The sequence below is a fragment of the Hymenobacter psoromatis genome (genome assembly GCA_001596155.1).
In the GTDB taxonomy this organism is placed as follows: Bacteria; Bacteroidota; Bacteroidia; order Cytophagales; family Hymenobacteraceae; genus Hymenobacter.
Genome location: CP014771.1, coordinates 230,686 through 346,028 on the forward strand (window position 1 = coordinate 230,686; position 115,343 = coordinate 346,028).

General features: G+C 61.2%; 106 protein-coding genes, 1 other RNA gene and 3 pseudogenes (2 of these 110 only partly in view). 47 read left to right on the top strand and 63 right to left on the bottom strand.

Annotated features, from left to right (window positions below; genetic code table 11):
• Positions 1–92: the final stretch of a gliding motility protein GldC gene (locus tag A0257_01050; protein AMR25815.1), read on the top strand. It extends 244 nt beyond the left edge of the window; only the last 92 of its 336 coding nucleotides appear in the window; the start codon falls outside the window, past its left edge; it ends in the stop codon at positions 90–92.
• Between the two features lie 82 nt (positions 93–174).
• Here A0257_01050 and A0257_01055 read toward each other — a convergent pair whose 3' ends face one another.
• The 5 genes from A0257_01055 to A0257_01075 form a co-directional block, all read right to left on the bottom strand.
• A complete protein-coding gene (locus A0257_01055) occupies positions 175–726 on the bottom strand; it encodes a hypothetical protein (protein AMR25816.1) in 552 nt (183 codons plus the stop codon).
• Between the two features lie 148 nt (positions 727–874).
• A complete protein-coding gene (locus A0257_01060; protein AMR25817.1) occupies positions 875–1,414 on the bottom strand; it encodes a dCTP deaminase in 540 nt (179 codons plus the stop codon).
• Between the two features lie 80 nt (positions 1,415–1,494).
• The gene (locus A0257_01065) at positions 1,495–2,409 is read right to left on the bottom strand and encodes a hypothetical protein (protein AMR25818.1); all 915 of its coding nucleotides are present in this window, start codon (positions 2,407–2,409) and stop codon (positions 1,495–1,497) included.
• Positions 2,410–2,515: 106 nt separating this feature from the next.
• The gene (locus A0257_01070) at positions 2,516–3,802 is read right to left on the bottom strand and encodes a glutamate-1-semialdehyde aminotransferase (protein ID AMR25819.1); all 1,287 of its coding nucleotides are present in this window, start codon (positions 3,800–3,802) and stop codon (positions 2,516–2,518) included.
• A gap of 221 nt (positions 3,803–4,023) precedes the next feature.
• A complete protein-coding gene (locus A0257_01075; GenBank protein ID AMR25820.1) occupies positions 4,024–5,751 on the bottom strand; it encodes a hypothetical protein in 1,728 nt (575 codons plus the stop codon).
• A gap of 347 nt (positions 5,752–6,098) precedes the next feature.
• On the opposite strand from A0257_01075, the gene A0257_01080 reads away from it, so the two are divergent.
• On the top strand, positions 6,099–6,797 hold the full coding sequence (locus tag A0257_01080; GenBank protein ID AMR25821.1) for a hypothetical protein: 699 nt from the start codon (positions 6,099–6,101) through the stop codon (positions 6,795–6,797).
• Positions 6,798–6,833: 36 nt separating this feature from the next.
• On the opposite strand, the gene A0257_01085 is transcribed toward A0257_01080, so the two are convergent.
• Positions 6,834–8,372, bottom strand: a complete 1,539-nt coding sequence (locus tag A0257_01085) for a hypothetical protein (GenBank protein ID AMR25822.1) — start codon at positions 8,370–8,372, stop codon at positions 6,834–6,836.
• A 152-nt stretch (positions 8,373–8,524) separates the two neighbouring features.
• Here A0257_01085 and A0257_01090 point away from each other — a divergent pair, with 152 nt between their 5' ends.
• Entirely contained in the window at positions 8,525–9,904 is a 1,380-nt protein-coding gene (locus A0257_01090) for a deoxyguanosinetriphosphate triphosphohydrolase (protein ID AMR25823.1), read from the top strand.
• A gap of 152 nt (positions 9,905–10,056) precedes the next feature.
• Here A0257_01090 and A0257_01095 read toward each other — a convergent pair whose 3' ends face one another.
• A complete protein-coding gene (locus A0257_01095) occupies positions 10,057–10,740 on the bottom strand; it encodes a hypothetical protein (GenBank protein AMR25824.1) in 684 nt (227 codons plus the stop codon).
• Between the two features lie 155 nt (positions 10,741–10,895).
• A complete protein-coding gene (guaA, locus tag A0257_01100; protein AMR25825.1) occupies positions 10,896–12,443 on the bottom strand; it encodes a GMP synthetase in 1,548 nt (515 codons plus the stop codon).
• Positions 12,444–12,711: 268 nt separating this feature from the next.
• On the opposite strand from guaA, the gene ffs reads away from it, so the two are divergent.
• The 11 genes from ffs to A0257_01155 all read left to right on the top strand — a co-directional run bounded on the left by ffs (position 12,712) and on the right by A0257_01155 (position 21,728).
• An RNA gene (gene ffs / locus A0257_01105) (signal recognition particle sRNA small type) lies at positions 12,712–12,808 on the top strand.
• Positions 12,809–12,938: 130 nt separating this feature from the next.
• Positions 12,939–13,595 (top strand): fructose-6-phosphate aldolase, encoded by a 657-nt coding sequence (locus tag A0257_01110; GenBank protein AMR25826.1) that lies wholly within the window; start codon positions 12,939–12,941, stop codon positions 13,593–13,595.
• A gap of 76 nt (positions 13,596–13,671) precedes the next feature.
• Positions 13,672–13,875 (top strand): fructose-6-phosphate aldolase, encoded by a 204-nt coding sequence (locus A0257_01115; protein AMR25827.1) that lies wholly within the window; start codon positions 13,672–13,674, stop codon positions 13,873–13,875.
• A gap of 8 nt (positions 13,876–13,883) precedes the next feature.
• Complete coding sequence (locus tag A0257_01120) at positions 13,884–14,561, top strand: phosphonate ABC transporter ATP-binding protein (protein ID AMR25828.1); 678 nt, start codon at positions 13,884–13,886, stop codon at positions 14,559–14,561.
• Between the two features lie 38 nt (positions 14,562–14,599).
• On the top strand, positions 14,600–15,469 hold the full coding sequence (locus tag A0257_01125; GenBank protein ID AMR25829.1) for a hypothetical protein: 870 nt from the start codon (positions 14,600–14,602) through the stop codon (positions 15,467–15,469).
• Positions 15,470–15,523: 54 nt separating this feature from the next.
• Positions 15,524–16,651: a transcriptional regulator gene (locus A0257_01130; GenBank protein AMR25830.1), complete on the top strand. Its 1,128-nt coding sequence runs from the start codon at positions 15,524–15,526 to the stop codon at positions 16,649–16,651.
• 992 nt (positions 16,652–17,643) lie between these two features.
• On the top strand, positions 17,644–17,994 hold the full coding sequence (locus A0257_01135; protein ID AMR29573.1) for an addiction module toxin RelE: 351 nt from the start codon (positions 17,644–17,646) through the stop codon (positions 17,992–17,994).
• Entirely contained in the window at positions 17,991–18,347 is a 357-nt protein-coding gene (locus tag A0257_01140) for a transcriptional regulator (GenBank protein AMR25831.1), read from the top strand. Before A0257_01135 ends, A0257_01140 begins: the two co-directional genes overlap by 4 nt.
• The gene (locus A0257_01145) at positions 18,348–19,370 is read left to right on the top strand and encodes an oxidoreductase (protein AMR25832.1); all 1,023 of its coding nucleotides are present in this window, start codon (positions 18,348–18,350) and stop codon (positions 19,368–19,370) included.
• A 154-nt stretch (positions 19,371–19,524) separates the two neighbouring features.
• Positions 19,525–20,127 carry a restriction endonuclease gene (locus A0257_01150; GenBank protein AMR25833.1) on the top strand — a complete coding sequence of 201 codons (603 nt, stop codon included), beginning with the start codon at positions 19,525–19,527 and terminating at the stop codon, positions 20,125–20,127.
• A gap of 92 nt (positions 20,128–20,219) precedes the next feature.
• Complete coding sequence (locus tag A0257_01155; GenBank protein ID AMR25834.1) at positions 20,220–21,728, top strand: nitrate reductase; 1,509 nt, start codon at positions 20,220–20,222, stop codon at positions 21,726–21,728.
• A 153-nt stretch (positions 21,729–21,881) separates the two neighbouring features.
• Here A0257_01155 and A0257_01160 read toward each other — a convergent pair whose 3' ends face one another.
• From A0257_01160 to A0257_01190, 7 genes are all read right to left on the bottom strand, one after another.
• Complete coding sequence (locus tag A0257_01160; protein AMR25835.1) at positions 21,882–22,106, bottom strand: hypothetical protein; 225 nt, start codon at positions 22,104–22,106, stop codon at positions 21,882–21,884.
• A gap of 124 nt (positions 22,107–22,230) precedes the next feature.
• Positions 22,231–22,851 (bottom strand): hypothetical protein, encoded by a 621-nt coding sequence (locus tag A0257_01165; protein AMR25836.1) that lies wholly within the window; start codon positions 22,849–22,851, stop codon positions 22,231–22,233.
• Between the two features lie 52 nt (positions 22,852–22,903).
• On the bottom strand, positions 22,904–26,323 hold the full coding sequence (locus A0257_01170) for a methylmalonyl-CoA mutase (protein AMR25837.1): 3,420 nt from the start codon (positions 26,321–26,323) through the stop codon (positions 22,904–22,906).
• 114 nt (positions 26,324–26,437) lie between these two features.
• The gene (locus A0257_01175; GenBank protein ID AMR25838.1) at positions 26,438–26,767 is read right to left on the bottom strand and encodes a hypothetical protein; all 330 of its coding nucleotides are present in this window, start codon (positions 26,765–26,767) and stop codon (positions 26,438–26,440) included.
• 99 nt (positions 26,768–26,866) lie between these two features.
• Positions 26,867–27,469 (bottom strand): hypothetical protein, encoded by a 603-nt coding sequence (locus tag A0257_01180; protein AMR25839.1) that lies wholly within the window; start codon positions 27,467–27,469, stop codon positions 26,867–26,869.
• A gap of 89 nt (positions 27,470–27,558) precedes the next feature.
• Positions 27,559–27,966, bottom strand: coding sequence for a glycolate utilization protein (locus A0257_01185; GenBank protein ID AMR25840.1), 408 nt, complete (start codon positions 27,964–27,966; stop codon positions 27,559–27,561).
• An 82-nt stretch (positions 27,967–28,048) separates the two neighbouring features.
• Positions 28,049–28,906: a hypothetical protein gene (locus A0257_01190; protein ID AMR25841.1), complete on the bottom strand. Its 858-nt coding sequence runs from the start codon at positions 28,904–28,906 to the stop codon at positions 28,049–28,051.
• Between the two features lie 89 nt (positions 28,907–28,995).
• On the opposite strand from A0257_01190, the gene A0257_01195 reads away from it, so the two are divergent.
• Complete coding sequence (locus A0257_01195; protein ID AMR25842.1) at positions 28,996–30,783, top strand: elongation factor 4; 1,788 nt, start codon at positions 28,996–28,998, stop codon at positions 30,781–30,783.
• A 59-nt stretch (positions 30,784–30,842) separates the two neighbouring features.
• Here the strand turns inward: A0257_01195 and A0257_01200 are convergent, their stop codons facing one another.
• Positions 30,843–31,214: a hypothetical protein gene (locus A0257_01200; GenBank protein AMR25843.1), complete on the bottom strand. Its 372-nt coding sequence runs from the start codon at positions 31,212–31,214 to the stop codon at positions 30,843–30,845.
• 321 nt (positions 31,215–31,535) lie between these two features.
• Between A0257_01200 and A0257_01205 the strand changes: the two genes are divergently transcribed.
• The 6 genes from A0257_01205 to A0257_01230 all read left to right on the top strand — a co-directional run bounded on the left by A0257_01205 (position 31,536) and on the right by A0257_01230 (position 39,125).
• A complete protein-coding gene (locus A0257_01205; GenBank protein AMR25844.1) occupies positions 31,536–33,884 on the top strand; it encodes a hypothetical protein in 2,349 nt (782 codons plus the stop codon).
• Positions 33,885–34,032: 148 nt separating this feature from the next.
• Positions 34,033–34,932 (top strand): bifunctional 5,10-methylene-tetrahydrofolate dehydrogenase/5,10-methylene-tetrahydrofolate cyclohydrolase, encoded by a 900-nt coding sequence (locus A0257_01210; GenBank protein ID AMR25845.1) that lies wholly within the window; start codon positions 34,033–34,035, stop codon positions 34,930–34,932.
• Between the two features lie 253 nt (positions 34,933–35,185).
• A complete protein-coding gene (locus A0257_01215; protein AMR25846.1) occupies positions 35,186–35,779 on the top strand; it encodes a 7-carboxy-7-deazaguanine synthase in 594 nt (197 codons plus the stop codon).
• 196 nt (positions 35,780–35,975) lie between these two features.
• The gene (locus A0257_01220) at positions 35,976–37,934 is read left to right on the top strand and encodes a hypothetical protein (protein AMR25847.1); all 1,959 of its coding nucleotides are present in this window, start codon (positions 35,976–35,978) and stop codon (positions 37,932–37,934) included.
• Positions 37,935–38,459: 525 nt separating this feature from the next.
• Positions 38,460–38,840, top strand: coding sequence for a hypothetical protein (locus A0257_01225; GenBank protein ID AMR25848.1), 381 nt, complete (start codon positions 38,460–38,462; stop codon positions 38,838–38,840).
• An 84-nt stretch (positions 38,841–38,924) separates the two neighbouring features.
• Entirely contained in the window at positions 38,925–39,125 is a 201-nt protein-coding gene (locus tag A0257_01230; GenBank protein ID AMR25849.1) for a hypothetical protein, read from the top strand.
• A 74-nt stretch (positions 39,126–39,199) separates the two neighbouring features.
• Here A0257_01230 and gltA read toward each other — a convergent pair whose 3' ends face one another.
• The 5 genes from gltA to A0257_01255 form a co-directional block, all read right to left on the bottom strand.
• Positions 39,200–40,495: a citrate (Si)-synthase gene (gene gltA, locus A0257_01235; GenBank protein AMR25850.1), complete on the bottom strand. Its 1,296-nt coding sequence runs from the start codon at positions 40,493–40,495 to the stop codon at positions 39,200–39,202.
• Positions 40,496–40,691: 196 nt separating this feature from the next.
• Entirely contained in the window at positions 40,692–42,173 is a 1,482-nt protein-coding gene (locus tag A0257_01240) for a tRNA modification GTPase (GenBank protein AMR29574.1), read from the bottom strand.
• Between the two features lie 170 nt (positions 42,174–42,343).
• On the bottom strand, positions 42,344–43,006 hold the full coding sequence (locus A0257_01245; protein ID AMR25851.1) for an iron-dependent repressor: 663 nt from the start codon (positions 43,004–43,006) through the stop codon (positions 42,344–42,346).
• A 137-nt stretch (positions 43,007–43,143) separates the two neighbouring features.
• Positions 43,144–44,163, bottom strand: a complete 1,020-nt coding sequence (locus A0257_01250; protein AMR25852.1) for a 3-oxoacyl-ACP synthase — start codon at positions 44,161–44,163, stop codon at positions 43,144–43,146.
• 112 nt (positions 44,164–44,275) lie between these two features.
• Positions 44,276–45,430, bottom strand: coding sequence for a hypothetical protein (locus A0257_01255; protein ID AMR25853.1), 1,155 nt, complete (start codon positions 45,428–45,430; stop codon positions 44,276–44,278).
• 201 nt (positions 45,431–45,631) lie between these two features.
• Between A0257_01255 and A0257_01260 the strand changes: the two genes are divergently transcribed.
• On the top strand, positions 45,632–46,492 hold the full coding sequence (locus A0257_01260; protein AMR25854.1) for a 2,3,4,5-tetrahydropyridine-2,6-dicarboxylate N-succinyltransferase: 861 nt from the start codon (positions 45,632–45,634) through the stop codon (positions 46,490–46,492).
• A gap of 180 nt (positions 46,493–46,672) precedes the next feature.
• Here the strand turns inward: A0257_01260 and A0257_01265 are convergent, their stop codons facing one another.
• The 4 genes from A0257_01265 to A0257_01280 form a co-directional block, all read right to left on the bottom strand.
• Entirely contained in the window at positions 46,673–47,209 is a 537-nt protein-coding gene (locus A0257_01265; GenBank protein AMR25855.1) for a peptide-methionine (S)-S-oxide reductase, read from the bottom strand.
• A 115-nt stretch (positions 47,210–47,324) separates the two neighbouring features.
• Positions 47,325–48,212, bottom strand: a complete 888-nt coding sequence (locus tag A0257_01270; GenBank protein ID AMR25856.1) for a 3-hydroxybutyryl-CoA dehydrogenase — start codon at positions 48,210–48,212, stop codon at positions 47,325–47,327.
• A 454-nt stretch (positions 48,213–48,666) separates the two neighbouring features.
• Positions 48,667–49,212, bottom strand: coding sequence for a hypothetical protein (locus tag A0257_01275; protein AMR25857.1), 546 nt, complete (start codon positions 49,210–49,212; stop codon positions 48,667–48,669).
• A gap of 381 nt (positions 49,213–49,593) precedes the next feature.
• On the bottom strand, positions 49,594–51,216 hold the full coding sequence (locus tag A0257_01280) for an ABC-F family ATPase (GenBank protein ID AMR25858.1): 1,623 nt from the start codon (positions 51,214–51,216) through the stop codon (positions 49,594–49,596).
• A gap of 277 nt (positions 51,217–51,493) precedes the next feature.
• Between A0257_01280 and A0257_01285 the strand changes: the two genes are divergently transcribed.
• Positions 51,494–51,913: a hypothetical protein gene (locus tag A0257_01285; protein ID AMR25859.1), complete on the top strand. Its 420-nt coding sequence runs from the start codon at positions 51,494–51,496 to the stop codon at positions 51,911–51,913.
• A 75-nt stretch (positions 51,914–51,988) separates the two neighbouring features.
• Here the strand turns inward: A0257_01285 and A0257_01290 are convergent, their stop codons facing one another.
• The 4 genes and pseudogenes from A0257_01290 to A0257_01305 form a co-directional block, all read right to left on the bottom strand.
• The gene (locus A0257_01290) at positions 51,989–52,459 is read right to left on the bottom strand and encodes a pantetheine-phosphate adenylyltransferase (GenBank protein ID AMR25860.1); all 471 of its coding nucleotides are present in this window, start codon (positions 52,457–52,459) and stop codon (positions 51,989–51,991) included.
• Between the two features lie 34 nt (positions 52,460–52,493).
• Positions 52,494–53,411, bottom strand: coding sequence for a hypothetical protein (locus tag A0257_01295; GenBank protein ID AMR25861.1), 918 nt, complete (start codon positions 53,409–53,411; stop codon positions 52,494–52,496).
• A gap of 131 nt (positions 53,412–53,542) precedes the next feature.
• The gene (locus A0257_01300; GenBank protein ID AMR25862.1) at positions 53,543–53,995 is read right to left on the bottom strand and encodes a hypothetical protein; all 453 of its coding nucleotides are present in this window, start codon (positions 53,993–53,995) and stop codon (positions 53,543–53,545) included.
• Positions 53,996–54,172: 177 nt separating this feature from the next.
• Positions 54,173–54,724: pseudogene (locus tag A0257_01305) on the bottom strand (hypothetical protein).
• A gap of 67 nt (positions 54,725–54,791) precedes the next feature.
• On the opposite strand from A0257_01305, the gene A0257_01310 reads away from it, so the two are divergent.
• The 4 genes from A0257_01310 (at position 54,792) to A0257_01325 (ending at position 57,910) form a co-directional block, all read left to right on the top strand.
• Positions 54,792–55,223 carry a thioesterase gene (locus A0257_01310; protein AMR25863.1) on the top strand — a complete coding sequence of 144 codons (432 nt, stop codon included), beginning with the start codon at positions 54,792–54,794 and terminating at the stop codon, positions 55,221–55,223.
• Between the two features lie 71 nt (positions 55,224–55,294).
• The gene (locus A0257_01315) at positions 55,295–55,702 is read left to right on the top strand and encodes a hypothetical protein (protein ID AMR25864.1); all 408 of its coding nucleotides are present in this window, start codon (positions 55,295–55,297) and stop codon (positions 55,700–55,702) included.
• Positions 55,703–55,874: 172 nt separating this feature from the next.
• A complete protein-coding gene (locus tag A0257_01320; GenBank protein ID AMR25865.1) occupies positions 55,875–57,311 on the top strand; it encodes an ATP-dependent endonuclease in 1,437 nt (478 codons plus the stop codon).
• A 170-nt stretch (positions 57,312–57,481) separates the two neighbouring features.
• Positions 57,482–57,910 (top strand): hypothetical protein, encoded by a 429-nt coding sequence (locus tag A0257_01325; protein ID AMR25866.1) that lies wholly within the window; start codon positions 57,482–57,484, stop codon positions 57,908–57,910.
• Between the two features lie 76 nt (positions 57,911–57,986).
• Here the strand turns inward: A0257_01325 and A0257_01330 are convergent, their stop codons facing one another.
• A complete protein-coding gene (locus A0257_01330) occupies positions 57,987–58,364 on the bottom strand; it encodes a hypothetical protein (protein AMR25867.1) in 378 nt (125 codons plus the stop codon).
• Positions 58,365–58,544: 180 nt separating this feature from the next.
• Positions 58,545–59,066: a cytidine deaminase gene (locus A0257_01335; GenBank protein AMR25868.1), complete on the bottom strand. Its 522-nt coding sequence runs from the start codon at positions 59,064–59,066 to the stop codon at positions 58,545–58,547.
• 154 nt (positions 59,067–59,220) lie between these two features.
• On the opposite strand from A0257_01335, the gene A0257_01340 reads away from it, so the two are divergent.
• From A0257_01340 to A0257_01350, 3 genes are read left to right on the top strand one after another with little or no spacing between them, the layout of a single operon-like run.
• Positions 59,221–60,594 (top strand): saccharopine dehydrogenase, encoded by a 1,374-nt coding sequence (locus A0257_01340; GenBank protein ID AMR25869.1) that lies wholly within the window; start codon positions 59,221–59,223, stop codon positions 60,592–60,594.
• Positions 60,594–61,580 carry a hypothetical protein gene (locus A0257_01345; protein ID AMR25870.1) on the top strand — a complete coding sequence of 329 codons (987 nt, stop codon included), beginning with the start codon at positions 60,594–60,596 and terminating at the stop codon, positions 61,578–61,580. The genes A0257_01340 and A0257_01345 overlap by 1 nt, the downstream gene beginning before the upstream one ends.
• Before the next feature lie 3 nt (positions 61,581–61,583).
• The gene (locus tag A0257_01350; protein AMR25871.1) at positions 61,584–62,270 is read left to right on the top strand and encodes a hypothetical protein; all 687 of its coding nucleotides are present in this window, start codon (positions 61,584–61,586) and stop codon (positions 62,268–62,270) included.
• A gap of 205 nt (positions 62,271–62,475) precedes the next feature.
• Here A0257_01350 and A0257_01355 read toward each other — a convergent pair whose 3' ends face one another.
• From A0257_01355 to A0257_01380, 6 genes are all read right to left on the bottom strand, one after another.
• Entirely contained in the window at positions 62,476–63,063 is a 588-nt protein-coding gene (locus A0257_01355; GenBank protein ID AMR25872.1) for a hypothetical protein, read from the bottom strand.
• Positions 63,064–63,076: 13 nt separating this feature from the next.
• Positions 63,077–63,994, bottom strand: coding sequence for an ABC transporter substrate-binding protein (locus A0257_01360; GenBank protein AMR25873.1), 918 nt, complete (start codon positions 63,992–63,994; stop codon positions 63,077–63,079).
• Between the two features lie 535 nt (positions 63,995–64,529).
• The gene (locus A0257_01365) at positions 64,530–64,985 is read right to left on the bottom strand and encodes a ribonuclease HI (GenBank protein AMR25874.1); all 456 of its coding nucleotides are present in this window, start codon (positions 64,983–64,985) and stop codon (positions 64,530–64,532) included.
• Positions 64,986–65,025: 40 nt separating this feature from the next.
• On the bottom strand, positions 65,026–66,123 hold the full coding sequence (locus A0257_01370; protein AMR25875.1) for a phosphoserine aminotransferase: 1,098 nt from the start codon (positions 66,121–66,123) through the stop codon (positions 65,026–65,028).
• Between the two features lie 196 nt (positions 66,124–66,319).
• Entirely contained in the window at positions 66,320–68,422 is a 2,103-nt protein-coding gene (locus tag A0257_01375) for a hypothetical protein (GenBank protein ID AMR25876.1), read from the bottom strand.
• A gap of 150 nt (positions 68,423–68,572) precedes the next feature.
• Positions 68,573–69,052, bottom strand: coding sequence for a 3-dehydroquinate dehydratase (locus A0257_01380; GenBank protein AMR25877.1), 480 nt, complete (start codon positions 69,050–69,052; stop codon positions 68,573–68,575).
• Between the two features lie 111 nt (positions 69,053–69,163).
• Between A0257_01380 and A0257_01385 the strand changes: the two genes are divergently transcribed.
• From A0257_01385 to A0257_01395, 3 genes are all read left to right on the top strand, one after another.
• Positions 69,164–70,066 (top strand): tyrosine recombinase XerD, encoded by a 903-nt coding sequence (locus A0257_01385; GenBank protein ID AMR25878.1) that lies wholly within the window; start codon positions 69,164–69,166, stop codon positions 70,064–70,066.
• Between the two features lie 67 nt (positions 70,067–70,133).
• On the top strand, positions 70,134–71,396 hold the full coding sequence (locus A0257_01390) for a tol-pal system protein YbgF (protein ID AMR25879.1): 1,263 nt from the start codon (positions 70,134–70,136) through the stop codon (positions 71,394–71,396).
• 132 nt (positions 71,397–71,528) lie between these two features.
• Positions 71,529–73,256 carry a hypothetical protein gene (locus A0257_01395; protein AMR25880.1) on the top strand — a complete coding sequence of 576 codons (1,728 nt, stop codon included), beginning with the start codon at positions 71,529–71,531 and terminating at the stop codon, positions 73,254–73,256.
• A gap of 168 nt (positions 73,257–73,424) precedes the next feature.
• Here the strand turns inward: A0257_01395 and A0257_01400 are convergent, their stop codons facing one another.
• Entirely contained in the window at positions 73,425–73,880 is a 456-nt protein-coding gene (locus A0257_01400; GenBank protein AMR25881.1) for a hypothetical protein, read from the bottom strand.
• Between the two features lie 275 nt (positions 73,881–74,155).
• Here A0257_01400 and A0257_01405 point away from each other — a divergent pair.
• From A0257_01405 to A0257_01420, 4 genes and pseudogenes are all read left to right on the top strand, one after another.
• Positions 74,156–76,966 (top strand): annotated as a pseudogene (locus A0257_01405) (hypothetical protein).
• A 191-nt stretch (positions 76,967–77,157) separates the two neighbouring features.
• Positions 77,158–77,802 carry a cell envelope biogenesis protein LolA gene (locus A0257_01410; GenBank protein AMR25882.1) on the top strand — a complete coding sequence of 215 codons (645 nt, stop codon included), beginning with the start codon at positions 77,158–77,160 and terminating at the stop codon, positions 77,800–77,802.
• A gap of 131 nt (positions 77,803–77,933) precedes the next feature.
• A complete protein-coding gene (locus A0257_01415; GenBank protein AMR25883.1) occupies positions 77,934–79,238 on the top strand; it encodes a hypothetical protein in 1,305 nt (434 codons plus the stop codon).
• A 17-nt stretch (positions 79,239–79,255) separates the two neighbouring features.
• Positions 79,256–80,536 carry a hypothetical protein gene (locus A0257_01420; GenBank protein AMR25884.1) on the top strand — a complete coding sequence of 427 codons (1,281 nt, stop codon included), beginning with the start codon at positions 79,256–79,258 and terminating at the stop codon, positions 80,534–80,536.
• A gap of 75 nt (positions 80,537–80,611) precedes the next feature.
• On the opposite strand, the gene A0257_01425 is transcribed toward A0257_01420, so the two are convergent.
• Positions 80,612–81,463: a hypothetical protein gene (locus A0257_01425; GenBank protein ID AMR25885.1), complete on the bottom strand. Its 852-nt coding sequence runs from the start codon at positions 81,461–81,463 to the stop codon at positions 80,612–80,614.
• A 159-nt stretch (positions 81,464–81,622) separates the two neighbouring features.
• Positions 81,623–82,531, bottom strand: a complete 909-nt coding sequence (locus A0257_01430) for a hypothetical protein (GenBank protein AMR25886.1) — start codon at positions 82,529–82,531, stop codon at positions 81,623–81,625.
• 132 nt (positions 82,532–82,663) lie between these two features.
• On the opposite strand from A0257_01430, the gene A0257_01435 reads away from it, so the two are divergent.
• The 3 genes from A0257_01435 to A0257_01445 all read left to right on the top strand — a co-directional run bounded on the left by A0257_01435 (position 82,664) and on the right by A0257_01445 (position 85,382).
• Positions 82,664–83,296: an acetyltransferase gene (locus tag A0257_01435; protein ID AMR25887.1), complete on the top strand. Its 633-nt coding sequence runs from the start codon at positions 82,664–82,666 to the stop codon at positions 83,294–83,296.
• A gap of 128 nt (positions 83,297–83,424) precedes the next feature.
• Entirely contained in the window at positions 83,425–84,372 is a 948-nt protein-coding gene (locus A0257_01440; protein ID AMR25888.1) for a hypothetical protein, read from the top strand.
• 140 nt (positions 84,373–84,512) lie between these two features.
• Positions 84,513–85,382, top strand: coding sequence for a phosphorylase (locus A0257_01445; protein ID AMR25889.1), 870 nt, complete (start codon positions 84,513–84,515; stop codon positions 85,380–85,382).
• A 173-nt stretch (positions 85,383–85,555) separates the two neighbouring features.
• Here A0257_01445 and A0257_01450 read toward each other — a convergent pair whose 3' ends face one another.
• On the bottom strand, positions 85,556–85,858 hold the full coding sequence (locus A0257_01450) for a hypothetical protein (GenBank protein ID AMR25890.1): 303 nt from the start codon (positions 85,856–85,858) through the stop codon (positions 85,556–85,558).
• A gap of 76 nt (positions 85,859–85,934) precedes the next feature.
• Positions 85,935–86,951, bottom strand: coding sequence for an acyl-CoA reductase (locus A0257_01455; protein ID AMR25891.1), 1,017 nt, complete (start codon positions 86,949–86,951; stop codon positions 85,935–85,937).
• A gap of 129 nt (positions 86,952–87,080) precedes the next feature.
• On the opposite strand from A0257_01455, the gene A0257_01460 reads away from it, so the two are divergent.
• Positions 87,081–87,431, top strand: coding sequence for a ferredoxin (locus tag A0257_01460; protein ID AMR25892.1), 351 nt, complete (start codon positions 87,081–87,083; stop codon positions 87,429–87,431).
• A gap of 69 nt (positions 87,432–87,500) precedes the next feature.
• Here the strand turns inward: A0257_01460 and A0257_01465 are convergent, their stop codons facing one another.
• Positions 87,501–88,160, bottom strand: a complete 660-nt coding sequence (locus A0257_01465; GenBank protein AMR25893.1) for a hypothetical protein — start codon at positions 88,158–88,160, stop codon at positions 87,501–87,503.
• Between the two features lie 726 nt (positions 88,161–88,886).
• On the bottom strand, positions 88,887–90,182 hold the full coding sequence (locus A0257_01470; GenBank protein AMR25894.1) for a hypothetical protein: 1,296 nt from the start codon (positions 90,180–90,182) through the stop codon (positions 88,887–88,889).
• A gap of 506 nt (positions 90,183–90,688) precedes the next feature.
• Between A0257_01470 and A0257_01475 the strand changes: the two genes are divergently transcribed.
• Positions 90,689–91,456 (top strand): hypothetical protein, encoded by a 768-nt coding sequence (locus tag A0257_01475; GenBank protein ID AMR25895.1) that lies wholly within the window; start codon positions 90,689–90,691, stop codon positions 91,454–91,456.
• 60 nt (positions 91,457–91,516) lie between these two features.
• Here A0257_01475 and A0257_01480 read toward each other — a convergent pair whose 3' ends face one another.
• From A0257_01480 to A0257_01495, 4 genes are all read right to left on the bottom strand, one after another.
• Positions 91,517–91,699 carry a hypothetical protein gene (locus A0257_01480; protein ID AMR25896.1) on the bottom strand — a complete coding sequence of 61 codons (183 nt, stop codon included), beginning with the start codon at positions 91,697–91,699 and terminating at the stop codon, positions 91,517–91,519.
• 123 nt (positions 91,700–91,822) lie between these two features.
• On the bottom strand, positions 91,823–92,512 hold the full coding sequence (locus A0257_01485; GenBank protein AMR25897.1) for a hypothetical protein: 690 nt from the start codon (positions 92,510–92,512) through the stop codon (positions 91,823–91,825).
• Between the two features lie 335 nt (positions 92,513–92,847).
• On the bottom strand, positions 92,848–93,117 hold the full coding sequence (locus A0257_01490; GenBank protein ID AMR25898.1) for a hypothetical protein: 270 nt from the start codon (positions 93,115–93,117) through the stop codon (positions 92,848–92,850).
• A 60-nt stretch (positions 93,118–93,177) separates the two neighbouring features.
• Positions 93,178–93,405 (bottom strand): hypothetical protein, encoded by a 228-nt coding sequence (locus A0257_01495; protein AMR25899.1) that lies wholly within the window; start codon positions 93,403–93,405, stop codon positions 93,178–93,180.
• Between the two features lie 111 nt (positions 93,406–93,516).
• Between A0257_01495 and A0257_01500 the strand changes: the two are divergent.
• Positions 93,517–96,149, top strand: a pseudogene (locus tag A0257_01500) (valine--tRNA ligase).
• 246 nt (positions 96,150–96,395) lie between these two features.
• Here the strand turns inward: A0257_01500 and A0257_01505 are convergent.
• Positions 96,396–96,809: a hypothetical protein gene (locus A0257_01505; protein AMR25900.1), complete on the bottom strand. Its 414-nt coding sequence runs from the start codon at positions 96,807–96,809 to the stop codon at positions 96,396–96,398.
• Between the two features lie 270 nt (positions 96,810–97,079).
• Here A0257_01505 and A0257_01510 point away from each other — a divergent pair, with 270 nt between their 5' ends.
• Positions 97,080–99,209, top strand: coding sequence for a protease 2 (locus A0257_01510; GenBank protein ID AMR25901.1), 2,130 nt, complete (start codon positions 97,080–97,082; stop codon positions 99,207–99,209).
• A gap of 87 nt (positions 99,210–99,296) precedes the next feature.
• Here the strand turns inward: A0257_01510 and A0257_01515 are convergent, their stop codons facing one another.
• Positions 99,297–99,512 (bottom strand): hypothetical protein, encoded by a 216-nt coding sequence (locus A0257_01515; protein ID AMR25902.1) that lies wholly within the window; start codon positions 99,510–99,512, stop codon positions 99,297–99,299.
• A 151-nt stretch (positions 99,513–99,663) separates the two neighbouring features.
• Positions 99,664–101,199 carry a 2-oxoglutarate dehydrogenase gene (locus A0257_01520; protein ID AMR25903.1) on the bottom strand — a complete coding sequence of 512 codons (1,536 nt, stop codon included), beginning with the start codon at positions 101,197–101,199 and terminating at the stop codon, positions 99,664–99,666.
• A gap of 292 nt (positions 101,200–101,491) precedes the next feature.
• Between A0257_01520 and A0257_01525 the strand changes: the two genes are divergently transcribed.
• Both A0257_01525 and A0257_01530 read left to right on the top strand, forming a co-directional pair.
• Positions 101,492–101,806, top strand: a complete 315-nt coding sequence (locus A0257_01525; protein ID AMR25904.1) for a hypothetical protein — start codon at positions 101,492–101,494, stop codon at positions 101,804–101,806.
• Positions 101,807–101,913: 107 nt separating this feature from the next.
• Positions 101,914–102,366 carry a hypothetical protein gene (locus A0257_01530; protein ID AMR25905.1) on the top strand — a complete coding sequence of 151 codons (453 nt, stop codon included), beginning with the start codon at positions 101,914–101,916 and terminating at the stop codon, positions 102,364–102,366.
• A gap of 178 nt (positions 102,367–102,544) precedes the next feature.
• Here the strand turns inward: A0257_01530 and A0257_01535 are convergent, their stop codons facing one another.
• Positions 102,545–102,841: a hypothetical protein gene (locus A0257_01535; protein ID AMR25906.1), complete on the bottom strand. Its 297-nt coding sequence runs from the start codon at positions 102,839–102,841 to the stop codon at positions 102,545–102,547.
• A 423-nt stretch (positions 102,842–103,264) separates the two neighbouring features.
• Here A0257_01535 and A0257_01540 point away from each other — a divergent pair, with 423 nt between their 5' ends.
• Positions 103,265–105,076 (top strand): ABC transporter, encoded by a 1,812-nt coding sequence (locus A0257_01540; GenBank protein ID AMR25907.1) that lies wholly within the window; start codon positions 103,265–103,267, stop codon positions 105,074–105,076.
• A gap of 98 nt (positions 105,077–105,174) precedes the next feature.
• Here A0257_01540 and A0257_01545 read toward each other — a convergent pair whose 3' ends face one another.
• The 11 genes from A0257_01545 to paaA all read right to left on the bottom strand — a co-directional run.
• A complete protein-coding gene (locus A0257_01545; GenBank protein ID AMR25908.1) occupies positions 105,175–105,768 on the bottom strand; it encodes a hypothetical protein in 594 nt (197 codons plus the stop codon).
• Between the two features lie 96 nt (positions 105,769–105,864).
• Positions 105,865–106,620, bottom strand: coding sequence for an enoyl-CoA hydratase (locus A0257_01550; protein AMR25909.1), 756 nt, complete (start codon positions 106,618–106,620; stop codon positions 105,865–105,867).
• Positions 106,621–106,713: 93 nt separating this feature from the next.
• Positions 106,714–108,777 carry an enoyl-CoA hydratase gene (locus tag A0257_01555; GenBank protein ID AMR25910.1) on the bottom strand — a complete coding sequence of 688 codons (2,064 nt, stop codon included), beginning with the start codon at positions 108,775–108,777 and terminating at the stop codon, positions 106,714–106,716.
• A gap of 195 nt (positions 108,778–108,972) precedes the next feature.
• Entirely contained in the window at positions 108,973–110,181 is a 1,209-nt protein-coding gene (locus A0257_01560; protein ID AMR25911.1) for a beta-ketoadipyl CoA thiolase, read from the bottom strand.
• Between the two features lie 129 nt (positions 110,182–110,310).
• Entirely contained in the window at positions 110,311–110,751 is a 441-nt protein-coding gene (locus A0257_01565) for a thioesterase (GenBank protein ID AMR25912.1), read from the bottom strand.
• Positions 110,748–111,908 carry a 3-hydroxybutyryl-CoA dehydrogenase gene (locus A0257_01570; protein ID AMR29575.1) on the bottom strand — a complete coding sequence of 387 codons (1,161 nt, stop codon included), beginning with the start codon at positions 111,906–111,908 and terminating at the stop codon, positions 110,748–110,750. The genes A0257_01565 and A0257_01570 overlap by 4 nt, the downstream gene beginning before the upstream one ends.
• A gap of 134 nt (positions 111,909–112,042) precedes the next feature.
• Positions 112,043–112,825 (bottom strand): enoyl-CoA hydratase, encoded by a 783-nt coding sequence (locus A0257_01575; protein ID AMR29576.1) that lies wholly within the window; start codon positions 112,823–112,825, stop codon positions 112,043–112,045.
• A 135-nt stretch (positions 112,826–112,960) separates the two neighbouring features.
• Positions 112,961–113,476, bottom strand: coding sequence for a phenylacetate-CoA oxygenase subunit PaaJ (locus tag A0257_01580; GenBank protein AMR25913.1), 516 nt, complete (start codon positions 113,474–113,476; stop codon positions 112,961–112,963).
• Positions 113,470–114,270, bottom strand: a complete 801-nt coding sequence (locus A0257_01585) for a phenylacetic acid degradation protein (GenBank protein AMR29577.1) — start codon at positions 114,268–114,270, stop codon at positions 113,470–113,472. Before A0257_01585 ends, A0257_01580 begins: the two co-directional genes overlap by 7 nt.
• Before the next feature lie 11 nt (positions 114,271–114,281).
• On the bottom strand, positions 114,282–114,569 hold the full coding sequence (gene paaB / locus A0257_01590) for a phenylacetate-CoA oxygenase subunit PaaB (GenBank protein ID AMR25914.1): 288 nt from the start codon (positions 114,567–114,569) through the stop codon (positions 114,282–114,284).
• A gap of 124 nt (positions 114,570–114,693) precedes the next feature.
• On the bottom strand, positions 114,694–115,343 hold the 3' portion of the coding sequence (gene paaA / locus A0257_01595) for a phenylacetate-CoA oxygenase subunit PaaA (GenBank protein ID AMR25915.1). 304 nt of this gene lie beyond the right edge of the window; the window shows 650 of its 954 coding nt (coding positions 305–954); its start codon lies off the right edge, out of view; the stop codon is at positions 114,694–114,696.

The window sequence follows — 115,343 nt, forward strand, 5'->3', positions numbered from 1 at the left end:
CGGCCACCGGTGACAAGAAAATGGCTGAAATGATGCGCCAGCTCTGCAAAGAGCTGAGCGACTATATTGAGGAGCAAGGCCCTGCCAATTAGTAGGAAGCTAAAAGCCAGGTAAATAAAAGAGGCCTTCCCAGTGCTGGGAAGGCCTCTTTTTGGTTTGCGTAAAAGCTGTTGCTTAGCGCAGCGTGCGGCCGAAGGACTCACTGGAGCGCTTGGCATCCTTGGCTTTGGTGGGGCTCATCACCGCATCGTTGGCGCGGGAGGGGGTAGGGTTTTGCACCGAATTCACCAGATTGGAAGCCGAGGCGTTTTGGGCGTAGTTGCGGTCGGCCTGGGCGTAGCGCTTGCGGGCATCGAAGTAGGTAGTGTACTGGTCGGTGGTGAGCACCGCTTGCAGCTCCTGGTCGCGCTCGTGGCCAATGGCCTTCGACTGTTTTGCGAGCTGTTCGGGACTGGTAGCATACTGGCGCTCAGCGATTTCCAGCTTGGCAATCTTATCGGTATTGATGGCGCGCAGGCGGGTAGCCTGATAGCCGTTCAGACGCAGGTCGCGCGTCATTTGGTCGCTCAGGTGCTCGGCGCGGTCGCTCACGGCGGGGTTGAGGCGCGGGCTGGACTGGGTTTTGTCCTGCGGCATGGGCGAGGACGGGGCGGGCACGGGCGCTATTTGCTGCGCGTGCGCCGCGAAAGTGGCGGCGAGCAGAACAAGGGCAAAAGCAGATTTCATGGGCAGATAGGGCAGGGGTAGGAACGAGAAAAGCCAACTATCGCGCCAGGGACCCAGGGGCGCGGGGCTGCTCGTTCTAACGCAGAAGGCGGCGGGTGGGTTAAGAAATTGTGCCTTCCGCGCGCTGCTTAACGCCCTGCCTCATCGCTTAAAACTGATTTTTCCACATCATGCTTTCCACCGGCCGGTCGCTGCGCTCGTTGTATTTGGCCGATTGCTTGCGGTTGTAAAACGTCTGCACATCGCCCTGAATACCAAAGTAGATGAGTTGACCAATGGGCATTCCCGGATACACCCGCACGGGCATCGACACGCTGATTTCCAGCGTCCAATGGTTGCAAAAACCCACGTCGCCTTTGCCGGCGGTGGCGTGAATATCGATGCCCAGCCGGCCGACGCTGCTCTTGCCTTCGAGGAAGGGCACGTGGGCGTGGGTTTCGGTGTATTCGTCGGTCACGCCCAAGTACAGGATGCCGGGCTGGAGCACGAAGCCTTCCTCAGCGGACATCTCAAACGTCGTGATTTTGTTGTGGCGGCGGGCGTCGAGCACCGCGTCGTCGTAGGTAGCTAGGAAGCGTCCCAGGTGCACGTCGTAGGAGTTGGTACCGAGGCAGCCGGGGTCAAAGGGCTGCACCACGATGGTACCGCGCTCCATTTCGGCGCGGATTTGCTGGTCGGTCAGAATCACGGATTTAGCGGATTTAAGCGAATTTCACGGATTTTGTGGACGATTTCGTCCGCGTAATCAGCGTGCAATCGGAAGGGTAATTAAGTACGCTCGTCGTCGTCGTATTCGTCGGCGGGCAGCTCATCGGTCGATTGGGGGCGAAATTGGCTGAAGAAGCCGGGGCCGCGCTCGACGGGGGGGGTAGGGGCGTCGGGTGCGGACAGACCTTCATCGTTGGCGGGGGGGTAGTAAGCCTGCTCCGCTTCGAGGTCGCGCACGCGGCGGCGCAGGCGGCGCTGCTCAGGCAGCAGGCTAGCCACTGTGAAGAGCAGCAGGCCAAACGAGCCCAGGCTCAGCAGCAGCGTGAAGTAGCCAACCCAGCCGGGGCCGCCGGAGGGGGTAGGGGCCTCCTCGGCGAGCGCGCCGCTGGCGGGGCGTTCGGGCTCGGCGCTGGAGTGGGGGGGTAGAGCGTCGTCGCCGGGGGCGGGGCCGTTGGTGGTGAGGGGCGCGGCCGGGGCCAACGGCTCTTCGGGCTCGGCGGTGGCAGGCTTGGCGGTAGCGGGGTTAGCGCTGGCGTTGAAGCGGGCGACGGCCTGCTTGATGGCGCGCTGCTCGTTGCGAATGAGGGCCGACTTTTCATCGCGCGGCAGGCCGCGGATAAAGAACTCGAAGTTGCGGTCGCGCACCACGCCGCTGAGCTGCTTCTCAAACTCGGCCAGCGTGAGCGGGCCGTTGCCAAAGCGCGTCTTGTAGCGCTCGGCCACACCGTTGTAGTTCTGAAACAGCTTTTGCAGCTCGGCGTTGTTCTCGAAGCTAGTAAACTGCTGGCGAGCGGCGGCGGTGCGCAGGTTTTCGGGGTATTTCTGGCGGGTGAAGTGCTTGTCGTACACCGTCTCGAAGGTGCGAAAATTCAGCTCATCAATGGTGCGGTCAAACAGCTGTTTGTTGGCCGCAGCAGGCGTCTGGGCCTGGGCCAGCAGCGGAAGAAAGAACAGTAAGCTGAGCAGAAGACGCATGGCGTGAAATAGCGCGGAGTTTAGCAAAGGTGGCGAATTTCGCAGAATTTTAGGGCGTTAGCCTCTGCGAAGCTCTGCCAACTCTGCAAAGCTCCGCGCTAAAAAACTACTGGTGCGCCTCAACCAGCGACTCGCGGCAGGCGGTGAGGTATTTATCCACCAGCTCGTCGGTGATGGCCGTGGAAATGAACAGCGCCTCAAACTGCGAGGGTGCCAGGTAGATGCCGCGCCGCAACATGCCGTGGAAGTAGCGTCCAAACGCCGGCAGGTCCGACTTCTTGGCATCCTCCAGGTTGTTGACGGGCTCCGCGGTGAAGAACAGGCTGAACATTGAGCCCACCTGGTTCACGGTGTAGTTCAGGCCTAATTCCTTGGCAATCTGGCGGGTGCCGTCGGCCAGGCGGGTGCTGGTGGCTTCGAGCTGCTGATACACTTCGGGGTGCTCGTGCAGGTAGCGCAGCTGGGCCAGGCCGGCGGCGGTGGCCAGCGGGTTGCCCGAGAGCGTGCCGGCCTGGTACACTTTGCCGGCCGGTGCCACTTGATTCATAATGTCAGCCCTACCCCCATAAGCCCCCACGGGCAGGCCGCCGCCGATGATTTTGCCCAGCGTCGTCAGGTCGGGCACCACGCCAAAGCGCTCCTGCGCGCCGCCCGCCGCGAGGCGGAAGCCCGTCATCACCTCATCAAAAATGAGCACGATGCCGTGCTGGGTGCAGAGCCCGCGCAGCCCGGCCAGGAAGCCAGGAGCCGGTTCCACGAGGCCCATGTTGCCCACCACCGGCTCCACAATAATGGCGGCCAGTTGGCCGGGATTGGCGGCGATGGCGGCCTCCACGGCGGCCAGGTCGTTGTAGGGCACCGTGAGCGTATCCTGGGCCACGCCCAGCGTCACGCCCAGCGAGTCGGGCGCGCCGAGCGTGAGCGCGCCCGAGCCGGCGGCAATCAGAAACGAGTCGCCGTGCCCGTGGTAGCAGCCCTCAAACTTGAGGATTTTGGCGCGGCCCGTGTAGCCGCGCGCCACCCGAATGGCCGACATGGTGGCCTCGGTGCCGGAGTTCACCAGCCGCACTTTCTCCACGCTGGGTACCATCTCGATGAGCAGCTCGGCCAGCTCGACCTCGCGCCGGGTAGGCGCTCCGAACGAAAACGAGTCGGGCAGCGCCTGGGCGAGCGCCTCCTGCACCGGCGCAAAAGCGTGGCCAAGTATCATCGGTCCCCACGAATTAATGAAATCAACGTATTGATTGCCATCCACATCCGTGAGCCATGCCCCCTGGGCCGACTGCATGAACACGGGCGCGCCGCCCACCGAGCGAAAGGCCCGCACCGGCGAGTTAACCCCGCCCGGAATCAGCTCCTGAGCGCGGGCAAATAAAGTTTCGGAAGTAGTCATGCAATTCAGAGTGCTATTTTCTATTCTAAAATTCAGTTGTCATTGCGAGCATGTTGCGCATCAAGCAAGGGCGAAGTGGAGCGCGGCAATTTTTCCTACTCATTGAACAGTAATCTTGTTGAACAGTAATCTTGGCGTGAAGGAAGGATTGCCGCGCTCCACTTCGCCCTTGCTTGATGCGCAACATGCTCGCAATGACAATTAGTTAACTAATACACTTACTACCGCAGCAGCTGCGGCTCCAGGTTGCTGAGCTTTAGGAGGGGCACGGTTTGGTTGTCGTGAGCGCCGTTGGGGTAGGTGTGGCCTTCAAAAATGGCCCCCGACGGCGGCGGCTCCGTAGCCAGCGCGGCCTGAAAGGCGGGGCCATATGCTTGCAGCGCATTGGCAAAGAATAACAGCAGCTCGAAGCCCTGGTCGGCAAACACGGAGGGCGGCACTTTTTGCTGGGTCAGGTAGAGCTGGCGAAAGCGCCGGTAGCCCAGCCCCTGCCGGTCGAAGTAGCGCGGCTGATAGTAATAGACGCCCGCGCTGCCCAGCTGCCCCACGCCGAGGCCGGGGTTGTCGAGCCAGGTGCCGGGCACCAGCAGCGCCGGCCGGCTAGCGGCCGGCACCTGGCCCAGCGCGGTGAAGGCGGCCGGCCCCACTTTGCGGTTGTCGGAAGCCACCACGACGTGGCTGGCCCCCACTAGCTCAGCCGGCACGAGGGCGGCAGTCAGACTGGCAGGGTCATCGGGCCGGAAGCTGTGAGTAGCCGGAATATGGCCGCCCGCCGCCTCGTAGGCCGCCTGGTAGGCAGCGGCAAAGTCGTTTTCGTCCTTGCTGTCTTCGTGCAGCAGCACAGCCGGCCGGCCGGTGCCAAACGAAACGGCCGCAAACTGCGCCGCCACCCGCCCCTGAGTGGCCGCGCTCGGCGCGTAGAGGTAGTGGTAGGGGTTGTCCTGCACCAGGCTGCCATCCTGCGAGAGCGGGTTGATGCAGATAATCTGGTGGTCGCGGGCGTAGCGGGCCAGCAGCTTAGCTCCCGACTTATACACCGGCCCGATGAGCATGTCCAGGCCCGCCAGCTCGGGCAGGGCCAGCACGCTCTTGAGTGTCAGCGTGTCAGCGCCCGTGTCGTAGGCGAAAAGCTGCACCGGGTGGCCGGCGCGCTGCAGCGAGTCCTGGGCCAGGCGCAGGCCGGCGTAGAGGTCGGTCACGAACTGGTTTTTCCGCTGCGTCTGCCAGCTGTTGTCTTGCAGCTCGAAGGGCAGCAGCACGCCAATGCTATACGTGCCTTTGCGGGGCAGCGCCTTGGGCACGGCCGGAGCCGCAAAGGCCGCCGCATACCGATTGCGGTCGAGCTTAAACTGCGCCACGAGCGCATCGAGCTGCTGGCGGTCGGCCTCGCTGAGGGGGGTAGCAGTCAGCAGATAATCAGCATATAATCGGCCGATAAGCTTGCTCTGCGGATAGCGTTTCAGCAAGCGCTGCCAGGTGGCGCGGTCTTTCAGCTTGGCTAAGTAGTTGGTTTGCATGGCCTCGCGCGGGGCGGCATACGGCTCGGCGGGCAGCTGGCCCAGGGTGCGCAGGGCGGTGTCGTAGTCGCCCTGCTCAAACGAAACCTGACCCTGCAAATACAGCGCTTCGGGTAGGCCGGGGTAGGCCGGGTACTGGTTGCGCAGCAGGTTGAGCATTTGCTCGGCCTCGACCCACTGGCCCAGGCGGCCCGCTGCCACGGCGTAGAGGTAGGCCGCGTCGGGAGCCTGGGCAAAATGGTTGACGGGCTGCGCCAGGGGCTCCAGCTCCCGCATGGCCGCGGCGTAGTGGCCCTGGTCGAGCTGCGCTTTGCCGGCGCGGTAGCGCGTAAGCTGGCCCTGGGCGGCCGCACCCAGGGCCAGTAAAAGGAGGGGTAGCAACAACAGCCGCCGCCACATCAGCGGGACAACGGCACGGTACAGACAGGTCATGGGGGGTAGGGCGGGCCAGCATTGGCCACCGCAAAGGTACGCCCGGCCGGGGAGGGCCCGAAAGCAACCCGCGCGGCCCCGCTTCCTACCTTAGCGTTCCCACCCGCGCGCAACTTCCCGCTTAAGTAGTCAGTCAAAAGTAGCTGAGTAAAAAGAACGTCCTTCCGAGCTTGCCGAGGAATCTCGCGGGCGTCGTTGAACAAAGCCCGAACGGCCCGGGCGAGATTCCTCGGCAAGCTCGGAAGGACGTTCTTTTTATACCCGTTTACTTCTGCACGAGTGCTCAACGAAACTCCCAATCGCGTGCTACCCCCCTGCCATAGCGCGCCTTGTAGCCTTTCACGCCGATGTACCTATCCATGCCTTTGTCGTTGCCCGCCCTGCGCCGCCGCCTGCCGCTGCTATTAATACTGGGGTTGTCGCTGGCCCTGAGCTTCGCGCTCATCGCCGTGCGCGTGTTCATTACCGGGCAGCTGCTATTTATATTTCTGCTCTGGAATTTGTTTCTGGCCGCCATTCCGTTTGCGCTGAGCGCGGCGCTGCACCTGGCGGCCCGGCCGCCCCAGGCGCGGCTGCTGCTGCCCATCGGGGCGGTGTGGCTGCTGTTTTTTCCCAACGCGCCCTACCTCGTCACCGACCTTTTTCACCTCGTGCCCCACTCCGGCGTGCCCTACTGGTACGACCTGGCGCTCATCATGTCCTGCGCCTGGAACGGGCTGATGCTGGCCTTCGCCTCGCTGCTCGATATGCACGCGCTGGTGCGCCAGCGCCTGGGCTTCTGGGCCGGCTGGGGCTTCGTAACGGTGGCGCTGGGCCTCAGCGCCTTCGGCGTGTACCTGGGCCGCTACCTGCGCTACAATTCCTGGGATATTCTCAGCAACCCGTTTACCCTGGTTTATGACATCGTGCAGCGCTTCCTGCACCCCTTCCACAACTGGCAAACCTGGGGTGTAACGGTCGTGTTCTGGTCCTTTCTGCTCATTGCCTACGCCACCGTGCGCCTGCTGGGGCAGGGTAGGGAATTGGGTTCACGGGAAGAGGAATAAGGAATTTTTCCGATTGGAATACTCCTCCTATCTTCTCTACTTCACGCCACCTTCCCAGGCGGCCAGCGCCGCCTTATGCTCGGCGGCGGCGCGGGCCAGCAGGGCGGGGGTAGGGCCCGTGCCCAGGTAAATGGTCGTGCCGCGCTCGCGGGCGTATGGGTTCGTGATTTCCCCTACTTTTTTAAGGGATTGAAAGTACGGCACCAGCTCGGCCGGGTGGCCTTCGCCCACTAGCAGCACGTTCCGATAGGGCCGCGCCGGCCACTGCGGAAACCAGTATAAGTAGCTGCCGTTGAAGCTGGTGGCGGCGGGCATGGGCCGGTCGCGGTTGTAGTAGTTGATGGCACCGGCCTCGCCGTAATTATCACACTTGATGAGCGTGCTGACCCGCGTCGAGTCGGGTAATGCCTGATAGGCCAGCCAGGTTTTATCGGCCAGCTCCTGCCAGCCCAGCATATCGGCAAAATCCTGGGGTAGGGGGTGCGCCTCGCCATCTTCCCAGCGGTTGAGGCCCAGCTTTTGGTGAATGGGCCGCTGGCTAAGACGCGCCATCGCGGCCGGTGCCAGCACCGGGAAAATATCGCGCACGATGAGCACCCACAGCAGCACCGGCAGCCCCAACAGCGCCACGCGCAGGCCCGGCCGGTGCGCCAGCCGCGCCTGCCACCACACTGCGCCCACCGCAAACAGCGCCGGGTAGTAACCCAGGCCGTAGTAGCTTTTGCCGTGTAACAGGGTCAGAATCAGCAGCCCTGCCACGTACACCAGTCCCGCCACGCGGGCGGCGGGCGCGGGCCGCCCGCGCAGGGCAGCCCACAGCCCCGGCACCCATATTAGCAGCGCCGCGAAGCACAGCAGCAGCTGCTCTTTCCAAAATCCAGCCGCCGTTACGTGCACTAGTTGCTCGTCGTGCAGCAAGGCCATGTGGTGCCGAAAGGGTAGGCCATGCGCCAGCTGCCAGCCCAGCGTGGGCGCGGCCACCAGCAAGGCCAGGCCCGCCGCCAGCCAAATGGGCCGCCGCCCCAGCGTGCGCGGCGCCGCAACCAGCAGCGCGGCCAGCACAGCTGCCCCAAAAAAGAACGTCGTGTACTTGTTCAGCACGCCCAGGCCCAGCACCAGGCCCAGCCAATAGAGGTGGCGCGGCCGGCCATCGGGCTGCATATAGCGCACCAGCAGGTAAGTGCCCAGCGTGAAGCTGAACACTTCGAACGCATTGGGCTGAAACAGCAGGTTGAGCCGCCCGTAGGCCGTGGTGAGGTAGCACACGCCGGCCAGCGCCTGCGCCCACGGCCCGCCGCCCAGCCGCCGCGCCAGCCGCACCACCACGTAAATAGTGCCGCTACCCCAGAGCAGCGGCCAGAATTTCACCCAGAAAAAACCGCCGCCCACCGCCAGCGTCAGCCAGCTTTGCAGCGCCGTGAGGGGCGGCACTTCGATGTAGCCCCAGGCCAGGTGGTGGCCGTAGTCGAGGTATAGATATTCGTCGCGGTGCAGCTCGTAGGTACCGTAGCCCGCCAGCAGCAAGCTCGATACGAACTTAAGCAAGGCAAAAAGCAGGGGTAGGCGGTGTTTCATACTGCTGGGCAGAAGGGAATAGACGCTTGTCATTGCGAGCTTGCGAAGCAATCGCACTCGAACGAGTGGTGCGCATGTCGTTCAGGTGCGATTGCCTCGCAAGCTCGCAATGACAAGCGGGTTTTTTGCTTACTCCTTACCGATACTTATACATGTCCTGGTCCCGCCTGCTCTCCACCCGCCGCTACCCCGACCGCCCCGCCGAGGTGCCTACCCCCGGCCGCTCGCCCTACCTCGCTGATTATGACCGGGTAGTGTTCTCGTCGGCCTTCCGGCGCTTGCAGCGCAAAACCCAGGTGATGCCGCTGCCCGAAACCGACTTCGTGCACACCCGCCTCACGCACTCGCTCGAAACTGCCTGCGTGGGCCGCTCGCTGGGCCGTCTCTCGGCCCGCCGCGTGCTCGAAAACGACCCCGATATTGCCCGCGAGCTGCCCGATTTTGCCCAAGACTGCGGCGACATCGTGGCTGCCGCCTGCCTGGCCCACGATATCGGCAATCCGCCCTTCGGCCACTCGGGCGAGGATGCCATCTCAGCCTATTTCGCCAGCCCCGCTGCCGAGCGGTTTATCAGCGAGCTGACTCCTGAAGAGTTGGCTGATTTACAGCATTTTGAGGGCAACGCCGCCGGCTTTCGCATTCTCACCCACACCTACCCGGCGCTCAGTAGCGGCTCGGGCGGCTTGGGGCTCACCCACGCTACGCTCGGCGCCTTTACCAAGTACCCGCGCCCGTCGCTCATCGACGCCAGCAAGAAGCAAAACGGGGCCAGCGAGAAGAAATACGGTCATTTTCAGGCCGAAAACTCCCGCTTCCGGCTCGTGGCCGAAGAGCTGGGCCTGCGACCCAAAGATGCCCCGGCCGGCTTCTACCACCGCCACCCGCTAGCCTTTCTGGTGGAGGCCGCCGACGATATCTGCTACCGCATCATCGACTTCGAAGATGGCCTCAAGCTCGGCCTCATCGACCACGAGCGCGGCCTGGCGCTGCTGCGCCAGCTGCGCGCCGCCGCCCCCAACGCCCGCCCCAAAAGTAGCGGCGGCAGTAGCCTGGAGTGGCGCGACTGGCAGGAGGAGCTGGGCTACCTGCGCGCCACGCTCATCGGCCAGCTCGTGGACGAAACCGCCACCCGCTTTGCCCAGCACGCGCCCGCCATCGTGGCTGGCACCTACGATGCCTCGCTGGTGAAGGAGCTGAGCGGCTACGAGTTTCTGCAAGAAATTCAGCAACTGAGCGTGGATAAGCTCTACCGCTCGCGCCCGGTGCTCGAAATCGAAGCCGCTGGCTTCGAAGTGCTCGGCGGCTTGCTCGACGTTTTTTTGGGAGCCATTTTCGACTCGAAAAATAACCACCGCTCCAAAAAACTGCTCGATTTACTACCCCCTCAGTTCCGCGCCATCGGCCCGCAAGCCGGCGCGTCGGCGTATGAGCAAATTCTATTGCTCACCGACTACGTGGCCGGCATGACCGACCAGCACGCGCTGAGCTTATATAAGACAATTAAAGGAATTGAATTGCCGAAGGGCTACTAAATCACGGATTACGCGGATTTTAGACGGATTTCACGGATTTTGTGGACGATTATCTGTTCAAGCCAGTTCACAATTAATGCCTAATTCAACGTTGAAAAAACAATCGTCCACAAAATCCGTGAAATCCGTCTAAAATCCGCGTAATCCGTGATTTAGCTTTCATGCAGCGCCACCATGTTTCCTAGCAGCGCCTCCAGCAGCAGCCGCCCCTTCCAAACCAATTTTAGCTTGCCCCGAATCTGCGCCGCAGTCTGTACAAATTCTTCTTCTCCAGCCGTTTCGTGGCCTTCGAAAGCCATGAGCTTTTCTACCATTCCCTCCGTCATTTCGGGGTGAAACTGGAGGCCGATAATGCCGTCGCCCCACACGAAGCCCTGCGCCGCGCAGCCCGCCGACATGCCCACCCGCACCGCGCCCGGCGGCACCGTGAAGGTATCGACGTGCCAGTGCAGCACCGTGGCTTTGTCGGGCCAGCCGCGCAGCAGCGGGTGCGCCAAAGCTTTAGCCGCGAAGCGCACCGTCCAGAAGCCGATTTCGGGTGCGGGATTCCGGCGCACCTCGCCGCCCAGCGCCTGCGCCACCAGCTGCGCGCCCAGACAAATGGCCAGCGTGAGCTTGCCCGCCCGCAACACCTCGCGCAAAAAGGCCTTTTCCGCCACCAGCCAGGGAAATTCGGCCTCGTCATATACGCTCATCGCCCCGCCCAGAACCAGCAGGCCATCAAACTCACGTAGCGCCGGAAAGGTGGGGTAGGGCTCAAAAAGCCGCGTAACCGTGAGCGTGTGGCCGTGCGCCGCCAGCCACCCGGCCGCGTGGCCAGGGCCTTCGTCAGGCAAATGTTGCAAACAATACCAAATCACGGATTACGCGGATTTTAACGGATTTCACGGATTTTGTGGACGGTTATCCCCCGCGTTATTTTAGCTAAAACACGTTCCGCAGCACGAAAACAATCGTCCACAAAATCCGTGAAATCCGTGTAATCCGTGATTTATTCCCATTCAATTGTGGCGGGTGGCTTTGAAGAGATATCGTATACCACGCGGTTGATGCCGCGTACCTGGTTGATAATCTTATTACTAACCTCTGCCAGGAAATCGTAGGGCAGGTGCGCCCAGTCGGCGGTCATGCCGTCCACGCTGGTCACGGCGCGCAGGGCCACTACGCGCTCGTAGGTGCGCTCATCACCCATCACGCCCACGCTCTGCACGGGCAGCAGCATCACGCCGGCCTGCCACACTTTGTCGTAGAGGTTGTGCTCCTTGAGAAGACTAATGAACACGCCATCAGCGCGTTGGAGCAGGTCCACTTTTTCGGGCGTGATGTCGCCCAGGATGCGGATGCCCAGGCCGGGGCCGGGGAAGGGGTGGCGGTTCAAAATCTCGCCGGGCAGGCCCAGCGCCGCGCCCACTTCGCGCACCTCATCCTTGAAAAGCATGCGCAGCGGCTCCACTATTTTGAGGTTCATCTTTTCGGGCAGGCCGCCCACGTTGTGGTGGCTCTTGATGGTCACGGCCGGCCCGCCGTGCACCGAAACCGACTCAATAACATCGGGGTAAATGGTGCCCTGGGCCAGCCAGCGCGCGCCGTCCACCTTCTGCGCCTCGCGGTCAAACACCTCGATGAAGGTGCGGCCGATAGCCTTGCGCTTGGCTTCGGGGTCGCTTAGTCCTGCCAGCGCGGCGTAAAACTCGGGGGCGGCCCGCACGCCGGTCACGTTCAGGCCCAGGCCCTCGTAGGCCTTCAGCACCGAGGCAAACTCATCCTGCCGCAGCAGGCCATTATCGACAAAAATGCCGTGCAGGCGCGGGCCGATGGCGCGGTGCAGCAGCAGCGCCGCCACCGACGAATCTACCCCCCCCGACAGGCCCAGAATCACTTGGTCGTCGGGGCCGATGGTCGTTTGCAGCGCCTCCACCATCGAGTCCACAAAGTGTCCAGGCGTCCAGCTCTGGCTACAGCCGCAGATGCTCACCACGAAGTTTTCGAGCAGCTGCTTACCCTCGGTGGAGTGCGTCACCTCGGGGTGAAACTGGATGCCGTAGGTGTCCTGGCCCGGCAGCTGGTAGGCGGCCACCGCCACCTCGGGCGTGCCGGCTATTACCTTGTAGGAGGGGGGTAGGGACTTGATAGTGTCGCCGTGCGACATCCACACCTGCGTATTGAGGTGCAGCCCGCGCAGCAATGGCGAGGCCTCGTCGAGGCTCGTGAGCCGCGCCCGGCCGTATTCGCGAATGGTGGCCGGCAGCACCTCGCCGCCGCCCTGCTGGGCCAGCAGCTGCGCGCCGTAGCAAATGCCCAGCACCGGCACTTTACCCAAAATGCCGCTCAAATCGGGGCTGGGCGAGTCGGCATCGCGCACCGAGCAGGGCGAGCCCGACAGAATAACGCCCCGCAGGTCGCCGGCGCTGATGCGCTCGGCCAGCTGGGGGGCGTGGGTGTAGGGGTGGATTTCGCAGAAAACGTGCAGCTCACGAATGCGCCGGGCAATGAGCTGCGTGTACTGCGAACCGAAGTCCAGAATGAGAATTTGCTCCATAAATCACGGATTACGCGGATTTTAGCGGATTTCACGGATTTCACAGGCGGCGCTACTGGCCGGCCGTCTGGCCGCTATGCCCGCTGGCGCGTGGGTGCCTGAGGGGTGAAGGATTGGCGCTGTAAAAGTACTTCCGCTAGCCCGTCCCGACAGAAGCCGGTAAGTGTTTCGCGCTGATAATCTGCTACTAAATTTTCCAGACGGCGCGAATCACCTACAAAATCCGTGAAATCCGCTAAAATCCGCGTAATCCGTGATTATCTTTGTACCGGCGAGTCAGAACGACCAGCTCCTACTGAACTCCCCCAGGGCCGGAAGGCAGCAAGGGTAGGTGGTTGAGCGGTGCGATTTTGGCTCGCTTTTTTTTGTCTTTTCCAGCCGGCCCCGAGCCGCGCTTTTCTGCCCAGGTTTAGGCAGGTAGCGCGTAGCTTTGAGCCGGCTTTCTTTTTGGGCTTGCCGCACTGACAACCGATTATAGTAGCTAACCGCTTACAAATGAAGTTCTTCATCGACACGGCCAACCTGGCCGAAATTCAGGAAGCCGTGGACCTCGGCGTGCTGGACGGCGTGACTACCAACCCCTCGCTAATGGCCAAAGAAGGCATCCGGGGCACCGATGCCGTAATGGCACACTACCGCGCCATCTGTGACATCGTGGACGGCGACGTGTCGGCCGAAGTCATCGCCACCGACTTCGAGGGCATCATCCGCGAGGGCGAGGCCCTGGCCGACCTGCACCCCAACATCGTGGTGAAAGTGCCCATGATTAAGGAAGGCGTTAAAGCCATCAAGTATTTCAGCGACAAGGGCATCCGCACCAACTGCACGCTCATTTTCTCGGCCGGGCAGGCCCTGCTGGCCGCCAAGGCCGGCGCCACCTACGTGTCGCCCTTCGTGGGCCGCCTCGATGATATCGGGGCCGATGGCCTGGGTCTGATTGCCCAAATTATCGAAATTTTTGCCAAATATGGCTACGCCACGGAAGTACTGGCCGCCAGCGTGCGCCACGTGCCGCACCTCATTCAGTGCGCCGAGCTGGGCGCCGACGTGGTCACCTGCCCGCTCAACGTCATCACCGGCCTGCTCAATCACCCGCTGACGGACAAAGGCCTGGCAACCTTCCTGGCCGACCATAAAAAAGTGAATGCATAACCGTGTAGGGTAAGCTTTAGCTTGCCGTTCTAAAGCAAAATACTTCCTTGGCAAGCTAAAGCTCACCCTACCTTCCGTGTACATCATTAAAGTAAAAGGCAAGGCCAAAATCCCGGATTATATCCAGCTGCGCGACGAGAATTTCGTGCTGATTGCCTATTTCCGCGCCGACCGCCCACTCAAAGACCTGCACCGTTACGGCCTGGAAGGTCAGGAAGTACCGCTGGCGGCCGTTATCGCGGAATTGGAATTTGGCAAGCTGCGCAAGCTAAAACTCTGACCTGAACCATGACCGAGCCAGTAGTTGAGTTGCACGGCGTTACCATCACCCAGGAAGAGCGGGCGGTGCTGGAGCACGTGTCTTTTGGGCTGGAAAAGAGCGAGTTTGTGTACTTGGTGGGCCGCACCGGGTCCGGCAAGTCGTCGCTGCTCAAAACCCTGTACGCCGACCTGCCGCTGCTGGTGGGCGCGGGCACCGTGGCGGGCTTCGACCTGGAGCACCTACCCCCCGGCAAGGTGCCGTACCTGCGCCGCCGGCTGGGCATTGTGTTCCAGGATTTTCAGCTGCTGAGCGACCGCACGGTGGGCGAAAACCTGCTTTTCGTGCTCAATGCCACTGGCTGGCGCGGCAAGGCCCGCAAGCAGCAGCGCGTGCAGGAGGTGCTGATGCAAGTGGGCCTGAGTGGGGTAGGGGGCCGCATGCCGCACCGCCTCTCGGGTGGCGAGCAGCAGCGCGTAGTGATAGCGCGCGCCCTGCTCAACGAGCCCACCCTGCTGCTCGCCGACGAGCCCACCGGCAACCTCGACCCCGAAGTGGCCGACGGCATCATGACCCTGTTCGCGGAAATAAACCACGCGGGCACGGCTATTCTCATGGCGACGCACAATTTTCAGCTCCTCGAAAAATACCCGCACCGCGTATTGACGTGTAAGGACGGGGCGCTGCTGGACTCGGGGCCGCGCTAGCCCTGCCGCCTCTGCCCATGCCCGTCGGTTTGTCCATTTTGATTCCTGTTTTCAACCGCGACGTAACCGTGCTGGTCGGCAGCTTGCTGCACCAGGTCAGCGACTGGCCCGGAGGGGTAGAAATCAGACTATTGGATGATAAATCGGATGAGGAATATCGGGTAAAAAACCGACCGCTGGGTGCCCTGGCGGGCGTGTGGTACGAGGAGCTACCGGCCAACGTGGGGCGGGCGGCCATTCGCAACCGGCTGGCGGCCAGCGCTAATCACGAGTGGCTGCTGCTGCTGGATAACACCAGCCAGCTGCCTGATAAGGAGTTTGTAGCGCGCTACCACGCGGCGCTGGGCCAGGCCCCCGTGCTGGCCGGCGGCGTGTGCTATGCCGCGCAGCCTCCCGCCGACCCCGCACTCCGTCTGCGCTGGCTGTATGGCTGGCAGCGCGAAGCCCGGCCGCTGGCGCAGCGCCAGGCTGCGCCCTACGACCAGCTGCTAGTAAATAATTTATTGATAAGCAAGGCGTTGCTTCAGCGCTTTCCGCTCGACGAAAGCCTGTGCGGCTACGGCCACGAAGACACCAAGCTGGGCTGGCAGCTGGCCGGCGCGGGCGTGCCCGTGCGCCACCTGGCCAACCCTGTGCTGCACGCGGGCTTGGAAACGGCGGCCGCCTTTTTGCAAAAGTCGGAGCAGGCGGTGCGTAATCTCGCCTACCTGTTGCACCAAAGCGGGTTGGGCGCCGATAGCCGGCTGGTGCAGACTGCCCGACGCCTGCGCCGCCTCTGGCTGGGGGCGGGTGCGCGCGCCGCGCTCGCGCTTTGCGCGCCGCTGCTTCGGCGCAACCTGCTGAGTACCAATCCATCGCTCCGGGCGCTGGATGCCCTAAAGCTGTTCTGGCTGCTGCGGGAAGAATAGCCCCGCCGACCGGCCAGTATCTTTGGTTTCTGCCTTTATTTCAGCTGCTTTCCCTTGTTGCCGCCCATTCATTTGCTTGACCTTGCCGCCGAGCACGCTGCCTACCAAGCCGAGTTGGATGCGGTCTGGCACGAAACCGTGCAGCAGGCAGCGTTTATTCAGGGGCCGGCCGTGGGCGAGTTTGCCGCCGAGCTGGGCGCGCACCTGGGCGGTGCGCACGTGGTGCCCTGCGCCAACGGCACCGACGCCCTCACTCTGGCGCTCCTGAGCCTGGCCCTACCCCCCGGCACCGAGGTCATCGTGCCCGCCTTCACCTACGTAGCCACGCTGGAAGCCGCCGCGTTGCTGGGCCTGAAACCAGTTTTGGCAGACGTGCTACCCGATACCTTCAACGTGGACCCGGCGGCGGTGCGGGCGGCGCTCACGCCGCGCACCGCCGCCGTAGTGGCGGTGCATTTATTTGGGCAATGCGCTGATTTAGAAGAGTTAACGAATATCTGCCAGGCGGCCGGCGTGGCGCTTATCGAGGATAATGCTCAGGCGCTGGGCGCTACGTTCACCTTTGCTAGCGGCCGCACAGCTTACGCGGGTACGGTGGGCGAGGTGGGTACTACCTCCTTCTTCCCCAGCAAAAACCTGGGCTGCCTCGGCGACGGCGGCGCGCTCTTCACCCGCGACGCCGCCCGCGCCAGCCTGCTAAAACAGCTAGCTAACCACGGCCAAAGCCAGAAATATTACCACCAGCGCATCGGCCTCAACTCACGCCTCGACACCCTGCAAGCCGCCCTGCTGCGGGTGAAGCTGCGCCACTTGCCCACCGCGCAAGCCGCCCGCCAGGCCATAGCCGCCCGCTACGACGCGGCGCTGGGCGGCTCACCGGGCCTGCAAATTCCGGCCCGCGACCCGCGCAGCAGCCACGTTTTTCACCAGTACACCATCACGGTGCAAGGCGGGGGTAGGCGCGACGCGTTGCAGGCACATTTGAAAGCGCACGGGATTCCGAGCGCTATTTATTACCCCCTGCCGGTGCACGCGCAGCCGGCGTATGGGTATCTGGGCTACCAGGTGGGCGATTTTCCGGTGGCCGAGCGGCTGTGTGGGCAGGTGCTGTCGCTGCCCATGCAGCCGGGGCTGACGGGGGAGCAGGTGGAATTCGTGGCAGCAATAATTAAAACGTTTTAATCCGGCACGTATATTTGTTCACTGTGAGTGAACTTTAGCCTCGTTTCTATGTTTAATAGACTTGTTGTGATTTGAAAGTCAAGGACATAGATAAAAATTCCACAACCCTGCACAAACTCCTAACACGTTGTCGTAGCGTTTCCAATCGTGCATTCGTAGACGGTCACTCAAAATCCGATAACGTTTCCAGCCACCGATAGCATGTTCCACTATAATACGTTTACTCGCCTGTTCTTTATTTAGGGCTCGCTGCTCCAGGGTCAATTCTTTTCCCTTAGGTTTTTTAATTGGTAGAAAATAGGTAGGACACTTATAATCCTTACCAAACCCCAGAAATCCTAAATCCAGGCGAACAGTAAATTTTCTAAACCACTGTTTATCAACAGGAAAGAGTTGTTTAAGTAACCCATAATCATGCTGTTTTCCCGGTTGAAAATGACTTAAAAATCCAATCCACCTAGTGGTAGTAGCAATGACTATTTCTTTTAAGGTATTCGCTTTTTTTTACCACTATACGAGTCTTTCTGAGTAGTATAATCTTGCGGTCGTTGTATCCGTTGTTCCGTTCCGTCTAGTAACAACGTTTCGTGCTGGCTAAAATAAGCTTCAAATTCGTCTACGCTAGCAAACGCTCGTTTAGGCAAATGACCAGACAGTGTTAAAGCTTCTTGAAGCACCATAATTCCTCGGTCTTGATAACGTTTAGCATTCGCGGTATCCATCCCACTTACAAAACCAAGTAAATCGTAAGTTAAACTGGCTTTAAAGCTAAATAGGGTAAATAGCAGCAGTTCTTCTTCCGTTTTAATAATGGACTCATGAATGGCAAAAGCATCACGGTCAGCTATTTGTAAATCAAATAAGCGCGAATAAGCTTGCTTAAAATGAGTCAGTAATTTTTCAAATCGAGCTTGTGTCAAGCCAGTTGCTGCTCGCCATTTACGTTCGGTAGTAAGGGTCGAAGTGGAAAGTTGCATAACCTAAGCGGAAATATATTTCTCACAAATTTACGTCACCTTGTACCTCGCAACAAGTCTAATATAGTTGCTCGCAGGACGCTGCTGATATACTGCAAGTTGTATCCGGCAGCGGCAGTGGCGTTGCAACAATGGTATGCCGAGTTAATAAATGAAGAGTTTACAACATTCAATCAGTTAAAAGCCGCGTATGCATCCGCTAGCTTGGTAGGAGATGACCGGTTGGTATTCAACATTATGGGTAATAAATATCGCTTGGTAGTGCGGATAGTATTTGATTATAAAGTCATTCAGATTAAATGGTTTGGGACCCATGCCGAGTACGACCAGATAGACGTAGCGACCATTCAATTCAAAAACTCATGACCCTCCGCCCCCTTAAAACCGAGCAGCAATACGACGAATTGCTACAGTGGCTAGACGAGCAGTTCGACCAGCAGGTTCTGCCCGACTCACCAGCCGGCGAGCAGGTGCAGGTAGCGCTGTTGCTGGTGAAAGCCTATGAAGATGAGCACCATCCGGTGCCATCGCCCGACCCCATCGCCGCTATTCAGCTGAAAATGGCCGAGCAGGGGTTGAAGGCCAAAGACCTGGTAGGGCAGATTGGCAGCAAAAGCTACGTGTCGGCCATCCTGAACCGCCGCAAGCCGTTGACCCTGGCTATGGCGCGCTTTTTTCACCAAAAGCTGCACATTCCGGCGAGTGTGTTTTTGGCGTAGGTGGCGCATCCTGCTCCCGTTCGCTTCGCCATTTGCGGCCTCGGCCACATTGGCCGACGCCACGCGGCGCTGGTGGCGCGCCACGATGGGGCGCAATTGGTAGCCCTCATTGACGTGCGCGCGGAGCTGCGCCCCGGCCTCGCGGCCGAGTTTCCCGGCGTGTCGTTTTTCCTTTCACTCGAAGAATACCTGCAAAGTGGCCCCGCCACCGACGTGCTCACCGTGGCCACGCCCAACGGCCTGCACGCACCGCAGGCAGTGGCGGGCCTGCGTGCCAGCCTGCACGTGGTGGTCGAAAAACCCATTGCGCTGCGCAAAATCGACGCCGAATTAATCGTGCACACGGCCCTGCAAACCGGCCGGCTGGTCTTTGGCGTAATGCAGAACCGCTACTCGCCGCCCGCCGCCTGGCTCAAGCAGGTGCACGATGAGGGCCGGCTGGGCGAGGTGTTTCTGGTGCAGCTCAACTGCTTCTGGAACCGCGATGCGCGCTACTACCAGTCTGGCGGCTGGAAGGGCACGCAAGCGCTGGATGGCGGCACGCTTTTTACGCAGTTCAGCCACTTCGTGGATTTGCTGTATTGGGTATTTGGCGACATTACCAATATCGCGGCGCGCTTTCGGGACTTCACCCACGAAGGCATTACGGAGTTTGAGGACAGCGGCCTGGTCACCTTCGACCTGGTGCGGGGGGGTAGCGGCACGCTCAGCTACAGCACCGCCGTGTGGGACCGCAACCTCGAAAGCTCCCTGACGGTGGTGGCCGCCCGCGGCTCACTCAAAATCGGCGGCCAGTACCTCGATAAAGTAGAGTACTGCCACCTGCAAGACTACTCCCTACCTCCCCTGCCGCCCACCAACCCCGCCAACGACTATGGCCCCTACCAGGGCTCGGCCGCCAACCACGTGCAGGTGATTGACAACGTGGTAGATACGCTGCGAAAGCGCAGCTTCGCCACCACCAACGCGCTCGAAGGCCTGAAAGTGGTGGAGATAATTGAGCGCATTTATGCCTTGAAATAGCTGGCCCTACTGCTACATAACCTGATTAATCCTGCTGCTACCGCTAGGCCCGGCTGGCCGCCAAACAGAAGTTTTGCCTCGGCTGCGTCGCCAAAAGCTAGGGTAGTGCGCCCCCATACAGTCGCTTCCGAGAAATCAGCGTATATTTCAACTTATGGCTTCTATCAATGACATCTCGCAACTCGACTTCGGGCAAACCTATTCTTATGCTGACTATTTAAGCTGGCGTTTTAAGGAATATGTAGAGCTGATAAAAGGCCGGGTGCTGCGCAAAATGTCAGCGCCGACTTCGGAGCACCAGCAGATTGCCACCAGTTTAACGGGAGTTCTATGGAGTCATTTGCGCCGTAGCTCTTGCCAGGTATATGCCGCGCCCTTCGACGTGCGCCTGCTGCGCAGCACCGGCAACGGCGACGCGCAGATAAAAACCGTGGTGCAGCCCGACCTCAGCGTTATTTGCGACCTGAGCAAAATTGACAAGCGCGGCTGCCTGGGCGCGCCCGACTGGATTATTGAAATCGTGTCGCCCAACTCGCTCGTGCTCGATACGCGCACCAAATTTGACCTCTACGCCGAAAACGGCGTGCGCGAGTACTGGATTGTCTTTCCCGGCGAGCAGGCCATTACGGCGTACGCCCTCACGGCCGAGGGGCTCTACGAGCCCACCGGCACCTACGCCGAGCCGGGGCCGATGCCGTCCAGCGTGCTGCCCGAGCTGGCCATTGAGTGGGCTGATATTTTTGAGGAAGCGAAGTAGGGGGCGATTGGTAGGGTTGGGGCGGCTACCCGATTTCGCGTAGCTTGCGGATTCGGCGCGGCCTAACTTTTTTCCGGCGACCGGCTTAGCTTATGGAAACCCCGTACCCGACCCTGGCCGAAACCTCGCCTACCCCCCTCGTGGTGCCCAACGCCAGCCTCACCAGCGAGGACTTGGCCCCGACCAGCGCCGCCGCCCGCACCTGGGGCACCTGGAACTACGCCGCGCTCTGGATTAGCATGAGCCTGTGCATCCCCACGTACATGCTGGCCAGCTCGCTCATTCAGGGCGGCATGAACTGGTGGCAGGCGTTGCTCACCATCTTTCTGGGTAATGCCATCGTGCTCATTCCCATGCTGTTGAATGGCCGGGCGGGCACGCGCTACGGCATTCCATTTCCGGTGTTTGCGCGGGCCAGCTTTGGCGTGCTGGGGGCCAATGTGCCGGCGATGCTGCGGGCCATTATCGCCTGCGGCTGGTTTGGCATCCAGACCTGGATTGGCGGCTACGCCTGCTACCAGGCGGCCGTGCGCTGGTGGCCGGCGCTGGGTGCCCTACCCCCCGTTTTTCCGGCGAGCTGGGGCCTGGCCACGGGGCCGGCCATCACGTTCTTTCTGTTCTGGCTCTTGAACATGTACGTGGTGTATCTGGGAGTTAATAGCATTCGCAAGCTGCTCGTATTCAAGGCGTTCTTTCTGCCGGCGGCGGCGCTGGCGCTGCTGCTGTGGGCCATCTCGGCCGGTCACGGGCTGGGGCCAATTCTGGCGCAGCCCTCCCACTTTACCACGCCCGGCGGGTTCTGGAAATTCTTCTTTCCCTCGCTCACGGGCATGGTGGGTTTCTGGGCCACGCTCTCGCTTAATATCCCCGATTTTACGCGCTACGCTACCAGCCAGCGGGCGCAGCAGGTGGGCCAGGCGCTGGGCCTACCCCTGCCCATGACGCTGTTTTCGTTTGTAGGCGTGGCCGTTACCTCGGCCACGCTCATTATCTACGGCACCAGCATCTGGGACCCGGTGGTGCTGGCCGGCCGCTTCGAAGGCCGCTGGCTCGTGACCGGGGCCATGCTGGCCGTGGCGCTCTCCACGTTGGCCACCAACATCGCGGCCAATATCGTGAGCCCCGCCAATGACTTTGCCAACCTCGCGCCGCAGCGCATCAGCTTCCGGGCGGGCGGGTATCTGACGGGGGTAGTGGGCCTGCTCATCTTCCCCTGGAAGCTCATCGCCGACCCCAGCGGCTTCATCTTCACCTGGCTCGTGGGCTACTCGGCGCTGCTCGGCCCCATCGGCGGCATCCTCCTCACCGACTACTACCTGCTGCGCCACCAGGAGCTGAATTTGAGCGACTTATATCAGCACCAGGGCCGTTACACTTACCGGCGCGGCTTCAACCCGGTGGCCATTATCGCGCTGGTTTTAGGAATAGTACCCTGCGTGCCGGGCTTCCTGGTCGCCGTCAATGTACTCGATAAAGCCAGCGTGTGGCCCTGGCTGCTGGAGGTATATAACTACGCTTGGTTCGTAGGCTTTTTCGTAGCGAGCGCGGGGTATTGGGGGCTAATGCGCGGCCGGTTATATAGCGCACAAGTACCAGGTTAAGTACCCGTTGGCAAATACTTTATGTTAAATCAGACGGTCATGCTGAGCTTGCCGAAGCATCTCTACTGCGTAACTAACTCTAAACGTTGAGATTACTCTCGTGGTAGAGATGCTTCGGCAAGCTCAGCATGACGTTCTTTTATAGCAAACTAATTAGCAACGGGTACTTACCCGCTCAAAGAAAGCGGGATTAAACTGACTCATCAAATCGCGGACCTTAGGCGGCGCGTTCAATAATTCAAGGTCAAGTAAATCCGACACCACGAAAATGAATTCGCCACGCTGACACTGCTGGAAAAACAGCTGTGTCACCTCGCTAAATTCCTCATCGAAATAGCCGCCTACTACCGATGTGTCAATATAAATTCTAGGCCTCATTGTGTCAGGTCAATCCGTTGAAATCTGTTAAATCTGCGACCCTACATATTGCGCCAGTACTGCCCGCCGACCTCAAACAGCGCGTTCGTAATCTGCCCCAGCGAGCAGTATTTCACGGTTTCCATCAGCTCGGCGAAGCTGCCAACTGTTTGCGCGATAGGTCAAGAATTGTCTGTAATACGCCAAGCAACGAGTCTAATTCATTAATTAGGTAACGTTTTTTGTCCAGTACTATCTCATCGTACTCGTACTTGAGAAAGCGCCATTCGATACCGGTAGTGGCGCAACCGAAAAGAGTTGTAGGCGAATTGCCTTCCAGTTCGTTCAACTTGCGAGCACCAATCAATTGCGCTGAACACTGGATAGTGCCTAATTCCAGGTCTTGCTTTTTTGCCTCGGCAATGCAGAAAATCGGGGCAGTAATAAAATCCTGAATGTGACTGAAGGAGCAGATAAAATTGCACTCGCCGCGTAGGCCGTGGGCAGGGTCAATGTCGAGACTCATGCCCGAATAGATAGAAAAAGACTGGTCGTTGCGCTCACATAGTTCCAGCAACACCGGCGTAACCAAACGCTCTGAACGCGACTTTTCGCTGTTAAAGCCTACCTGCTGCCCAATTCTAAGCGACTGCTGCAACCACTGACTTGGCTCAACAGGCGTTAAGCCAGGGAAAAGTTCTTCCGCTCGAAAATGAATATCAAATTGCTGTCGCAAATCGAAAATGGAAAAATCGCTGTAAGCCATAATGCCGTTGAATAATGCCTTTTTAATCTGTCAAATTCGTTTGAAATGGCGGCTACATATTGCGCCGGTACTGCCCGCCGACCTCAAACAGCGCGTTCGTAATCTGCCCCAGCGAGCAGAATTTCACGGTTTCCATCAGCTCGTCAAACAGGTTGCCGTTGGCCACGGCGATTTGCTGGAGCTGCTTGAGGCGCGCTGGCGTTTCGGCGGCGTTGCGCTGGTGCAGCAGGGTAAGCATGTCGATTTGGTACTGCTTTTCCTCCTCCGTGGCGCGGATGACTTCGGCCGGCACCACCGTGGGCGAGCCCGTGGACGAGAGGAAGGTGTTCACACCGATAATTGGGTACTCGCCGGTGTGCTTTAGCATCTCGTAGTGCATGCTTTCCTCCTGGATTTTGCCGCGCTGGTACATGGTTTCCATCGCGCCGAGCACGCCGCCGCGCTCCGTGATGCGGTCAAATTCGAGCAATACTGCCTCTTCCACCAACTCGGTCAGCTCCTCGATGATGAAGGAGCCTTGCAGTGGGTTTTCGTTTTTGGCCAGGCCCAGCTCGCGGTTGATGATGAGCTGAATGGCCATTGCGCGCCTTACGCTCTCCTCAGTGGGGGTAGTGATGGCCTCATCGTAGGCGTTGGTGTGCAAGGAGTTACAGTTGTCGTAAATGGCATATAGCGCCTGCAACGTGGTGCGGATGTCGTTGAAGTCGATTTCCTGGGCGTGCAGGCTGCGGCCCGAGGTCTGGATGTGGTACTTCAGCATCTGGCTGCGGGCGTCGGCGCCGTACTTCAGCTTCATGGCCTTGGCCCAGATGCGGCGCGCTACCCGCCCAATCACGGCGTACTCGGGGTCGATGCCGTTGGAGAAGAAGAAGCTCAGGTTGGGCGCAAAGTCGTTGACGCTCATGCCGCGGCTCACGTAGTATTCCACAAACGTGAAGCCGTTGCTGAGCGTCAGGGCCAGCTGGGTAATCGGGTTGGCCCCCGCTTCGGCAATGTGGTAGCCGGAGATGCTGACGGAATAAAAGTTACGCACCTTCTCCGTGATGAAAAACTGCTGCACGTCGCCCATCAGGCGCAGGGCAAACTCGGTGCTGAAAATGCAGGTATTCTGGGCCTGGTCTTCCTTGAGAATGTCGGCCTGCACGGTGCCGCGCACCTGCGTCAGGGTCTTGGCCTTGATGGTGGCATACACGTCGGGGGGTAGGACCTGGTCGCCGGTCACGCCGAGCAGGCGCAGGCCCAGGCCATCGTTGCCGGCCGGCAATTCGCCCTGGTAGCGGGGGCGGGGCTGGCCCAGCGCCGCGTAGATGCCGTCGATTTTGGCCTCCACTTCCTCGGTCAGGCCGTTTTCGTCAATGTATTTCTCACAGTTCTGGTCGATGGCCGCGTTCATGAAAAACGCCGCCAGCGTGGCCGCCGGGCCATTTATTGTCATGCTGACGGAGGTAGTCGGGGCGCTCAAATCGAAGCCCGAATACAATTTCTTGGCATCATCGAGGCAGGCGATGCTCACGCCCGCGTTGCCGATTTTGCCGTAGATGTCGGGTCGGTGGTCGGGGTCCTCGCCGTAGAGCGTCACCGAGTCGAAGGCCGTGCTCAAGCGCTTGGCCGGCAGGCCCAGGCTCACGTAGTGAAAGCGGCGGTTGGTGCGCTCCGGGCCGCCTTCGCCGGCAAACATGCGGGTCGGGTCTTCGCCCTCGCGCTTGAACGGGAACACGCCCGCCGTGTAGGGAAATTCGCCGGGGAAATTCTCCTGCATCGCCCAGCGCAGGCGGTCGCCCCAGCCAGTGTAGCGCGGCACCGATACTTTTGGTATCATATTGCCCGACAGCGACTTGGTGTGCGTCTTCACCCGAATTTCCTTGCCCCGCACCGAATACACGTACTCGGGGTTGCGGTAGTTTTGCAGGGTATTTTCCCAGTTTTCCAGAATGGCCTGGCTGTCGGCATCGAGCCGGCGCAACTGGGTTTGCTTGTTCCTGGTGAATTCCTCCACCGTGCTGTCGTCGGCTTTTTTCTCGGCGCGGTAGTGCTCTTCGAGCTTGGCAAACGCGCCGGCCACCTCGGCAATGTGGGCCTGCTCGCGCACGCGCTGGTCGTAGGCGCGGTTGGTTTCGGCAATTTCGGAGAGGTAGCGCGTGCGGTTCGGCGGGATGATGTAAATCTTCTCCGAGTCCGACGTGCTGGTTTCCAGGTGCGAGTTGAACGTGGCGCCGGTCTTGGTTTCCAGCATCTGGAGCACCGCCCGGTATAGCCGGTTCATGCCGGGGTCGTTGAACTGCGAGGCAATGGTGCCAAACACCGGCATCGCGTCCGTGGGCGTGTCCCAAAGGCCGTGGTTGCGCTGGTACTGCTTGCGCACGTCGCGCAGCGCATCGAGCGCCCCGCGCTTGTCGAATTTGTTGAGGGCAATGACATCGGCAAAATCGAGCATGTCGATTTTCTCCAGCTGCGTGGCCGCGCCGTACTCGGGCGTCATCACGTAGAGGCTGGCGTCGGAGTGCTCGATAATCTCGGTATCCGATTGGCCGATACCGCTGGTTTCCAGAATGATAAGGTCGTAATTAGCGGCCTTCACTACGTCCACCGCATCTTGCACGTAGCGGCTCAGGGCCAGGTTGCTCTGGCGCGTGGCCAGGCTGCGCATGTACACCCGCGGCGAGTTGATGGCGTTCATCCGAATGCGGTCGCCGAGCAGCGCGCCGCCCGTTTTGCGCTTGCTGGGGTCCACGGAAATGATGGCGATGGTCTTGTCCGGAAAGTCCATCAGAAAGCGCCGTACCAGCTCATCCACGAGGCTGGATTTGCCCGCGCCGCCCGTGCCAGTAATGCCTAGGATGGGTGCTTGATGCTTGGTGCTTAATGCTTGGTTTTGGTCGTTTTCGCCGAGCTGAAATTCGGAAATCAAGTCGCCTTTCACGCGCTCAAACTCCTCCGGGAAATTTTCGGCGGCCGAAATCAGGCGGCCGATGCTGCGGGCGTCTTTCTCCTTCACGTGGCCGGCCTCACCGTTGAGGTTTTGGCCAGTGGGGAAGTCGCTCTGTTCCAGCAAGTTGTTAATCATGCCTTGCAGGCCCATCGCGCGGCCATCGTCGGGCGAGTAGATGCGCGTGATGCCGTAGGCCATCAGCTCCGCGATTTCGGAGGGTAGGATAACCCCGCCGCCGCCGCCGAAGAGCTTGATGTGGCCCGCGCCACGCTCCTTCAGCAAATCGTGCATGTACTTGAAGTACTCATTGTGCCCGCCCTGGTAGCTGGTAATGGCAATGGCCTGCGCGTCTTCCTGAATGGCGCAGTCCACGATTTCCTGCACCGAGCGGTTGTGGCCGAGGTGAATCACCTCCGCGCCGCTGCTCTGAATAATGCGGCGCATGATATTAATGGCCGCGTCGTGGCCGTCAAACAGCGCGGCGGCCGTGACGATACGCACGTGGTTCTTAGGCTTGTAGGGGGCAACTGGGGCGGGATGCATAGGAGGGGGGGTAGGGCGAAGTTTAGGTGCGCGGTGCGTCGTTTTTAGAAACCAGCAGCAGCTTTTTTAGTGCGGTAAAGGTACGAAAAAGCCCCGGCGAGGTCGGCCGGGGCGTTACTGGTTTGATAAACGTGCATTAAGCATTTGAAGCAGCAAACCGAGTTTTTTCCTGACTGGTTGTGGAATATAGTTAGGTGACCTTATTAAGCTCTTGACAAAAATGTAGTCACTAGCGGGAATATTCAGCCTGCCTGCCGTCTGCTCAAGAAGTTGATAATATGGCTCGTTAATTTCTACTTCAAATTCAAATAGTTGCACGACAATAATATCAAAGCCCAGCTGATACTCATCATAATCTGCCATTCCTTGGGCATTTTGAATATCTCGTTGGGGCAGACTTAAATCAGCAGCCCCGGCCACTACTGCTTGGAACAATTGCTTCATATTAGGCGCTAGCCTTTCTTTTGAAATCCAATTGCTAAAGTCTATAAACAGTCCGGTTATGAAGCTAATGCTTAATCAATAAAAAGATTGAGGATAATGCTACCGCAGCTTCCGTAAATCCAGCCGAAACCCCACCAATACGCCTTCACCCGAAAGCTCGCGCTCGAACCCCTGCACCGTTTCATAGCCACCTTGCCCGGCGCGGAAGATATAGGCCGTCTCATCGTCGCAGGAAAGCAGCCAACCCAGCGCGGTGCCGTTCTGGCGGTATTCCTCCATTTTCTCCAGCAGCACTCTTATGGAGTCGGTTTTCGAGCGCAGCTCTACTACGAATGGCGGGCAGACGTGCGCAAATTTCTCCTGTTGCTCCGGGCTCAGCGCATCCCACTGCGCGGCCGGGACCCATGAAGCATCAGGTGCGCGCACGGCCCCGTTGGGCAGCGTGAAACCGGCGTTGGAATCAAAGATTTCCCCGGCTTCGGGGTGCTTATCCCACCACATTCCGAGTTGCGTAATCAGCCGGGCATTGCGCTTGCCGGTGAGCGAGAAAGTAGGGGCCATAATCAGAATTTCCTGTTGGGCGTTGCGCTCGATGCGCCATTTGCGGTGCTGCTGGCAGAAGTCGAAAAACTCGGCTTCGCTCATCCGGCTTATGTAGGGGTCGTCCAGAACCAAGGGTTCATCAGCAAAGAGCGCGTTCATGGCGAGGGGAGGGGGTAGGGTAGCAAGATACGAAAAACGTCCCGGCGGGGCGGCCGGGACGTTTTTCTGAAATGAAGGCAGCTGCCAGACTATTTGCCCGCCACCGCCTGCTGGCCCGCCTCGGCCACGGCGTGGTCGTCTTCCACGGTGCTGCCCGACACGCCAATGGCGCCGATAACCTTACCGCTGCCATCTTTGATGGGCAGGCCGCCGGGGAAGGAGATGAGGCCGCCGTTGGAGTGCTCGATGCCGAAAAGCGGGCCGCCGGGCTGCGACAGGCCCCCGATGGCCCCGGTGGGCATATCGAAGAAGCGGGCGGTTTTGGCTTTTTTCATGGCGATGTCGAGCGAGCCGAGCCAGGCATCGTCCATGCGGGCGAAGGCCGTGAGGTTGGCCCCGGCATCGACGATGGCAATGTTCATTTTGACGCCCATAGTCTGGGCTTTTTGCTGCGCGGCCTGCACGGCGGCCTGGGCTTGCTGGAGGGTAATACCCATAGAGATGAGAGGTGGTGAGGGGGGTAGGAAAAAATGATTCTCGTGACTAAACACCGCCGCCACGCATTAGTTAACCTGCCGCCTACCGAAATGCCACCGGCGTGCCCAGCGCCAGGCGCCAGGCCAGCAGCCCCAACAGCGCCAGGCCCACCAGGCCCCAGGCCACGTGGGTGGGGTAGGGCAGGGCCTCGTTCTCGTTGAAAAACTCCTGCCGGCAGCCCACGGCCAGCGGCACGAGCAGCAGCATCATGGTGACGTAGTGAAGTGCCTCGTTCACGCTCAGGTGCGGCAGCTTGCTGAGCGCCAGCAGCAGCGAGCCCACCAGCCACGGCCCCGCGATGGTGTACACGACTAGCTGCGGCCGCCGCTCAAACTGCAAAATGGTGTGCGAATCCTGGGCTAGTAAAAACGGCACGGCCGCCAAAAAGCCTAACGCCACTTGCCCCAGACCAAAGAGCAGGCCCAGGACCACGCTGGGCCAGGTGCCGCCCGTGCCCAGCAGCCAGTTGGGCACATACCACGAGCTGGATTGCGTCACGGTATCGGCCAGCAGGCCGCCCAGCACGTGGTTGGTGGCATGAAACGCCAGCCACAGCAGCAACAGTTTCAGCAGGCCGGGGCGCGGGCGCTCATAGAGCCAGAACCAGCCGAACGCCCCTACTCCCAGCGCCAGCACCAACGCCGGCCCCAGGCCATACACGGCCAGCACGGTATCGCGCCGCCAGCCGCTGTCGCCCAGGTTGAAGCGCACGCCGCCCAGGTCCCAGCTACCCGGCACGAAGGCTCGCCGCGCCAGTACCACCTGCGCCGCCTGGCTGATAAAATTGACGAGCAGCCACGCCAGCAGATAGCAGGCAGTGGCATTGAGAAAGAGCTGGGCAAACTTGCCCCGTGCGCTCGGGCTGCTGGCGGGTGGGGTGGCGGAAGGAGCAGGCGGCATGATAGGAAAAGGCAGGGGTAGGGCGCACCCCAAACATACGCCCCGCCGCAAAAGGGCCGTATCTTCGCGGTGCTAAAAACCGCCCTCCGTTGAAGAATATTCGTAATTTTTGCATCATTGCCCACATCGACCACGGCAAAAGCACCCTGGCCGACCGGCTCCTCGAATTCACGAGCACCGTGGCCAAGCGCGATATGCAGGCCCAGTTGCTCGACAATATGGACCTGGAGCGCGAGCGGGGCATCACCATCAAGAGCCACGCCATTCAGATGCAGTTTCCCTACCAAGGGGAAACCTACACGCTGAACCTGATTGACACGCCCGGCCACGTCGATTTCAGCTACGAAGTAAGCCGCAGCATTGCCGCCTGCGAGGGCGCGCTGCTCATTGTGGATGCTTCGCAAGGCATTGAGGCCCAAACTATTTCCAATCTGTATCTCGCCATTGGGGCCGACCTGGAAATTATTCCGGTGCTCAATAAAATCGACCTGCCCCACGCCATGCCGGAGGAAGTGACCGACGAGATTGTGGACCTGATTGGCTGCAAGCCAGAGGACATTATCCACGCCTCGGGCAAGGCCGGCATCGGCATTGAGGCTATTCTGAACGCCATTTGCGACCGCATTCCCGCGCCGGTGGGCGACCCGGAGGCCCCGCTGCAAGCGCTGATTTTTGACTCGGTTTTCAATTCCTACCGGGGCATTGAAGTCCTGTTTCGCATCAAAAACGGCACCATGCGCAAGGGTGACAAGGTGAAGTTTATGGCGACGGGTAAGGAATATGGGGCTGACGAAATTGGCATCCTGGGCCTCAACCAGGAGCCGCGCCAGGTGATGAGCGCCGGCAACGTGGGCTACCTCATCTCGGGCATCAAGGAAGCGCGCGAGGTGAAGGTGGGCGACACCATCACGCACGTGCACAACCCCACGGCCGAAGCCATCAAGGGCTTTGCCGACGTGAAGCCGATGGTATTTGCCGGCATCTACCCGGTCGATACCACCGAGTATGAGGAGCTGCGCAGCAGCATGGAAAAGCTCCAGCTCAACGACGCCTCGCTGGTGTGGGAGCCCGAAACGTCGGTGGCGCTGGGCTTCGGCTTCCGCTGCGGCTTTTTGGGCATGCTGCACATGGAAATCGTGCAGGAGCGCCTGGAGCGCGAGTTCAACATGACGGTGATTACTACGGTGCCGAGCGTGCAGTTTCACGCCACCGGCACCAAGGACCAGCTGCTGACCATCAACGCGCCGAGCGAAATGCCGGAGCCGAACCTGATTAAGCACATCGAGGAGCCCTACATCAAAGCCCAGATTATCACCGCCTCCGAGTATGTGGGGCCGATTATCACGCTCTGCATGGAGAAGCGCGGCATTATCAAAGGCCAGAGCTACCTGACCTCCGAGCGGGTGGAGATGAGCTTCGAGCTGCCGCTGTCCGAAATCGTGTTCGACTTCTTCGATAAGCTCAAGACCATCAGCCGCGGCTACGCTTCGCTTGATTATGAGCTGATTGGCTTCCGCGAGTCGGATATGGTGAAGCTCGACGTGATGCTGAACGGCGAGAAGGTGGATGCCCTTTCGGCCATCGTGCACCGCTCGAAAAGCTACGAGTGGGGCCGCCGCCTCTGCGAGAAATTGCGCGAGCTCCTACCCCGCCAGATGTTCGACATCGCCATTCAGGCCAGCATCGGCCAGAAAATCATCGCCCGCGAAACCATCAAGGCGCTGCGCAAGAACGTGATTGCCAAATGCTACGGTGGCGACATCAGCCGCAAGCGCAAGCTGCTCGAAAAGCAGAAGGAAGGCAAAAAACGGATGCGCACCGTGGGCTCGGTGGAGATTCCGCAGGAAGCGTTTCTGGCGGTGCTTAAAATTGACTGATAGCAAAACGGCCGGCTTCCGCAAGGAAGCCGGCCGTTTTTAATGATGTTAAAAAACAACTAGTAGGTAGCGGGCGGACTGCCAAGCGTATCTATAGCCGGAGCAGTCGCATTCTTCGGGTCGGGACCATATTGGTTGGGTCCGTGAGTACCCTCGACAAATAATAGGATGGTACTATAAACAGGAATTAGACAATACCACCAATCTTTGTCAGCGTCGTGCATCCGACGAACAGTTACCGCAATATATGGTACTAGAAACGCCAGGAAGTAAATAGCACCGATGAACGGGAAATGGATGAGTTGGCCGATAAAGCCAAACACGAATGCGCCAATAATATAAAAGAGAACGAACTGCCAGTACTCAGCTCGCCGGGCCCGGCCACTGAACTGCGCGTATTTATTTTTCAACGCATTGAGAAAGTAGTTCATGCTGTCATTCAGGGGGTTTTAGTGAAAAGAACGCGGGAAAGTTACGGGGTTATCACGAAAGTTGTTTCTTAAATGGTTGGGTTTAAAAAAAAACGTGCTAACTAAATTTAATTCGGATATTAAAGAAAATAACTGAGGGTTAGCAATGATTTTAGCCTGTGTAGCTAGTGCATTGGTTCTTTACCAGCTGGCTTCAACTGCTCTGAAACCGCATAATATCCGCCTAAGCCCCCAAATTAGCTGCTGTCTATCCCCAGGCTGGCGCTCGAATTGCGCCCTTATTGCATCATGCCCTTGTCCGTTAGTATTCCTATTCGCCAGTTGCTCATTTGGGTGTTGTTTGCCTGCCTGGTAATAGCGCAGACCACGACGGTGGTGGCCGCGCCGCGGCCGCCCCAAAAGGCGGTGGCTGCGCCCCTGCTGCCCGACTCGCTGGCCCGGCGCATCGAGAAAGCTTACTTCACGCTGAGCCGCATCAACGGGGCGGTCCGCCGCAGCGCTGACACCCAGGACCTGAGCGACGACCTGCCCCAGGTGGAGGAAAACCTCGAAACCATCCGCGAGAACCTGGCCGAATACGCCGACGTGGTGGACGTGAAGCAGCTCCAGATGTACCGCGTGCTGCTAGCCGATATGCAGGAGCAGCTGGGCGCGTGGCGCACGGCCCTGGCCGCCGGCAGCCAGCAGCTGAGCGTCACTCAGGCCCGGCTCGATACGCTGGCCACCCAGCTGCCGCTCACCGCCGCCCTACCCCCCGCCACCACGGCCATCGGGCGGGCGCTGGCGAGCCTGCGCACCAAGCAGGAGCGCGCCACGCAGCTGCTAGCCCGCCGCCGCCACACCGTGACGGGCCTGCAAACGCGGGTGTCGGAGGCCTATATCCAGGGCCTGGAGCTGCAGGACGCGCTGCGGGAGCAGATGGGCCGCTTCAGCCGCGCCAACCGGCAGGCCGAGCTGCCGCCGCTGTGGCAGCCCAGCCGCATTGTGGCCGATGAGCAGGCGAGCGCCCTGGCGCGGCAGTCGTATGCCGCCCAGCGCTCGCTGGTAGGCTATTATTTTCGGGAGCACTGGGATTATTGGGTCTGGATGGTGGTGCTGTTCGGCGGGTTTTTCGGCTGGGTGTTTCGCAACTTCCGGGCGCTGCGGCGGGCTGCTGCTGAGGGGGTAGGGACGGCCGCCGTTGCGCCCGTGCCGCTGGTGCTGCCCGAGCGCCGCCTGCACTACCTGCGGCCGGTGCCGGTGGCGGCGGCGCTGCTGGTGGTGTTCAGCCTGGCCCCGTTTTTCGACTTGCAGCCGCCCGCCGCCTACACCGATTTGCTGCAGTTGCTGCTGCTCGTCACGCTCACGGTGCTGGGCTGGCGCAGCTGGCCGCGGCCGCTGTTCTGGTATTGGGTAGCCATCGTGGGGGCATTTTTCGTGCTCAATTTCACCTATGCGCAGCAAGCGCCGGGGCTGGGTGCGCGCTGGGCCATGCTGCTGCTCAACGCGGGCGCGGTGGCGCTGGGCTGGCGCTTCTGGCGCTATTTGCGGGCGCACCGCGTGCTGGCGGGCTTCGTGAAGCCCGTGGCGCTGCTCTTCGTGGGGCTGAACGCGCTGGCCCTGCTGGCCGATGCCTACGGCCGCGTGAGCCTGGCCAAGATGTTTACCACCACGGCCATTTTTGGCCTCACGCAGGTGGTGGCGCTGTCGGCCTTCGTGCGCATCGTCACGGAGGCATTTTACCTGCAAGTGCAGCGCAGCCGCACGGCCGACGGCCAGAGCGGCCGCCTGGTCTTTGGCAAAATCGAGAGTGGCCTGCGCAAGGGCCTCACGGTGGTAGTGGGCGTGCTCTGGCTGATGCTCTTCACCACCAACCTCAACCTCTATAACTACTTTTACCGCCTCATCGACACCCTGCTCACGGTGCCGCACAAGCTGGGCAGCACCACGTTCACGGTAGGTAATATTTTGCTTTTCGTGGGCATCGTGTTTATGACCATTCAACTGCAGAAATACGTGGGTTACTTCTTCGGCGAAACCGACGACGAGTTCAGCGTGGAGGCCGACCGCAAGGGCTCCTGGATGGTGGCCATCCGGCTGGCGATTCTGGGGGTAGGGCTGTTTATGGCCACGCTGGCCTCGGGCCTGCCGGTCGATAAAATCGCCATTGTGCTCGGCGCGTTGGGCGTGGGCATCGGCCTGGGCTTGCAGAATATTATCAACAACCTGGTGTCGGGCGTGATTCTCATTTTTGAGCGGCCGTTTCAGGTCGGCGACTACATTGAGGTGAAGGGCCAGACGGGCCGCGTGAAGGACATCGGCATCCGGGCCAGCAAGCTCATCTCGCAGGCCGGCTCCGAAATTATTCTGCCCAACGGTGACCTGCTCAGCAACTACGTCATCAACTGGACGCTCAGCAACAATCACATCCGCACCGAGCTGGCCCTCAACCTGGGTCCTGATATTGACCTCGACGAGGCCCGCCGCCACATCAGCGAGGAAATCCTGAACAACCCCAACACGCTGCACAAAATCGCGCCTGAAATTCTGCTCAATAATGTTGCTACCACCGGCTACGACCTCAAAGTCCTGTTTTGGATAAACAACGTTCGCCAAGAGCAGGCTTTGAAAAGTGAACTGCTGGCCGGCATTTATCAGCGCCTCACCCAGGCCGGCATTGCGATGCGGTAAAATAGCACGATGAAACCTGAACGCTCGTCATTGCGAGCAACGCGAAGCAATCGCACTAGAACTACATCCGCGCCGCTTGTTCGTCTATCGTTCAGGTGCGATTGCTTCGCGTTGCTCGCAATGACAAACAATGTTTAATTTCTCCCCTATGTCCGAAACCTCCCCGCACCTCATCGACGGCAAGCAAACCGCCGAAGAAATCAAAGTTGAAATCGCTGCCGAAGTGGAGGCGCTGAAAGCGGCCGGCCGCAAAGTGCCGCACCTCGCGGCCGTGCTCGTGGGCCACGATGGCGGCTCCGAAACCTACGTGCGCAACAAGGTGCTCGCCTGCGAGCGCGTGGGCTATGCCAGCACCCTGCTGCGCTTCGAAGACGACATCACCGAGGCCGAGCTGCTGGCCGTGGTGCAGCGCCTCAACGAGGACGCCGACATCGACGGCTTCATCGTGCAGCTGCCGCTGCCCCGGCATATCGACGCCGAAAAAGTCATCGAAGCCATCCGGCCCGAGAAGGACGTGGACGGTTTTCACCCCATGAACCTGGGCCGCATGGTGGCCGGCCTGCCCGCGCTGCTGCCCGCTACCCCCTCCGGCATCGTGGAGCTGCTGGCCCGCCAAGGTATCAAAACCAGCGGCCAGCACTGCGTGGTTATTGGCCGCTCGAATATCGTGGGGGCGCCGGTTAGCATCTTGCTGGCTAAGAACTTGGAAACGGCTAACTGCACCGTTACTTTATGCCACTCACGCACCAAAAACTTGCCCGAAATCGTGCGTCAGGCCGACATTATTGTGGCCGCTATCGGCCGGCCCGAGTTCGTGACGGCCGACATGGTGAAGCCCGGCGCGGTGGTTATCGACGTGGGCACGACCCGCGTCACGGACGCCAATAAGAAGAGTGGATATAGCCTGAAAGGCGACGTCAACTTTGCCGAAGTCGCGCCGCTGGCTTCGCGCATTACACCCGTGCCGGGGGGGGTAGGGCCGATGACCATCGCCATGCTGCTGCTGAATACGCTGCGCGCCGCCAAGGGTGAGGTGTATCCGCGGTAAGACTCAACTGTCATTGCGAGCTTGCGAAGCAATCGCACCAGCACGACATCCGAACGACAACGTTCTGGTGCGATTGCTTCGCAAGCTCGCAATGACAGATGGGAGCAATTCCCTTCGTAAATTTGAGTGACCGGAACCCCCGGTCGCGCCTCGGGCGTTGACGTTAGTCGCGCCCTTTTTTTATTCGCTTATGTCTGCCGTATCTGATTTACTCGCCGTCCTACCCCTCGTACATTCCCCGAAGGAAACTTCAATGCTTCCTGTAATGGAGCAGTTTTATACCATTCAGGGAGAAGGATTTAATACGGGAAGAGCAGCCTACTTCATTCGCCTCGGTGGCTGCGACGTGGGCTGCGTGTGGTGCGACGTGAAGGAGTCGTGGGACGCCGACGCGCACCCGCGCCACCCGGTGGCCGAGCTGGTAGCCGCCGCCAGCGAATACCCCGGCCGCAACGTCGTCATCACCGGCGGCGAGCCGCTGATGCACGACTGCCTACCCCTCACTAAAGCGCTGAAGGCCGCCGGCTTCCAGACCTGGATTGAAACCAGCGGCGCGCACCCGCTCTCCGGCAACTGGGACTGGATTTGCGTGTCGCCCAAGAAATTCAAGGCCCCGCGCCCCGACGTGCTGGCCCACGCCGACGAGCTGAAAATCATCGTCTTTAACGACAGCGACTTTGCCTGGGCCGAGGAGCACGCCGCGCTGGTGCCGCCCACCACCCGCCTCTACCTCCAGCCCGAATGGAGCCGCGCCGCCCGCATGACGCCCGCCCTCATCGACTACGTGAAGGCTCACCCGCGCTGGCAGGTGTCGCTGCAAACCCACAAGTACCTCGACATTCCGTAGCCCCGGCCGGTACTATGCCGATAAAAGGTTGGAGATAACGACTAAAAACCCCGGTTTCAGCACGAAATCGGGGTTTTCGCATGTTAAGGCGTAGCTTTTGCCTGCTAATCTACCTGCGCCAGGCGCGCGGGCCGCCGCTGATTACCGGCTTCCTGCCCGCCTGGTGCCCGCAATCAGCCCGCGCTTTTTCCTGCTTATGTTACCCAAACTCCTGCTTTCTGCTACCCTGCTCTTTGCGCTGGCCACCGCGCCCACTCTGGCCCAGCAAGCCCCGCCGTCCATCACCGACAGCAAGGCGCGCAGCCTCTACGAAAAGGCCCAGAGCTTGTACTACAAAGACCGCCAGGCTCAGCAGGCGCTTCTGGTATGGCAGCAGCTCACCGATAAATTCCCGGACTACGGCGAGCCGTACCTGCGCAAAGGCTCGCTTCAACTCACGCTCGGCGACCATCCCAATGCCTTGCAGGCCTACAAGCTGGGCCTCAGCAAGCTGCCTGTTGAGGCCGCGCGCGGCGGCGACTACCTCATCCTGGGGAAGCTGGCCAGCGAGGTGGGCGATTATGCCACCATGCGCCTAGCCTACACCAACTACCTCAGCACCAATCCCGCCAGCAAAAGCCAGGTGGCATTGGCCAAGCTGCAGCTGCAAAACTGCGACTTTGCGGCCGAGGCGATGGCGCACCCCACCGGCCCCGCGCCCGAGCGCCTGCCGGCCCCGCTCAACCAGTTCCGCGACCAGTACTTCCCGGTGCTGACGGCCGATAATAAGTCGCTCATTTTCACGGTGCAGCGCAATCCCGAGAAGTTTGAGCAGGAAAATGAGGACGTGTTTATCAGTGCCGTGCTGCCCGACGGTACGTTCGGCGCGCCGCAGTCCATCTCGCCAAACATCAATTCGCGCGAGAACGAGGGCACAGCCACCATCTCCGGCGATGGCAACACACTGGTATTCACGAGTTGCGGCCGGCCAGGGGGGGTAGGGGGCTGCGACCTCTACATCTCGCACCGCCGCGGCACGCAGTGGACGGCCCCGCGCAACCTGGGCCTGCTGGTCAATTCCAAAGTCTGGGATTCCCAGCCCTCGCTCTCGGCCGATGGTCGTACCCTTTACTTCTCGTCGCAGCGCGGCGGGGGGGTAGGCGGCTACGATATCTACGTGACTAGCATAGGCCCCGACGGTGCTTGGACGAAGGCGCGTAATCTGGGCGCGCCCATCAACACGGCCGGCGACGACCTGGCGCCCTTCATCCACGCCAGCGGCACTACGCTCTATTACTCTACCAACGGCTTGGTAGGTCTGGGTAGTAGCGACATATTTCGCGCCGAGCTCGATGCACAAGGCCAGTGGGGCACGCCGCGCAACCTGGGCTACCCCCTCAATACCTTCGCCAACGAGGCTTCGTTGTTCATTTCTTCGGATAACAAGCGCCTCTACTGCACCCGCGCCGAGCCGCCCCGGCCCGGCGACCCGCCCCGCATGGTCCCGCCCATCCTGCTCTACGGCAGCGAAGTGCCCACCAGCGTGCGCGCCCGCGAAACCAGCACCTACGCCCAGGGCCGCGTGTTCGACGCCGTGACCAAGAAGCCCCTCAACGCGATGGTGCAGCTCTTCGACCTCAGCACTAACGCCCTCACCCAGCAAGTGTATTCAGATGCCGAAACCGGCGAATACACTGCCGTGCTCAACGAGGGCCGCGCCTACGCCATGTACGCCGCCGCGCCGGGCTACCTGCTCAAGAGCCTCAATTTTGACTACTCGGCCGCGCGCACGTTCGACCCGCTCACGCTCGATATCTACCTCGAACCGGCCAAAAGCGGCCGTAGCGCGGTGCTGAACAACCTGTTTTTCGATTCCAATCAGGCCGTGCTCAAGCCGCGTTCGCGCACCGAGCTCGACCGTCTGGTGGAGTTCCTGCGCCAGGACCCCAACCTGCGCGTGGAGGTGGCCGGCTACACCGATAACGTGGGCATGCCCGCCGCCAACCTCACGCTCTCGCAGCGCCGCGCCCAGGCCGTGCTCACCTATCTCAGCGGCCACGGCGTGCCCGCCATCCGCCTGCGCGCCAAGGGCTACGGCGCAGCCAAGCCCCTCGCCACCAACGACTCGGAAGGCCACCGCGCCCAGAACCGCCGCATTGAGCTGCGAATTCTCTAGCGCCTACCCCCAAAGCTTTGCGCCGTGTTTCGTGCTCGAAAACACGGCGGAACACTGTGTTTTAACACCCCGAAACACTGCGCGAATACTTCCTGCCCAGTTGCCGGACACTGGCAAAAAGCAGTACGACCACCCGCAATCCGGGCTATAACGCTTTCCTACGCCTCGCTGCTCAGCCGAATCCGGCCCTTTCAGTTCTACTTCACCTGGGGCAAAGGACTTAAAGCAAGGCTTTAAAGGAGTGAAAATTTCGTAGGATTATTCAAATAAAATGAATTGCCCGCCTAAGTGCGGGCTTTTTTTTGACTTATAGCAAAGCTTTTTATAAAGAAAATAAAGTGTTAATAATGAATAATAATTGAGATTGAAGTAAAATGCTGTAATTAAAAAAGTGCCATACTCACAAGGTTTTGTGCAAAAAATAAAAAGCGTGTAGGTTTGGACCAATTCCGGCGGCTGCTGCTAAGCCAGCAGGCAGGATGCCGATTGAACCCGCCTTTTTTTCACCCAAAACCTTTTTTACCCATGAAGAACCTGTTAGCCGCCGCTTGCCTCCTGACCACTCTCACGAGTGCTACCTCTGCCGCCGGCCCCGGCGACGAGCCCAAGGCCTACCCCCGCTCGGTAGCCACCCACGCCACTACGCTGACCCAGGCCCTGGCCCGGCGCATTCACTGCAACGAGGGCCAATACCTGGCCATCAAGAAGCTGCACCTGCACTACCTGGAGGAGCGCCGCCAGCTGGTGTTTGAGCAGAGCATCGCCAACGCCCCCGCCGCCGAGCGCGACGAGCAGCTGGCCGCTTCGCAGCACGGCTATGAGCAAGCCCTCAACGACCTCCTCAATCCCGAGCAGCGCCTGGCTTACCAGCAGCTGCGCGCTTCATTCACGGCGCACCGGCTCTAGCCAACCTCAACCCATATTCCGGCAATACCACTGGCCCCTCGTTGGACTAGTGGTGCTGTGGGAAATTGGGTTTAATTTTGAGCCATGAAGAAATTTGAATACCAAATGTTGGAAGTAGCCGACGGTTCTTTCAGCTCGGTTAATAGAAATCAGAAACTGATAGTCCACCTCAATAGCCTAGGCTTGCAGGGCTGGGAAGTGGTAAGTGTAACTAGGTCAGGCTCAGTTTGGGGGTGGCGCTCGCCGCGGTTGGTCGTCACCCTCAAGCGCGAAGTGGAGGGGTAGGGCAGGGGCCAAAAAAAGTCAGCCCACCAAAGGCGGGCTGACCACTAAAAAACCAGAAACTGGCAACCAGAAACTTACTTACGCTCGGTCATGGGCACGTAGTTGCGCTCAGTTTCGCCCACGTAAATCTGGCGGGGGCGGCCGATGGGCTCCTTGTTTTCGCGCATCTCTTTCCACTGGGCAATCCAGCCGGGGAGGCGGCCCAAGGCAAACATCACGGTGAACATCTCCGTGGGGATGCCCAGTGCCTTGTAGATGATGCCCGAGTAAAAGTCCACGTTCGGGTACAGCTTACGGTCGATGAAGTACTGGTCAGTGAGGGCCGCCTGCTCCAGCTCCGTCGCGATTTTCAGCAGCGGACTGTTCTGCATGCCAAGGGCTTGCAGCACTTCGTCGGCGGCTACTTTGATGATTTTGGCGCGCGGGTCGAAGTTCTTATACACCCGGTGGCCGAAGCCCATCAGGCGGAAGCCGCTGTTCTTATCCTTGGCCTGGGCAATGAACTTGCTGGTGTCGCCGCCGTCTTTTTCAATGGCTTCCAGCATCTCGATTACCTCCTGGTTGGCGCCGCCGTGCAGGGGACCCCACAGCGCGTTGATGCCCGCCGATACCGAGCCGTAGAGGCTGGCATTGGCCGAGCCCACGAGGCGCACGGTGCTGGTCGAGCAGTTCTGCTCATGGTCGGCGTGCAGGATGAGCAGCTTGTTTAAAGCACTCACAATCACGGGGTTGATTTCATACTTCTCGGTGGGGAAGCTGAACATCATGTACAGGAAGTTGGCGCAGTAGTCGAGGTCGTTGCGCGGGTAGTTGAGCGGGTGGCCCACCGAGTTCTTGTACGTCCAGGCCGCGATGGTGCTCATCTTGGCCATCAGGCGCACGATGGTCAGGTCGATGGCCTCGGGCGTCTGGTTGGGGCTGATGCTCTCGGGGTAGAAGCCGGTGAGCGCGCAGGTGAGGCTGCTCAAAATGGCCATCGGGTGCGTGCTGCTCGGAAAGCCGTCAAAAATCTTGCGGATATCCTCGTGCACCAGCGTGTGCTTGGTGATGTGGCCGCTAAAATCCTTCAGCTCCGCCTCGGTGGGCAAGTGGCCATAAATCAGCAGGTAGGCTACTTCCAGGAAGCTCGAATTTTCGGCCAATTGCTCAATGGGGTAGCCCCGGTAGCGCAAAATGCCTTCCTCGCCATCAAGAAACGTGATGGCCGATTTGCAGGCTCCCGTGTTTTTGTAGCCCGAATCGAGGGTCACGTAGCCCGTGGCGTCGCGCAGCTTGCCGATATCAAAGGCTTTCTCTTGCTCAGTGCCCTCAAAGATGGGCAGGCTAATGGACTGGCCGCCCGGTAGGTTAAGTTCAGCAGTTTCTGCCATTGGTTGGGTAGGAAGAGGATGTAAAGTAGCCGCTTATTTCGGGCGCGAAGCTACGGCTCAGGCGGTGCGCCGGGAAACTTTTGTTTGGCCGGTGCCTCCTGTAGTACAATGCAAACCCCGCTCAGGTTTCCGTAAGTCGCACAGTTTGGGGCTGGAAAGACACTGGGAACGTTTGCAACGATTTTTATTCGCCCCCTTACTTTCCGATGCAGAACTGGGTAAAGATGCTCGTGAGCAGGTCGTCGGAGGAAATTTCGCCCGTTATCTCACCCAGCGCCGCCAGCGCGTGGCGCAGGTCGGCGGCCAGCAGCTCGGTGCCCCGGCCTTCGGCCAGGCCCTGGCGCACGGCGGCCAGGTGCTGCGCCGCCACCTCCAGGGCGCGGGCGTGCCGCACGTTCGTCACGATGGTAGCCGTGCCGGTAGTGGCCAGCCCCGCCCCGCGCACCTGCGCCAGCAGCGCCGCTTGCAGCTCATCGAGCCCCTCGCGCCGACCCGCCGAGATGAATATTGTTTGGTGCTTGGTGCTTGGTTCTTGATTATCAGGTTTCTGGTTTTGAATTAATGAAGCTTGGTTTTGAGAAGTAGAAGCCAGCGAACTTTTAATTTTTAATTCATAATTTTTAATTCCTACTTGCGAAGCCAGGTCGCGCTTGTTGCCCACGGCCAGCACGGGCAGGCGGGGTAGGGCGGCGGTCAGCTCCGCGATGTCAGCTTGCACCTCGGCGGGCGACAGCTCGGTGAGGTCGAAGAGATAGAGTAGCAGCGCGGCCTGGCCGATGCGCTCGCGGGTGCGGCGCACGCCAATGGCCTCCACTTCGTCGGCGGGGTTGTCGCGCAGGCCGGCCGTGTCCACGAAGCGGAACCGCAGGCCGTCGATACTCACCTCATCCTCAATAAAATCGCGGGTAGTGCCCGGCGTGGCCGACACGATGGCCCGCTCCTCGCGTAGCAGCGCGTTGAGCAGGGTCGATTTGCCGGCGTTGGGCCGGCCGGCAATCACGGTCGTGATGCCGTTTTTAATCACGTTGCCCAGCTCAAACGAGCGTAGCAGCCCGGTTACTACCCCCTCCACTTCGGCCAGGAGCCGCGCCAGCCCGGTGCGGTCGGCAAACTCTACGTCTTCTTCGCCAAAATCCAGCTCCAGCTCTAGCAGTGCGGCAAACTTGATGAGCTGCACCCGCAGGTCGCGCAGCTCATCCGAGAAGCCACCACGCAACTGGTTGAGCGCCACCTGATGCGAAAGCGCCGAGTCGGCGGCGATAAGGTCGGCCACTGCCTCGGCCTGGGCCAGGTCGAGCGCGCCGTTGAGGAAGGCGCGCTTGGTAAACTCGCCGGCTTCGGCCAGGCGCGCGCCCTGGCGCAGCAGCGCGGCCAATATCTGGCGCACGATAAAGTCGGAGCCGTGGCCCGAAATCTCCACCACGTCTTCGCGGGTGTAGGAGCGCGGGCCGCGGTAGAGCGCCACCACTACCTCATCGAGCACTTGGCCGGTGGCGGGGTCGCGCAGCGCGCCGTAGTGCAAGGTGTGGCCGGGCTGGGCCGCCAGATTTTTCTTCGAAAACAGTGCCTGTACTATACTCACCGCGTCCAGGCCCGATAAGCGCACCACGGCCAGCGCCCCCGCGCCGGGCGGAGTCGAGAGCGCCACAATCGTATCAGACCACTGATTAGCACGGATTTTAGCGGATTTCACGGATTTTGTGGACGATTTTAGCAGCTTAATTTTCAGAAACGAACGCAGCAGTTTTTTCTCGGGCTAACTATTTTCAAACTCTAGGAAAGTAAACGCAAAAGCGCCGTCCACAAAATCCGTGAAATCCGCTAAAATCCGTCTAATCCGTGATTTAGTCAGTGGTCAGTGGTTGTGAAGAGATTGCGCCCGACTTCGGCCGAAATAACGACGGTGCGCTCATCGTTTATGCGCACTTCGAGGGAATTATCGAAGGCTATTTTTTCGAGGATGCGCACCCGCGCGCCCAGCGGCAGGCCCATCTTATCGAGGTATTGGAGGAAGGGCGCGGAGGTGTTTTTCACGGCAGCCAGCGTGCCGCACTCGCCTGCCCCCAGCTCGGCCAGCAAGCGATGGGCGGGCCGGCGCACGGCCCCGTTTTCGGCCGGAATGGGGTCGCCGTGCGGGTCGAGGGTAGGGAAGTTCAGGAACGCGTCGAGCCGCCGCATCAGCAGCGGCGACTGCACGTGCTCCAGCTCCTCGGCCACCTCGTGCACCTCATCCCAATTGAAGCCCAGCTGCTGCACCAGAAATACTTCCCAGAGCCGGTGCTTGCGCACGGTGAGCAGCGCCAGCCGCCGGCCTTCGGGTGTGAGGCGCACGCCCCGATACTTCTCATAGTCAAGCAGCTGCTTGTCGGCCAGGCGGCGCAGCATGTCCGTGACGGAGGCGGCGCGCGTGGCCAGCGCCGCCGCAATGCGGTTGGTACTCACCTCCTGCCCCGGCTCTTCTTCGGCCAGCTTGTAGATGGCTTTTAAGTAATTTTCCTCGGCAATAGTCATTTAACAATTAATATTTATCATTTAACAGCTGGCTCAGACAAGTTAGGTAACTGAGGTTGACGCGGTGGGCGGCACCTACTGCGTAACAGCAGTTAGGTAAGGTGTTAAATGTTAATTGATAGATGTTAAATGAAAAGTTACCATTTAATGAGCGCCGAGGCCCAGGTGAAGCCTGAGCCGAAGGCGGCCAGGCACACGAGGTCGCCGCGCTTGACGCGGCCTTGGGCCACGGCTTCGCTCAGGGCAATCGGAATGCTGGCGGCGGTGGTGTTGCCGTAGCGCTGAATGTTGCTGAAAACCTTGTCGTCGGCCAGGCCCATTTTCTGCTGCACATACTGAGTAATGCGCAGGTTGGCCTGGTGCGGAATGAGCAGGTTGATGTCGGCGGGCTGGTAATTATTCTGGTCCAATGCCTCTTTAATTACCTGCGGGAAGCGCACCACGGCGTGCTTGAACACGTTCTGGCCGTTCATGTACGGGTACATGTCCTGCTCGTTGGCAATGACGTAGTTCACGCGGTCTTCGCGGTTCGAGCCCGGCTCCTTCACAATCAATTCTTCGGCAAACTCGCCCTGCGCGTGCAGGTGCGTGCTTAGGATGCCGTTGCCTTCGGTGCGCGCCGGGCGCAGCACCACCGCGCCCGCGCCATCGCCAAAGATGACCGAAACGGCCCTACCCCTCGGGGTTTTGTCGAGGCCCGAGGAATGGATTTCGGAGCCTACTACCAACACCGTATCATACATGCCGGTGCGCACGAACTGGTCGGCCACCGACAGCCCATAGATAAAGCCCGAGCACTGGTTGCGCACGTCGAGGGCCGGCACGTTGCCGGTCATGCCCAGCTCGCGTTGCATGAGCACGCCCGAGCCCGGAAAGAAGTAATCGGGTGAAAGCGTGGCAAATACGATGAGCTGCACGTCGTCCACGGTCAAGCCGGCATTGGCCAGCGCGCGACGGGCGGCCTCGGCACCCATGCCGGCGGTGGTGTCCTTGCCTTCCTCAAACCAGCGCCGCTCCTGGATGCCAGTGCGCTCCTGAATCCAAGCGTCGGTGGTGGACATCAGCTCTTCCAACTCGGCATTTTTTACAACGCGGTCGGGAACGTAGTGGCCGACACCGGCAATTTCGGCGTGGCGCAAAGTGGTCGGGGAAGCCATGAGGCAGGTTGGGTAAGGGGTGGGGGGTAGGGCGATGGCACACGAAATCAGCCGCGTACCGACCTGCAAGTAAGAAAAAATTACCCGGACTCACTCGTTCGCCCCGGTCCCGCTAGGCCAACGGGGCCGCAAAGGTCGGACCCAGCCCCAGGCTTTCCAGCAAATCCCCTAATTTTTTGCCTTCGCCCGCCCACAGCACCGGGCCGGCCGGCACGCCCGCTGGGTAAAACCGCGCCGTGGGCAGCGCCGCCGCCACGGCCGCCGCTGCCCGCGCCGGCTCAGCAAAATCCACGACCAAGCCCGCGCTATGCTCTCGCACCACGTTGGCCCAGAGCGGGTTATCGGGTACCAGCACGGGCAGGCCGTGGGCGAGGTATTCGAATAGCTTGGTGGGCTGGCAGCGGGCCGTGCTGGGGTGCGGCCGGTAGGGCAGTAGGCCCAGGTGACTGCGCCGCATTTCGGCCACGATGCGGGCGTGCGGCACCAGCGCCGCGCCGCCCTCCAGCGTGAGCCAGGCACTTTCGGTCATCACTAGCGCTTGCAGCTCCCGCACTAAATCGGGCTGCTGGCAAAAGCCGATGATGGTCAGCGTGGCTCCGCCGGGCCACGCCGCCCGCAGCGCCCGCGTCAGGGCGATGGCCTCCCACACGCCATTTAGCGCCGAAATGGTGCCCGAAAACAGCAGCCGCAGCGGCTCGTTGGCGGCGGGCATGGGCCGCGCCAGGGGGGGTAGGGCCTCGCCAAGGGCGGGCTGATATTTGTTTTCGAGCAGCAGCACCCGGCCGGGGGGTAGGGCTTGCAAAAACGGCAACTCGTCGGCATAGCTGGCTTCGGCCAGTAGCACGGCCGCCGCCCGCCGGGCCGCCACGCCCTCCACCCAGCGCAGACCCGCCGCCAGCGCGCGCTTCGTCAGCCCACGGTACACCTGCTGCGTGCCCACGTTGAGGGCGTAGTTTTCGCGGATATCATACACGAATTCCCTACCCCTCCCCAGCGCCCGCCACAGCACCGTAAGCGGCAGCAGCTCAGGCGCGTGCACGATGACCAAATCGGGCCGTAGGCGGCGCAGCAAACGCCAGTAATGGGCCTGCGCCAGCAGCCGCCCCAGGCTCAGGCGCGCGCCGCTGAAAATGGGGTGCAGCGTGATGCCCGCGCCCGGCCGCGCCGCCGCGCTGGCCTGGCCCGCCACGGCCACTCGCGCGCCCAGGCCAGCCAGGGTGCGGGCAAACTTGCCCAGCATCCGGGTGTCATCCACGGGCTTAAGCACGGAGGCGAGCAGAATGGACGCGGGCGAAGAAACGGGAGCTGGCATGGATAGCAGCGCCGGGGCAAGTGCGCCACAGCGAGGGGGGTAGGGCCGGCGGCAAAGCGCCAACCAAAGTCCCTGGTAGGGTGATTGGGAGCAAAGATGCGCTTTTCAACCCCTAAAGATGCTAGTTTTGCGCCCAATTCTACTTTACGTATTCTCATGGACACCACCGCCCACCACAGCCCCGTGCTCGACCGCTTTGCCGCCCAGGAGGCCATCGAGCACGCTTGGCACGACCGTACGCTGCTCGACCAGCCCGAAACCAAAGCCGCCATCGAGCACACCATTGAAGACCTCGACAAAGGCCACCTGCGCGTGGCCGAGCCGCCCACCGAAGAAGGCGGCGAGTGGAAAATCAACGAGTGGGTCAAGAAGGCCGTTATCCTTTATTTCCCGCTGCGCCAGATGAGCACCCAGGAGGTCGGCCCCTTCGAATATCACGATAAAATGGCCCTCAAAACTGATTACGCCGGCCAGAAAGTGCGCGTGGTGCCGCCCGCCGTGGCCCGCTACGGGGCCTACCTGGCCCCCGGCGTCATCCTGATGCCCAGCTACATCAACATCGGTGCTCACGTGGGCGAGGGCACGATGGTGGACACCTGGGCCACCGTGGGCTCGTGCGCCCAGGTGGGCAAACACGTGCACCTGAGCGGGGGGGTAGGCCTCGGCGGCGTGCTGGAACCCGTGCAGGCCGCCCCGGTTATTATTGAAGATGGCGCGTTCATCGGTTCGCGCTGCATCCTGGTCGAAGGCTGCCGCATCGGCAAGGAAGCCGTGATTGGCGCGGGCGTTACCATCACCGGCAGCACCAAGATTATCGACGTCACCAGTCCCGAACCGAAAGAGTATAAAGGCTACGTGCCGCCGCGCTCGGTCGTCATTCCAGGTACCATTCCCAAACAATTTCCGGCGGGGGAATATCAGGTGCCGTGCGCGCTCATTATCGGCCAGCGCAAGCCCAGCACGGATTTAAAAACGAGCCTCAACGACGCGCTGCGCGAACATAACGTATCTATCTGAACCACGGATTCGACGGATTTTTCGGATTAATCGGATTTTGTAGTCGATTATTTTCCTTATCCTTAAATTAAAAAGGGCTGTCCATTTGGACAGCCCTTTTTAATTCTGATTAGACCTAATTCTTACGTACAAATCGACTACAAAATCCGATTAATCCGAAAAATCCGTCGAATCCGTGGTTCAGATAGCCCGCTTCAGTTTCTCACCAAACAGTGCCTTCACCTTATCCACTTTGGGCTTGGCCACAAACTGGCAATAAGGCTCGTGGCCGTGCATGTTGAAGTAATTCTGATGGTAATCTTCGGCTACATAAAACTCCGGCGCGGCCGTGATTTCGGTTACCACGGGGTTGGGGAAAGCGTGGCCGTCGTTGAGTTTCTTTTTGTATTCCTCGGCGAGCTTTTTTTGCTCGTCGCCGTGGTAATAAATAACCGAGCGGTACTGCGTGCCGGTATCATTACCCTGGCGGTTGAGGGTCGTCGGGTCGTGGGTTTTCCAGAAGATTTCCAGCAACTCTTTATAGCTGATTACGGCCGGGTCGAACGCAACATCAATTACCTCAGCGTGGCCGGTCATGCCGCTGCATACTTCCTTGTAGGTGGGGTTTTTGATGCGGCCCCCGGCGTAGCCCGACACCACTTTTTCTACCCCCTTCAAATTCTGAAAAACGGCCTCGACGCACCAAAAGCAGCCGGCCCCAAAGGTTGCATGTTCCATAAAATCGCAGATTTACGCGGATTAAATTGATTGCGCTGATTCTGACGTCAGCGTGTCTGGTTAACGGGATTTTGGGTAGTACCGTTCAGTATAGTCTGGATGGTGCGAGTTTACCCTATTTGCGAAAACGAGCGGCCACTACCAGGTCTTTTGAGCCGGGCGTGTACTGGTAAAAGCCCTCGCCCGATTTCACGCCCAGGCGGCCGGCCATCACCATGTTTACCAGCAGCGGGCAGGGCGCGTACTTGGGGTTGCCAAGGCCCTCGTGCAGCACCCGCAGGATGGCCAGGCACACGTCGAGCCCAATAAAATCGGCGAGCTGCAACGGGCCCATCGGGTGGGCCATGCCGAGCTTCATCACCGTATCAATTTCCTCCACGCCCGCTACCCCCTCAAACAGGCTGATAATGGCCTCGTTAATCATGGGCATGAGAATGCGGTTGGCCACGAAGCCGGGGTAGTCATTGACCTCGGTGGGCGTTTTGCCGAGCTGGCGCGACAGCTCCATCACGCGCCGCGTCACCTCATCGGAAGTGGCGTAGCCGCGAATAACCTCCACCAGCTTCATCACCGGCACGGGATTCATAAAGTGCATCCCAATTACCTGGGTAGGGCGCTTGGTGACGGCCGCGATTTTGGTAATCGAAATCGACGACGTGTTGCTGGCCAATATGGCCCCGGCCGGCGCGCACTGGTCGAGGTCGCGGAAAATCTGGAGCTTGAGGTCCACGTTTTCGGTGGCAGCTTCTACTACCAACTCGGCGTTGGCTACGCCCTCGGCCAGGCTCGTGAAGGTGCGCAGGCGACCCAGAGTGGCCACTTTGTCGTCCTCGCTAAAAGTGGCTTTGGTCACCTGGCGGCCGAGGTTTTTAGTGATGATAGTCAGCGCTTTATCAAGCGCCGGCTGGTTGATATCAATGAGGGCCACGGAGAATCCGTGCTGGGCAAAAACGTGGGCAATACCATTGCCCATCGTGCCCGAGCCAATAACGGCAACGTGCATGGGTGGGAGAAAAAGAGGGGGGTAGGAAAAACGGCCGGCCGTGGGTAGCTGCCGCTCCGCAAAGCTACTGCGACCAACCAGGAGTGGCGAACAGGTGAGTTTTTTTAGTAGATATTCATCCTTTTCCCGCCCACCCCGTACAAAGCCCTACCAAGCCGCAAAGGTTTGTTTCCATCCTTCTCACCACTCCTCTTTCTCTTTTCACTCATGGGCAATTTGTTGTATATCATCGCCGTCGTTCTCATCCTCATCTGGGCCCTCGGCTTCTTCGGCATCCTGGGTGCTGGTCTAGCCGGCAACAACCTGCTGCACATCCTGTTGGTGATTGCCATTATTGCCATTCTACTGCGCGTTATCAGCGGCCGCAACCCGGTTTAGTAGAGTTTAGCCGCCTGCAATAAGAAAACCCCCGCCGTGCTTACGGTGGGGGTTTTCTTATGCCTGGTCCTGGCAGCTAGCGGCCGATATTAAACAGGAAATTGAAGCGAATTACCGGGTTGGGATAAATGCTGTTGTAGTTGTCCTGAAAATTGTAGAGCAGCACAATATCAGCGGCCGCGCGGTTGCTGATTTGCGAGCGGTAACCGATGCCCGCCAGCGGCGTCTGCACCGAACGATTGATGGTGCTGAAATTACCGTAATTGTCCTGCGCCAGCAGCTGCGCCTTCGTCACCTCGTATTCGGCGTGTATGAAGAAATTAGCAACCACCATGAGTTGGGCAAAGCCTTTTACGCCAAAGCTGCTGGTGCTGAAATTGGTGCTGCCGTTCGTGTTATAGCCGTTGCTGATGCCGTAGTTGCTGTACGCGTAGCTGATGCCCGGTCCAATGGAAAGCCGGTCGTTCACGCGGTAGCCGATAGCCGGCGAAATGCTGAAATTGAACTGGCTGTAGCCCGAATAAGAGCTGTAGCCTAGGCCCAGGCCCGAGTACACGAACAACTTGGTGTATTGCTCGGCGTGCTGCTGCGCGGCCTTGCGCGTCTGCTCGCGGCCCGGCAACTCCAGTCCCGATGGGCTGCCCTGGCTGGGGGCGGGTAGGGGCTCGGCCTGGCTGGATTGGGCCGGCTGGGGGGGGTAGGGCGAGCCGGGGCCGGCGTGTACACCGGGATGGTCGGTGCCACGCCGGCCGAGTCGGCCGCCGGGCGCGGGGTATTCACCGGAGCCGGCCGCGCGGCGGGCAACGAGCCGGGAGGCGCGGTGTTAAGCGCGGGCTTGTTCTGGGCCAGGCTGCGGCCGGGGGCCAGCAGAGCCACGGCCCCTAATAAAAATGGAAAAAGCAGACGTTTCATGAAGGGAAATTAGCGGCGCGGCACGAAGAGAAAATGAAGAAGCCCGGCTTACTAGACCAAACCCCGAAAAGAGTCGGCTTAATTCCTGATTTTAAGCCAACTGATACATTTTCTGACGCTGGGCTTTCAGCGTCTCATCGGCCAGGTATTCTTCGTAGTTCATGCGGCGGTCGATGATGCCTTCGGGCGTGAGCTCGATAATGCGGTTGGCCACCGTCTCGATAAACTGCAAGTCGTGCGAGGCGAAGATGAGTGAGCCGGTGAAGTCTTTTAGGCCGTTGTTCAGGGCCTGAATGCTTTCCAGGTCCAGATGGTTCGTGGGGTCGTCCATCACCAGCACGTTGCCGCTTTCGAGCATCATCTTGCTCAGCATGCAGCGCACTTTTTCGCCGCCGCTCAGCACGTTGGGCTTCTTCTGGCTCTCCTCGCCCGAAAACAGCATGCGGCCCAACCAGCCGCGCACGAAGCTCTCGTCCTTGTCGGTCGAGTATTGGCGCAGCCAGTCCACCAGGTTCATGTTGTCGGCCTGGAAGAAGCCGCTGTTTTCCTTTGGGAAGTAGCTGGGCGTGATGGTGGTGCCCCAATCGGCCTCGCCTTTGTCGGCCGTCGCTTCCTTAAATAAAATATCGAACAGCATGGAAGCCGCCCGGTCGTCGCGGCCCACAATGGCGATTTTATCCCCCTTGTCGAGCGTAAACGACACGTTCTTAATCACCGACTGGCCATCCACGGCTTTGCTCACGCCTTCCACGGTCAGCAGCTGGTTGCCGGCTTCGCGCTCGGGCTTGAAGGCAATGTAGGGGTAGCGGCGCGACGAGGGCTTGATTTCCTCCAGCGTCAGCTTTTGCAGCAGCTTCTGGCGACTCGTGGCTTGCTTGGATTTCGAGGCGTTGGCCGAGAAGCGGCGCACGAATTCTTCCAATTCCTTGCGCTTGTCCTCGGTTTTCTTGTTCACGTCCTGCCGCTGGCGCAAGGCCAGCTGGCTGCTCTCATACCAGAAGCCGTAGTTGCCGGGGTACATCGTGATTTTCGAGAAATCCAGGTCGGCCATGTAGTTGCACACGGCATCGAGAAAGTGGCGGTCGTGGCTCACCACAATCACCGTGTTCTGAAAGCCATCCAGGAAGTTTTCGAGCCAGAGCACACTCTCGGCGTCGAGGTTGTTGGTGGGCTCGTCGAGCAGCAGCACGTCAGGGTTGCCAAACAGCGCCTGCGCCAGCAGCACGCGCACTTTTTCCGAAGCGCCGAGGTCCGACATCACGCTATAGTGCTTGTCTTCGGTAATGCCCAGACCGCTGAGCAGCTCAGCAGCCTCATAGTCGGCGTTCCAGCCTTCGAGGTCGGCAAATTCGCCTTCCAGAATGGCGGCGCGCTCGCCGTCGGCGTCCGAAAAATCAGCCTTGGCATAGAGCGCGTCCTTTTCGCTCATCACCGCCCACAGCCGCTGGTGGCCCTGAATAACAGTCTGGAGCACCTGCTGGTCGTCGTAGGCAAACTGATTCTGCTTGAGCACGGCCAAGCGCTGGCCGGCGGGCAGCGCTACCGAGCCGGTGTTGGGCTCCAGCTCGCCGGACAAAATCTTGAGAAAAGTTGATTTGCCGGCGCCGTTGGCCCCAATCAGGCCGTAACAGTTGCCGGGCAAAAACTTCACCGTTACGTCTTCAAACAGCACCCGCTTGCCATAGCGCAAGCTCACGTTGGTCGTGGAAATCATTTAAAACCGGAATAAAAAACCAAAAAATCCTTGCAAAAATACGCCGCCGCCCCGCCTTACCCTACCCTAACGCCGGCGGGCACCGATTTGTGCCCCCGGCAGCGGGCACAACATCCGGCCGCCAAATGCAGTATAGCCTAATCAGCTGGCCTTTCGGGCCGCTTTTGCGGCTTTCCTCTCCTCACACTACTTCCTTTTCCTTATGGCTGCCCGCCCCACGACCGCATCTGCCGGCCCCACCCTCACCCCCGAACGAAATGGTGTCCGCTTTGGCGTCATGACCGGGGCAGTGCTCTGCGTTTATACGCTGCTAGCCGCCCTGTTCGGCTTTTTCTCGCACATTGAAGCCGGTAGCCTCGACGTGCTTATTCTGGTGCTGGGCTCGGTGCTGGCCATTCGGAACCTGCGCCAGGTGCGGGGCGAGCAAATGCCCTACCTCGGGGGCTACGGCACTGGCATCGTGACCGCGCTGGTGGCTTCCGTTATCCTGGGCCTGTTTTTTATTATTATTTCGACTATTATGCCTAAGTCCTTGGACCTGACGCAGGTAGAAAATCTATTTGGTTTCGACCTCTCGATAGTAGTCGCTTTTCTGGCCATTATCCTCATGGGCAGCATGACAGGTGTTATCACCTCGCTCATCGCCATGCAGTATTTCAAAGTGGACTCCATCGACCCACTGAAAATAATGGAATAAAGCCTCGGCTTACCCTACGCAAAAGCCCCTTGGTTCGCAAAGAACCGGGGGGCTTTTGCGTTAAGAGCCAGGCAGCTACGCCGGCTTGGGAGGGGGTAGGGCGAACGGCACGAACGGCGTCACGTCGCCGCCGTAGCGGTGAATATCGCGCACGATGGTGCTGCTGATGGCCGCCAGCGTGGGTGCCGTGAGCAGCGACACCGTTTCCAGCTCGGGATAAAGCAGGCGATTGGCCTGGCCGATGCTGTTTTCGTACTCAAAATCGAGCGTATTGCGCAGGCCACGCAGCAAGTAGCGCGCGCCAGTGGCGCGGGCAAATTCCACCGTTAGGCCCTGGTAGCTGCGCACCGACACGCGCGGCTCGTTCTGAAACAAGGCTTCGAGCTGCGCCATCATCCAGTCGAGGGGTAGGTAGCGCTGCTTGCTGCTATTGGTGCCCAGGGCAATAATTACCTCATCGAACAGCCCCGCGCCGCGCCGCACCATGTCGAGGTGGCCGGTGGTAAACGGGTCGAAGGAACCGGGAAAAAGGGCGATTTTTTTCATGAAATTGGAGCGCCGCCGCGTCCTGGGTCAACAGCTATTCGCAATAAACCAGGCTGAACAAGTCGAAATGCCGGTAGTCGGCCACCTCATTCAGGTAATAAAAATACTGCACCCCAAAAGGCCGCGCCCCAAAGCGCAGGTGGCGCACGTAGGTGCCAAGCAGCGCAAATGTGGCCGAGTCGCTGGTCAATTCGCCCCAAATAGTCACCGGGTCGCGGTCGGGGTTCAGGCCCAGCTCCTGCATCACCAGGATAACGTAGTAGGCCACATCCTCGGCCGTGCTCACGGCAAAGGTGTTGCAAAACTCCAGCTGCGGGCCCAGCACCACGGCCGTCAGCTCCTGCTCGGCCAGGCTGAGGTAGAGCTGGCGCGGCGTGGTGCCGCGCTGGTGCAGCAGGCCCGCCAGCAGGGCGCTGGTGGCGGGCAGCAGCCGCGCGCTGGGCCCGTGCGCCGTGTAGAGCCAGTGCGACAAGTCGTGGCGCGCCGCGAAAATGCTCACGATGTCGGTGGCCGGCGCGGGCAGGGGTAGGGCGTAGGCCAGGGCCTCCTCGGTGGGGGCCAGCGCGTGGTGCGGGCGCAGGTAGGCGTTCTCGTCGCCGGGCCGGTAGAGGGGCGCGGGCAGCAGCGTGCTGGCCGTGCCCGCCAGCGCCAGCCGCAGCCGTGCCCAGCCGGCGTGGCCCAGCAGCGGGTGGGTGGCCGCGGCCGCGGGCAGGTCGGCCAGGCCCGCGAGCGGCTGGTCGTCGAAGGCCACTATTTTTTGGCGGGCCACGTCCAGCGCCGCCACGCGCAGCCTGGTAGGCCCGGCCAGGGCATAGAGGTGGTAGGCCGTGGGGTTCGCGAGGTCGAAGGTGTCGTCGCGGAGGCTTACCGCGGCGGGGGCGGGTAGGATAGGGGTGGTAGGCACGGCCGGCAAAGATAAGTTTTTGGGACCGGGTTGGTAGAAGTAGCCCACGCTTTCAGCTTCTTATCTGAGTAAGTTGCTGAAAATCAGAAATAAGTATGCTTGCAATTGCTCTGTCAGCGGCCGCCCTATCCCCTTGTCGGGCCTGAAGGCCACGCCCTGGCGAACCCCACGCGCTGCGGCTAGGCATTCAGCAGCACCTGGGGCACGAATACGTCGTCGGTACTCAGCAGCCCGCGCAGTATCGGGTGGACCTGGGCGGGCGGCAGGGCCAGCAGCTGGCGCGGCGTGAGCCAGGCCAACTCGCTGAGCAGCTGGCTATCGGGGGCGTGCTCGGGGTCGTGGCCCAGGCGGGGGGTAGCGGTGGGGTCTTCGGCCGTTACTTCAAAAAACAGCTCCAGCGCCTGCAGCGCATCGCGCCGAAACTCGTGCAGGTGCAGCTGCCGGCCCACCCGCACGGCCAGCCCGGTTTCTTCCTGAAATTCGCGTACCAGCGCCTCTTTCAAGCTCTCACCGAAGGCCCAGCCCCCGCCTGGCGGCGACCAGAACGTGGCCCCATTGGGTAGCAAGCCCCGGTGGGCCGCCAGCAAAATGGTGCCCTGGCGCACCAGCAGCCCCCCCACGCGCACGCGCACCAGTCCGTTATAAGGAGTTAGCAAAGAGCTATTTGAGTCAGATTCGGCACCGGGCATAAAGGCGATATTAGTTCAGGGATAGGGTTGCCTTTACGCAAACCCGCCTGCTGCGGGTGTCGCACCCGGCCCGCCTACCCCCACCTGCCGGGCCAGCGCCCGCCGCTGCTGCCAGCGCCGCAGCCGGCTCGCCAGGAACACCAGCAGCCCCACGGCCAGCCCCGCCGCCACCAGCGGCAGCAGCAGCGTAAGGAGCGTGCCGACTATCGCCAATATATTTTCCAGCGTCGCAAACAGCGGGTTGGCCAGCCCGCCGGTGGTGGCCGTGGAGCCCGCCCGCAGCAGCGCCGTGCTGCCCTGCACCAGCCCCGCCGCGCCGCCGCCTACTAAGATGCCCAGCGTCCAGCGTAGCGTCGGGTCGAGGTGCGTGAGCGAGGATGTCATCAATAAAGTGCCCGCGATGAAGGAGGCCGGCGTAGTCAGCGTATCCAGCAAATGGTCGAAAAGCGGCACGTAGTAGCCCAGCAATTCGGCCACGGTGGCCGTAGCCAGCACCACTAGGGCCGTCCAGGAGCTGAGCCAGTCGAAGCCCGGCGAGCTGGGCAGCCAGCCCAGCCGGTGCGCCACGCTGGCAGCCAGCAGCGGCACAAATACCCGAAAGCCGCTGCACGCGGCCAGCCCCAGGCCCAGCGCGCCGGCTACGAGGTACTGCATAGTCGAAACGTGTTCCATCAGCAAGAGGGGGGTAGGGGGCGGAAGGGCCGGTAAGGTACGCCCTGCCGGTATCTTTGAGCGACTTATGCCCGCTGCTACCCCCCTCCCCGCCCTTGACCTCGAAACCCGCATTCGCGAAAAGCTCAAGGGTCAACACTTTATGCACCTCATTGGCGCCGACCTTACCCGCATCGAGCCCGGCCGCGTGGAGGCTGAGCTGGCGCTGGGCCAGCAGCACCAGCAGCAGCGCGGCTTTGCCCACGGCGGCCTGGTAGCCACGATGGCCGACCTGGTGGCCGGCTTTGCCGCCATTACGCTCGTGCCCGAGGGGGTAGGGGTGGTGACGTCGGACTTGAAAGTGAGCTACCTCAACCCCGGCGTGGGCCAGCGCATCCGGGCCATCGGCTGGGTGTTGAAAGCCGGCCGGCGGCTGCACTTCTGTGAAGCCGAGGTGTGGTGTGATAATGTGCTGATTGCCAAAGCGTCGGCCACGATGGCGGTGATTGACGCCGTATGAGTGTCTTGAACCTACTCCCAGGCCCTGGTTACACCCGCGTATTTGAGAATCCCGAAGGAGGCTTCGTGGATATGCACGAAAACCACGGCAAGCAGGAAAGCCGTCAGAACCTGCCCATTGCGCTGTTTCTCGCAGCGCGGGGCGAATGCGTATGCGTATGCCTGCTGGGAATAGCCGACGAGCCACACGTAAAATCGCCCGATGCCACCCGCAACGGCGTGGTATGGGAATTTAAAATCCCCGAAGGCCGCACCGAAAACGCCATTGATAAAGCCCTGCGCGATGGCAGCCGGCAAGCCAGCCGCATTCTCATTCAACTACCCGCCGACTTCAACCGGGACTTTTTGGAGAGCGGTATTTATAACCGTACACAACGTGCCAAAGTCTTGTTAGAAATAGTGGTGCTGCTGGAGGATAGGCTATATGTTTTTAGTCGCAGCGCGATAATTACCAATGCTTTTCGCGGTGTAATACCCTAAAAAAATAGGGACACCTCATGCACGAGGTGTCCCTTGGTAGGGCCCAGGCTTGCACCCAGGCCTAAGACGCGGCCAGTGGCTTTGTCCTGCACAAATATACATAGTACCGGCTCATTAAGTTCGCTGGCAAAAGCAGGCTAATTTTACCGCAATTCATTATCCCCTATCGTTCGTGCTCTCTACCCGATTCCCTTCCGTTCGCGATTATTTTCCCTTCGAGCCGACCGACGACCAGGCGACGCTGTTCGGGCAGCTCGATGAGTTTTTGCGCGACCAGCTGCCGGGGCGCAAGGTGTTTGTGCTGCGCGGCTACGCTGGCACCGGCAAAACCACCGTCGTGAGCGCCCTCGTGCAGTGGCTGGCCCGGATGCAGCGCCGCTACGCGCTCATGGCGCCCACCGGCCGCGCCGCTAAGGTGATGAGCGCCTACGCCGGCGTGCCGGCCAGCACCATCCACAAAAAAATATACCGCCAAACCAGCGGCGCGCCCAGCGAACGCCTCAGCTTCACGCGCCAGCCCAACCGCCAGGAGGAAACACTTTTCATTGTGGATGAGGCATCTATGATTTCCGATGAGAAGGCTTTTGGCGAAAATGGCCTGCTCGACGATTTGATGGGCTTCGTGTTTGAGCGTAGCACCAACCGGCTGCTGCTCATCGGCGACACGGCGCAGCTGCCGCCGGTGGGCCAGCTGCTGAGCCCGGCCCTCGACCCCGAGCTGCTGGCCCACCGCTTCCGGGCGCGGGTGGAGGGCGTGGAGCTGCGCCAGGTGATGCGCCAGGCCGAGGCCTCGGGCATCCTGGTGAATGCCACCGAGTTGCGCGAAGAATTGCGGGAGGAAGCGCCCAATATTCAGCTGCATACCAAGGGTTTCAAGGACATGTTTAAGATGGGCGGCGACAAGCTGGAGGACGGCCTGCGCTGGGCCTACCGCAACTTCGGGCACGAGAACACGACCATCATTTGCCGCTCCAATCGCAATGCCAACCAGTACAATCAACTCATCCGGCGCACGCTGTTTGATGCCGAGGAGGAGATTGAGGCGGGTGACTATATTATGGTGGTGCGGAATAACTATTTCTGGCTGCCCAAGGACTCAGAAATTGGCTTTTTGGCTAATGGCGACTTCCTGGAAATCACCAAGATAATTCGGCGCGAAGAAGTCTTTGGCTGCCGCTTTGCCCAGGCGCGGGTGCGGCTCGTGGACTACCCCGACGAGCCGGAGTTAGAAGTAAAGCTGCTGCTCGACACGCTGCACACCGAAACGCCCTCGCTGCCGCGCGACCAGAACGAGAAGATGTACCAGGCAATCCTGGCCGACTACGCCCACCTCACCAAAAAGGCCGAGCGCAACGCCGAAATGCGCAAAGACCCGTACCTCAACGCGTTGCAGATAAAATTTGCCTACGCCCTCACCTGCCACAAGGCGCAGGGCGGCCAGTGGCAGGCCGTGTTCGTGGACCACGGCTTCATTAAGCCCGACGAGCCGGTGGGCGGCGAGTTTGCGCGCTGGCTCTACACGGCCATCACGCGGGCGTCGGAGCGGCTGTTTTTGCTCAATTTTCAGCGGCGGCTGCTGGCCAGCGGCGAGGCGGTGGAGGAAGAGTAGCGTGCGCCAAAAAAGTGGGGGTAGGGAATTCAATTGCCACCGTTCGGGTTTGCCCGGCGAGTGCCTTCACTCAGCCTCCAGCCAGCGGCGCTAATTTGGCCGTAGTTTTGCCAACGCTGCCTCGGCACGTAAATTTGCTTTTATTCCTCAACTCCTTCTTACTCACCATCATGACTAAAATGCTGCTGTTGGCCCTGGGCCTCACGTTCGCCGGTACCGCCGCCCACGCCCAGACCATGAAGCCTGCCAAAATGGCTAAGGCCGCTGGTCCCCAAATCGAGTTTATGGAAGTGAAGTACGACTTCGGCTCCATCAAACAGGGCGATATCGTGGACCACACGTTCAAGTTTAAGAACACCGGCACCCAGCCGCTCGTGATTTCCAACATCGGCGTGAGCTGCGGCTGCACCACGCCTTCGTGGACCAAGGAGCCCGTGCAGCCCGGCAAAACCGGCACTATCTCGGCCAAATTCAACTCGGCCGGCAAAATGGGTATGCAGACCAAAGTGCTGACCATCGACTCGAACTCGGCCGCCGGCAGCACCACCGTTTCGCTGGTGGGCGAGGTGAAAGAAGCCGCTACGGCTTCGAACAAGTAAGCCCTACCCCTCCAAAAAAGGCGAGCCGACCACTGTGGTCGGCTCGCCTTTTTTAGGGGTTTTTGCGAAGCGAAAGCTACATCTTGCTCACCGCAAAGAGCAGCCGCGCCCAGCCCGCAATCAGCAGCAGCCCGCCCAGCGGGGCCACCGCCCCAAACTTGGTGATGCCCGTGAAGCAGATGGCGTAGAGCGAGCCGCTGAAAATGACGATGCCTGCGGTCCAGAGCAGCGCGGCTGTGTCGAGGCCGCGTAGGTCGGGCCGGACCACGGCCAGTACGCCCACCGCCAGCAGCGCCAGCAGGTGGTAAAACTGGTAGCGCACGGCCGTTTCGAAGGTTTCGAGGCGGCCGCTGGCTTCGAGCATGGGCCGCAGCGCGTGCGCCCCGAAGGCTCCGATGGCCACGGTGAGCGCGCCCAGCACGGCGGCAATTTGGAGAATGAGACGAGCGGACATGGGGTAGGGAGAGTATAAATCGACCACAAAGAACGTCATTCCGAACTTGCCGAGGAATCTCGCGTGGGGTAGTAGCTCAATCGTTTAACGGTATTGATTACTACCCCACGCGAGATTCCTCGGCAAGCTCGGAATGACGTTCTGTTGATAGTTCATCTATTTCTGTGCGCTGCTGACCGCTCAGGCCCGCGGCGGCAGGGCGTCGGCCGCGAAGTAGAACGGCAGCAGGTCGGCCAGCCGCTCGAAGCGCAGAATGGTGCCCGCCTCGCTGGGCAGCAGCAGCCAGATGGGCTGGCCCTGGCGCAGCTCATATTCCAGCATCACCTGGCGGCAGGCCCCGCAGGGCAGCGCGGGCCGGAAGTCGCCGTCGGCCGGCCGGCCGGCCACCGACATGCCGATGATGCGCGGCGGGGGGGTAGGGCGGCCGCCCGCCAGCCCAAACAGCGCCGTGCGCTCGGCGCACAGGCCGGAGGGGTAGGCGGCGTTTTCCTGGTTGGTGCCCTGCACCAGGGTATCGTCGGCGAGCAGCAGCGCGGCCCCCACGTGGAAGTGCGAGTAGGGCGCGTAGGAGTGGTCGGTGGCGGCGCGGGCGGCGTCCCACACCCGGCGCTCGGTGGGCGAGAGCTGGGCGGGCGTGGCCAGCTCCTCGTAGCTGAGGCTGAGGTGGCGGCGGGTGGGCAAATTGGAAGGAGCGGAGGCCATTGCGGCAAGAATAAAAATGGGGCGACAAAGAAAGCGAGAAATCGGATAAGAATATGGAATTTAGAAGTTGGAAGGAAGGCGGAGGGATTTTTTTGGCCGTAATCCTGCTCCCTCCTGCCCGCTTTCAACTTTCCCTGCGGCTACTTTTGCCCGCATGACTCCTCCTACCCGCCTCTTATTGCTGGGCGCCGGCCGCTCGGCCTCGGTGCTGATGCAGTACCTGCTGCGCCACGCGCCGGCCGAGCGCTGGTTTCTGACCGTGGCCGACGCCATGCCCGCCCACCTGGCCCCGGTGCTGGCCGCGCACTCGCAGTACGCCCGCGCCGTGCCGTTCGACGTGCAGGACGCCGCCCGGCTCGACCAACTGGTAGCCGAAGCTGACCTCGTAATTTCGATGCTGCCGGCCGCGTTTCACCCGCTGGTGGCGCGCGCCTGCCTGCGCCACCGCCGCCACCTGGCCACGGCCAGCTACGTGAGCCCCGAAATCGGTGCCCTGCACGAGGAGGCCGCCGCCGCGGGCCTGGTCTTTTTGATGGAATGCGGCCTCGACCCCGGCCTCGACCACATGTCGGCTATGCAGATTATCAACAACTTGAAGAGCCAGGGCGGGCGGCTGACGAGCTTCACCTCGTACTGCGGCGGCCTGCTCGACCCCGCCTCGGAAGGTGACAACCCCTGGCGCTACAAGTTTACCTGGAACCCGCGCAACGTGGTACTGGCCGGCCAGGGCGGCCCGGCCCGTTATCTCCAAAATGGTCAGGAAAAACTCTTGCCCTATGAGGAGTTGTTTGGCCAGGCCGAAACGCTGGCGGTGCCCGGCCACGGCCACTTCGAAGGCTACGCCAACCGCGACTCGCTCACCTACCGCGAGTTATATGGGCTGGCCGATATCCAGACCATGCTGCGCGGCACCCTGCGCCGCCCCGGCTACTGCGGGGCCTGGCAGGCACTCGTGACGCTGGGCCTCACCAACGACAGCACGCCGCTGGGCAACCCCGCCGAGCAGCCGTGGCAGGAGCTGGTGGCCCGGCACCTGCCTACCCCCATTGCGCCGGCCGATGTGGCCGCCGCCGTGGCGCGGCAGCTGGGCCTCGACCCCCACGGCCCCGAGCTAACGCGCCTGGCCTGGCTGGGCCTCTTCACCGAGCGCCCCGTGGGCCTGGCCAACGCCACAGCCGCCCAGCTGCTGGAGCACCTGCTGGCCGAAAAATGGCAGCTCCAGCCCCACGACCGCGATATGATAGTGATGCAGCATCAGTTTGACTATGAGCGGGAAGAGAATAATTATCAACTCATTTCTTCCCTGGTGGTGACGGGCGACGACGCGACTCACACCGCGATGGCCAAAACCGTGGGCTTGCCCCTGGGCATGGCCGTGCGCCGCCTGGCGCGGGGCGAAATTGCCGGCCGCGGCGTCGTTATCCCAACCACGCCCGACCTCTACGAACCGATTTTACAAGAATTAGCGGCCGACTACGGCATTACCTTTTCGGAGGAAGAAATCCCTACCCCCCGCTCCGTCGCTTAATGCCCACTACCACCGCCACTTCGCGTGGACTAAGTGCCCTGCGCGCTTACCTTACCCTGCGCCTGCGCCTGCTGGGCCGGCTGCTGCATGAAATTGGCTGGCTGCGGCTGGCGCTGGTGGTGCCTATGTTGAGCCTGGGGTTGTTGCAAGTACTGGCCGCGTTGCGCGGGCTGCCGTGGGCCGCCTGGCTGGCCCCGCCGCTGGTGGCCTGGTCGCTGCTAGGGGCTCACCGGCAGCGGGCCGATGCGCAGTTTCTGGCCACTACCGCGCCGGGATTTCGGCCGTGGGTGGCCGCCGAGTATGGGCTGTTGGTGCTGCCGGTGGCGCTGGGGCTGCTGGCCGTGCAGGCGGCGGGGCCGGCCGTGCTCCTGCTAGTGCTGGCCCCGCTGGTGGCCTGGGTGCCGCCGGCCCGCCCCGATAGCCCTACCCGGCACCGCTGGCGCAGCCTTTTTCGCAGCGAGGCATTTGAGTGGGTGAGCGGAATGCGGGCGACCAAAGGACTGATAATCTGGCCGCTGCTGGTGGGGTTGGCCGCCTGGCAGCGGGCCTCGCCGCTGGCACCAGTATTGGCGCTGGTGGCGTGGCTGCTGGTGGTGCTGGCCTGCTACGGCGAGCCCGAGCCAGTGACCATGCTGGCGCTAGCGGCCCGCACGCCCCGGCAGTTTTTGCGGCGGCGGCTGGCGCTGGGGCTGGGCTACGCGGCGGCCACGGCCGCGCCGTTCTGGCTGCTGCTGGGGGTAGGGCCGGCGGGCGGCGGCGCGGCGCTGGCCGTGGCGCTGTTTTGGCTGGCGCTGGTGGCGCTGCTCATTTTAACCAAATACGCGTTTTATCCCAATGCCACCCACATGCGCACCACGCAGGGGCTGGTGCTGGCCATCGGCCTAGGCGGGGCCTGGCACCCCGCCTACCCCCCGCTGATGCTGGCAATCGCCGGGGGCCTGGTGTGGCAAAGCCGCCGCCGGCTGCGGGCAATAATAGGAGCTTAATTTATGCTTGAATTAATCGATATTCACAAAGCCTACGGCCGCCACGAAGTGCTGCGCGGCGTGAGCCTGGCGCTGCGGCCGGGCAGCATCCACGGCTTGGTGGGGGCCAACGGCGCGGGCAAAACGACGCTTATCAATTGCCTTTACGGGCTGGAAAGCGGCTATACGGGCACCGTACGCGCGCCCGGCCCGGTGCGTGACATCACCGGCCTGCTGCCCTACGAACCGTACTTCTACCCCCGCCTCACGGGGCGCGAGTACGTCGCGTTCTGCCTGCAAGCAAGGAAGAGGCCCGTGCCCGATTTGCGGCCCTGGAACCAGCTGCTGGAGCTGCCCCTCGACCAATACGCCACCGACTACTCGGCCGGCATGAAGAAAAAGCTGGCCCTGCTGGCACTCCTGGTGCAGGATTTTGCCTTTCTCATTCTCGACGAGCCCTTCAACGGCCTCGACCTCGAAGCCAACCTGCTGCTCAAAGAAATGCTCAAGCGCCTGCGCGAGCGCGGCACCGGCATCCTGCTCACCTCGCACATCCTGGGCACGCTCACCGAAATCGCCGACGAAGCTACCGTGCTGGTGGGCGGCCACGTGCAGCGCCACTACTCAGCCGCCGAATTCGATACCCTCGAAGCCGACCTGCTGGCCGCCCTGCACGGCGAAAAGCTGGCCCAGCTGGCTGCCCTGCTGTAGCGCTGATTCTGCGAATCCGCGCGTGAGAATGCCTGGCTGCTCCCACGCGCGGATTCGCAGAATCCGCGCTACAAATCCAAATAAAACCCCGCTAGCAGCGCCTCAAAATCTGCCGAATACGCCAAGCCATCGGCTTCCTTAATAACCACCTCCATTTCGGCCACGGTCGCCGCCGCCGCGCGCCCAAACTGCCCGATAACCCGCGTCACGCGCCCGCCCGGCCGGTGCCGCACCTCCAGCCGCGCCTGGGGGGTAGGCCCGCCGCCTGCGCCACTTGCGCGAAATGCCCCATTTCGGGCGGCGGCAGCAGCACCGTGAGCGTGCCCGCCGGTGCCAGAAACGCCGCCGCGAAGGCCGCTATTTCGGCAAACGTCAGTGACGTCTCGCCCGCGTGGCGCGCCGTGGCGCGGGCCGCATCGGGTGGGGCCAGGCTGCGCCGAAAAAACGGCGGATTGCAGATAATGTGGCTGAAAATGGGGGGTAGGGCCGCCGCGTAGGCCGCCAGACTCAGCGGCCGCACCCAGATGCGGCCCGCCCACGGGCTCGTCGCCACGTTGGCCGCCGCCTGGGCCGCCGCCGCGGGGTCAATTTCAATCGCTTCGATGGTGGCCGCAGGTGCCCGCTGCGCCATCATAAGGGCCAGCAAGCCGGTGCCGGTGCCAATATCCAACACGCGGGTCGCGCCGGTGAGGTCGATGGCCGCGCCGAGCAGGCAAGCGTCGGTGCTCACCTTTTGAGCGCAGTCGCTTTGGTCGATGCGAAACTGCTGAAACTGGAAGTAGTCGTTGGGCACGGCCGGGCGCGGGCTACGCGCCGCGCAGCAACTCGTTGGTGAAGAGGGGGTAGGAGTTTATCTTTTCATCCTCCAACTCATTAGCAATCAGCCAATCCAGGAAAGCAGTTACCCGCTCCTCCGTCATCGTGCCCCAAGTCGCCTCGTCGCCGTAGTAGGGCGCGGTGTAGTCCTGGCTCCGCCGGATGTCCACGCGCTCGGCGTCGCGCAGCGGCACGTGGCTGGTCAGGATTTCGGTGGCCCGCGCCGGGTCGGCCTGGGCAAATAAATAGCCTCTTTTAGTTGCTTGCAGAAACGCCCGGTACGCGGCCGCGTGCTGGTCGAGCAGCGGGCGGGTCGTGAGCAGCACCGGCGAGTAGCCGTAGGGAATGCCGTAGTCGGCCAGCCGAAACTTGGTCAATTCCACCCCGTTCGCCTCGGCCTCAATGCCTTCCCAGTTGTCAAAAATCCAGGTGGCATCGGCCGCGCCGGTCAGCAGCGTCTCCCAGATGCCGAGCTTCGGCGGGTAGCTCAGGTGCAAGTTGCCCGCGCCGCCGTCGTTGCTAACGAGCTGCTGCACAATCTTATCTTCATAGCGCGCCTGGTACGAGGCGTAGGTGCGACCGTCGAGGTCGCGGGGCCGCGTCAGGCCGCTGCTCGTCAGCACCGCCACCGAGCTAATATCCGCTTGCAGCAGCGCGGCCACCGCCACGGCCGGCACGGGGTTCGCTTTGGTATTCAGGCTGATAACGCTTTCAAAGGGCGCGATGGCAAAATCGGCCGCGCCCGTTTCCAGCTTCTTGGCGGGCGTGGTGGCGTAGTTGTCGGTGGCGGGGCTCAGTAGGTTTACGGTGAGGCCCGCCTCGGTATAATAACCTAGCTCCTGAGCCACGAAAAAGCCGGTGTGGTTGGTGTTAGGTGTCCAGTCGAGGGCCACGGTGAGGGTAGGCATGGTGCTTGGGGCTGTAATGGTTAAACGCAGTGAATAGGCCGATTTTCTTGAAATTCAGCCGCTGTTTTGGCAAGTAGTACCGCTTGGCGAGGCTACTTTTGCCAATCGCGTTAGGTATGTCCCCCAGCTGTAACGGTTTCTCTTAAAAAGAGGAAACCCCGGCTGCAGCAAACAGACCGGGGTTTCAGAAGTGTGGGGGTTTTAGTGCAACCCTTTACTTCAATCGAAACATGAAAAAGGACAGCACGCGTTCGGGGTTTGAATTGACATTCAAGCTCCGAATACCCTCCGAGCTAACTAAATGGCTCGTGGGGCTTTTGATGAGTGGCGGTGCCATAACGGCCGCCGTTCATTGGATTAGTTAGGGTAAGGAGTTGGGTCGCAAGGCTCAGCCCCTTATTTGCTGACAACTGTTGCAACAAATGTACGTAATCTTACTAATCTTGGTGCTAGTTAATTAATAGTTGCGGGAAGTTAGTTTCTAGATGCGGGCGGATGATTAAGTAACAAGTATAGTTTTTTTCGGCTTGCTGAGTTACCCCAGCGCCTCGTACCCCTCATCCACCAGCAGCCCCCGGCCCAGCGCGCTTTGCACGGCCAGCACGTCGCAGCGCTCGTTTTCGGGGTGGCCGGCGTGGCCTTTTATCCACTTAAACGACACCTTGCGCTGCTCGTAGATGCGCAGGAAGCGGCGCCACAGGTCCTCGTTGGCCTTCTTGCCGAAGTCGGGCTTTTTTACCCAGTTGAAAACCCACTTCTTCTCCACGGAATCGACCACGTATTTCGAGTCGGACACGACCAGAATCGGGATTTCGGGGCGCGTCACGGCTTCCAGGCCCACAATCACGGCCAGCAGCTCCATGCGGTTGTTGGTGGTGCGGCGGAAGCCCTGGGAAATTTCCTTTTCGTGGGGGCCGTAGCGCAGGATGGTGCCGTAGCCGCCGGGGCCGGGGTTGCCGCGGCTGGAGCCGTCGGTGAAGAGCGTAATCAAGTTTGGAAGGGGGTAGGGAAGAAGTGCGGCAAGCTTCAGCTTACCGCATTTCCTGGCGAATACTCTCGAAAAACTGCACCAGCGCCTCAAACGCCGCATCCGGCACGGCCGGGAAGTTGGCGATGCGCAGGCTGGTGGCCTTGTGGTCGCCGTAGCCCGAGCCCAGCTGCAGGCCGGCCTCGTCGCGGGCGCGGCGCTTCACTTCCTCAATGACCGCGGGCGGCCCTTGCAGGCCAATGACGGTGGTCGAGCGCGCCTCGGGGTTTTCGACCAGCGGCCGCAGGCCCAGCGGCTGCACCTGCTCGAAGTAGTCGTAGAGCTTCTGGGCGCGCTCGCTCAGGTGCGGGGCGATGACTTTGATGGGCTCGCGGGCTTGCAGCACCCGGCTCAACAGGTAGATGCCCAGCACGTTGGGCGTGTGCGTGGTCTGGTAGTTGAGCATCTGCTTCACCAGGCTGTTGAGGCTGTTGTAGTGCGCGTTGTCGCCCACCTCGCGGGCGCGGGCCACGGCGCGCGGCGACAGCACCATGATGCCCAGGCCGGCCGGCAGCCCCAGGCACTTCTGCACCGAGCCGTACCACACGTCGGCCTTGATAAACTTGAGCGCTACCCCCCCCAGCGACGACGTGGCATCGACGGCCAGCAGCGCCGGCCCCAGGCGGTTGAAGATGTTGAGAATGAAGTTGTCGCGCAATTGCGTGGCGGTGCTCGTCTCGTTCTGCGTGAGGCACACGAGGTCGGTTTCCTCGGGGTTGAAGGGCAGGGTAGCCGGGTCGGGCACGTCGTTGATATCAAACTTTAACCCAGTGCAGCCGGGCCGCAGGGCGCGGGCATAGTCGAACCACTTCTGCCCAAACGAGCCGTTGTAGAGGTGAAACGAGCGGCGCGGCGTCAGGCTCTGGGTCAGGATTTCCCAGCACTCGGTAGCCGACGAGGTGAACAGGATGGTATAGTCTTGCGGGATGTTGATCTTGAGGCGGGCCTGGTCGAGGCACAGGCGCACCAGCGCCGTGAAGCGCTCGGAGCGGTGCGGCGCCGACAGCCAGCCCTCCTCAAAAGCGTCGGCCAGGTACTGGCGCACGTCGGGGTACACGGCTGAAGGGCCAGGGTTGAAAGTATAAGTCGGAAGGGTTGCCATGCGGCAAAGATATTGGTAATGGGCGGTGGGAGTAGTGGGTAATGGGAGGAATGAGAGCGGGGGTAGTGGGAGTGATAAAAGAACGTCATGCTGACGAAGGAAGCATCTCTACCGCGTAACTAACCTCTAACACTTAAGATTACTAACGCGGTAGAGATGCTTCCTTCGTCAGCATGACGTTCTTTTATTATCCCCATTACTCCACCACCAGCCGCAGGTAGCCGCGCCCCGCGCCGCCGTCCCACTCCACTATGTAGAGGCCCGCGGGCACCCCGGCCAGCGGCAGGTCGAAGGCCGCCTGGCCCACTGGGCCAGTGGCGCTGGCCACGCAACGGCCGGTGGCATCGAGCAGGCGCACGTGCGCGGCAGCATCAGTTGCCAACGGGCCACTCAGGCGCACGAGGCGGGCGGCCGGGTTGGGGTAGGCGGCCAGCATGGTGGCGGCCGTAACGGCCGCCACCGGCGAGTAAGCCACGCGGCCATCGAGGTCCATTTGGCGCAGGCGGTAGTAGCGGGTGCCGGCCAGCGGACGCGCATCGAGGCTGGCATATTGGCGGGGGGTAGGGCTGCTGCCGGCGGCGGCCACGCGCGCCACCTCCTGCCAGGTGCCGGCCGTCGGGTCGTCCTGGCTTTCGACCACGAAGGCCAGGCTGCCCGCCTCCGTGGCGGTGGCCCAGCTCAGGCGCGTCCCCTGGCCGGGCTGGTAGCGCGCCGCGAAGGCCATGAGCACCACCGGCAGCGGTTGCGGGCTGGCCATGAAGGCCGGGTTATTGCAGCGCTCGGCCGCTGTGGTACCCACGCTGTAGCCAATCACGTTATTGCCGGCTGCTACGTCGATGCTCATATCGAGGGCGCGCTTGAGCTGGCCATTGGCAATGGCATAGTGCATTACGGCGTTCGGCGAGATAATATGCGTGAGCTGCTCGCCGTGGCCCAGCTCGTGCAGGGCTATGCTTTGAAAGTCGAATTCCGTGTTGCTCGGGGTTTGAGCGGTAAAATTCCAGGTGTAGCCCGGATAGGGAACCGGTGCATAGGCATAATCGGTTTCCGTCACCTGCCAGTTGAGCGGCCCACTATTCACCGAGCAGCCCGAGTAATAGGAGTTGGTGACGCCAAGCACCCCAGCTGGCAATTCAGCCGAGCCCGCGAAGCGCACTACGCTCACACTGTTGGCCTTCGTAATGTCGGCGGGCGGGCTGGCAGGGGTAGCAGCCGTCCGGTTCATGGCCGTTTGATTGCGCCAGGAAGCTATTGCCAGTTCAAAGGGCGCTTTAGCGGCGGCCGGGAAGCTGGCGGCGTATTGCAGCGAATAGCCTCCGCTGCCATCGGGGCTGATGAGGTGCACCCGGTACGTATTGCCCGCATTAACCACGTTGAGGAGGGCATACGTCACGGTGAGGGGGGTAGGGCTGGTGGCTATCAGGCTGCCGCTGTTGTCCAGGGCTACCTGGAAGGCACCCGTGCCGGCCGGATGGCCGGCAGCACTGTAAGAAGGAACCCGCACCTGAATCTGAGAGTCGCTCCAGCTTAGGTAGTCGTTGGCCAGAGGCTGTGTATAGGTTGCCCCGCCATCATCGGCATTGGCAAACTGCACGAAGCCAGTGCCTTGCGTAGTGCCAAACCCTGACCCGCTGATGGTGAGCACGCCCGTGGTGCTGGTAGTAGTGGTGGTGCTGGTGCCAGCCGTAACGACGCTGGGCGAAAAGCTGCTGATGGTGGGCGCAGCAATGCCCAGCGGCCCGGCCGCGGTGCGCGCTGCGCGCCGCTGGGTCGCGGCGGCAAGGCCGGCATTGGGCACGACATTGCGGTAGCTGACGCCGGTTTGGGCGGCCAGCGCGCCGTAGAGTGCGCCGCCGATGCTGGCGTAGCGCCCAAACGGCTCGCTGGCCATGAGCGTGGCCAGGTTGTACTCGATGAAGCCCTGCGGCCCGGCGTAGGCGCGGCGCTCGCCCGGCAGGTTGGGGTCGGCTTCCAGAAAAAAGATGCCCTGCTGGCCGGTTTGCAGCGCCAGGCTGCCGCTCACTACCTCGCCCTGCTCGCCCAGGAAGCCGCCCGGCGTCAGCACGCTGAGCGGGCCGGCCGGCAACTGCCCCCGAAATACCTTATATACTTCCAGCACGTGGCGCGTCACGAGGTGGCCATTGGGGGCGCGCTCGGGCTGCTGGCTGGCCACGCGGGCCTCTACTACCAGGGCAGCTTGCGCCGTGCGCTGGGCCAGCGGCACGGGTACCAGCATACAGCCCTGCGCGCGCAGCAGCTGAGGGGCTGCCAGGCAGCACAGCAAAAATACCGGGTGCAAAAATCGAAGTAACGGGTAGGGCATAAGGATAAAGTATGGACGTAGTATTCTGTCAAAAATACTAGCCTAATACCCTCACTGGCCCCATCATATGGGGTAGAATGCAATATTATCCCGCGCTTATGCACGCCGCCTTCCCTACCCCCCCGCTCAGCGGCGGAAGCCCACCGGTCGCGGCCGCTGGCTGAGCAGGTAGTGCAGGGCCAGCCGGTAGCTTTCGAGCCCGAAGCCCGCGATGCTGCCCACGCAGTGCTTACCGATGTAGCTGACGTGGCGGAAGTCCTCGCGCCCCGCCAAGTTGCTGAGGTGCACCTCAATAACGGGCAGGCCCGCGCCGGCCACGGCGGCCACGGCGTCGCCCAGCGCCACGCTGGTGTGCGTGAAGCCGCCCGCATTCAGCACCACGGCCTGGCTGGCGGCCTCGCTACCCCCCTCGCCCCAGCCGGCCGCCGCGTGCAGGCGGTCGAGCAGAGCGCCTTCGTGGTTGCTCTGGAAGGCAGTGAGGCTGAGGTCGGGAAAGCTAACCTGCAACTCGGGCAGAAAATCGTCGAACGAGCGCGTGCCGTAGATGTGCGGCTCGCGGCGGCCCAGCAGGTTGAGGTTGGGGCCGTTGAGGATAAGAATGTTCATGAAGCAGGAAGTAGCGCGAACTTTGTAGTTCGCGTCCCCGCGCCGTTTGGCTGATGCTAACGGCGCGAGGACGCGAGCTACAAAGTTCGCGCTACTTCTGTTGAGTTCCTTATGCTAACCTGGCCGCAAGCTATTAAACAATTCGACGGCTACCTGCGCCTGGAAAAGTCGCTCTCACCCAACTCGGTGGAGGCCTACCGGCGCGATGTGCGCAAGCTGCACCAGTGGCTGGAGCTGGAAAACCTGAAGGCCAGCCCGCTGCAAGTGACCACGCGGCTGCTGCGCGATTTTCTGGCCACGCTCACCGAGTTGGGATTATCGGGCACGTCGCAGGCGCGCACGCTGTCGGGAATCAAGGCTTTCTATGAGTTTCTCCTCATGGAAGACCTGCTCAAAATCGACCCCACCGACACGCTGGAGTCGCCCAAAGCCGGCCGCCATTTGCCCGACACGCTGTCCTACCCCGACATTGAGAGCCTGCTGGCCGCCATCGACCTGAGCACCAGCGAGGGCCTGCGCAGCCGCGCTGTGCTGGAAGTGCTGTACTCGTCGGGCTTGCGCGTGAGCGAGTTATGCGATTTGAAGCTCTCAAATCTCTACTTTGAGCAGGGCTTCATGCGGGTGCTGGGCAAGGGCAACAAGGAGCGGCTGGTGCCCATTGGGCGCGAGGCCGTGAAGCACCTGCACTTTTACCTGGGCGGCGTGCGCCAGCACCTCACCGTGCAGCCGGGCGCCGAGGACCTGGTGTTTCTGAGCATGCGGGGCCGGCAGCTGTCGCGCATCACGGTGTTCACCGCCATCAAAAAGCTGGCCGAGCTGGCAGGCCTGCGCCAAACCATCAGCCCGCACACGCTGCGGCATTCCTTCGCTACCCACCTGCTGGAGGGCGGGGCCGACCTGCGCGCCGTGCAGGAAATGCTGGGCCACGTCTCCATCACGACCACCGAGATTTACACCCACCTCGACCGCGATTACCTGCGGCAGGTCATCACCGAGTTTCACCCGCGCAGCTAAGGGGGGTAGGGCTAACTAAATGAAAGCCCGCGCGCGAAATTTAGGATTTTATCGCTTTCTTTGATAGATGATAAAGTTGCTTACTCTAAGAAGGTGGTTGGCCAGCGGCAGTCTGCTGCTGGTGTTGCTGCTGGGCAGCCGGCCGGCCGCGCAAGCGCAAACGGTGCCAATTATGCCTAATGTCGGGCTCGATAGCGTGCAGGTAGCCCCGCAGGCCGTGGATATTTCGGGCTGGCTGCTCCTCGATAAAGACATTCAGCTAGAGCTGGGAGGCGCGGTGCAAAATATGTACAATTTCAAGTTTGATAAGGCTAATAAGCAGTTTCGCTCGCTGCGCCGGCGCTATCCTCAGCACCCGATGGCGTATTTCCTGCTGGGCATGAGCACCTGGTGGAAAATAATGCCCACCGGCCCCGCCGATACTCGCTACGACAAGACCTTCCTGGCCTACATGGACACGGCCCAGACCAAGGCCGAAGCCCTCTACCGGGCCGACGCGCACAACTACGAGGCCTGTTTTTTTCTGGCGGGGGCCTATGGCCTGGAGGCGCGCCTGCACGCCGAGCGCCACGACTGGCGCAAGGCCACGGTGGCCAGCCGCCGCTCGCTCAACTACTTGCAGAAGAGCCAGGAAGCCAATGGCTTAAGCAGCGAATTTCTGTTTGGCCAAGGCTTGTTTAATTACTATGCCGAGTGGATAAGCGACGAGCACCCCTGGCTGCGGCCGGTGCTGTTTTTCTTTCCGAAGGGCAACCGCGCGCTCGGGCTCGCCCAGCTGCGGCAAGTCAGCCAAACGGCCTTCTACACTAGTAATGAGGCGAAGGTATATTTGATAGATATCCTGGGTGGCGCGCGCGAAAAGCAGTCGGCGGCGGCCTGTGAGCTGGCCCGGCAGCTGAGCGCGCAGTTTCCCGATAATGCTTATTTTCAGCTCCGCTACGCCCGACTGACGTTCGAGCTGGGTCGGTTCGAGGAAAGCGAGGTGGCTTGCCGGTCGCTGCTGAGCAAGTACGCCAGTGGCCAGGTGGGCTACGAGGCTTATAGCTGCCGGCCGGCGGCCTATATCCTGGGCTATCTGATGCAGCAAAAATACCACGACCCGGCCCAGGCCAAGGAATACTACCAGCGCTGCGTCGTGTACTCCGAGCAGGCGGGCATGACCAAGCGCGGCTACTACATTTTTGCCCAAAGCAGGCTGGCCCGCCTGGCCCTGAACGAGCAGGACGTGCCCGCCGCCCACCGCTACTACCGCCTCATCGTGGAGCAGGCCGACACCGGCGAGCAGGAGTACAAGGAGGCGCGCGCCTGGCTGCGGGCTCACCGGCAGTAGGCAAGTAGCGCAAAGTTTCCACTTCGTGCGTGAGCGCCGGCGAACAGGCGGGACCGGGCGGCGCGCCCGAACTGGAAAGTTCGCGCTACTGGCTGCTTATCTGCCTGAACAGGGTAGTTACTTTGCGCCCGTATGCTGCCCACGTCTTTGAAACCACTTCGCCTGGCCCTGCTGGGGCTATTAGTATTTATGGTGCCGCTGGTGGCGCTGGGACCGCACACCTTCATTATCCTGCACGACAACCTGGAGGCCGAGGTGGTGTACGCTTACCTGCTGGCCAAGCTGCACCTCACGCTGGCCGGCGGCCCCGGCGTGGTGGTGCTGCCCATTATGGACGGCCTGCCGCGCGATGCCATGCGCTCGGGGCTGAGTGTGACGTTGTTGGTTTTCAATTTTTTGCGCGATTCGCCGCTGGTGGCTTACCTGCTGCACGAGGCGCTGGTGCGGGTGGTGGCGCTGCTGGGTATGTACTGGCTGCTGCGCCGCTACGGCCTGTCGCAGCCCACGCAGCGGGGGCTGGCGGCGGCCGTGGCGCTGCTGTGGGCCGTGCTGCCGGCGTACAGCATTTTTGGGCTGAGCGTGCTGGGCCAGCCGCTGCTGCTGCGCGCCGCCCTGGATTTGCGCCGGGGGCTGTCGCGCCGGCTGGCGTGGGCCGTGTGCGCGGCGTTTCCGTGGTGGTCGGCGCTGGTGCTGGTGGGGCCGTTTGTCGCGGTGGCGTGGGGGGTAGGGCTGCTGCTGGACCTGGCGCGGCGCGGCCGGGCCGCCTGGCCGGCCACCTGGCGGGGGGTAGGCGGCCTGGCGCTGCTGCTGGCCAGCTACGCGCTGGTGGAGTGGCGCATGCTGGATAGCTTATTGGTAGCCAAGGAGTTCGTGGCGCACCGCGAAGAATTTGACCTGGGCCGGCTTTCGCCGCTGGGGGTGGGGGTAGGGCTGCGCGAGGCGGGGCAGCTGTTCTGGCTGGGGCACTACCACGCCAGCCCGTTTTTCAAGGGCGGCATTGTGCTGGCGGGGCTGGTGGCGCTGACGCGGCTGGCGGGGCCGGCGCGCCGGCGGCTGGCGCGGCAGGGCGCGGCGGTGCTGGCGGGCGTGGCGGCGCTGTGCGTGCTGGCGGCCTTGCTGCCGCAGCTCTCCATTCAGTGGCAGCGGCAGCTGCCGCTGCTGCACGCGTTTTCGCTGGGGCGGTTCTACTTTTTGCTGGCGCTGCCCTGGGTGCTGCTGCTGGTGCTGGCGGTGCGGCAGTTGCCGGCCGGCCGGCTGGCCTACGCGCTGGTAGCGCTGCAAGTGCCGTTTGCGCTGGCCGCCAACCCCGAGTTTACGGACAACGTGCGCGCCCTGGCCGGCCACCCGCGGCCCGACGCGCCCGGCTACGCGGCCTACGTGGCGCCGGGCCTGCTGCGGCAGGTGCAGCAGTTTATTCTCCGGCAGACCGGCCAGCTGCCGCCCGCCTACCGGGTGGCCAGCCTGGGCCTGCCGCCTGCCGTGGCGCAGCTCAACGGCTTCTACACGCTTGACTCGTACCAGACCATTTATCCGCTGGCCTACAAGCACGCTTTTCGGCCCATCATCGCTGGCGAGCTGGCCAAAAGCCTGGCCCTGGCCACGTACTTCGACGCCTGGGGCAACCGCTGCTACCTGCTGTCGGCCGAGCTGGGCCGCAACTTCGCCATTGCCAAGCAGCCCGCCCGCGAGGTGCAGCACTTCGCCTTCGACGCGGCGGCTTTTCAACAGTTGGGCGGGCGCTACGTGCTTTCGGCCGTGCGCCTGGCCCACCCGGCCGAAAGCGGCCTGCACCTGCTGGGCGTGTTCGACGATTCGCAAGCCTACTGGCGGGTGTACCTGTATGGGGTTACAAGTGAGTAGAAATTTAGGACTTTATGCAAAAACGTCTGTCATTGCGAACAAAGTGAAGCAATCGCACCAAAACGAGTCGTTCGAGCATCGTTCTGGTGCGATTGCCGCGTCCCTGGCTTGATGCGCCACATGCTCGCAATGACAGACGTTTTTGCATAAAGTCCTGCTAATTAATTGCTAAGCCGCTGCCGGGAGGTCAGTACCCTGGTGCCGGGCGTTGCGGCGCTGGCAGTCGCGCAGCCAGGCAGCGGCTTCTTCTACGGTTGTAAAGAGCTGTAATTCAAATTTATCCGCAAAAGGGTCTTTCGTTAATAAAAAGCTTAGGTCTGCCTCGGTGTGGGGCTGAAGCACGTGGGCCACGTAGCGCAGCCCGAGGTGCGTGGCCTGCGGCACCCACACGCGCTGCAACCAGCCCACGGAGTCAAACCACGGGCCCTGAATCTGGCTGTTATCATTGAGCAGGTAGGGCGAAGGCGTCTGGTGCAGGGCCTGCAACGCGCTGGCCGCCCCTTGCTCCGCGTTCAGGGGCGCCACAAACCCCCGCCAGGTAGTGCGCAACCAGCCCTCGGCGGGTATGTATTCGGTAAGGCAAAAGGCGTGGTTAGTAAAGTGAAGAAGGACGGGGCCCGACATAAATGAACGGTAAAAAGGTGGGAAATAATAACAGGAAGAGTTGATAAAATAGAGATAGCCGCAAAAATAGAAACAGAATCAGTCTTTGAAAGCACCCGCCGCCACCCTGGCCCGGACCGGCGCAGCCGGGTCACGTAAGCCCTGCCCAAAAGCGCCGTCGCTGGCGTAGATTTGACCTTTCCGTTTGCCCGTGCATGGCTTCTAATAATTTCCGAAACCCAACGGGTGGCCCGGCAGCCACCAACCGGCCGGGGCCTGCGCCAGCCGATAGCGCCGCCGCGCGCCCACCGCGGGGCAATACGCCGCGCTCTGCCCCCGAAACCGCGGCCACCCCAGGCCGCCCGGCGGCCAAGGCGCGCCAGGCGGCACCGGCGCAGCTCCGCGCCCCGCGCCGGCCCTTGCCCGGCCTGGGCCAGCTCACGGCCTTTTTGCGCGACCGGCGCTTTCACCTGCTCATCGGCTTTGGGCTGTTGCTCGGCTCGCTGTACCTCACCATTGCCTTCACCTCGTTTCTGCTCAGCGGGCGCGCCGACCAGAGCGTGGTGGCTGCCCTGGGCACCGTGCCGGTGAAGGAAGCCGGCCAGGAAACCGGCAACTGGCTGGGCCTGCTCGGGGCCTGGCTGGCCGAAAAATTCATCTACCGGGGCTTCGGGCTGGCCGCGTATGCGCTCATCCCGATTGTCTTTTTTCTGGGCTATAAAATCGTATTTCGGAAGGCGGCCGGCTCGGTGAGCTACGTGCTGGCCCTGGGCCTATTTACGATGCTCTGGACGAGTACGCTGCTGGGCTACGTGGTGGTGCAGCTGGCCGTGCCCGCCGCCAACCTGCCCGCGCCCGACCCCGCCCAGGCGCACCGCCTCGACTGGCTGAGCGGCGGGGCCGGCTACGAGTTAGCCCTGTGGCTCGACTCGCTCATTGGCTGGGGCACGGTGCTGCTGCTGGCCTTCGGACTTATCATGTTCGTAGTTTTCTTCTTCAATATCACCACGTTGAATCTCAACCTGGGCGGCGTTGATGACGACGAAGAGGATGCCGCCGCCGTGCCCGTGGCCACTGCCCAGCCTGCTAAAACGGGCGAAAACCGCCCCACCGTTCCCGCCCCTACCCCCCTGCCCGAGCGCGAACCCGAGTTTGAGCCCGCTCCCGCTCCTGCGTCGCGCCCCAGCGCCCTCAAGGCCCCGGTACTTGCCAGCACCAGCCTGGAAGTGGCCCCGGCATCGGAGGAAGAAGAAGTGGAGATGGAGCCTGCCCCAACGCCCGGCAGTGGGGTAGGGGTGCCGTTGGCCGTGACGCCAGCGGCCCCCAGCGGCCCCGCATTTTCCTTCGAGCTGCCCACTCCGGAGCCCGAGGTTGCTCCCGCGGTGGCCGTGGCCGCCAGCATTCCTACCCCCCTCTCGCTGGCCGACCTGGCCGATGGCCCGCTACCTGGCCTAAGCACCCGGCTCCCGGCATCAGGCACCAAGAATCTGGAAATTACCGTGCCTAGCCGCGACGACCTCGACCCCAACGCCGGGGCCGACATCGCGGCCGTGTCCGACGAAGACGAGGACGCCGACCAGATGCCGGACGTGAACTACGACCCCACGCTCGACCTCTCGCGCTACCAGTTCCCCACCCTGGAGCTGATGAACGATTACGGCGTGGCCAAAGCCCAGGTCACCAAGGAGGAGCTGGAGGCCAACAAGGACCGCATCGTCGAAACGCTGGGCCACTACAACATCGCCATTGCCAGCATCAAGGCCACCATCGGGCCCACGGTCACGCTCTATGAGATTGTGCCGGAGGCGGGCATCCGCATCTCCAAAATCAAGAGTCTGGAAGATGATATTGCCCTGAGCCTGGCCGCGTTGGGTATTCGCATTATCGCCCCCATTCCCGGCAAGGGCACCATTGGCATTGAGGTGCCGAACGCCAAAAAGGAGATGGTGAGCATTCGCTCGGTGCTGGGCAGCGAGAAGTTTGCCCGCACCGAAATGGACCTGCCCATCGCCTTCGGCCGCACCATTACCAACGAAGTATTCGTGGCCGACCTGGCCAAAATGCCCCATCTGCTCATGGCCGGCGCGACGGGCCAGGGCAAGTCGGTGGGCCTGAACGTGATACTGGCCTCGCTGCTCTACAAGCGCCACCCGGCCCAGCTCAAGTTCGTGCTCGTGGACCCCAAGAAGGTGGAGCTGAGCATCTTCAACAAGATTGAGCGCCACTTCCTGGCCAAGCTGCCCGACACGGAAGAGGCCATCATTACCGATACCAAGAAGGTGGTGAACACGCTGAATTCGCTGTGCATGGAGATGGACCGGCGCTACGATTTGCTGAAGGAAGCCGGCTGTCGCAACCTAAAAGAGTACAACCTCAAGTTTGTGGAGCGGCGGCTGAACCCCAAGAAAGGCCACCGTTTCCTACCCTTCATCGTATTGGTGATTGACGAGCTGGCCGACCTGATGATGACGGCCGGGAAGGAGGTCGAAACGCCCATCGCCCGCCTGGCGCAGTTGGCCCGCGCCATCGGCATTCACCTCATCGTGGCCACGCAACGGCCTAGCGTGAACGTGATTACGGGCATCATCAAGGCCAACTTCCCGTGCCGGATTTCCTTTAAGGTGACCAGCAAAATCGACTCGCGCACCATCCTGGATACCGGCGGGGCCGACCAGCTCATCGGCCAGGGCGACATGCTGTTTTCGGCCGGCTCGGACCTGATTCGGGTGCAGTGCGCCTTCATCGACACGCCCGAAGTGGACCGCCTCTGCGATTACATCGGTGAGCAGCAGGGCTACGCCGACGCCTACTTGCTGCCCGAAGTGGCCGGTGCCGAAGGCGACGAAGGCAGCGGCAACGAGGAACTGGACCCCAGCGAGCGCGACTCCATGTTTGCCGAAGCTGCCCGCTGCATCGTGCTGCACCAGCAGGGCTCCACGTCCCTCATCCAGCGCAAGTTGAAGCTGGGCTACAACCGCTCGGGCCGCCTGATGGACCAGCTGCAACAGGCCGGCGTGGTGGGTCCGTTCGAGGGTAGCAAGGCGCGGGCCGTGCTCATCCCGGATGAGTATCAGTTGGAGCAATTGCTGGCTACGCTACCAAAGTAAGGAGTGTAGGGTAAGCTTTAGCTTGCCGTTTTAGGACCTGCGCCGCCTGCCCGGCAAGCTAAAGCTTACCCTACACTTTCTCTCCAATAATTACCAATCAATCCTGGATAATTGATTTTGGCTGGCTTTTTGCATACGTTTTGCCGTATCAAGCTCGCCCTACCCCATTAAGCTGGGCCTTTACTTTCCCCATGACCAAGCAATTAGCTCTACTCGCCCTGTCTGCTGCCCTGGCCCTGCCCGCCGCCGCGCAGCAAGACCCTAAAGCCGGCAAAATTCTCGACGCCGTGAGCGCTAAGTACACGGCACTCAAGTCATTCCAGGCTGCCTTTACCCAAACGCTGGAAAATCCCGCCGCCAAGCTCAAGCAAAATATAACCGGCGAAGTGACCGTGAGCGACCAGAAATACCACCTCACCACCGGCGGCCAGGAAGTCATCAACGACGGCAAAACCACCTGGACCTACCTCAAAAACGAAAACGAAGTCAACATCTCCGATTCAGACCCCTCGAACCAGGATATGTCGCCGGCCCAGATGTACAGCATGTACAAAAAGGGTTACAAGTATACCTACGTGAAGTCGTTGAAAGACAATGGGGTAGCCAGCGACCTCATCGAGCTGTCGCCGGAAGACCGTAAGAATGACGTGTTCAAAGTGCAGCTCATTGTGGGCACGGCCGACCACGCCATCCACAGCGTGAAAACGTTTAAGAAAAACGGCACCCGCACTACGTTCTCCCTCAAGAACTTCAAGCCCAACGTGCCCGTGACGGCTAGTACCTTCACCTTCGATAAGGCGGCCCACAAAGGCGTGAAAGTGGTGGACTTACGGTAAGCTGAAAGTTGCATTGACGCAAAAAATCGCCTGTCATTGCGAGCTTGCGAAGCAATCGCCCCGGAACGAGTCGTTCGGATGCGATTGCTTCGCTCTGCTCGCAATGACAGACGATTTTTAATGCCTACTCTATGCGCGAAGATTTCCTTCACTACGTCTGGCAGCACCAGTACTTCGACAAGGCCGACCTGCGCACCACGGCCGGCGAGGAAATTCAGGTGCTGCGCCCCGGCCAGCGCAACGCCGATGCCGGCCCCGATTTCCTTAACGCTCGCCTGCGCCTGGGCGAAGTAGAGTGGAATGGCGCGGTCGAGATTCATCTGCGCGCCTCTGACTGGCAACGGCATAACCACCAGGTAGATAAGAAATATGACCAGGTGGTGCTGCACGTCGTGCACACCGCCGATGCCGACGTGCTTCGCACCAATGCCAGCCTCATTCCGGCGCTGGCGCTGGCCCCGCGCCTGGCCCCCGACCTGCTGGCCCGCTACGAGGCGCTGGTGGCCGCGCCGCCCGCTGCGCCGCTGCCCTGCGCCCCGCTGCTACCCCAGGTGTCGCAGCTGGTGCGCACGATGATGACCGAGCGCGCCCTGCTGGAACGCGTTGAACACAAGGCCGATACCATCGCCGAATTGCATGCGAACCTCGGCGACGACTGGGAGGCCACCGCTTACCACGCGCTGATGGCCGCCTTCGGCTTCCAGAAAAACAGCGAGCCGCTGGCCCGCCTCGCCAAGGCCGTGCCGCTGGCCGTGCTGCGCCGCCATCGCCACGACGCGCGCCAATTAGAGGCGCTGCTATTCGGGCAGGCCGGTTTTCTGGTTGAAAATGAGGAAACGGCGCAGGATGAGTATATCCGCGACCGGCGGCAGGAACACGAGTTTTTGCGACACAAGTATGGGCTGGGCGAGGCCGCGCTGGCCGCCCACGAGTGGAATTACTTACGCCTGCGGCCCGCCAATTTCCCGGCCGTGCGGCTGGGGCAGCTGGTGGGACTGCTTCATCGCCGCCCGGCCTTGTTCGATGCCCTGCTCACGGCCCAAAGCGTGGCGGCGCTCACCGAGTTTTTTGCCGGCGCGCCGGCCCCCGACTACTGGCGGGCGCATTTCCGGCCCGGCCGGGGGGGTAGGGTGCCGAGCCTTGGCAAGAGTAGTGTTGAATTGCTGATTACCAATGTGGTAGTACCGCTGCGGGTAGCCTACGCCCGCCACACGGGCCAGCCCGCGCTGGTCGAAAGCAGCATTACGCTGCTCACTGAACTGCCCGCCGAGCATAACCAATACACCGACCTGTACCAGGACCTGGGCTTCGAGCACCGCACGGCCGCCGACTCGCAGGGGCTGCTGGCGCTGCACAAAGGCTACTGCCAGCCGCGCCGCTGCCTGCACTGCGCCATCGGGGCGCGGCTGGTGGGCGGGAAGGGGGTAGGGCGATGAGAATAGGTATCGCCTTGTTGCTCAACCTGCTGCTGGGGGTAGGGCTGGCGTGGTGGCTGCGGCGCGAGCGGCGCCAGGCCCCGCTTGGCCTGCGGCCCTGGCTGCTGCCGGCGCTGGCCTGGCGGCTGCTGCTCACCGCCGGCGTGTGGCGCTGGCCCAGCCCCGATGGGCAGTTTATGCAGCAGTGGAGCCGGGGCCTCACGGCCGAAATCTGGCAGCACCCGGCGCTGGCCGGGGCGCTGCTAAATGGCAGCGAAATGCACCTGAACGGCTATAGCCTCCCATTTTATTCATTGTCCAATACCTTATTCTGCCTCAAAATCCTGGCATTGCTCAACTTCGCCTCGCTGGGAAGCGAGTGGTTGAACGCGCTGTATATCAGCTTGTTTTGCTTTGTTGGCTGCTGGCTGCTGGCGCGCAGCTGGCAGCGGGCGCTACCCGCCGCGCCGCCCGCCGCGCTGGCGCTGGCGCTGCTGCTGTGGCCCTCCGTGGTGTGGTGGACGGCCGGCACCACCAAAGAAGCCCTGCTGCTGGGCAGCGAAACCGCCCTCGTGGCCCTGGTGCTGCCGGCGCTCTACGGCCCGCCACCCGCCGTGCCGGCTGGCTGGCTGCGCCGGGTAGGTAAGGCATTGCTGGTCATTTTTTTAGCCTGGATTTCTTTTAGGACGCGCTATTTTTTCGCGGCCCCGCTGCTGGGCGGGCTGCTGGCGCTGGCGGCCGGGCGCTGGGCTGCGCGCCGCGGCTGGCTGGGCGGCGGCTGGCGGCCGCAGGTCGGGGCGCTGCTGGCCGTGTTGGCCCTGGAAGCCGGGGCGGCAGTCGCGGGGGGCGGCCGGCATTTCGAGCCATCTTATTTCAGCGAGGAAACCAATAAGAACTACCAGGCCGAATTACGGCAGTCGCAGGGCCAGCCCCACCTGGAATACGCCGACTGGGACCCGAGTCCCGCCGGCCTGCTCCGGCACGCGCCGCAAGCGGCCCTGCAAACCCTGGCGCGGCCCTGGCTGGGCGAGTCGGCCCGGCTGCCCTACCTGGCCGCTGGCCTCGAAAACGTCCTGCTGCTAGCGTTGTTGGGGCTGGCGCTGGTGGCCGCCGTTTGGGGGGGTAGGGCGGGCCGACAACCCGTGGCCCTGGCCGTATTCCTGTTGCTCTACTGCCTGCTGCTGGCCGCCTTCATCGGTCTGAACACCCCCAACCTGGGCACCCTGCACCGCTACCGCGCCGCCCTGCTGCCGTGGCTGTTGCTGCTGGCGCTGCCCGCCGCGTTCGCCCGGCCCGCCGCCCCTGCGTCGCCTGCTTAGCGACCCAGCCGCACAAAAAAACGCCGGGCGATGGGCCCGGCGTTTTACGTTGTTTGCGTTGGTTATTTGGCGACGTTAGTTGCGCGCCTGCAACGCTTTGTCGCGCTGTACTTCGCGCTGGTCGCGGGCTTTTTCAAGGCGCTCGTGCGCCAGTTCCCGCTTGTCCATCGCTACTGCCTGGCGGTCGGCTTGGGCATCCTGCTTCGCCGCGTGCTGGGTTTTCTCGTTCATAGCCAGCTTCTTATCAGTAGCTTCGAACTTGGCCTTGTCGGCCATTAGCTTGGCTTCGTGCTTCTGAGCAGCCAACTCATCGTGTTGCAGCCGATTTTTGTCGGCGGTGTGCTCCTTGGTGTCGCGGGCCAGCAGGTTGCGGTCCTGGTCCCGCACGCTCAGGTCGTGGGTCAGCTTGTCCTTGGCGCTGGCCAGGGCGGTGCGGGCCTCCTGCAAGGCGTGCTCATCGGCGCTGGTCTGGGTGGCTGATGCGCCATCGGCTTTGTCGGCCGTTACTTTGGCAGCATCGCCCTGCACGTCGGCGCGGTCGTTGCGCACCGTGCCGCGCTCCGCGTTAGCCGCCAGGTTATCCGCCTTGAGCAGCGTGTGGTCGGTCTTTTGGTCGGCCCGGTCAAGCTTGAGCGCCGTGCGGTCGAGGCGGATGTCCTTGCGTTCCTTGCCGAGGTCCTGGCGCTGCGTAGCGATGGCTTTTTCCAGCGTCGCCACCCGCTTTTCCTCGGCCTTGATGGTGGCCCGGTCGGCCGCAATGCTGGCATCGTCTTTCGTCAGGTCCGTTTTGGCTTTCGCGATGTCGGCCTCCAGCTTGGCAATCTCCTGCTTGGCGGCTTGCAAGGTCTGTTCGTCCTGCGGCAGGGTTTGGGCATTGGCGGCCACGCCGCCCAGGCAGAAAACGGCTGCCAAAAATACTTTTTTCATGAGAATTAAATGAAAAGAAATAGATGGGGAAAGTAGCTGATTAGCTGCTCGTTAAGCAACCTGACTCCGCACCGCGCACCGGTTCGCTGCCGAAGTATTCCTAAGAGCGCTGTCCGGATTGGAGGTTTAACCCGACTGCGCTTTTTTGTGCAATTCACGTTAAAAAGCGTAGCTGGTCGTAAAGCTGACGAAGCTTTTATGACTAAAGCCGGCGTCGGCCGACTCGTGCGCCAACTGGATAGGAATGATGTAGTTATAAGTAGCGCCCGCCGTGAAATTGCTGATGCGCACCTTCACCGGCAGCGCCAGATTCCAGCTCATCAGCCCGAAAGAAGTCAACTCCGTATCCACCGGCTGGGCAGCCTTCGCCGGTTTTTTGGCTTTGGTAACTTTGCTAACGGCCTTGCGCGGAAATACCTGATAGACAATGTTATCCGTGCCGATAGTGGCCGACAAGCTGGGTAGGATGAATAATTTATCAATAAAACCCAGGTTCTTCCAGGCCTTGTAGCCCGAGATAGAAGGCAGCAGCCGGTGTCCCGTCTGGCCGTTGCCGAAGAGCAGCGAATAGGTGGTGCCCAGGCTTATCGGCCCCACATCGTAGCTCAGCAGCACGCTGCCCGCGTTGGTGAGCGTGCCCTGGCCGGCTTCGCTGAACACGTAGTGGTCGTAGGAAAAGTTATAGAGTAAGTTGTTGCCCAATAAGTTACCGTAGCCCGCCGTCAGGTCGGTCAGCAAATAATGCGGTGTCGAAACGCTGTAGAGGCTGCCCGACACGCCTACGTAGGCCCCGCTGCGGTGGTAGTAGTTGAGCGAAGGCGTGGTCGTACTCTGTAGCAGGCCATAATCGCGGCCAGCAAACAGCGTTTGGGGCGAGTAGCTCAGGCGCACGACCAACTGCGAGGGAAGCGCCGCCGGGGGGGTAGGCCGGGCAGTCGCCGAATCGGACCGGACCGCGCCGGGCCGGGGCAGGCTGACCTGGGCCCGGCCCGGCCGCGCCGCCAAGGCCAGCCCAACGGCCAGGCAGCCCGCAATTAATTTTCGGCAAACAACAGAATAGTAGGGCATTACGGAAGTAATGGGGGTGGGGTAGCAATCCGTTTAGAGCCCAACCAGGAGCCCGCGTTTAATGAGCGGCCGGAAAGAAGCTGTCTTTCCGGCCCGATGGGTGAGCCGGCCCCGGCCGTACCTTTGTGGCTTATGGAAAACCCCGTTATCATTCTCGGCGCGCAGGCCGTGGGCACCGCCGCGCTGGATGCTTTTTTATCCAACGAAGTCGTGGTGTACTGCATCCTCGACGACGACCCCAAGCTGCACAATACCGAGCTGCTCGACGTGCCCGTGATGGGCAACACCGACGACGGCGAGCTGCTGAAACTGCTGGGCAAAAAATGCGAAGTTTTCGTAGCCACTGAGGATGCCGCCAGCCGCCGCAGCCTCACCCAAATGCTGCACGACGAATACCAGGTAGTGCCCGTCAATAGCATTCACCAGCGGTCCAGCGTGTCGATACACGCCGAAATCGGCCACGGTAACTACTTCGGTCCCAATGCGGTAATCGCCGCCACCGCTAAGGTCGGCGCGGGCGTGCTGGTCGGCCCCAATGCCGTAGTCGAAGGCCAGGCCAGCATAGGTGATTACGCGCAGCTGGGTTCGGGCGCGCAGGTGGGGGTAGGGGCTACGGTGGGCGTCGGTGCCTTCGTGGGCGCAGGTGCTGTGCTGGTAGCCGGCGTAAAAGTGGGCGACAAAGCCCGCGTGGGCGCCGGCTCGGTCGTGGTGGCCGACGTGCCCAACGGCCAAACGGTATTCGGCAACCCGGCGGTTAAAGTGTAACTTAAAAAAGAACGTCATGCTCATCTGGCGTCCGCTTGCCGAAGCATCTCGCTCGCATCATCCAACGATTCACGCGAGATGCTTCGGTAAGCGGACGCCAGATGAGCATGACGTTCTTTTTATTATAAATGATTATGTTCCAGGTACTTCTTTATTACTGCTATACGCCCCTCGAAAACCCCGAGCAGTTTCGCGAGGAGCACCATCGCCTGTGCCTTGACCTGGATTTGCGCGGGCGCATCATCGTGGCGGCCGAGGGGCTAAATGGCACCGTGTCGGGCACGCGCGAAAATTGCGCGGCTTATATGGCCGCCGTGAAGGCCGACCCGCGCTTCGCTACCCTCGAATTTAAGGTCGATGAGGTGGAGAATCACACCTTTCAGAAGCTGCACGTGCGCGTGAAGTCCGAAATCGTGCACAGCAGCCTACCCCACGTGCGGCCCCACGAAAAGACCGGCCAGCACCTTAGTCCGCAGGAATTCAAGGCGTTGAAGGACCGCGACGACGTGGTAGTAGTGGACGTGCGCTCGGATTACGAGTACAACCTCGGCCGCTTCAAAAACGCCGTGACGCTCGACATCGAGAATTTCCGCGACTTTCCCGAGCGCGTCGAGCGCCTGGAGCAGTTTAGAGACAAAAAAATTCTGACCTACTGCACCGGCGGCGTGAAGTGCGAAAAGGCCACCGCTTTTCTCTTAGAGCAGGGCTTTGAGAACGTGTACCAGTTGCACGGCGGCATTATTAAGTACGGTATCGAGGCGGGCGGTGAGGACTTTGAAGGCCAGTGCTACGTCTTCGACGGCCGCGTGGCCGTGGATGTCAATAGCGTGAACCCCAGTGTTATATCGCGCTGCCACCACTGCCAGCAGCCCTCGCCCCGCCTCATCAACTGCGCCAATCCGCACTGCAACGCTCACCTGCCGCTGTGCGAAAGCTGCGGCGAAACGCTGCAAGGTGCCTGCTCCGAGGCCTGCGCCACCCATCCCGATAAGCGGCCGTATGATGGCACGGGCACGTATCCCAAGCAAAGCAACCATTACACGCCCGCGCAGGGTCTGGCCTCGTACCGGGGGTAGGGCGAGCTTTAGCTTGCCAACGGATGTGCGGTAAGCTTTAACTTGCCGTTTCAGCATTTGGTAAACTCCCGGCAAGCTGAAGCTTACCACATATTTTTCTTCTTAATTTTCTGGCAAGCTAAAGCTTACCCCACACGGCTATGATTCCTGAATCTGAACTCATTCTGAACCCCGACGGCACGATTTATCACCTCAATCTGCTGCCCGACCATATTTCCGATACCATCCTGACCGTGGGCGACCCGGCGCGGGTGGCGCAGGTGAGCCGGCACTTCGACTCCATCGAGTTTGAGGGCATGCACCGCGAGTTTGTGACCCACGTGGGCTACTACCGCGGCAAGCGCCTGACGGTACTCAGCACCGGCATGGGCACCGATAACATTGATATTGTGCTGAATGAGTTGGATGCGCTCGTCAATATCGACTTTCTCTCGCGCACCGTACGGCCGGCTGAAGAGCGTCTGAGCCTGCGTATTATTCGGCTGGGCACCAGCGGTAGCTTGCAGGCCGATGTGCCGGTGGGTGCTATGCTGGCCACCCAGCACGCCGTGGGCCTCGATTCGCTCATGCAGTTTTACCCTTTCATGGAAACGGGATTGGAAACCCAGGTAGCCAAGGACTTGCAGCAGCACCTCGGCCTACCCTTCGCGCCCTACGTGGTGCGCGGTTCCGACCTGCTGCGCGAGCAGCTGGCCGCCGACCTGCTCATCGGCAACACCGTGACGTGCCCCGGCTTCTACGGCCCGCAGGGCCGCCGCCTGCGTCTCGACCTGCGCACGCCCGACTACATGCAGCGCCTCCAAAACTTCCGCCACCAGAGCCCCGAGGGTGATTTCCGCCTCAGCAACTTCGAGATGGAAACCGCCGGCTACTATGCCCTGGGCCAGCTTTTAGGCCACGAGGTGCTGAGCCTCAACGCCATCGTGGCCAACCGCGCCACCGGCGAGTTTGCCAAGAACGCCGGCGATATCGTGGACCGAATGATTGCCCGCACGCTGGCTCTTATCTAAACCGCGGATTTATCGGATTCGGCGGATTAATCGGATTTTGTGGACAATTGGAAAGGCTGCCTATCCGGCAGCCTTTTTACGTTGTGGCCTTTGGCTGTTACGATATCAATAAAAAAGGACGGCTCCTAACCTACGCTAGGAGCCGTCCACAAAATCCGTGAAATCCATGCTGATTAGTTAAAACCCAGCACGGCGCGCAGCGGTAGCAGGATGCCGGCTTTTAGGGTCAGGTAATCGGGGTGCGCTCCCCACACGGCGGTTTGCACGCGTAAGGTTTGAGAATCAGCAGTTTGGAAGAAAATATCCAACTTACCGTGGTAGGCGTTGCCGAGGCGAACGGCGCGCTCGGCATCGAGGCGGCGGCGCGCGGCGGCGGCCGGGTCGGCGGTCAGCACATCGTTGGACCCGAAGCGCAGGGTAGGGATAAGCTCTTTATCAATGGTTTGGATGAGCTGGTCGGTGGGAGGCGTGTACATAGGGGTTGAATAGCGGACTTTTTTGCTAATTTCTGATGCCCTTCGTTAAGCCTTGGTGAAGGGGGTAGGCACCAAATTACAATTCAGCCGCCAAAAATTCCATCGTATCAATGCCGTCGGCGTAGTCGCTCACGGCGGGGTGCTGGGCCTGGCCCAGCGGGAACGAGCCGGGGTAGCGCCCGCCCGCCGACACGAGGCACTGCGTCTGGGTCGCCACGTCAGTGAGCTGGTCAACTAGGTCGATTTCCTGGGTATAGGTGCTGTAATGCACCACCGAAATGGGCGACACCAGCGCCGCGCTCTCGGTCAGCAGCAGGAAGCCGTTGTCGAAATGCGGCACCGCATTCACCAGCATAATGCTCTTATTGTAGTCGTAGTTGTTCTGGTATTTATGGTGATTAAGCACCGAGTGCCAGATTTGCAGCGCGTCGAGCAACGGCACGAAATCGTAGCCCGCGGGCACGTAGAGCTTGCTCACGTTGCGGCAGCCCAGGCCGTAATACTGGAAAATATCAGGGCCCAGCGCAGTCATTTCCTCGACCGTTTCGTTTCCAGTGAGGATGGCCAGACTGGTGCGGTTGCGCCGGATGAGGTGCGGCCTGCCCTTAAAATAAAACTCGAAGTAGCGGGCAGTATTGTCCGAGCCGGTGGCGATAAACGCATCGGCCGCGTTGAGGCGCTCCACAAACTGCAAGCGCTCGGTGAAGGCGGGCTCGCTATTGGTCAGCTCCTGGGCAATCCAGCGCATGAGCACGGTGTCGTCTTTGCTGAGCTTGGCCAGCAGCGTGTGGCCGCTGAGCAGCACGCACAGCAGGTCGTGGAAGCCCACGAGCGGAATATTACCGGCCATCACTACCCCCACCTGGCGGGGCGAAGCCGGCTCGGCGGGGTAGCGCCCGGCCCACTGGCTGAGCGCCGGCTCGGCCAGCAGCTGCGCAATGCCCGTGATGGCGGCACGCACGTTGGGCAGGTCAAACCAGGCGTTGCTGTTGCGGGCGCGGGCCGCGAGGTCGGTGATTTCGTCTTCGGAAAGGGAAGTAAGGCGGCGGCCCAGGGCCGCGAAAGCCGCGAGGCGGGTGGCGTGGTTCAGCATAAAAGGGGTAGCAGAAAGGCGGAATGAGCCGTACTTTTGAGGGTTCAAACCAGCCTGGGTCGGCGTTTTTACGTACAGCCGGCAGCTTTGAACAGCAAAATTACTCACTAGCATAAGGAGACGACGGCAATGGCCATCATGATAACCGACGAGTGCATCAACTGTGGTGCCTGCGAACCGGAATGCCCCAACACCGCCATCTACGAGGGCGGCGCCCAGTGGCGCTGGGCCGATGGCACCACCCTAAAAGAGGTGCAAACCATCGACGGCCACCTGGCCGGCGGCACCGAGCCTCAGCGCCCGGTATCGAACGAATACTACTACATCGTGACCGATAAATGCACCGAGTGCGTGGGTTTCCACGAGGAGCCGCAGTGCGCCGCCGTGTGCCCCGTCGATTGCTGCGTCGATGACCCCGACCACCGCGAAAGCCGCGAGCGCCTGACGCAAAAGCAGCAGTGGCTGCACAAAGCAGCGTAGTGTTAGTGTAGGGTAAGCTTTAGCTTGCCGTTTCACCAGTTGTCATTGCGCTCGCAATGACAAACGTATTTAAAATAACTGCCGCCCTACCCCCTGCTCCGCCGCCAGCAGCGCCAGAAACTCCTGCCGCGAAATCTCTTCTGCGCCCAGCACCGCCATGTGCGGCGTCAACTGTTGAATATCGAAGAAGCTGGCCCCGCGCGCCCGCAGGTGCTCGGCCAGGGCCAGCACCGCCAGTTTCGAGGCATTGGGCCGGTGGTGAAACATGCTTTCGCCCGCGAACACACCCCGCACGGCCACGCCGTAGAGGCCGCCCACCAAGGTGTCATCCTCCCACAGCTCCACGCTGTGCGCATAGCCGGCGGCGTGCAGCGCCTCGTAGCCGCGCACCAGCTGCGGTGTAATCCAGGTGCCAGCTTGGCCGGGGCGCAGCTGCGCCTGGCACGCCCGCATCACCTGCCCAAACGCGGTATCGAAGCTGATGCGCCACGGCGACTGCCGCTGCGCCCGCGCCAGGCTGCGGCCCACGTGCACGCTGGCCAGCCGCAAAATGCCCCGGCGCGGCGGGCAAAACCAGGCCAGCGGCCAGCCCTCCACCGGCCACGGAAAAATACCCTGACTATAGGCCGCCACCAGGTTTTCGACGCTGGGCTGGCCGCCGAGCAGCAGCAGGCCATCGAGGTCGTCGCGCGCGGCGGAGGGGATAGGGAAGGTGAGGGGCACGGGCACGTAAATTTTGTGACACGTGCCCGAACTAGCTTGCTGACACGTCCCGCAAAGGTCGTGCTAGCGCCCTCATCAGCCTACCTTTGCCGCCTTCACGTTGGGGTTATGCCCCGCGACCAAAACGGGTCGTTTCATAAACGAGGAAAGCCCAGCCGTTGGAGCGGCCGGGCTTTCAGAAGTGCGGGGTTATGATACAACCCTTTACTTCATCGGCATATGAAGAAAAACGCGAGGCCGGAGCTTGATGTTAAAGTCAGACTTCGGATGCCCGCTAGGCTAATCAAGTGGCTTATCGGGCTGGCTGTTGGTGGAACTGCAGTAGTTCACTGGCTGCATTAGGTTGCAAGGGCCGTGCCGCGAGGTGCAGCCCTTGTTTTTGATGTTGAAAGATACGAAAGCTTCGCAATTGTAAAAAAAAGGTTCTAGAAACTTTTCTGTTAAGATTTGCCTGTTTCCCCCCATTCTTTTGCCCCCTGATAGCCCAACCCCGACCTAACTCTACTTTGGTAGGTTACGTGTTTTCACCGCAGAAGCCGTTGCAAGCAGCAGTTTGTAACTTACCAAAGTAGAGCTAATGTCCTTCGCCAAAACCTATTCGCCCGCCGACGTTGAAGCCAAGTGGTGCCAGCGCTGGCAGGAGCAGGGCTTTTTTCAGGCTGGCCCCCATCCCGGCCGGTAGCCTTATGCCGTGGCCATTCGGCCGCCGGGCCAGACGCCCGACCGATTAGCTTAGCTGCGCAGGAGCTGGCTTCTGACCGCAGAAGTGTTCTCCCTACCTCTGGCAGCACCGGGCAAGGCCGTGGGGGCCGCCGCCAGCAGCAAAAAGAAACAGCCTACCAACACGCCAATGTGACTTTCCAGCGTGTATTCCACCAGAAAGGAGAGAGAGATGATGAGGTAGAGCAGCAGCAGCAGCATGTTGTGGGTTTGCAGGCCCACCCAGAACGGATAATAAAAGCTGAACAGAAACACCAGCAGCCCCAGCGCCCCGTATGCCACCAGGTTATACAGAAACTGATTGTGCGGCAGCAGGTAATGGTCGCGCGTGATTACCGGGAAGAAGTAGCGGTATTCCTCGGCCAGCGCGTCGGCCATTTGTAGTTTACTCACGCCAATCCAGGGGTGCTCCTGCACGACCGCCCAGGCCACTTTGTAGGAGTACACGCGGGCCGTAACGGAGTAATTATTGGCGGCCCCCACCGACTGCATATAGCTGGCATCCTCGCGGGTGTTGCTGATTTTATTCCGGAGCGTTGGCAGAAAATACAGGCACAAGCCTGCCAGCAGCAGGGCCAGGCCGGCCGTGAGCACCGCGGCTTTCCACTGGCCAAGTCTCCAGCTAACCCAGCCGAGGCCGACTGCTCCCGCCGCGTATAGGGTAACCAAGCCGCTGCGCACGGCTAGCAGGTGCTGAAACAAGAACAGGAGGGTAATTGCGCCGAGGGTAATCAGCCGCAGGCGCGCGGAAATGCTTTTGGTAGCAACCAGCAGCATGCCCGCCGCGACGGCCATGCTCACGAGCAGGCTAAAGCGAATATGGTCCGGCGAAGTCGGCATCACTTTAGACTGCAGATAAAGTTGATTGATGGCTTTATAATGCAGTGCGTAGTGCGCCGTGGCGCTGGCCGCCGAAAGCAGGCAGCAGCCAATCAGCAGCAGCCACAGACCATTTTTATGGCTTTGCCGCCAGCTGGGTAAGAGTAAAAAGGCAATGGGCAGCAACGCGAACGGTGCCTGGAGCAGCAGGTCCTGGCGAAGCGCGGCCTCCGCGTGGGTGCTGCGCGGCAGGCCCGTAAAGGCGTGCAGGAAATAGATGAGCGCAAAGCTTAGCAGCATGGGCCAGTGGGCACGCTGCGCGATGCGCCGATGGTAAAGGCTATAGCTAATGGCCGTGAGAAACAAGCCAGCCACTCCGATGCTGGGCAGCACGCGCACCAGGTCGGCCAAAAAAATGCCCGCGATAATCAGGGCGCTCCAGCCCACTCCCAGTCGCCGCACGTTGGCTTCCGAGAGCAGGTCCCTCATCCGGAAAGGGGAAGTTTTAGGAAACATAAACCATTTTTTGACGCGGGCTGGGCAGCAGCTGGGTGGTAATTCATGCGTATCTCAGCTTGCGCGCCTTTTTTTAAGGGCTGGTTGAGCGATTCTGCTAGGAAGCCGGGCGAGCGGGGTGGCAACTAATTGGCCCCGCCTGCTACCCCCTTCCGAACCGCCAACTTAAGTAACAAGTCAGCGTTGAGTAATAAATAGCAAGGCCGTAGTAGATTGATAATCAGGTAGAAATGCCGGTTTTATTAGTTGTTATTTTTGTCTTTACTTAACCAACCTTGGTGCTGTTTGTCTTGATTGCGTGAGAGTTTGCGCCGTTGGACAGATGGGGCTCAGGGGCCGGGGGTAGGCTGCTGGATTGAGGCAGTGCGTTGGTTTCGATGCCCCGCTCACTGGGCAGCAGCCTAGGCCAGCGCGTAAAATTACCAGCCAGCCACCGTAATCAGTGGCAAACCTGGCGCTCACAACTATCTCTCTCTAGCATGGCTGTCGATAAGCCTAAGCCTCTTCCTGCCTTCACCTATCAATCCATTCCGCGGGGCAATACGCAAAAGCACGTGAACCGGGATGTGCTGCACTATCTGGTAGAACGCTCCGGCTTGGCTCCCACCAGCCGCGTGCTGGATGCGCCCTGCGGGGAGGGGGAGTTTTTGCAGGTGCTGCGGCAGTGCTGGCCCGCCGCCGACCTGACGGGCTGCGACCAGCGCCCCGAGGCGCCCCCGGTGCCGGGCCTGCGCTACCAGCGGGTGGACCTGAGCCAGCCCTTCGACGCGGCCGCCGCGGGGCCGCCGTTCGACCTAATCACCAGCATCAGTGGTGTCATGTGCTTTGGCAACACGCGCAGCTTCGTTGCCAGCTGCATCCGGCAGCTGCGCCCCGGTGGCCAGCTGGTGCTCACCAACGACAACGTTTTGACGGTGCGCGACCGGCTGTCGTATCTTTTTACGGGCCGCCTGCGGCGGTTCCGGCTCTTGTTTGAGCCCGGCGATGGCATGACGCATCTCGTGCAGCACCAGGCCCTGTGGCTGCTGCTGCACGAGCACGGCGTGCGGGTGCGGGAAGTGCGCTACACGTCCTGGTACACGGAAGACCTCTTGTTCCTGCCCTTCGCCTTGCTGCTCTACCCCTTCCAGTGGTGGTACGTGTGGCACCTGAAAAGCACGGTCAGCCGCCGGCAACGGCTACAATTATTCGGCTTCAAATCCTTGTTGTACCGGCATTATATCCTGGTGGGCGAAAAAGTAGCATAGCGCTGAGGCAGTTGGGTAAAGCGGGCTGGTATTGGGGGTGTTATTTATTCTAAACCAGTGCTATTCCTCCCGAAAAGCGTTATCAGAGCGGATGCGCCACGGCGACTGCCGCCGCGCCCGCGCCAGGCTGCGGCCCACATGCACGCTGGCCAGCCGCAAAATGCCCCGGCGCGGCGGGCAAAACCAGGCCAGCGGCCAGCCCTCCACCGGCCCCGGAAAAATGCCCTGGCTGTAGGCCGCCACCAGGTTTTAGACCGTAGGCTGGCCGCTGAGCAGCAGCAGGCCATCGAGGTCGTCGCGCGCGGCGGAGGGGGTAGGCAAGGTGAGGGGCATCAGATAAACGAGCGGCGGGCTGCTAGCAGAGATTCAGGCAAGTGAACCCAAAAAACTCAATAGCAAGTCATTAACGGTTTTCGGCGCTTCGAGATTGGTGAAGTGCGCGGAACCTGGCACTACGTGTACGGCAGTCGTCCGCAAGGCGGCGGCGAGCGTGTGCGCCGCCGCGACGGGGGTGCTCGTATCCTCCGCGCCCACGATTAACTGGGCGGGCAGCGTGGCGGCTCGCAGGCCAGCCTGCGTATCGAGGGTAGCAATCAGGTCCCACGCGGCGGCGTGGAAGGCGGCATCCTGGCGATAGAGAATTTTGGTGATTCCGTCCAGCACGTCGGGCCGGCGTTGGCTGAATTCGGGCGTGAACCAGCGCGCCAGCGAAAGCGGCGCGACGGCGCGCATCCCGTGCTCACGCACGAAACTGGCCCGGTCGCGCAACGCGGCCCGCCCCGCCTCGGCAAAAGTGCAGGCCGTGCCAATGAGCGACAGCGAGCGCACCAGAGCCGGATGTTCCAGCGCCACCACCTGGGCCACCATCCCGCCAAAGGAGATGCCCACCAGATGCGCCGGCCCCGCCGCCGCGGCCGTAACGACCCGCGCCACAACCGCCGCGAAGTCGCTAAAGGTCAGCTTCCCGGCTAAGCTGTCCGAAAGCCCGTGACCCGGCAGGTCGAGGGCAATTACGTCGTGGCTTTCCCGCAGCGCCGCAATTTGGGGTCCCCACATGGTCAAATCTATGCCCACCGCGTGGAGGAGCACGACGGGAGCCCTGCCCCGCGGCCCCGTGCGAATGCTGTTCAGGGGAGAGTTGCCAAGCGCTATTGGCAGCGGCGTTGTTGATTCCATAAGGTTTAACGGCTCTTTTGCGGCTTCACGCGACGGCATGACTTCAAGGCCTGCTGGTGATAAGCCGCAAAGCGGGCCGGAAGGTTTTCGCGCCAAGCGGCTACCAGGGCGAATGCCACTGAGTCACCGAGTTTTTGATGTTGGGCCGGCCGCCAAGTAGTATTAGGCCGTTGAGGTCATCGCGCGCGGCGGAGGGGGTAGGGAAGGAGCATTACTTACCAGGATTTTAATTGCTCATAAAGCAGTTGTACTTGGGTTATAGCAGCACTATTTAGTTTTTGCCAATCCTGCTTATTCTCTAAGTAAAACCCCTGATAAACGCTAAGAAATCGGAGAAGAAAGATTTCTATCTCAGAAAAATTGCCGCAGATACCTTCTTCAGCTAGGTTGTAATCATCATCAACGCCAGCCATTAAACTGTGTTCTTCCTCTGAATAATCGATGTGTATTGCCAACCAGTCAATAGCTCGAACAGCTTTTTGCAAGGTGAATTGACCGGCCTTATACTGATGAAAAAAGAGACCTAAAACTACCCGTTTAGAGACTTAGGGCTTGTCCTCCCCAATGTATTTATTAAGAAGCCCAATAAGGTCATTGATGTTACTCCGGCCACTAAGTGACAGCTCAATCAAAAAATAATCGGGAGTTTCTTCCTGTATTACTAATTGGTCAGCCCACTCTACAACTACTCGTCTTTCCAATATACCGGTGTGCAGACCAAGCCGAAATATTTCTAGCAGGTCGATGGAAGCTTCGGGGTCAATTTGCTGCATGGAGTAACAGATTTTTCTAAAAGTAAGCGGGATGCACGAATCTCACTCCTGTTTTGAATACCCTGTCACCCCCGCCGTACTTTTGCCCCCTAGTAGCTGAACCTCTCCCTAATGTCCCTCGCCAAAACCTATTCGCCCGCCGACGTTGAAGCCAAATGGTACCAGCGCTGGCAGGAGCAGGGCTTTTTTCAAGCCAAACCCAACCCCCGCAAGCAGCCCTACACCGTAGTGATTCCGCCGCCCAACGTGACGGGCGTGCTGCACATGGGCCACATGCTCAACAATACCATCCAGGACGTGCTGGTGCGCCGCGCCCGCATGCAGGGCCGCGAAGCCTGCTGGGTGCCCGGCACCGACCACGCCAGCATCGCCACCGAGGCCAAGGTAGTGGCCATGCTCAAAGAGCAGGGTATCAACAAGAAAGACCTGAGTCGCGAAGAGTTTCTGGAGCACGCTTTTGCGTGGAAGGAGAAGTACGGCGGCATTATTTTGGAGCAACTCAAGCAGCTCGGCGCGTCGTGCGACTGGAGCCGCACGCGCTTCACGATGGAGCCCAAGCTGACCGAGGCCGTGCTGCGCGTGTTCGTGGACTTATACCGCAAGGGCCTCATTTATAGGGGCGTGCGCATGGTGAACTGGGACCCGCTGGGCGGCACCGCCATCTCGGACGAGGAAGTGATTGCGAAGGACACCCAGGCCAAGATGTACCACCTCAAGTATGAGGTGGTGGGCCAGCCCGGCCGCTTCCTCCCGGTGGCCACCTCGCGCCCCGAAACCGTGATGGCCGACGTGGCCGTGGCCGTGAACCCCACCGACCCGCGCTACCACGACCTGGCCGGGCAGCGGGTGCGCATTCCGCTGCTGGGCCGCGAAATCCCGGTTATTCAGGACGAGTACGTGACGGTGGATTTCGGCACGGGCGCGCTGAAAGTGACGCCCGCCCACGACCTCAACGACTACGAGCTGGGCCTGAAACACAACCTGCCGGTTATTGATATTCTGAATGATAACGGCACGCTAAACGAAAAAGCGGAGCTGTACGTGGGCCAGGACCGGTTTGCCGCCCGCCGCAACATCGTGAAGGATTTGCAGGAAGCCGGCCTGCTCTATAAAATCGAGGAATACGCCAGCATCGTGCAGACCTCGGAGCGCACCGGGGCCGTGATTGAGCCCAAGCTGAGCTTACAGTGGTTTCTGAAAATGGAGCACCTGGCCAAGCCCGCGCTCGAAGTGGTCGAAAACGACACCATCCGGCTGCACCCGCCCAAGTTCAAGAACATGTACCGGGTGTGGATGGAAAACATCCGCGACTGGTGCATCTCGCGCCAGCTGTGGTGGGGCCAGCGCATTCCGGCCTACTACCTGCCCGATGGCTCATTTGTAGTGGCTCAGAATGAGGCCGAAGCGGTAGAGTTAGCTCGCGAACAAAGCGGCAACAACGAACTGCAAACCACCGACTTGCGCCAAGACGAGGACGTGCTCGATACCTGGTTTTCGTCGTGGCTCTGGCCCATTTCGGTGTTCGACGGCTTCGATGACCCCGACAACGCCGATATCAGTTATTTCTACCCCACCAACGACTTGGTGACGGCCCCGGAAATTTTGTCGCTCTGGGTGTCGCGCATGATTATGGCCGGGCTGGAATTTCGTAAGGAAGTGCCGTTCAAAAATGTGTATCTCACTGGCATCGTGCGCGATGCGCAGGGTAGGAAGATGAGCAAGCAACTCGGTAACTCACCCGACCCGCTCGACCTCATCCGCGACTTCGGGGCCGACGCGGTGCGTACGGGCATGCTGTTTTCGTCGCCCGCCGGCAATGACCTGTTCTACGACCAGAAGCTGATTGACCAGGGCCGCAACTTCAACAACAAGCTCTGGAACGCCTTTCGCCTCGTGAAAGGCTGGGAGGCGGATAACGCGCTGCCCTTCGCCAACGCGCAGGCCGTGAGCTGGTTTGAGGCCAAGCTAGCCGAAACCGTGGCGGTGCTGGACGAGCATTTCGACAAGTTTCGGATGAGCGACGCGCTGCTGACGGTGTACAAGCTGTTGTGGGACGATTTCTGCGGGCAATACCTCGAAATGGTGAAACCCGCCTATCAACACCCGATTGACGCCGAGACGCTGCGCGCCACCGTGGATTTCCTCGAAACGCTGCTCAAGCTCCTGCACCCGTTCATACCCTTCATCACCGAGGAGCTGTGGCACGAGCTGGCCGAGCGCGGCGACCGCGACTACGTGTGCGTGGCGCATTGGCCCAAGGTCCCTACCCCCCCCGCAGCGCCGACGTGCTGGCCGGCATGGACAAGGCGCTAGCCATCGTGGCCGGTGTGCGCAACGTGCGCAACCAGAAGAACTTAGGCCCCGTGAAGCTATTGGAGCTGGCCGTGAAAGCGGACGACCAGGCCGCCATCGCAGCCTATGCGTCATTAGTGCGCAAGCTGGCCAACCTCAGCGACTTATCGTTTGTAACGGAAGCGCCGGCCGGCGCTGTGAGCTTCGTGCAGGGGGGTAGCGAATTTTTCGTGCCGCTCGATATGCAGGTGGATGCCGCCACCGAGCGCGCCCGCCTCGAAAAGGAGCTGGGCTACGCCATCGGCTTCCGCGACTCCGTGAATAAAAAGCTGACCAATGAGAAGTTCGTGGCCAACGCCAAGCCCGATGTATTGGAGCGTGAGCGCCAGAAGCTGGCCGACGCCGAGGCGAAAATCGCGGCGCTGGAGCAGGCGCTAAAGACGCTGGATTAGAGAAATAACAGGCAAAAAGAACGAGATTCCTCAGCAAGCTCGGAATGACGTTCTTTTTGCCTGTTATTTCTCCTGTTAAGCAAATCGTAATTCCTTCAACTTCAACGCAAAGCCGGGTAATACTGGTTCGCCACTCAGCACCTGGTCGAAGCCTTGCAGCAGACGAGGGGGGTAGGGCGGCTCGAATACGTGGACCGTTTCGGTGCTGGGTACAATCAGCCAGGCCAGGCGCACGCCCGCACCCAGTCAGTCGTGCATTTTGGTGAGCAGCGCTGGCAGGTGGTCCGACGTGGAAGCCAGCTCCATCACGAAATCGGGGCAGATGCGGGCGAAGCGGCGGCGGTCGGCCTCGGGCAGCGCTTGCCAGCGCGCCTCGGCCACCCACGACGCATCGGGCGAGAGCATGGCCCCGTCGGGCAGCGTATAGCCGGTCGAGGAGTCGCCGACCCGCCCCAGCCGGGCGCGGTGGTTCCAGTTGCCAAACTGGCGGGATAATTCATTGTTAGTGAAGCCGCTTTCGGTAAATACGGGGGGCATAATAGTAATCTGGCCGCTACTGTTGCGCTCGATGCGCAAGTCGCGGTGGTCGAGGCAAAACTGTGCGAATTCCTCCTCCGTGAGGCGGTCCGGCACCGGGGTTTTCAGCGTGATGACGTCCATTATAAAGCCAACGTGAATGAGTAAATAAGGTACGGCAGTTTGCGGAGTGCTCTGCAAGTAGCTTCGCAGGCTATCAAATAATGCAGCGCTATTATTTGCAACGTATTTGTATTCAATAAAATACGAACTATAGCGCCGATGGGCACAACGGCTTGCTCGCTACCCCGCAATACCAGCAATTTCTGCGTAACATCTTGTAAAATGTGCGATTAGTGCAAGCCGTTTGGGTATTCTGCTGTTAATTTGGAGGCGCTCTCTCAACGCTGATTCATGAAACAACTTGCTACTTTCGGGCTTTTCTGCCTCACGGCGCTCGCCACGCAGGCGCAGACCACGCCGCCCCAATCTATGCCTACCCCCCCCATTGCTACCCTAAAGCCCAAGGCGCTCGTGTCGCCCTACGGCACGCGCACCGACAATTACTACTGGCTCAACGAGCGCGAAAACCCGCAGGTGCTCGATTACCTCAAGGCCGAAAATGCGTATTTCGACCAGCAAATGGCCCCGGTGAAACCGCTGGAAGACAAGCTGTTCGCCGAAATGAAGGGCCGCGTTAAGGAGCAGGACGAGTCGGTACCGTTCCGCGACAACGGCTACTATTACTACACCCGCTACGAAACCGGCGGCGAGTACCCGCTCTACTGCCGCAAGGCCGGCAGCCTGCAAGGCACCGAGGAAGTGCTGCTCAACGGCAACCAGATGGGCCAGGGCCACAGCTACTTCGCCATCGGCGGCTACGAGGTGAGCGACAACAACGAGTTGCTGGCCTTCAGCACCGACACCGTGAGCCGCCGCCTCTACACGCTGCGCTTCAAAAACCTGACGACCGGCCAGCTTTATCCCGAGAGAATTGTTAATGTGGAGGGCAACGCCGTGTGGGCCGCTGATAATCAGACGGTTTTCTACGCCAAAAAGGACGTAACGACGCTTTTGCCCTACCAGGTGTACCGGCACAAGCTGGGCACCGACCCGACCCAGGATGTGCTGGTATATGAGGAAAAGGACGACACGTTTAGCCTGCACGTAAGCCGCAGTAAGTCAAAGCACTACCTGGGCATTGAGCTAGGGAGCGCGTTCTCCTCCGAATACCGTTTTCTGGACGCTAGCAACCCCACGGGCGAGTTCACGGTGTTTGCGCCGCGCACGCCCGACCTGCTCTACGACGTGCAGGACGCCAACGGCCGCTTCTACGTTTTCACCAACTGGGAGGCACCCAACTTCCGGGTGATGGCCGCGCCGCTCACCAGCACCGGCCGCAACAACTGGGCCGAGGTTATTCCGCAGCGCGAAGACGTGTTTCTGGAGCAGATGGAGCTGTTCAAGAACTACCTGGTGCTGAACGAGCGCGAGGAAGGCATTCGCCAATTGCGCGTTATCAATTTCAAAGACCAGATAGGGCACGTGGTCGATTTCCGCGAGCTGGCTTACACCACGTTTATCGGAGCCAACCCTGAGTTCGACACGCCGCTGCTGCGCTTCACCTACACCTCGTTTACTACCCCCGCCACCACCTACGACTACGACATGGCCATCCACAAGCTGGCGCTGCTGAAGGAGCAGCCGGTGCTGGGCGGTTTCGACAAGAAAAACTACGTGACGGAGCGCAAATTCGTGACCGCGCGCGACGGCAAGCTCATCCCGATTGCGATTGTTTACAAGAAAGGTTTCCACAAAAACGGCCAGGGTCCGGTGCTGCAATACGCCTACGGCTCCTACGGCCTCTCGATGGACCCCACGTTTTCGTCGGCGCGCCTGAGCCTGCTCGACCGGGGCTTTGCCTATGTGCTTTGCAACATTCGGGGTGGGCAGGAGCTTGGCCGCCAATGGTTTGAGGACGGCCGCATGATGCGTAAGATGAACTCATTTACTGACTTCATCGACTGCTCGGAGTATCTCATCAAGGAGAAATACACTTCGGCCGCCAAGCTCTTCGCGCTGGGGGGTAGTGCCGGCGGCCTGCTCATGGGCGCGGTGGTAAATATGCGCCCCGACTTATATAAAGGCGTTATCGCGGCCGTGCCGTTCGTGGACGTGGTAACTACCATGTCGGACGCCAGCATTCCGCTCACCACCGGCGAATATGAGCAGTGGGGCAACCCTGCCAACAAGCCCGCCTACGACTACATGCTCTCGTATTCGCCCTACGACAACGTGAAAGCCCACAACTACCCCAACATGCTGGTAATCACCGGTCTGCACGATTCGCAGGTGCAGTATTTCGAGCCCGCCAAGTGGGTTGCCAAGCTGCGCGCTACCAAAACCGACCACAATTTGCTTTTGCTGCACACCGATATGGACGCTGGCCACGGCGGGGCGTCGGGCCGCTTCAAAGCGCTGCACGACGTGGCCCGGCAATACGCGTTTATGTTCCTGTTGCTCGACCCGAAAGCAGCGCTGTAAGTAGTAGGGTGCGGGGCTCGCCCCCGCCCCTCGTTGAACGATGCGCAGTGGTTTCGTTCAACGATGGGCGGGGGCAAGCCCCGCACCCTACCGCAATGTCGAGGGCGCATTGGTTGAGTGGGCCGCCGCGTCTTTTTCGTCGGCGCTCAACTGGGCTTGCAGCTGAAATGTAACCTGCTGACATCCAGTAATTTCCCTCTGCGCGTCGGCCAGGGCATTCTGCGTAACGGTGAGCCGCCAGTAGAGGAAGAAAATCAGACCCAGCGACACGGCCAGGGTAAGAATGAACAGGATATTCTTCATAAAAATAGAGAAACGCAAAATCGTTTGTCATTGCGAGCCTGCGAAGCAATTGCACCAGAACGAAACCCGAACAAACGGCTTGAGTTCCGCGCAGGGGCGATTGCTTCGCAGGCTCGCAAAGACAAACGATTATTGTTGTGTTGACCGCTAACTACATCGTAGTGTTCGGGTCGAACTGCTCCAGATAGTCGGCCACTTTGCGCACGAACATGCCGCCGAGCGAGCCATCGACCACGCGGTGGTCGTAGCTGTGGCTCAGGAACATAAAGTGCCGGATGCCAATGAGGTCGCCCTGCGGCGTCTCAATCACGGCGGGCTTTTTCTTGATGGCACCCACGGCCATAATGGCCACCTGCGGCTGCATGATGATGGGCGTGCCCATGACGTTACCAAACGAGCCCACGTTCGAGAGCGTGTAAGTGCCGCCGGCTAGGTCTTCGGGCTTGAGCTTGTTCTGGCGGGCGCGGTTGGCGAGGTCGTTCATCTTCTTGCTCAGGCCATTGAGGTTGAGCTGGTCGGCGTTGTGAATAACCGGCACGATGAGGTTGCCCGAGGGCAGCGCCACCGCCACGCCAATGTTGATGTCCTTCTTCTTGATGATGTAGTCGCCATCCACCGACACGTTGATGCCAGGGTAGTCCTGGATAGCGCGCGCCACGGCCTGAATGAAGATGGGCGTGAAAGTCAGGTTTTCGCCTTCGCGCTTCTTATACGCGTCCTTGTGCTTGTTGCGCCAGTTCACCAGCTCCGTCACGTCGGCCTCCACGAAGCTCGTGACGTGCGGCGAAATCCGCTTGGAGTCCACCATGCGCTGCGCAATCATCTTGCGCATCCGGTCCATCTCCACCAGCTCCTGGCCGCCCGACACCGAGGGCGCGGGCTTGGTGGCCGCGGGGGGGGTAGGGGCAGCGGGGGCCGGCTGGCCGTTGGCCGAAGGGGCCGGCGCGGCAGGCTGGGGCGCTGGGGCGGGGGTAGGGGCTGCGGCCGGCTGCGGCGGCGCGGGTGCCGTCGGGGCGGCGGCTGGTGCCTGAGCCGGCGCGGCTGATGCCGGAGTCGGTGCGGCCGGGGCTGGCATCATCGATGGCTTACCAGCCGTTACGTGGTCCAGAATGTCTTTCTTGGTCACGCGGCCGTCCTGGCCGGTGCCGGGCAGGCGCTCCAGGTCGCTCATGCTAATGCCTTCTTCGCGGGCGATGCTGAGCACCAGCGGCGAGTAGAAGCGGCCGGGCAGCACCGGGTTGGCCTCGTTGGCGGGGGGCATGGTGGCCGGCTTGTTGGGCGCGGCGGGTGCCACCGGCGCATTGGGGCCGGGCAGATAGGGCACGCTTTCGTCGCCGGCCGGGGCGGGCTGCATCAGCGGGATGTGGTCGGGCTTCGTCAGGGGCGGCTGGGCGCTGGCTTCCTCCAGCTCATCGGGGTTTGCGGGTGGGGTAGGGGCCGCGCCAGCTTCGGTTTCGATGCGGGCAATGGGCGCGCCCACGGCCACTACTTCGCCTTCCTGCACCAGAATCTCGGCCAGCGTGCCGGCATACAGGGCGGGCACTTCGGTATCCACCTTGTCAGTGGCTACTTCCAGCACCGATTCATCTTGCTCAATGGCATCGCCGACTTGCTTGAGCCATTTCAGCACGGTGCCTTCCATGATGGATTCGCCCATCTTGGGCATCGTCATTTCCACTCGGGCCATAAAAAAGGGGCTGGGGGTCTAAAGGGGGGTAGGGTGGGAGAGAGCTTGGGGCCACAAAGGTAGGCAGTAGCCAAACGCCCCCGCACCGGCGGGCCGGGCGGGGGCGTTTGGCTGAGGCCTCTCAATCGGCATAATCGGGGCGTTGGTCGGGGTTTGGGCGGTAAAAGGACCTGTGCGCGCTGTGGGGCGCAAATGCGGCCGGCTGTTTGCAAAAGCATCCTCAACCAGCCGCCGACGCCTAGGCCGCCGGCACGGTTAGCATCTCACCTTCAACCTCTTACTTTCCCTTGTCATGAAATCCTTCCTCTTCGCCGCCCTCGCTTCCGCCACCCTGCTCACCAGCGCCAGCGCGTTTGCCGCCCCTACCCCCGCCAACGACCACGACCACGACCGTGATGGCCGCTACCAGCAAGGCCCCGCCCGCTACGACGACCGTCGCGACGACCACTTCGACCGCAACCAGAACTACGGCTTCGACCGCGACCACCGCGTGACGATGCAAGAGCGCCGCCGCTGGGAAATGGGCCACAACTATGGCTACGACCATAACCACCGCGTGAGCCGCGATGAGCGCGCCCGCTGGGAAGCTCAGTACTACCGCCGCTAACCTGTTGCACTAAACCTAGTGGCCGGGCCGGCATCTAACCCGTCGCAACTGCCGGCCCCGGCTACTTTCCCTACCCCCTTCTTTTCTATCAAACTCTTCCGTATTTCATGAAAAAGTTTCTGTTTCCCCTGCTGGCGCTTGCCCTGTCTGCCACCGCCGCCTCGGCCCAAACTACGCCCGACCAGGCCGGCGGCCACCCGCAACGCACCCCCGACGAAATGGCCGCCCGCCAAACCCAGGGCCTCACCAAGCAGCTGGGCCTCAGCGCCGACCAATCGGCCAAGGTGCAGCCAATACTGCTGGCCCGCGACCAGGATATGATGACCATGCGCGGCCAGATGCAGGCCGGCACCGGCGACCGCAAGCAACTGCGGGGCCAAATGCAGGCCAACCGCGCCAAGTACGACGACCAGCTAAAAGCCGTGCTCACCCCCGACCAATTTACCAAAATGCAAACCATGCAGGCCAACCGCCGCCAGCGCGGCACCGATGCCATGCAGGATGCCAAGGTGAAGGAAAAGAACGGCAAGGTGAAAATCAAAGCCAAAACCGATAGCTAGACCGCACCCGCTAAAAAAGAACGTCATGCCCATCTGGCGTCCGCTTGTCGAAGCATCTCTACCACGCCGCTAAGGTTATTAACCCTCACGGCGTGAGCGAGATGCTTCGACAAGCGGACGCCAGATGAGCATGACGTTCTTTAGTTTTGGCTAACCCGTTAAATGCAGGCCCAAGCCTTTAAAACAGGCCCGTGGTGCGGCGATGGTTGCTCTTGTGATGCAGCGAGCCCTTGTGCCGCGCCGTGGAGTGGCCGCTGCCCCGCAGGAAGCTGAGCGGGCTGCCGCCGTCCTGGCGGCTGTGGTTGCGGTAGGTGCCGTAGTGGTGGGTGTAGTCGCCGGCCAGCTTGCGTTGGCCGTGGCGCTCGGGCTTCGAGAGCCAGAAGGGCCAGCTGGCGTGGGCGGGGCGGGCGGTGGCGGGCGGCGCGGCAACGGCCAGCAGCGCCAGCAGGCAAGCGAAGAATGCGGCTTTAACCATGAGTTTTTGCAGAGAAATAAACCAGTGGCGCGGGGCCGGGCCCCACGAGCAGCGCGCTGCTGCCACCCCCTAAACTCCCTACCCCCGCCAAATAGTACCTGCGCCCCGCCGTTACCAGACGCCTACCCCCCGCGGCCCGACCAATGCTCAACATTCCCCCATGAACGCTGCTGGCTAGCTGCGAGCAACTTAGCCCTGACTTAACTATCGCCCTCTTAGCCACTAAAAAAACTGTTGCCTGGCAGGAATTCGGTTTTTCTACGACGCAGCAAGCAAGTACTTATCGCCCGGATGCCGGCCCGCATCGCCCCGCCCCGGACCCCGGCTTCGCAAAACATGCGGCTACCCTTGAAGGCACCCACGGATGATAACCCCGGCTGGTAGCCATGCGTCTAACCGTTTCGCCTCCAACCCGCTTGTTTGATGAGTCTTTGGCAAATAATTCAGCGTTTGCTGCCCTTTGTGCGGCCCTATCGCCGCTTGGTTATCAGCACGTTGTTGCTCACGCTGGTGGGTTCGCTGGCCGCGCAGGTCAACCCGTTTGTGCTGCGCTACACCGTCGATACGGTGCAGAATTTATTGAATAAAGGCCAGGGTTTGGCGCAGGGCTGGCAGATGCTTATTTGGGTGAGCGCGCTGTTATTGGCCAAAGAATTACTGAATACGGGCATCACGTTTGGCCAGAAATACTACGGCGAGAAAATCCGCATCAGCGTGTCGGGCGCGCTGGCCGAAGCGGCCGTGACCAGGATTCTGGGCTACGAGCTGGGCTTTTTTTCGGAAGGCGGCAACCAGACTGGCAAGCTCCAGACGCGCATCGACCGGGGGGTAGAGAGCCTGATGAAGCTGGTGCAAAACTTCTTCATCGATATCCTACCCCTTTTTGCGAATGCGCTGGTGGCGCTGGTGGTTATGTTCCTGGCCAACAAGTGGGTAGGGCTGGTGGCTACGTCCATTCTACCCATCTATTTCTGGCTGAGCTACCGCCAGGCCGACCGCCTCAACGGCACCCGCCGGATGCTGCGCAGCCTGCGCGAGGAAAAAAACCACGGCCTCATCAGCATCATCGACAGCATCGTGGTTATCAAGAGCTTCGTGCGCGAGGCCTACGAGGGCGACAAGCAGCTGGCCGTGCAAAACCGCCTCGAAGAAGCCCAGCTTGCGACCCGCAAAACCAACTTTCGCTACGACGGCCTCAAGTCGTTTTTCGAGCAAATCGGCGTGGTGGCCATCATCGTGCTCACCGCCTACCTCGTGCTGGTGGGCCAGATGAGCATCGGGGCCATCATGTTTCACGTGCTGCTGTTCAACAACGTGTCGGCCCCCATCCGGCAGCTGCACCGCATCTACGACGAGATGAACGAGGCGCTGACCTACGCCGAGGGCTTTTTCGCCATCCTCGATGCCGACGACCAGACCGAGCGCCCCGGCACGCTGCGCCCCGCGCACCTCTACGGCCGCTTCGAGCTGCGCCACGTCAACTTCACCTACCCCAGCGGCACGGCCGCCCTGCACAACGTGAGCATGACCATTGAGGCTGGCAAAACCACCGCGCTCGTGGGCCTCAGCGGCGCGGGCAAAAGCACGATTATCAACCTGCTCTGCGAATTTTATCGCCCCAACGGCGGCGAAGTGCTGCTCGACGGCCTACCCCTCTCGGAATACGACACGCCCGCCCTGCGCCAGCAAATCGGCCTCGTGCTCCAGAAAAACCACATTTTCAAGGGCACTATCGAGGAGAACATCTGTTACGGCAACTTTAACGCTACCCAGGCCGAAATCGAAGCCGCCGCCCGTCAGGCCTACCTCCACGACCAGATTCTGGACCTGCCCAGGGGTTACCAGAGCGACGCCCAGCAGCTTTCGGGCGGCCAGCAGCAGCGCATCGCCATCGCCCGGCTCTTCCTTAAAAACCCGCCCATCATCTTCCTCGACGAGCCCACCGCCAGCCTCGACGCCATCGCCACCGAGCAAATCAAAAATAGCCTCGACGCCATCAAGCAGGGCCGCACGGTGGTCATCATCTCCCACAGCCTCGCCCAAATCGTGGATGCCGACTGCATCTACGTCATGAAAAAAGGCGAAGCCGTGGAGAGCGGTACCCACGCCGAGCTCTACTCAACCCGCGGCACCTACCGCGAAATTTTCGACGCCTCGGCGCGCAGCCTCAACATCGAAAAGCTAGCCAAAACAATGGCCGATGACGGCGATGAGGTGCTGGATACGGCGCTGTGAGGATGTTTTTCTAGGTAGTAGCGCGAACTTTGTAGTTCGCGTTCCCGCGCCGCAACAACGATTTTAACGGCGCGGGGACGCGAACTACAAAGTTCGCGCTACTGCTCGGGCCAATAGATATAAGGCCACGCTTCCCAATTTGTAACCAGCCTAGCTTTCACCGGATTATTCACAACGTAGGCGATTACGCGGCTCATTTCTTCGCCATCGCGCACGACATGGTCGTAGGTTTCGCGCTGCCAGAATTGACCCGTTCGGCTCAACAGCTTATTAGCCTGCAAGGCAGTGTAGCCTTTCACACGTTGTAATGTTTCGGCCAGCGGCGGTGCCTCGTCGGGTAGCGATACGACCAGATGCACGTGATTTGGCATCAGGCAGTAGCATAGTAGGGTGTATGCTTTACCATGAAAGTAACGCAGTGAGCTACCCACTAACTCTGCTACCAGCGGCTCAGCAAGCCAGGTTGGGCCATAGCCACCCGTATCTAGCAGCTCGTCAAACCTACCAAAGTAGCGGCGCTTTTGCGCATAGGAATCCGCAATAGACTCTTCATCAGTACTTTTGAATTGCACTTGCAACCTATCTATTACACTTGCGGGCAGTAAATCGGCCAGTCGAAAAGTCAGAAAGATGGGCGAGCCAGGCGGCAGCCGATGCGGTAGGTTGCGCTCATAATACATTAAGTTGCCCATATTACGAAATAAGTAGCGCGAACTTTGTAGTTCGCGTCCCCGCGCCGTTAAAATCGTTGTTGCGGCGCGGGGACGCGAACTACAAAGTTCGCGCTACTACCCAATCGCTGCCCGCGTAAACTCCGAGAGCACCAGCCTGCCGCTGATGGCGGCGCGCTCCACGAGCAACGAATCCCAGTGCTCGGTGCCGGCCCAGAGGACCTGCTTGAGTTCGCGCATGGCCTCGGGCGAAGTGGTGGCCAGGCGCTGGGTCAGGGCTTGCACGGCCGCGTCGAGGGTAGGGAGGTCGGGCAGCACCTCGGCGTAGAGGCCGCGGGCGGCGGCCCACTCGGCCGTGCGAAACTGCGTAGCATCGATGGCGAGCTGCGCGAAGGCGGAAGCGCCGATTTTACGCTCCACGGCGGGGCCGACCACGAAGGGGCCGATGCCCACGGCTAACTCGCTGAGCTTCACGGCGGCTTGGGTGGTGGCCAGGCAGTAGTCGGTGGCGGCGGCCAGCCCTACCCCCCCGCCCACGGCCTTGCCCTGCACCCGCCCAATGAGGAGCTTGGGGCAGGTGCGGCAGGCATTGATAACGTGCGCAAAACCGCAGAAAAACGCCAGCCCCTGCGCCGCGTCGGCCACGGCGCGCAGCTCGTCGAAGCTGGCCCCGGCGCAGAAGGTGCGCTCGCCTTCGCTTTGCAGGATGACGACTTTGGTGGCTTCGTCGTGGCCGGCCTGGGTAATGGCGGCAGCCAGCTGTGCCAGAATGGCAGCGGGCAGCGAGTTGTGGGCGGGGTGGAAAAACGTGATAGTAGTGATGCCAGCGGCATCGGTAGCAGTGGTGACGTGGCCGGCGGGGAGGGTGCTCATGGGGGGTAGGAGTAAGAATTTCGCACAGAGTCCACAGAGTTTCACAGAGGTCAAAAAGCTCTTTTAACTCTGTGAACTCTGTGCGAAAATTCGTTAGGCTTGGTTTTTCTTCTTCACCATTGTCAGAATTGTGGCTACGGCCACGGTGTCGCCGGTTTCGTCGGTCACGGTCACGAGCCAGCGCACGATGCCTTTGGCGATGTCGGTTTCGTCGCGCTTTTCCTGGCCGATTTTCTCTTTAACCGTGAGTGTCACGCCGATGGTAGTGCCGGGGTACACGGGCTTGGTGAAGCGGCACTCATCGAGCCCATAATTCAGCAAAACCGGACCTTTGCGCGGGTCCACGAACATGCCGGCGGCCTTGGATAAAATATAGTACCCATGCGCCACGCGGCCCGTGAAGAGCGTGCCTTCCAGCGAAGTAGCATCGACGTGGGCGTAGAAATTATCGCCCGAAATGCCCGCAAAATTGCTGATATCGGCCTCCGTCACGGTGTGCTTGTGGGTGGTGTAGGTTTCGCCAATTTCCAGCTCCTCGAAGTAGCGCTGGAAGGGGTGCTTGTCGTACTCCACCGTTTTGGCCCCCGTCTGGTACACTTCCGTGATGGCCGTAATCATGCTCGGCGAGCCCTGCAACGCCACGCGCTGCATGAAGTGCTCGACGCCCCGGATGCCGCCCATTTCCTGGCCGCCGCCGGCCCGGCCGGGGCCGCCGTGCACGAGCTGGGGTAGGGGTGAGCCGTGGCCGGTGCTTTCCTTGGCCATCTCGCCATTAAGCACCAGAATGCGGCCGTGGTGGGTGGCCGCGCCGAGCACGAAATCCTGGGCCAGGTGCGGGTCGTTGGTGGCCAGCGAGCACACCAGCGAGCCTTTGCCGAGGTTGGCCAGGGCTATGGCTTCGGCGGGGTCGTGGTAGGGCATGAGCGTCACCACTGGCCCGAATGCTTCCAGCTCGTGGCTGTCCAAGTGCTTGAACGGATGGTCGTTGCGCAGCACGATGGGCGAGATAAACGCGCCCTTAGTCACGTCGGCCCCGCGCTCCTTGCCCAGAATCTCCACGTTTTCGAGGTCGCCATACACGATGGGGGTAGTCTTGGCGAGCTGGCGCACCTGCTCGCGGAGGCGCTCGGCCTGCTCGCGGCCGGCGAGCGCGCCCATGCGCACGCCCTCGGCCTGCGGGTGGCCGATGGTGGTCTGGGCCAACGCTTTGCCCAACGCAATCTGCACGTCTTCGAGCAAGTCGGCGGGCACGATAGCGCGGCGGATGGCGGTGCATTTCTGCCCGCACTTGGCCGTCATTTCCTTGCGCACTTCTTTGATAAAGAGGTCGAACTCCGGCGTGCCGGGCCGGGCATCGGAACCTAGCACGGCGGCGTTGAGCGAGTCAGCTTCCAACGTAAAGGGCACCGCCTCGCTGATGATGCGCGGGTGCGCCCGCAGCTTGGTGCCCGTGGCGGCCGAGCCGGTGAACGTGACCACATCCTGATACGTCACATGGTCCAGAATGCCCTGGCCTGAGCCCACCACCAGTTGCAACGCGCCGTCGGGCAGGATGCCGCTAGCGATAATCTCGCGCACCACGGCTTCAGTGAGATAGGCGCTGGGCACGGCGGGCTTCACCACGGCGGGCATCCCGGCCAGCAGGTTCACCGCGATTTTCTCCAGCATGCCCCAAATGGGGAAGTTGTAGGCATTGATGTGCACCGCTACCCCCTCCTTGGGCACCAAAAGGTGCTGGGCCATGAAGGTGCCGCCCTTCGACAAGCCCACCGGCTCGCCCTCTACATAAAACGGTTTGTCAGGAAACTTGCGCCGCAGCGAGGCGTTGGCAAATAAATTACCGATTCCGCCCTCAATATCAATCCACGAGTCGGCCCGCGTGGCCCCCGAGCGGTAGCTCAGCTCGTAAAAAAGCTCCTTTTTTTCCTGCAAGTGGAAGGCCAGCGCCTTCAGCATCCGGCCACGCTCGTGGAAGGTCATCCGGCGCAGCCTGGGGTTGCCTACGCGGCGGCCGTAGGCCAGAATCTGCTCAAAGTCAAAGCCTTCGGTGTTGGCCAGGGCAATGACCTCGCCGGTACTGGCATCCAGCAGCTCGTGCGGGTCGGCGGCACCGGGCGTCCAGCGGCCGAGGGTATAGTTTTCGAGGGTAGGGGTCATAATGCACGGACGTTAACCTCACCCCCTAGCCCCCTCTCCTGCGGAGAGGGGGGACTAGCTTCTAGTGCTAGACTAGATAACCAGCAGGTAAAGAGCGAAATAGTGGTTGAAGACTAAGTTGAGCTAAGAACTAAAATTAGAGCTAGTTCCCCCTCTCCGCAGGAGAGGGGGTTAGGGGGTGAGGTGTCGTTGAAGTTACACACGCTCTATAACCACAGCGTAGCCCTGGCCCACGCCGATGCACATCGTCACCAGCGCGTAGCGCTTGCCCTGCTTTTGCAGCTCCAGCGCGGCCGTGTGCAGCAGGCGGGCACCGCTCATGCCCAGCGGGTGGCCCAGGGCAATGGCCCCGCCGTTGGGGTTGATGCGCGGGTCGTCGTCGGCCAGGCCAAAGGCGCGGATGCAGGCCAGCGACTGCGCCGCGAAGGCCTCGTTCAGCTCGATAATATCGATGTTATCCAACGTCAAGCCGGCTTTTTTCAAGGCCTGCTGGCTGGCCGGCACCGGGCCGATGCCCATTATGCGCGGCTCGACGCCGGCCACGCCCATGCTCACAACGCGGGCCAACGGCTTGAGATTGTGTTGCTTGATACCGTATTCCGAAGCCAGCAGCAGGGCGGCGGCCCCGTCGTTGAGGCCTGAGGCGTTGCCGGCCGTCACGGTGCCGCCGGTTTTGCGGAAGGCGGGGCGCAGCCGGGCCAGGGCTTCCAGCGAGGTATCGGGCTTTAGAAATTCATCTTCCGCAAACAGCAGCGTCTCGCCCTTGCGCTGCGGAATGGCCACGGGCGCGATTTCCTCGGCCAGCCGGCCGTTGCGCTGGGCGGCGGCGGCTTTTTGGTGTGAAGCCAAGGCAAATTTATCCTGGTCTTCGCGGCTGATGTGGTACTGGTCCACCAGGTTTTCGGCGGTTTCGCCCATCGCGTCGGTGCCGTACAGCTCCTGCATTTTCGGGTTGATGAAGCGCCAGCCGAAGCTGGAATCAGCCATTTGCGCGTCGGTGCCGAAGCCTTTGCTGGGCTTCGACATCACCAGCGGCGCGCGGGTCATGCTCTCTACCCCCCCAGCCACGAACAGGTCGCCGTCGCCGCTGCGAATGGCACGGGCCGCCGCGATGCCCGATGATAATCCACTGGCACACAACCGATTCACGGTTTCACCCGGTACGGAGGGGGGTAGGCCGGCCAGCAGCGCGGCCATGCGGGCCACGTTGCGGTTGTCTTCGCCGGCCTGGTTGGCACAGCCCATAATAACGTCGGCCACGGCGGCCGGGTCGGCGCCGGGCTGGCGACCCAGCAGCGCGCGGATAGCGTGGGCCGCCAGGTCGTCGGGGCGCACGGCGGCCAGCGTGCCGCCAAAGTTGCCGATGGGTGTGCGCACGCCGTCGATGATATAGGCTTGATTCATAATGTTTTAGACTGCTGGTTATTGAAGCTGCCTAGGAAATCGCCAGAACGTCATTCCTCGGCAAGCTCGGAATGACGTTCTGATAATTTTTATGCTTCCTAATCAGCGCCGAAAGCCTAGGGCTAGCAATTAAAATTGTTGGTTTTCGGTGCTGGTGCGGTAGGCCGTGCCTTTGAACAGCGCCAGCTGCAGGCCATTCTGATTATGAATACCCACCTGGTACACGCCCACGCGGTGCTTGAGGCTCTCCTCAGTCGCCTCCACGGTAATAGTATCGCCGGGCCGGCCGGGCTCCAGGTAGTCGATGGTGACGCTGAGGCCCATACTCTGACGGCCGTGGGTGTTGCAGGCGATGGAAAACGCCGTGTCGGCCGCCGCGAACGTGACGCCGCCGTGCAGCATCCCGAAGCCGTTGAGCATTTCGGGGCGTACCGGCAGGCGCAGGCGGCAGTAGCCGGGCCGCACTTCCTCAATTACTACCCCCAGCCACGCGCTGAACGGGTCGCGGGTATCAAGCCAGGCTTGCACGGCGTGATGGGGCTGATTGGCCGGGTTTTCGGAAGAATTCATGTGGAAAAGAAACGTTGGTTGTCGCGGGCCAGCCGGCGCAGCAGCGAGCTGGCGCGGTAGCGGTCGTCGTGGTATTCGTGGTAGAGGCCATCCAGCGTAGCCAGCACCGTGGCCGGGCCTAGCTCGTCAGCCCAGGCCAGCAGGCCCTTCGGGTAATTTACGCCAGTAGTCATGGCCAGCTCCAAATCCTCACGCGAGGCCACGCCCAGGTACAGCGCGTCGGCCGCCTCGTTGATGAGCATCGCCAGCACGCGTTGCACGATGCGCTGGCCGGCTTCGGCGTCGCGCAGGGGGGTAGGGGCGGGCGCATCAGGCGCGTAGTCGTAGAAGCCGCGCCCCGCCTTGCGCCCGTAGTAGCCGGCCTCAAACAGCCGCTTCTGGGTGAAGGAAGGCCGGTAGCGCGGGTCGTAGAAAAAGGCCGCGAACACCGATTCCGTAACCCGGTAATTCACGTCGTGGCCGATAAAATCCATCAGCGCGAATGGCCCCATGCGGAAACCGCCCAGCTCGGTGAGCGCCCAGTCGATGGTGGCCACGTCGGCAATTCTTTCTTCCAAAATGCGAATTGCCTCGCCGTAAAATGGCCGCGCCACGCGGTTCACAATGAAGCCGGGCGTGTCCTGGGCCAGCACCGGGCGCTTGCCCCAGCCGGCTACCAGCGCGCGCACCTCTTCGGCCAGCCCGGCGCGGGTCTGCACGGCCGCAATCACCTCGACCAGCTGCATGAGCGGCGCGGGGTTGAAAAAATGGATGCCAATAAACCGCTCCGGCCGCTGGCACGCCGCCGCGATGGCCGTTATCGAGAGCGACGACGTATTGCTGGCCAACAGGCATTCGGCTGATACCACGGCCTCTACCTGCCTGAAAACCTGTTGCTTCACCGCCAAATCTTCCACAATTGCCTCGATAACCAGGCCGCAATCGGCGAGGTCCTGCATGGTGGGGGTAGGGCGCACGCGGGCGCTGGCCGCGGCGGCGGCCTCGGGCGTCAGCTTGCCTTTTTCAACTAGCTTACGCAGGCCAGCGGCGATGCTGGCCGTAGCCTTTTCGAGCGCGGCGGCGTTCTGGTCGAGCAGGCGCACCGGGTGGCCGGCCGTGGCTACCACCTGCGCAATGCCCGCGCCCATCGCGCCGCTGCCAATAATTCCGATGGTTATCATCTAACTGCTAACTACTTGGTAATCTGTTATTGCGAGCAACGCGAAGCAATCGTACCGAAACGATGACGACCAAACGATTTCGTTCTGGTGCGATTGCTTCGCGTTGCTCGCAATGACAGCTATAAAAAAAATTACTGGCCGGTAAACGTGGGCTGGCGCTTTTCGAGGAAGGCAGCTACCCCCTCGCGGTAGTCGGTGGTTTGGCCGGCGCGTAATTGGTAGTCGCCCTCGGCGCGCAGCTGCTGGGCCAGGTCATTGCCGAAGCTGCGGTTGAGCAGGTGCTTGGTGTAGGCCAGGCCCTTGGTAGGCAGGTTGGCCATTTTCTGGGCCAGCTTGGCTACTTCGTCATCGAATGCTTCGTCGGCGACGGCCCGGTAAATCATGCCCATTTGCACGGCTTCGGCGGCGCTCACTTTGTCGCCGGTGAGCATGAGGGCGCTGGCGCGCTGCAGGCCCACGAGGCGGGGTAGGAAATACGTCCCGCCGCTGTCGGGCACCAGCCCTATCTTGCTGAACGCCTGAATGAACGACGCCGATTCCTTGGCCACCACTAGGTCGCAGGCCAGCGCCAGGTTGGCACCCGCGCCGGCCGCCACGCCGTTCACGGCTGCAATCACCGGCTTCTCCAACTCCCTGATAAGCAGCACAATCGGGTTGTAGTGTTTCTCCACGATTTCCGACACGTCGGGCGCGTTCGGCCCAGTTATCTCCGCCAGGTCCTGGCCGGCGCAAAAGGCCCGGCCGGTGCCCGTGAGCACCACGGCCCGCACGCTGGCATCGGCCTGGCAGTCGCGCAGGTGCTGCTGCAAGGCCAGCGCCACCGGCTTATTGATGCTGTTAAAAACGTCGGGCCGGTTGAAGCGCAGGGTGGCCACGCCGTCGGCAAAAGAGTAGAGCAAAGAGGTGTCGGACATGAGAAAGAGGATGTAGCGCGAAGTTTCCACTTCGTGCGTGAGCGCAGCGAGCAACTCGCGTGAGTAGTCGGTTGGGTTGGTGCGGGGTCGCCTGCTCGCTGCGCTCGCGCACGAAGTGGAAACTTCGCGCTACTGCTACGCGTGGCATTTGAAATAATCGAACGGCTCGCGGCAGTCGTCGCACTGATACAGTGCCTTGCAGGCCGTGGAGCCAAACTGACTGACCAGGTGCGTATGTTCCGACTTGCAAAGCGGGCAGCGCACGGCCGTATCCTTACCAAACAAGTTGAGCACATGGCCGGTAGCCGTGCCGTCGATGGGCGGGGCGATGCCGTATTCTTCGAGCTTGCGGCGGCCGGCCGCGCTCATCCAGTCGGTGGTCCAGGCGGGGCTGAGCTGGTTTTTGATAACGACTTGCTTGTAGCCTTCAGCTAGCAGCCGCAACCGGATATCGGTGGCGATGGCGCTCATGGCCGGGCAGCCCGAGTACGTGGGCGTAATAGTAACGGTAATCTGCTCGCCTTCAATCCCTACCCCCCGCACAATGCCCAGGTCCAGAATGCTGAGCACGGGCACTTCGGGGTCGCTCACTTCCTCCAGCAATTGCCAGATGTGGGCCTCCGTGGGGACTGGGGGTGAGGTAGTTACCACGTCAGGCCGGGATAAGTGCGTTGCATATATTGCAGCTCGGCCAGCAGGTAGCCCAGGTGCTCGGAGTGCCGGCCCAGCTTGCCGCCGGGCTGCGCAAAGGCATCGGTGGGCACGGGCAGCGTGGCTTCGGCAAACACGTGGGCCACGTAGGCGGCGGCACGGGCTTGCAGCGCGGCGTAGTCAGGCACCAGGCCCAGGCTGTGCAGGTCCAGTTCGAGGGGGGTAGGAACGGTCAGCTCGGCGGCGTAGCGCCAGAGGGTGCGCAGGGCTTTCTCCACGCGCTGCCGGCTTTCGGAAGTGCCGTCGCCGAGGCGAATCAGCCACTCGGCGCTCCATTTGCGGTGGTAGGCCGCTTCCTTCAGCGACTTCTCCGCGATGGCTGCCAGCTGCACGTCGGGGCCGGCTTTCAGCTCTTTAAGTAATTCGTAATGAAATACATCGAACAAAAACTGCCGCACGATGGTGTGGGCAAAGTCGCCGTTGGGCTGTTCCACCAGCAGCGGATTGCGGTACTCCACGGCGCTGCGTAAGTAGGCCAGCTCGTCCTCGGTGCGGCCCTGGCCCTCCAGCTCAGCGGCGTATTGGTAGTAGCTGCGGGCCTCGCCCAGCAGGTCGAGAGCGATGTTGGCCAGGGCCAAATCCTGCTCCAGCACCGGACCGTGGCCGCACCACTCCGAGAGGCGGTGCGCCAGGATGAGGCTGGTATCGGCCAGCTGCAACACGTAGGGAAACAGCGGGTTGGCGGCCGGCGGGGGGGTAGGGATTGCGGAAGCTTCGGGCTGGGTAGGAGTCATAAGCCGCAGCATTACATGTGTTTGATGGAGTTCGGCACGTCGTAGAACGTGGGGTGCCGGTACACTTTGTCGGCCGCCGGGTCGAAGAATTCGGCCGCCTCATCGGGGTTGGAGGCGTGAATGTGCTTCGACTCCACCACCCAAATACTCACGCCCTCCAGGCGGCGCGTGTACACGTCGCGGGCGTTTTGCACGGCCATTGCCGCGTCGGCGGCGTGCAGGCTGCCCACGTGCTTGTGGTCAAGCCCCTGCTTGCTGCGGATAAAGACCTCCCACAGAGGCCATTCGGAGTTAGTCATGGTTGCTATTCAATGCACCTGTCATTGCGAGCAAAGCGAAGCAATCGCACCAGAACGAGTCGTTCGGGTATCGTTCTGGTGCGATTGCTTCGCAGGCTCGCAATGACAGGCGATTAGTATTGCCTTACGCTGCTACCGCCTCTTCGCGCGCAACGCGCTTCTTAGCGTGGGCCAGGGCGGCTTCGCGCACCCAGGCACCTTCCTCGTGGGCCTGCACGCGCGCTTGCAACCGCTCGTGGTTGCACATGCCGTTGCCTTTCACCACGTTCCAGAACTCGTCCCAGTTCACCTCGCCAAAGTCGTAGGCCTGGCGCGCCTCATTCCATTTTACTTTTTCATCGGGCACGGTGAGACCCAGAAACTCGGCCTGGGGCACCATCATATCCACAAATTTCTGGCGCAGCTCGTCGTTGGTGAAGCGCTTGATGCGCCATTTCATGCTTTGCTCGGTGTTGGGCGACGCATCGTCGGCCGGGCCAAACATCATCAGCGTGGGCCACCACCAGCGGTTAAGGGACTCCTGCGCCATTGCTTTTTGCGCCGGCGCGCCCTCGCACAAGGTCTGCATTATCTCGAAGCCCTGGCGCTGATGGAAGCTTTCCTCCTTGCACACGCGCACCATCGCCCGCGCATACGGCCCGTACGAAGTGCGGCACAGCGGCACCTGGTTCAGGATGGCCGCGCCGTCCACGAGCCAGCCCACGCAGCCCATGTCGGCCCAGCTCAGGGTAGGATAGTTGAAAATGCTGCTGTACTTGGCCTTGCCGCTGTGCA

Coding starts and splice junctions, on each gene's coding strand:
- A0257_01065 (AMR25818.1), bottom strand. CDS start 2,409: ATGCGTCTTCTGCTCAGCTTACTGTTCTTTCTTCCGCTGCTGGCCCAG.
- A0257_01150 (AMR25833.1), top strand. CDS start 19,525: ATGGCTTCTATCAATGACATCTCGCAACTCGACTTCGGGCAAACCTAT.
- A0257_01185 (AMR25840.1), bottom strand. CDS start 27,966: ATGGGTATTACCCTCCAGCAAGCCCAGGCCGCCGTGCAGGCCGCGCAG.
- A0257_01120 (AMR25828.1), top strand. CDS start 13,884: ATGACCGAGCCAGTAGTTGAGTTGCACGGCGTTACCATCACCCAGGAA.
- A0257_01230 (AMR25849.1), top strand. CDS start 38,925: ATGAAGAAATTTGAATACCAAATGTTGGAAGTAGCCGACGGTTCTTTC.
- A0257_01520 (AMR25903.1), bottom strand. CDS start 101,199: ATGGCCCGAGTGGAAATGACGATGCCCAAGATGGGCGAATCCATCATG.
- A0257_01585 (AMR29577.1), bottom strand. CDS start 114,270: ATGACTCCTACCCAGCCCGAAGCTTCCGCAATCCCTACCCCCCCGCCG.
- A0257_01470 (AMR25894.1), bottom strand. CDS start 90,182: ATGAGGGACCTGCTCTCGGAAGCCAACGTGCGGCGACTGGGAGTGGGC.
- A0257_01225 (AMR25848.1), top strand. CDS start 38,460: ATGAAGAACCTGTTAGCCGCCGCTTGCCTCCTGACCACTCTCACGAGT.
- A0257_01080 (AMR25821.1), top strand. CDS start 6,099: ATGTACCTATCCATGCCTTTGTCGTTGCCCGCCCTGCGCCGCCGCCTG.
- A0257_01190 (AMR25841.1), bottom strand. CDS start 28,906: ATGCCGCCTGCTCCTTCCGCCACCCCACCCGCCAGCAGCCCGAGCGCA.
- A0257_01245 (AMR25851.1), bottom strand. CDS start 43,006: ATGACTATTGCCGAGGAAAATTACTTAAAAGCCATCTACAAGCTGGCC.
- A0257_01560 (AMR25911.1), bottom strand. CDS start 110,181: ATGAATCAAGCCTATATCATCGACGGCGTGCGCACACCCATCGGCAAC.
- A0257_01175 (AMR25838.1), bottom strand. CDS start 26,767: ATGAAGCAATTGTTCCAAGCAGTAGTGGCCGGGGCTGCTGATTTAAGT.
- A0257_01360 (AMR25873.1), bottom strand. CDS start 63,994: ATGCCTACCCTCACCGTGGCCCTCGACTGGACACCTAACACCAACCAC.
- A0257_01400 (AMR25881.1), bottom strand. CDS start 73,880: ATGTCGGGCCCCGTCCTTCTTCACTTTACTAACCACGCCTTTTGCCTT.
- A0257_01310 (AMR25863.1), top strand. CDS start 54,792: ATGCCCGCTGCTACCCCCCTCCCCGCCCTTGACCTCGAAACCCGCATT.
- A0257_01250 (AMR25852.1), bottom strand. CDS start 44,163: ATGGCTTCCCCGACCACTTTGCGCCACGCCGAAATTGCCGGTGTCGGC.
- A0257_01340 (AMR25869.1), top strand. CDS start 59,221: ATGACTCCTCCTACCCGCCTCTTATTGCTGGGCGCCGGCCGCTCGGCC.
- A0257_01565 (AMR25912.1), bottom strand. CDS start 110,751: ATGAATTCTTCCGAAAACCCGGCCAATCAGCCCCATCACGCCGTGCAA.
- A0257_01535 (AMR25906.1), bottom strand. CDS start 102,841: ATGGTTAAAGCCGCATTCTTCGCTTGCCTGCTGGCGCTGCTGGCCGTT.
- A0257_01545 (AMR25908.1), bottom strand. CDS start 105,768: ATGGGCAACTTAATGTATTATGAGCGCAACCTACCGCATCGGCTGCCG.
- A0257_01180 (AMR25839.1), bottom strand. CDS start 27,469: ATGAACGCGCTCTTTGCTGATGAACCCTTGGTTCTGGACGACCCCTAC.
- A0257_01575 (AMR29576.1), bottom strand. CDS start 112,825: ATGTCCGACACCTCTTTGCTCTACTCTTTTGCCGACGGCGTGGCCACC.
- A0257_01285 (AMR25859.1), top strand. CDS start 51,494: ATGACCGGGGCAGTGCTCTGCGTTTATACGCTGCTAGCCGCCCTGTTC.
- A0257_01055 (AMR25816.1), bottom strand. CDS start 726: ATGAAATCTGCTTTTGCCCTTGTTCTGCTCGCCGCCACTTTCGCGGCG.
- A0257_01505 (AMR25900.1), bottom strand. CDS start 96,809: ATGGACGTCATCACGCTGAAAACCCCGGTGCCGGACCGCCTCACGGAG.
- A0257_01555 (AMR25910.1), bottom strand. CDS start 108,777: ATGACCCCTACCCTCGAAAACTATACCCTCGGCCGCTGGACGCCCGGT.
- A0257_01440 (AMR25888.1), top strand. CDS start 83,425: ATGATTATGTTCCAGGTACTTCTTTATTACTGCTATACGCCCCTCGAA.
- A0257_01325 (AMR25866.1), top strand. CDS start 57,482: ATGACTAAAATGCTGCTGTTGGCCCTGGGCCTCACGTTCGCCGGTACC.
- A0257_01485 (AMR25897.1), bottom strand. CDS start 92,512: ATGTGGGGACCCCAAATTGCGGCGCTGCGGGAAAGCCACGACGTAATT.
- guaA (AMR25825.1), bottom strand. CDS start 12,443: ATGGAGCAAATTCTCATTCTGGACTTCGGTTCGCAGTACACGCAGCTC.
- A0257_01265 (AMR25855.1), bottom strand. CDS start 47,209: ATGGAACATGCAACCTTTGGGGCCGGCTGCTTTTGGTGCGTCGAGGCC.
- A0257_01290 (AMR25860.1), bottom strand. CDS start 52,459: ATGAAAAAAATCGCCCTTTTTCCCGGTTCCTTCGACCCGTTTACCACC.
- A0257_01330 (AMR25867.1), bottom strand. CDS start 58,364: ATGTCCGCTCGTCTCATTCTCCAAATTGCCGCCGTGCTGGGCGCGCTC.
- A0257_01410 (AMR25882.1), top strand. CDS start 77,158: ATGACCAAGCAATTAGCTCTACTCGCCCTGTCTGCTGCCCTGGCCCTG.
- A0257_01220 (AMR25847.1), top strand. CDS start 35,976: ATGTTACCCAAACTCCTGCTTTCTGCTACCCTGCTCTTTGCGCTGGCC.
- A0257_01270 (AMR25856.1), bottom strand. CDS start 48,212: ATGCACGTTGCCGTTATTGGCTCGGGCACGATGGGCAATGGTATTGCC.
- A0257_01430 (AMR25886.1), bottom strand. CDS start 82,531: ATGCCCTACTATTCTGTTGTTTGCCGAAAATTAATTGCGGGCTGCCTG.
- A0257_01515 (AMR25902.1), bottom strand. CDS start 99,512: ATGAAGAATATCCTGTTCATTCTTACCCTGGCCGTGTCGCTGGGTCTG.
- A0257_01540 (AMR25907.1), top strand. CDS start 103,265: ATGAGTCTTTGGCAAATAATTCAGCGTTTGCTGCCCTTTGTGCGGCCC.
- A0257_01510 (AMR25901.1), top strand. CDS start 97,080: ATGAAACAACTTGCTACTTTCGGGCTTTTCTGCCTCACGGCGCTCGCC.
- A0257_01315 (AMR25864.1), top strand. CDS start 55,295: ATGCACGAAAACCACGGCAAGCAGGAAAGCCGTCAGAACCTGCCCATT.
- A0257_01425 (AMR25885.1), bottom strand. CDS start 81,463: ATGAAAAAAGTATTTTTGGCAGCCGTTTTCTGCCTGGGCGGCGTGGCC.
- A0257_01455 (AMR25891.1), bottom strand. CDS start 86,951: ATGCTGAACCACGCCACCCGCCTCGCGGCTTTCGCGGCCCTGGGCCGC.
- A0257_01345 (AMR25870.1), top strand. CDS start 60,594: ATGCCCACTACCACCGCCACTTCGCGTGGACTAAGTGCCCTGCGCGCT.
- A0257_01140 (AMR25831.1), top strand. CDS start 17,991: ATGACCCTCCGCCCCCTTAAAACCGAGCAGCAATACGACGAATTGCTA.
- A0257_01460 (AMR25892.1), top strand. CDS start 87,081: ATGGCCATCATGATAACCGACGAGTGCATCAACTGTGGTGCCTGCGAA.
- A0257_01165 (AMR25836.1), bottom strand. CDS start 22,851: ATGGCTTACAGCGATTTTTCCATTTTCGATTTGCGACAGCAATTTGAT.
- A0257_01385 (AMR25878.1), top strand. CDS start 69,164: ATGCTAACCTGGCCGCAAGCTATTAAACAATTCGACGGCTACCTGCGC.
- A0257_01475 (AMR25895.1), top strand. CDS start 90,689: ATGGCTGTCGATAAGCCTAAGCCTCTTCCTGCCTTCACCTATCAATCC.
- A0257_01110 (AMR25826.1), top strand. CDS start 12,939: ATGAAGTTCTTCATCGACACGGCCAACCTGGCCGAAATTCAGGAAGCC.
- gltA (AMR25850.1), bottom strand. CDS start 40,495: ATGGCAGAAACTGCTGAACTTAACCTACCGGGCGGCCAGTCCATTAGC.
- A0257_01445 (AMR25889.1), top strand. CDS start 84,513: ATGATTCCTGAATCTGAACTCATTCTGAACCCCGACGGCACGATTTAT.
- paaB (AMR25914.1), bottom strand. CDS start 114,569: ATGACTAACTCCGAATGGCCTCTGTGGGAGGTCTTTATCCGCAGCAAG.
- A0257_01435 (AMR25887.1), top strand. CDS start 82,664: ATGGAAAACCCCGTTATCATTCTCGGCGCGCAGGCCGTGGGCACCGCC.
- A0257_01070 (AMR25819.1), bottom strand. CDS start 3,802: ATGACTACTTCCGAAACTTTATTTGCCCGCGCTCAGGAGCTGATTCCG.
- A0257_01530 (AMR25905.1), top strand. CDS start 101,914: ATGAAAAAGTTTCTGTTTCCCCTGCTGGCGCTTGCCCTGTCTGCCACC.
- A0257_01370 (AMR25875.1), bottom strand. CDS start 66,123: ATGGCAACCCTTCCGACTTATACTTTCAACCCTGGCCCTTCAGCCGTG.
- A0257_01415 (AMR25883.1), top strand. CDS start 77,934: ATGCGCGAAGATTTCCTTCACTACGTCTGGCAGCACCAGTACTTCGAC.
- A0257_01450 (AMR25890.1), bottom strand. CDS start 85,858: ATGTACACGCCTCCCACCGACCAGCTCATCCAAACCATTGATAAAGAG.
- A0257_01210 (AMR25845.1), top strand. CDS start 34,033: ATGTCCGAAACCTCCCCGCACCTCATCGACGGCAAGCAAACCGCCGAA.
- A0257_01200 (AMR25843.1), bottom strand. CDS start 31,214: ATGAACTACTTTCTCAATGCGTTGAAAAATAAATACGCGCAGTTCAGT.
- A0257_01075 (AMR25820.1), bottom strand. CDS start 5,751: ATGACCTGTCTGTACCGTGCCGTTGTCCCGCTGATGTGGCGGCGGCTG.
- A0257_01090 (AMR25823.1), top strand. CDS start 8,525: ATGTCCTGGTCCCGCCTGCTCTCCACCCGCCGCTACCCCGACCGCCCC.
- A0257_01395 (AMR25880.1), top strand. CDS start 71,529: ATGCTGCCCACGTCTTTGAAACCACTTCGCCTGGCCCTGCTGGGGCTA.
- A0257_01170 (AMR25837.1), bottom strand. CDS start 26,323: ATGCATCCCGCCCCAGTTGCCCCCTACAAGCCTAAGAACCACGTGCGT.
- A0257_01390 (AMR25879.1), top strand. CDS start 70,134: ATGATAAAGTTGCTTACTCTAAGAAGGTGGTTGGCCAGCGGCAGTCTG.
- A0257_01380 (AMR25877.1), bottom strand. CDS start 69,052: ATGAACATTCTTATCCTCAACGGCCCCAACCTCAACCTGCTGGGCCGC.
- A0257_01215 (AMR25846.1), top strand. CDS start 35,186: ATGCTTCCTGTAATGGAGCAGTTTTATACCATTCAGGGAGAAGGATTT.
- A0257_01260 (AMR25854.1), top strand. CDS start 45,632: ATGGACACCACCGCCCACCACAGCCCCGTGCTCGACCGCTTTGCCGCC.
- A0257_01155 (AMR25834.1), top strand. CDS start 20,220: ATGGAAACCCCGTACCCGACCCTGGCCGAAACCTCGCCTACCCCCCTC.
- A0257_01550 (AMR25909.1), bottom strand. CDS start 106,620: ATGAGCACCCTCCCCGCCGGCCACGTCACCACTGCTACCGATGCCGCT.
- A0257_01525 (AMR25904.1), top strand. CDS start 101,492: ATGAAATCCTTCCTCTTCGCCGCCCTCGCTTCCGCCACCCTGCTCACC.
- A0257_01495 (AMR25899.1), bottom strand. CDS start 93,405: ATGCAGCAAATTGACCCCGAAGCTTCCATCGACCTGCTAGAAATATTT.
- A0257_01085 (AMR25822.1), bottom strand. CDS start 8,372: ATGAAACACCGCCTACCCCTGCTTTTTGCCTTGCTTAAGTTCGTATCG.
- A0257_01160 (AMR25835.1), bottom strand. CDS start 22,106: ATGAGGCCTAGAATTTATATTGACACATCGGTAGTAGGCGGCTATTTC.
- A0257_01335 (AMR25868.1), bottom strand. CDS start 59,066: ATGGCCTCCGCTCCTTCCAATTTGCCCACCCGCCGCCACCTCAGCCTC.
- A0257_01280 (AMR25858.1), bottom strand. CDS start 51,216: ATGATTTCCACGACCAACGTGAGCTTGCGCTATGGCAAGCGGGTGCTG.
- A0257_01350 (AMR25871.1), top strand. CDS start 61,584: ATGCTTGAATTAATCGATATTCACAAAGCCTACGGCCGCCACGAAGTG.